Source organism: Neobacillus sp. PVCKKU3, from assembly GCF_058323225.1.
The window spans coordinates 1-115,343 of record NZ_JBLVQN010000006.1; the positions used below are offsets into that span (position 1 = coordinate 1).

Genomic DNA, 115,343 nt, shown 5'->3' on the forward strand with positions numbered 1-115,343 from the left:
CTTATGTTGGCTCAGTAGCTCAGTCGGTAGAGCAAAGGACTGAAAATCCTTGTGTCGGCGGTTCGATTCCGTCCTGAGCCACCATTTTGATTCAATTTTGCCGGTATAGCTCAATCGGTAGAGCAACTGAATCGTAATCAGTAGGTTGGGGGTTCAAGTCCTCTTGCCGGCACTTGTTAGCAGCAAGTGCATAGTATAGATGGAGGGGTAGCGAAGTGGCTAAACGCGGCGGACTGTAAATCCGCTCCCTCAGGGTTCGGCGGTTCGAATCCGTCCCCCTCCACCATTTATAGGGGTATAGTTTAAAGGTAGAACGAAGGTCTCCAAAACCTTTGGTGTGGGTTCGATTCCTACTACCCCTGCCAATGCTGTAATGGCGGTTGTGGCGAAGTGGTTAACGCATCGGATTGTGGTTCCGACATTCGTGGGTTCGATTCCCATCAGCCGCCCCATTAATTTTTTATTGATGAATTAGTGAAAATGTTGTATTATTGGGCTATAGCCAAGCGGTAAGGCAACGGACTTTGACTCCGTCATTCGTAGGTTCAAATCCTGCTAGCCCAGTCAAACATGCGGAAGTAGTTCAGTGGTAGAACACCACCTTGCCAAGGTGGGGGTCGCGGGTTCGAATCCCGTCTTCCGCTCCAAATAATATGGCGGCATAGCCAAGTGGTAAGGCACAGGTCTGCAACACCTTTACCACCGGTTCGAATCCGGTTGCCGCCTCCATATTATGCCGGTGTGGCGGAATTGGCAGACGCGCACGACTCAAAATCGTGTTCCGTGAGGAGTGTCGGTTCGACCCCGACCACCGGTATCATAAAAACACTCATATATAATGTGAGTGTTTTTTATTTGGCTTTTTTCGAAAAGATCAGTGCTGGCCGAATAAAAATCGTTCTAATTAAGAAGGAATAACTTATTGCTTCGCAATAGAGACGAACCATTTTGGAAAATTACTTGTCTGGTGGCATATGGCTTTTCTATGCGCTGCAACGCTTAAAAAATGAGCGGTTCGGTCGTATATGGCTCTTCTATGCGTCCCAACCCTTGAAAGAATTAGCGAACCGGTAGCATATAGCCTCTCTATGCGCCCCAACTTTTGAAAAGATCAGCGAACCGGTAGCATATAGCCATTCTATGCGCCCCAACTTATAAAGAAATCAGCGGACCGGTAGCATATAGCCTTTCTATGCACCTCAACTCTTGAAAAAAACATAGGACCGGTAGCATATAGCCTTTCTATGCGCCCCAACTTTTGAAAAGATCAGCGGACCGGTAGCATATAGCCTTTCAATGCGCCTCAACTCTTGAAAAATCAGCAAACCGGTCACATAACCCCTTTCTATGAACCTCTTCGCTTGAAAAAGCTCTTTCCATTCACTCGATTAACCGAAAAATCACTCCTCTTTATTAAAGCTAATATCAATTCTATTCAAATCGTTCTATTAATTTTTTTAATAAAATATGGACAAAATATACCAATGCTTTCTGAGGACATACTAGCTTACTACACTATAACAATCGGGAAGGGATACCGTACATAATGTTTTAACGCATCAGGAGGTAAATAATGCACTATGTTATTTCAATCTTAGGTATTCTAATTGTCGTGTTTGCCGCTTGGGTGGCAAGCTCTAATCGAAAAGAGGTAAAATTTATACCCATTATTGTGATGATTGCTATTCAAATAACCTTATCCATATTGCTGTTAAATACAGAGTTTGGCCTTATCATTATCCAAGGGATTTCAAAGGTATTCAGCAAATTGCTCGATTATGCAAATGAAGGTGTTACCTTTGTGTTTGGCGGATTGGCGAATAAGGGAGAGGCACCATTTTTCTTAACTGTGCTGCTGCCAATAGTCTTCATTTCTGTATTAATAGGAATCCTGCAATATTTGAAAATTCTCCCCCTCCTTATGAGAGGAATCGGATGGCTGTTAAGTAAAGTGAATGGCATGGGAAAGCTGGAATCGTATAATGCGGTTGCGTCGTTAATGGTTGGGCAATCGGAGGTTTTCATTACGGTAAAAAAACAACTGGGCATGCTTTCAAAAAAGCGTCTATATACGCTCTGTGCCTCGGCAATGTCGACAGTATCGATGTCGATTGTAGGAGCCTATATGACGATGCTGGATCCCAAATATGTCGTCACAGCATTAGTTCTTAATTTATTTGGCGGTTTTATCATTGCTTCGATTATTAACCCTTACGAGGTAAAGCCAAGCGAAGATATTTTGGAGATTCAAAATGCGGAAAAACAATCTTTTTTTGAGATGCTAGGAGAGTATATCTTGGATGGCTTTAAGGTTGCCGTTATTGTTGGTGCGATGCTGATTGGGTTTATTGCTCTGATGGCGGCCATCAATCATGTGTTTGAGTTATTGTTCAGCATTTCTTTTCAGCAGTTATTAGGGTATCTTTTTGCACCTATTGCCTTTATTATGGGGATTCCATTATCCGAGGCAGTCAGTGCCGGGGGAATTATGGCCACCAAGCTGGTGACCAATGAATTCGTAGCGATGTTGGATTTGTCTAAGGGCAATCACAACTTCAGTAACCGCACACTTGGGATTCTTTCTGTATTCCTCGTTTCCTTTGCCAACTTCTCATCCATCGGTATTATTACCGGTGCGGTCAAAAGCTTGAATGAAAAGCAGGGCAATGTGGTCGCCCGCTTCGGTTTGAAACTGCTTTATGGCGCCACACTTGTCAGCATCCTTTCGGGTACGATTGTGAGTATTATTTTATAAAAACGGTTAGAGTTTTAGACATAAATGAAAACCCCAGCGCTTGTCATAGTTGCGCTGGGGTTTTTCGCACCTGACTTCTTATCGTCCAAGAACCTTATTCCAAAATCCAGATTTCTTTTCTTCTTGTTGTTCAGAAGCTACGTTTGATGGCTGCTTTGGTTCCGAGGGTTTAAGGATTCCTTTTTGTCGTGCTTCTTGAAGCCAGCTTGGGAACTCATTTAGTAATGCTTCATAAAGTTGATGATCTGGAATTTTATCTATATCTTCAATATGCAAGAAATTAGCGTTGTCGACAACTCGACCTTCCAATGTATCGAGTGTCCTAAGAAAATCAAAGTTGCCATTTCCGATGCCGACAAATTGCCAAAAGACCGGATACTTTGACGACCTTTCGATTAAAGATTTAATCGACTTTTTGCAGCCGCCGTCATTGATAAACACAATATAGGCCGGGTCTGGTGACAGATCTTCTTCAAGATACTTTTTCAACACGTCCTTCATGACAGGCAGTTCTTCATTTCTTCCAAATTTATGTACTAAAGCATCCTCGAGGATAATGCGATTGACATAGCCTTCAAAGTCCCTTTCAGTCACAGGCTTTAACCTCGAGAATTCATTATCATAAACCCAGACATCTAACACGCCATCATCATCAAATTGTGCGGCAATCGCCAAAATCCGCTCAACAACTCTTTGGACGGTCCCGTTTTTATACAAGTTCCTCATGGAACCGGTAATATCAAGGACCAGCCCGACTCGAGCAGTTACCTTTACTAAATTCTTCTTTTCCAAAACAACTTTGACAGATTTCTTTTGCAAATCGATTGTAGCCATAGCCATCCTCCTTGTCCCAATTAGTATCACCTATATTATAGTATTCTACTAATATAAATTTCCAATATTATCCTTACCCCGTAAATATCGCAATTTGTCGAACACTTTATGTAACATGGAGTGAAACAAGTGATATAATACAAATAACAATTAACAAAATGTTAATTAATAAATCAATAGAAATAGGTGAGCGAGGCTTTGTTAAATTATGATGTGAATAAGTATCGGACTCCTGATGGATATACGAGTGATATTGCCGTTTTTACGATTATTTCAACGGAAGTGGGCCCTTATAAGCCGCCTCAAAAAACGTTAAAAATCATGCTGATTAAACGAGCGGAGCGGACAAAAGAAGGTGACCCCAATATTGAAGGGGGGATTTGGGCACTGCCTGGCGGCTTTATTAAGCCAACGGAAACGGCCTATGATGCAGCCGTTCGCGAGTTAAGGGAAGAAACGGGTGTAGGAGGGCTAAAAATCAAGCACTATGGCGTATATGACAAATTTGGCCGTGACAAGCGGGGATGGATAATTTCGAACGCCCATTATGCGATTGTTCCAGAAAATAAGTTGGTTAAAAGGAAGGCAGCAGACGATGCAGCGGAGGTAGAACTATTCTCGATGGATGAAGTGTTTAAATTGGATCTCGCTTTCGATCACAAGCAAATTATCGAGGACGCTTTGTGGTTTATCAAAAAGGATATGTCTTTAACAACGCTCGCCAAAAACTTTTTACCAAAGGAATTTGTCCTTTCTGAGCTGCAAGGTGTATTGCTAACTGTCATGGATGAACCTTGGCTAAAGCTTGATTCTCAATTTTTTAGAAAGGCCCCGACGCTCCCTTTTATTGAAAAAGTAGAGAAGGATGGAGAGCCGCAAAAAACCAATCGTTGGTCAAAGAATAAAGCACAGTTGTACCGATTTAATGATTTTGATCCGTATGTATCGATTTATAATGCCAAATACTAATTTTTTTCTTCATTACAATTAACAGTTTGTTAATTAATAATTATAAAGGGGAGACGAGGAATGAAGATCCTGAGTGACTGGAGCTTATTTGAAAAGCTATGGCTTGTTACATTTACGCTTGTTAATGTGTATTTGTTTTTTGCATGGGACGATACGATTCTGGGGTTAATCACCTCGATTTCAGGAATGCTTTGTGTCGTGCTGGTTGCCAAAGGGAAGGTGAGTAATTACTATTTCGGCATTATTCAGACCGGAACCTATGCCTACATCTCATACGGTTATGGCCTATACGGTGAGGTCATGCTGAATGCCTTGTTTTATTTTCCACTCCAGTTCGTTGGCATCTATTTATGGAAGAATCATAAAACGGAACACACCGTAAAAGGGGAAGAAATTCAAATCAGTTCTTTGACGAAGAAAGGGTGGGGCATTACGCTTTCGGTATTTCTGGTCATCTTTGTTCTATACTCTTACCTGCTCGAAAAATTAGGAGGCAATGTCGTCTGGATTGATTCCGCTTCAACGACTTTATCGGTGATTGCTCAAATACTGATGCTAAAAAGATTAACGGAACAGTGGTTATTTTGGATCGCGGTCAATGTACTTTCGATTGCCCTTTGGGTAAAGGCATTAATTTTACAGGATGGAAACGATGTCTCCATGCTTGTGATGTGGTCGGCTTTTCTGATCAACAGTATATACGGCTATTACAACTGGTCTAAAGTTTATAAACAGCAGAAGGGAGAGGCGATGTCATGAAGAAGATTGGCTTTTACGGTGGAAAGTTTTTGCCTTTGCATCAAGGTCATGTGTACGCCGTCATCAAAGCTTCCACGATGGTTGATGAATTGTATGTGGTCTTGTCACATAGTGAAAAAAGGGATCAGGCATTGTGTAAGGGGAGCAAGCTTTCCTATATTCCAAGTCGGATCCGGCTGCGCTGGCTTTCGCAACTGACAAAGGAGATGGCACACGTCAAGGTCGTGGAAGTGGAGGATCATGACGGTGATGAGGATTACAATTGGAAGGAAGGGGCCTCGAAAATAAGAGAGGTGATCGGGAAGAGGATTGATGTGGTGTTTAGCTCTGAAATCGACTATGATCCGATTTTTAAAGAGCTATATCCTGAGGCAAAACATATTTTGATTGATGAAAAAAGGCAACAATGTCCCATTTCAGCAACGGAGATTAGGAATAGAGGAGTCTTTCAATATTGGGACTACGTTCCCGAGGTAGCGAAGCCTTATTTTATTAAAAAGGTTGTTATTTTAGGGACGGAAAGCTGTGGAAAATCAACGCTTACGAGGAATCTAGCACTCATCTATAATACTACTTTTGTAAGAGAATTCGGCAGAGATTACTGTGAAGATTTAGGTGGCTGTGATGGAATTATTTTGGAGGAGGATTACCCGATCATTGCCTATGGCCATAAACTGAAAGAATATGAAGCAATTAAACAGGCCAATAAAATCGTCTTTATTGACACTGAAGCAGCCGTCACTCAATTTTACTCAGAACTTTATAACCAGAAACACCAACGGGTCTTGGATGAAATCGCCCGGATTCAACAGTATGATCTATGCTTATTTCTTGAGCCTGACGTTAAATGGGTGGATGACGGATTAAGGGTGCATGGAGAACAACAGGTCCGAGAAGAAAATAATCAGCGTTTGAAGGAATTATTGAAGGAAAATGGAATCAAATTCGTAAGCATTAGCGGGACCTATCAGGAACGGCTGGAAAAAGCGATTAAGATAATTGGCAGAATGTTTGAGGGAGTATAGGTAATTATTTTAATTAGAAAAGCTGTTTTCGGTGACGTATCGGCTGTTGAGGGACTCCTTCGGGTTTAGGGCGTTATGGAGCTTGCAAAACTACCTGGGCTGAGGTCCCTTTTCGGTAAGGGCGTTATGAACCTTTTATAACTACCTGAGTAGAGGTCAATTTCCCGATCGGGTGTTATGAACCTTTTATAACTACCTGAATGGAGGGCCACATTCCCAATCAGGTGTTATAAACCTTTTATAACTACCTGAATGGAGGGCCACATTCCCGTTCGGGCGTTATGAACCTTTTTATAACTACCTAAACGGTGGGCCATATTCCCGATCGGGTGTTATGAACCTTTTATAACTACCTGAATGGAGGGCCACATTCCCAATCAGGTGTTATGAACCTCTTATAACTACCCAAACGGAGGGCCATATTCCCGATCGGGTGTTATGAACCTTTTATAACTACCTGAATGGAGGGCCACATTCCCAATCAGGTGTTATGAACCTCTTATAACTACCCAAATGGAGGGCCACATTCCCAATCAGGTGTTATGAACCTTTTTATAACTCCCTGAATGGAGGGTCACTTTCTCGTTCGGGAGTTATGAACGATGTTTCTAAGTTTGGCATTCGGTCAAATCGAATACCACTTACAAGTAACATAGATCCAATGAATACTACGCTAGCAGCTCCAATCAACGCTGTATTAAAACTTTGAGTATAAGATAATAGAATTCCGGCAATTGTTGGTCCTATCATTTGACCAGCAGCATAAATAGCAGTTAGATAACCAATCATTCGACTGCTATTTGATGGACTCATTTGACGTGCCAATGTTGTGGCGAGTGTGGTAATACCCATAAAAGTTGCTCCAAATAAGAAAGCACTTATCATTAAACTGGATTGGGTCAACCAGAGGACAGGCAGTGCAATTCCGATTGATTGAAGAACCATCGCAATTACTAATGATCTTACAAATCCCCACTTTTTTGCGAGGGTTGACCATACGATACAGGATGGAATTGCACCTAAGCCAACAACCATCCAGACAATTGCAGGGTCAATGCTAAAGATTGAGGTCTTTTCAGCAATTGACACAATAAATGTCCCAGTAACTATATACCCTAACCCTTCTAGTCCATATGCAATAATTAACCAAGGAAGCCATTTTAGGGGTGGTGCTTGTATAGTAACCATTTGTTTATCCTTTTGTACCTTCGAGTTTGGGGAATCTTTAAGCCAAAACCATACGAAGATCGTAAGGATACCGCTTATAATGGCTAGTCCTATCCATACACCTTCCCACGCAAATAAATCGTTAAAACTCGGTATAAAGAGCGTCGAAAAAAAGATTCCAAAGCCTACCCCTGAATAAAAATAGCCTGCCCAGTTTGTTTTTCCTACAATAGCCAGTTTATCTAGAACAATACTGGAAGCTAATACAAAAATGAATGCACTAGACACTCCTGAAATAAAGCGAATGATGAGCATCCCTGTGTAGGAGTGAGTCAGCCCCATCAAGCAGGTGGTAATAATACTTACCGCAAGACTAATTCTTAAATAAAATGTTCTATGTTTTTTAAATGGGAGAACTCCTGCTAAAATGGCCCCGGCAAAGTACCCTGCATAATTGCTTGAAGCGAGGTAGCCCGCAACAGCATCAGTAAGGGCAAGAGCCTTCTGCATGAGCGGTAAGATTGGAGTATAAGCAAACCTTCCAATTCCCATCGCAATCATTAATGAAAAAATTCCCCCAATCAAAAATAAAAAATGGTTTTTATTCAAATTTTCACCTTCAATTATAATAAATTTATTATATTTTTATCTTATCTGTTTTTTGCCATATTCTACAATACTAAAAAATGATGTATAGATATCACTTTTCTATATAACAAAAAAGGAAGTGGCGATAACTATGGATTTGTAAGCATTGAGATTTTTTTGTCAAAGCATTGGCCTTTTTTTTATTTTAAAATTACTAGCCTAAAAAATAATAACTTTCATAAAGATTTCATTTTTGATCGTTAAATTGTAATTAAGAAATCAAAAGGAGGAATTTTAAATGGAACGGGTCAGGTTTATTTTTACGGGAATCGGTGTATTGGTGGCATCTGGCGTTTTAATTTTGTTTGGAAGTTTGTTTTAAAAGTTGGCATGTCCGGTAACAACATGTATTAGTAAACATAATATTTTTCGAAAGCTAAGAGCCAACTTGTGGGACTTAGCTTTTTTTCTTTAAACACTGGTTTTTTCAGTCATTTTTCATAATGTTAACCTATCCTTATAACAATATAAATCACTACCAAAAGGAGTCTTTTTAATGAAGAACTTTAAACTGGTTTTAATAGCCTTTTTCTTTATCCTAGGGCTTAACTATGTTTTAACAGGAAACAGCCTTGTCCTAGCAGATGATCATTTTGAAGAAAAGTATGAAATTCATGGGGATGATGATGAGGGAGAAGATGGTCCTTATGAGGATATTGGCAAAACTATTGGTTGGGGAACAGTTATGACAATGGCAGCAGCTGGCGTAATATTCCCAATCAGAAGATCGATGAAATGGGCAATAAAGAATTTTCCAGCAGCGAAAAGCATGTTTATAACGATTTCGAAGTTTTTTGGGAAATATCATATCTTTATTGGAATAATCGCTTTGGCATTAGGTATCCTTCATGGGGCTACTATGTATCTAAGCGAAGGGGAATTGGAGAGTGAAGGGATTCTTGGATTGGGAGCAGCCGTCCTAATGGTGATTGCCGCTGTGACCGGAGCTTTATTATATAAAAAAAGAAAAGCTAAAAGTCTAAGAAATATACATATAACTTTAATGGTGTTTGCAATTCTTTTTGGATTCATTCATGTTTTTAGCTCATAAAATGCAAATATTTAATAATCCATTAAAGCAAAAAGGTGAGAGTACCATCTAATTTTTGGATGGTGCTGCCACCCTTTTTCCTACTATCAACTTGCAAGGCTGATTAAATTCTGGAATTAGCTTATTCAGCGTACCCCGATTTAGGAATAGAAAAGTGCCAGGTACCAACCAATTATTTAGAAGGTGCCTGGCACTTTCTCAAATTGCGTTCTTTGGTTTATAAGAAATCTTTTTCTTACTGCGAACAGAAATGACTACAGTAATGAATGATAAGATGATGAATATTCCACCTGCAAATGGAATTACATTGACTGAAAGTGTATCAACTATTCCAGCGCCAATAACTGAACCGGCAGCGACACCTAAATGAAGAGCTGAATTATTCAAGCTTTGCTGAATTTCCGATGATTCAGGCGCTGTTTCGATCAAATAAGATTGCATTGCCGGTGAAATCGCCCAACTGAGCATCCCCCATAAGATCAAGATGAGGAAAAATATTGGATGGAATTCTGTTGTATATGGAAATACAAAGAATAAAACACTAAAAACTGCTAGAGCAATAACCATTGTTTTTCGTGAGCCCAATAAATCTGCCAGTAGTCCGCCAATACCTCCACCGCATACAGCAGCGAAACCAAAAATTAAATAGATGACACTAACCCAATTAGCATTAAAATCAGTGGTTGCTTCTAAATATGGCTTAAAATAGGCATACATAATAGAATGGCCTGTCATATACAGGAATGTCGTCGTCAGCCCTAATGTGATTTTGTGATTTTTAAATGCTGCAAGCTGTTGCCTTAACGGAATTTGAGGTTTTGGTTCTACACGTCCCATTAATAGATGAACACCAATAATGGATAATGCTGTTAATATAGTTATAAGGACAAATGGTGCTCTCCAGCCAAAACTAGTTCCCATTATAAGCCCGATTGGTACCCCTAAAACTAATGAAGCACTTACTCCCACAGAGACAATCCCAATCGCCCTGCCTTTATACTGTTCTCCTGCTAAGCTAGGAGCCATAACTAAACACAATATAATTAATAGCGCTCCACTTAACCCTAAAATAATTCTTCCTAAAAACAAAATAAAAAAAGTAGGTGCAAATACTGTTACGATACAACCAATTAAAAAGATGTATAAGCAAACTAATGTGAGCCGTTTTCTTTCTATTTTAGCTGTCATAACAAGTAAAATTGGCGATGCGACCGCAAAAATGACAGCAAAAACAGTGATCAGCAAACCTGCTTGCCCGATGCTTACATGTAAATCCTCTGCAATTAAATCTAAAATGCCGCTAATGATCAGCTCAACCATCCCTATAACAAAGGATATGATCATTAAAAAATAAATACGCTTATCCATGTTGTCTTCCTTCCTAATTAGATCCCACACTATATACTATCTTTTGATGAAAGTTTACTCAAGAATAAGATAATAAATGCCATTTCGCTGCCGTTTTAACACTTTTACTAAATAATAGATATGATTACGGAATTTCTGTATTAAAGGTGGCTGACAAATGCCAGCTAAAAAGGAGTAGGGTTACTCTTATAAAAATTTTTTTCAAGTAATGGGAAGTTTAACACGATAAGGATTAAAATAAAAAAGCCTAATTTCTCGGTGCTCTAGGGAGGAATTAGGCTTTAGTTGCTTCATAAAAGAGCCCGCTTGCGGAACAACTTTATCGCCGTGATTATATATTTGGGCTGGCGGCATGCCAAAGCTCATTACTTATCGGCTGGATACTTATGAATTACTCTTAATTTTATTTGATTTTCTCGGCCAACTCTAGAATAATTCCCCCCGGCCCACGAACGAAGCATAACTTATAACTATCTTCATATTGTTGTATTTCACTAAGGATTTCTGTACCGTTCTTTTTCAATTTGGCAACAATAGCTTCAATATCTTCAACAGCAAAGGCAATATGGGTTCCCAAATTATTTGCAAAAGGTTGCTGAATTTCTCTTTCGTCTGATGATGAATAAAATTTGATTAGCTCTATCCATGCCTGGCCGTCTGGCGTTCGCAATCCTACACATGCTACTTTAACGTCATTAAGCCCAACTACCTGATCTATCCACTTTCCTTCCCATTCCCCTTGCACTTCAAGGCCAAAATCGACAAAAAACTCTATAGCAGCAGAGAGATCATTTACGATTATACCTACATGATCCATTCTGTGGATCTTCATATTTCATCCTCCTATGTTCCTGTTATTTTGCAATAAAACAATCCAAATGTTCAATTAGAAGATTCACTCAAATGTATATATTCCTATTTTAAACAAAATATAAAGATGTCAAAAAAGGCTGAAAAAAAGAGGCGATCTATGTGAAAAATATCTTAATGTTAGCTTTCATGTTTTTCTTTTTAACTATACCAAGTGTTGTCCAAGGAGAAGAATACAATAAAAAAAGTTTACAAGATGATTTATATAACGTAACGAATGATGTAACTCAAGAACAACATTTAAAACATTTTCTACTGAATTTAATTAACAAGGAAATCATTCTAGCTACAAGAGACTATTATAAAGATCAAAACATTTCTGGTATGGCATTTGACTGGGAGAAAAACTACAATGTTGTTGAGGTAACAGAGCCTCAAGTAACAGGAGAAAATACGGAATATCCATTTATAGTTAAAGTAAATGTCATCCCTGCTAACGAGAAACCCTTAGGGACTGATACTCTAACCTTCGGTATAATCGTCGATAGCCATCCCGACAAACCAGAAAACCCCTCCATTATCAGTAAGCTTTTAAAATATGAACATAAGGATTTACCAAAGGAGTAGTTGACTCCTTTGGTTTTTTATTTAAGCCATTACAATATTTCTATATACCCTTCTGTTCCATGCACACGAATTCGTTGCCCATCCTTAATCAGTTTGGTCGCATTGTCCACCCCAACAACTGCTGGTAACCCATATTCACGTGCGATCACTGCGCCATGGGTCATCAGGCCGCCAACTTCGGTGACGAGGCCTTTTATCGATACAAACAAAGGTGTCCAGCTAGGGTCTGTAAAGGTAGTGACTAATATATCTCCATCTTCTAGATTGGCATCTTCCATGTTTAAGATGACACGAGCGCGTCCTTCTATCACTCCGGAAGAAACAGGCAGTCCCACAATCGTTCCGGTTGGGAGATTTTCTCGTTTGTACTTACCTGTTACAATTTCACCATCAGACGTTATCACACGTGGGGGAGTTAGTCTTTCATATAATTTGTACTCGTCTTTTCGTTTGCTGATAATATAGTAATCCAGTTCATTTGTGCGTACGAAATCACGAAGTTCTTCAAAAGTGAGATAGTATATATCTTCCTTTTCATGAATTACGCCCGATTTTACGAGTTGTTCGGCTTCTTTCAATAAAGCCTGCTTATAAACGAAGTAGCGATTGATCATGCCGTATTTCGGATATTCCCTATAACCGATGAAATTCCGGATTAGGTCAATCATTCGTTTTGTTTCTTTGGCCTTTTGTTCACCATCTGGTAATTGCTTCAATCGTTCTAATAGCTCTTGTTCTTTTTTCAACGCTTCCTGCCGGCCTTGCTCAAATTTCCGCTTGCTGGCATTCGGCTCAAAGTTTTTGATATTGCTGAGAATCAAGGGAATAAGAGTAGTTGGTTTTTCGCTCCAACGGCATCTAGTCATATCGATTTCTCCGGCACATCGCATTCCGTATTTGTTGAGAAAAGCGAAGAAGGCGTCTCTAGCTTCCTTTCCACCATTTAACTTAACCAGTTCATCCAAAAAGTGATCATCTTTCACATGTTGTAAATAATCAATGATTTCTGGATAAGGACGAATCACATCTGCGACATCCAAAAGTGCCAGACCCATTTCTGAAGTAATATTGTTTGGTACAGATTGAGAAAGTGTGTCTGCTGAGTTTTTTTCACCTAACCACTCGTTCATTTTTTCATTGACCCATAATGAGGCATTCATAGCAGCCATAAATACAGCTGAACTTTGAGGGTCAAATAAAATCATCTTTAATTCCTGAATATCTTCTAGAATAAAATCAAATAAATCCAATCCTGATTTCGTTTGTATGTTTTGTTTTAACTCTTCAATGGATGTTTGGCTACGCTTAATCAAATCAGAAACAATTGATGGATTGTTTTCGATTTGTGCCAGCATATCTGTATTGCCTCTGCTGGGACTCGGTGCTTTATTATCATTTGGTAACGATTTTAAAAAATCTCCACGCTCAATGATGTTCATAAGTGCATCTTTCATGAGCGGATCGTGTTGTCCCATGGTATTTAGTAGAATATTTCTACTGACAGGTGAAGCCAGTTGTTGCGTTACATCAACAAACAACCTTCCGCCAGCTTTACGCATGGGGGCGGGAGTCGTTAACAGGAAAAAAGATAATCCCAATGGATTAATGGGGTCGGTCATCATTTGTTGATGACCGACAGATATAAAGACGTGATTTTCTTGATCATTCACTTCAGGGATAGGGAATAAAGTAGTGATTGGCCGGCTTTGGACGATATAAAACGTATCATCCACTAAACACCATTCGATATCTTGTGGGCAGCCAAAATAAGCTTCAATCTGTCTTCCGATGCGTGCTAATTGTAAAATTTGTTGGTCAGTAAGTGTTTGCGTCTTTTGCTGATCCAGATCGATCGGCACGGTCTCTGTTCCGCCATCTTTTCGTCCATAGATAGCTAGTTTTTTCGTTGCAATCACCTTATCTGCGATTTTATCTTCCTGTACCTTATAACAATCGGCAGATACTAAGCCAGAGACCAGTGCTTCTCCGAGTCCAAAACTGGCATCGATAGACAGCAGCTTTCGGTTAGAAGAAATCGGATCAGCGGTAAATAGGATCCCTGAAGCCTGTGGAAAAACCATCCGTTGAACAATAACGGATATATACACTTGTTTGTGGTCAAATCCATTTTGCATCCGGTAAATGACCGCACGATCTGTAAAAAGGGAAGCCCAACATTTGCTGATATGCTGCAAGATGGCTTCTCTTCCGATGATATTTAAAAAGGTGTCTTGCTGGCCGGCAAAGGAGGCATGTGGTAAATCTTCAGCAGTCGCACTGGACCTTACTGCATAAGCATGTTCCTCGCCAAACTGGGAGAGATAGTGAGTAACAGCGCTCGCAACATCGAAAGGAATTTCAACTTCGATAAGGATTTGTCGAATCTTCCTGCTGATTTCTCCAATTTGCTCTCGATCCTCTACTTTTAGCCGTGTTAGTTGATCCAATAAAGCTTGAAACGTTTCGTTTTGATCGATGGCTTTTTGAAAGGCAATTGTTGTCACACAAAATCCTTCGGGTACTTGTATGCCTTGAACTTTTGATAATTCCCCTAAATTTACTCCTTTACCGCCAACGAGCAAATGCTGCGTTTTGTCCATTTCCTGAAATCCGAGAACCAAAGAACTCATTCTACATCTCTCCCAACCAGTAATGTTCTATTGATTTTAGCAGTCATAAATAAGAATAAACAGTCTATAATAACCATTTTTTAGATGTTATAATTAAATTAGGGAGAGTTTATTTTTTTAAAATAGCCAGTAACCTGATGCCCCGGTTTGTCCCCTCGAAAGTAGTTATAGAATCAGCACTTTCCCAAAAAACCCCTTGTATTAATATCAGATATTAACATAAACTTTACAATTAGCCACTTGAATTAACATGTTTATTAATTTAATATATAAGCGAATAATTATATATCAATTTAAACTATAAATAAGTAAATAGTTATTTACCTATATGAAATTTAGGAGGTGTGTTTAATGTTACAATCAACCGTTGGAATTGAACAAACTGCCAACTTTTTAAAATTATTAGGCGATAAAACACGGTTAACCATTGTTGGGATTTTGAAACAACGGGAGTGTTGTGTTTGTGAATTGCAAGAAGTATTTGACATGAGTCAACCATCCATCAGCCAGCATCTACGAAAATTAAAGGATGCAGGACTTGTCAAAGAAGAGCGAAGAGGTCAATGGATTTATTATTCTTTGAACCCAGAAAATGAGCTTTATGGGCTTATAGAAAATATTTTGCAACATGTACCAGACCTGAAAGATAAAATCGAAATCATTAATAAAAGTAATCCCACACTTCGATGTGGCTGTTAACCTTAAATTGTATAAGGAAGTGTAGATCATGAGTAACACGGGGAAAAAACGTCTTTCCTTTTTGGATCGATACCTAACGCTGTGGATTTTTATTGCGATGGCATTAGGAATTGGATTAGGATTCATTTTTCCAGGATTTTCAGACAGTTTGAATAGTTTGCAGGTAGGGACGACATCCATTCCACTAGCGTTCGGCTTAATCTTAATGATGTATCCTCCGTTAGCAAAAGTTAGGTATGAAGAGATTGGCCGGGTCTTTAAAGATGTGAAGGTACTATCTTTATCGCTTGTTCAAAACTGGATTATTGGACCCATTCTTATGTTTTTGCTGGCCATTATCTTTCTTCCTGATAAGCCAGAATATATGGTAGGACTCATCATGATTGGTTTAGCCAGGTGTATTGCTATGGTTATCGTTTGGAATGATCTTGCAAAAGGGGACACAGAATATGCAGCTGGTTTAGTGGCATTCAATTCTATTTTCCAAATGCTATTCTTTTCTGTTTATGCCTATGTGTTTGTGACCGTTATTCCTGAATGGTTTGGAATACAAGGGGCGGTTGTTGACATTACGATTTCAGAGGTAGCTAAATCAGTTTTCATTTATCTTGGAATTCCATTTATTGCTGGTATGATTACTCGCTTCACATTAGTTAAAGCTAAAGGAAGACAATGGTATGAAAAAGTGTTTATTCCAAAGATCAGTCCCATCACATTAATTGCATTGCTATTTACTATCATTCTTATGTTCTCTTTAAAAGGGGACGTTATTGTAAGTCTGCCGCTGGATGTGGTTCGGATAGCAATCCCATTATTGATCTACTTTGTTGTCATGTTCTTTGTTTCCTTTTTCATGGGAAGAAAAATTGGAGCGAGCTATCCCGTTACAACAACACTTGCGTTTACAGCCGGAAGCAATAACTTTGAATTAGCAATAGCTGTGGCGGTTGGTGTTTTCGGGATCCATTCTGGCGCAGCCTTTGCAGCAGTAATCGGACCACTTGTGGAAGTGCCGGTCATGATTGCGTTAGTCAATGTGGCATTATGGTTTAAACGAAAATATTTTAAAGAACACGCAGCCTAACAATAATAATAAAGGTGGCTTTCAACATGGAAAACAAAAAGAAACTTTACTTCTTATGTACAGGAAACTCTTGCCGCAGCCAAATGGCAGAAGGATGGGCAAAAAATTATCTAGGTGAAGAGTGGGAAGTACGTAGTGCTGGTATAGAAGCGCACGGATTAAACCCAAATGCTGTAAAAGCCATGAAGGAAGCTGGAATCGACATTTCCAAGTATACTTCTGACATAATCGAACCTAATTATCTAAACAGTGCGGATTTAGTCGTAACCCTGTGTGGTGATGCTGCTGATAAATGCCCTGTAACACCACCAAGCGTCAAACGAGTACATTGGGGATTTGATGACCCAGCAAAAGCTCAAGGAACAGATGAAGAAAAATGGGCATTTTTCCAAAGAGTACGTGATGAAATTGGGGAAAGAATTAAGCGTTTTTCCGAAACAGGAGAGTAAGATTTAATAAAAGCCAGGAGGGATTCACCCTCTTGGCTTTAAATTGTGTGTGAATGCAGTATTCAGTCTGCAAGCCAATTTTTAACTTAGCCTATTTACAGCAACTGCTTTTTTGTACATCTTGTGATTGAACATTAGTGTCTTCTTTTACTTCCTCAATCTTAACATTGCAGCAGGAACTTTCTTTCTTTTGAAAAAGACTTTTAAAAATACTCATGTTTAAATATCCCCCTTAAATAATGTAAAATAGAAATCCTGATATAGTAGACATCGTAATGACTGAACCAACGAAGGCAAGTACGAGTTTCTTTTTGAAGATGCTATTTAATAAAGTTAGCTCTGGTAGACTTGCACCTGCTGAACTGATCATGAGAGCCATCACTGGTCCCAAAGCCATCCCTTTGGCAATCATGATTTGGGATATTGGGATCATAGTTGAAAGTCTTATATAGAGTGGAATGCCAATAATCGCAGCGATCGGTACGAGCCACCACTTATCACCTCCCATAAATGTAGAGATCCAACCTGTTGGAACGGCTCCATGAATGAACGCCCCTATAAATGCACCAATTAGCAAATAAGGATACACGCTTTTCATAAGGTGCAGCGTTTCAACTATAGCCGCTTTTAGCTGAAATTTCTTATCCGGTTCCTGGTATCCTTTTACTACTACATTTTTTATCTGTTCTTCAAAACCAAACTTTTCTAAAGTGAAACCAATAATGACGGAGAGGATGGATGTTATGATTGTGTAAGCAAAGGCAACTTTTACTCCGAGTACAGCTGTCATCAATGTGATGATGGTCGGGTCAAGAACTGGGGAGGAAAATAAGAATATCATGACAATACCAAATCGTACTTTTTTATTGAGTAGATTAACAACAACTGGTATGGTTGAACAGGAACAAAACGGCGTGATAAAGGCGAACCCTAGTGCGACAAAAGCACTTACCAATGGGTGGCTTTTTTCCATCAACTGTTCCATCTTTTTATAGGGAATGAACCCCTGTAATAGGTTGATGAGAAAAGAGATTCCAATAAACAATAAAGTTAATTCTAATGCAATGGATAGAAAACTATGAAACACTTCGGGCCACATAAGCAACCTCCTTATTTATAAACAGCATTTTTTAAAATTTCCACAGCATACTTCTTGGATTTTAATTTCACAGCAATCTGGTTTTGGCACAGTTTTTTGGTTTTTCTTAAACATATTTAAGAAATTTCTATAGAGTTTTGACGTTGGACTATTTTTTGAATACCGGCTAGCCAGCACAGCTTTCTCCATTTCTTCTTTTTTCATTTCATAATAAACTTTTAATTCAATTTCATTGAAATACATATTGCCATCTCCTTTTTATTTGCAAATTGCAAGTATTTATTTTTAATAAAAGAGCAAGTGGATCTTGCTCAAATTAACGGTTTACAACAAACAGTAGATTGTGACATTGCTTCATTTAACAGTTTAACTGATTTGATGACCATTTCTTGTTCAAACTCGCTCATATTTGAAAATACTTCGCTAAGATATTGGTTCATGTCTGCATCGATCTTTGCAGCAACATATTTTCCCTGTGTGGTTAGTGTTAGTTGAGAAACACGTCTATCTTCAGGTAGAGGTGATTTCACAACCAGTTCCATTTTTACTAGCGTTTGTATTTGCCGGCTAAAGGTGGTTATATCCATCCCTAACGTATCAGCAACCTGTTGCATCGAAGGCTTTTCCCGGCGAAGTAATTCATATAGGATATGGCTTTGGACGAGGGATATCTCAGCTCCGCCTACCTGACAACAGTTTTTATTTAAAAGACCAAACCGCCTTGTCATAACCTGGAACAGTTCTCTAACATTTTCCATAATTTTCACCTCTGATTTATTTATATACTAATCATTTGCAATTTGCAACTAATTTTCTTTTAAAAATGGGAAATTTTTTATATAATGGCTTTAGTCATTCATTTCTAGGGGGATTATCATGAAAACACGGTTAAAGATAAGGCTGGCAGCAGTAAGTGACGTAGAATCGATATTAAATATCTATAATCAGGGTATTGAGGACAGGATTGCAACCTTAGAAGAAGACCAGAAAGATATTGAATATATGAGGGAATGGTTTAACAATCATACTGGGCGGTTTGCGGTAATCGTAGTGGAACAAGATGATGAGGTTATTGGCTGGGCATCATTAAATCCTTATTCAAACCGGTGCGCTTATGCTGGAGTTGCCGATTTATCCATTTATATTAGACGGGATTACAGGGGAAAAGGGGTTGGTTCCGTATTGCTTAATGAAATTGAACAGGCTGCGATTAAAAATGACTTTAACAAAATTGTTTTATTCACATTTCCCTTTAATAATCTTGGGCAAGGGCTTTATAGAAAAAAAGGTTATCGAGAAGTTGGTGTATTTAAGAATCAGGGTAAATTAGATGGTCGCTTTGTGGATGTCATGATCATGGAAAAGGTTTTTGAGTGCGTGTAATGAAAGGGAGATAAGCCAACTTTATATTCATATTGATTATCAAGGATTGGGTATAGGGCAAACATTACTTGACAAGGTAAAAGAACAATCAAGTGGCAAATTAACATTAAATAAATTTGAAGTAAATAATAACGCACAACGATTTTATGAAAAGAATGGATTTAAAATCATTGGTAGTGGACACGAAAATGAAGAAAATTTACCTGATATTCAATACGAATGGAAATCCAAATAAATAATGTAAAAGGAGACTATAAGTTTAAAAACCGATACAAGGCGGTTAATTTTTATTGGTGTTGAAACACTTCTCGAAATGGTGAAATGATGCACTTAAACAAAAGGGTGCTTAGTTGAACAAGCAAATTAATTTAAAATAATGAAAATGGCTCGGTTCATCCGGGCCATTTTTTTATTAACAAATACAGATGCAAAACATAATACAAATTTGCATACATTTTGATTTGAATTTTTAAGTTTTCGATGGGAAATAGAACCCAGCAGAGATTTAACCCAGAAGTCGTAAAACATTCACATAGTTATAAAAGCCATCCTATCCGTTTTCCTCATAAAATCATAAATAGACATTGGATAGAATTTTATGAAAAGTTAGGATGGTGGTTGTTGATGGGAAAGTATAGGATGGTGCGTACTGATTTTTGGAACAATCCGGTGGTAATGGAGGAGATGACCCCAGAGGACAAATACTTCTATTTATATCTTCTGACAAATCCGCAGTCGACTCAAAGTCAGAGTCCCGGTCGTTATAAAAGGTTCATAACTCCCGAATGACGATGAAAGCCAGAGCCCCGGTCGTTATTCACAATATTGAAGAAAGAAGTTTTGGGCAGAGACTTCCTTTTTAAGTACTAGCATGCTTAGTCATTTTGCATTTTATTTTTCTTGTATGCTAAAGGAGTCATGTTCATGGAATCTCTGAATTTATTAATAAAATAACTCGTACTATTAAAACCAACTTGATAGGCAACTTCCGTAATATTAGAATCGTCTTGCTGCAATAGATATAAGCTTTTTTGAATACGATAATCGATCACATAATTTAAGGGTGTACATTTTAGAAATCGCTTGAAATATCGACAGCATTCAGAACGGCTCAGCTGACCTGCCCTGGCAATATCCTCTAACATAACTTTTTCTGTATAATGCTGTTGGATCCAGCTTAACATTTGCTTCATTCTCTGGCTCTTTACTATTTCTGTCTGAACAAATTCTAGTTTAAAACCATTATCGATTAAGTTTTTCCAAATGAATGGCAGCTTTATTGATATATCTATTTCATAGTATTGGGACTTTTGCTCAATACCTTGATGGATTTCTAAAAGGGCGTCTAAAATGTTTTTCCCCCAACTCTCATTAGCATCTATATATAAGTGAGATAAATTAGTCGCTTGAATATAAGGTTTTACATAAGTAGGATACAGTTCTTGTGACAAAACAAAATAGGGTGAAATATTTAAGCAAATATAGACACAACCTGAGCGATCCTTTTCGTGTGCCATGTGCAGACATCCACTATTGATAAACAGTCCATCACCTTCTCGAACCACGATCCAATCTTCATTTACTTGAAAAATTGCTTCCCCTTTTACGATTAACACAAATTGAATTTCGTCATGCCAATGAAGAGGAATATAGCCATGGATATTTTGATTAATGGTCGTTTTATAACATGCAATTGGCATAACGACTGTATGGTGTTTGGTTAGCTCTTTTAAACTTTCGTCAATCATGAAGTTTTTCATTTGCATAGCTAACACCTCAATATATTTATATTTTTCTATTCGATTTTAGTATTATTTCGTACAAATTCTCAATTATTATAACATTATAATTACATTTTAATGATGTGATTTACCAATAATCAGCTGAGTGCCATTATGTTTTAAGTTGTTTCTGAACTACTTTACATGTTAAAAGGGGAAATGAACATGATTTCAAAGTTAAATCTATCAATCAATAGTGAACGTTTACTTAACCGCTTACAAGAACTTGGCCGAACTGGTCTGGACGATGATAACAAAAGAACAAGATTAGCTGCTTCAGATACAGATAAGGCCGGCCGTGACCAATTAGTCACTTGGATGAAGGAAGCTGGCTTGGAAGTTGAAATCGACAGAATCGGCAATATCTTTGGTATCTGGTGTGGTACCGAAAATAGAAATGAAGCACCCATTATGCTAGGTTCGCACATCGACACAGTCATTAATGCAGGGAAGTACGATGGATGCTATGGAGTTCTTTCTGGGCTTGAAGTAATAAAAACTTTACAGGAGACAGGTTTTATTCCATCTCGTCCAATTGCAGTCGCAGCATTTACCAATGAAGAGGGAGTGCGCTATCAGCCGGACATGATGGGCTCTCTTGTGTATGCTGGCGGGCTCTCAGTAGATGATGCGCTTGCACAGGTAGGTACGGATGGCACCATTTTGGGGGAGGAACTTGAACGTATTGGCTATGCTGGTACGAAGGAGCCTGGCTTTTTAACGCCACACGCTTACATTGAGCTTCATATCGAACAAGGTCCAATTTTGGATAAAATGGGTATTCCAATTGGTGCGGTTGAGAATCTTCAAGGCATTTCTTGGCAACGCATTACGATTGAAGGTGTTGCCAATCACGCCGGTACTACACCAACTGATATGCGGCGTGATGCAGGACTTGCCGCAGCACGGGTAATCACCTATTTACGCGATCGGGCGAACGCTTCTAATGGGCAAACTGTTGCAACGGTTGGAACCATTGAATTTAAGCCAAATGCTGTTAATGTCATTCCATCATTGGCCACCTTCACTGTGGATTTGCGTGATCCTAACGAGCAGAGACTAAGAGAGGAAGAGCAAGCACTTGCCAACTATCTCAAAGAACTGGCGGCATCGGAAGAAGTATCCATTACATCTGAACAATTGGTACGTTTTCAACCAGTAACATTTGATGAATGTATCGTTAAACTGGTTGAGCAAGCTGCTAGCGGACGCGGACTCCAATCAAAACGAATGACATCCGGAGCTGGACATGATGCGCAAATGATGGCTCGGATTTGCCCTACAGCCATGATTTTCGTCCCAAGTATCGCCGGTATTAGTCATAATCCTAAGGAGTATACAAAAGATACCGATTTGGTTGCTGGAACTAATGTTTTGCTCAACGTAGTTAGTATTCTTGCAGTAAAGGAGGAACTTATAAATGGTAAAGAAGTAATTACAACAAAAAACGCACCTGGAGAGATTAAATATATTCTAAATGAAAATGCGAGAAAAACAGATACTGAGAAAGCATCTGCAGCATTTATGAACCCTGAAGTAGTGGAAAAGGTAAGAAATTTTCATAAGAGTTTCCCAGAGTATAAAGTAACTCCACTTCACAGCTTAGAGAAGTTGTCCAAACAATTAGGTGTAAGCCATATATGGGTGAAGGATGAATCCTATCGATTTGGACTTAATGCTTTTAAAGTATTAGGGGGTTCCTATGCTGTCGGCAAATACTTGGCAGAGAAATTAAACGTTGATATTTCCGAGCTTTCTTTTGAAAAACTAAGAAGTAATGAAGTGAAAGAGAAACTCGGGAGTATTACGTTTGTAACAGCAACGGATGGGAATCATGGCAGAGGAATTGCTTGGGCTGCTAACCAGCTAGGACAAAAATCAGTCGTATTGATGCCAAAAGGGTCTTCGGAAATTAGATTAAACAATATCCGGAAAGAAGGAGCGGAAGCCTATATAACGGATCTTAACTATGATGATACAGTTAGGCTGGCAAGCCAGAAAGCGGAAGAAAATGGCTGGGTCTTGGTACAGGATACGGCCTGGGATGGATATGAAAAGATTCCAACTTGGATTATGCAGGGGTATGGAACGCTCTTGGATGAAGCAGTGGAGCAGATTGCTGAAGTTGGTCAAGACCGCCCGACCCATGTGTTATTACAAGCTGGAGTGGGTTCTTTTGCTGGCAGTATGCTCGGATATTTAGTAGAGAAGTTTGGAGAAGAACGCCCTATTACCGTTATCGTCGAACCAGATAAAGCGGATTGTCTATACCAATCTATCAATGTTGGCGATGGAAAGCCACATTCCGTAACGGGAGCTTTAAATACGATTATGGCAGGTTTAGCGTGTGGGGAGCCTAGTACCACTTCTTGGGGTGTTTTAAAAGATTATGCTGAAATCTTTGTCTCATGTCCGGATCATGTGGCCGCACGAGGAATGCGAATTCTTGCAAATCCGTTGGGTGGTGACCCTCATATTGTTTCAGGCGAATCTGGTGCAGTTGGTATGGGATTAGTTAGTCTAGTGGCTGATAATTTAACGCTCAATGCTATGAAAGAAACATTGAATCTGAATCAAGATTCGAAAATTCTTATTATCAGCACAGAAGGGGACACGGATCCAAATCATTATAGAAAAGTAGTATGGGATGGGGCCTATCCATCTGAATAATCATTTTAAAATAATAGTTTCTGAGAGGGTGATTTGAATATGGCGGGTGGGAATTTTGAAAAGCAGCTTACGAAATGGAGGCACTATCTTCATGCGCATCCAGAAAGCGCCTTTGAAGAAAGAAATACTTCTGATTTTCTAGCTGAAGTCTTAACAGGTATGGGATTAGAGGTTCACAGAAATATTGGTGGCACTGGAATTGTTGCCAATCTTACAGTGGGCGATGGTAAAGGTACTATTGGGATTCGAGCAGATATGGATGCTATAAACCTAACGGAGGCGGTTGAACCTCCATACAAATCCCAGAACCCGGGTAAAATGCATGTATGTGGTCATGATGGACATATGGCCACAGTATTGGGGGCAGCCAAGTTATTAACGGAGCGAAAAAATTTTAACGGGACAGTTCGGTTTATTTTTCAACCTGCGGAGGAAATTGGTAAAGGTGCTTTTGCCATGATGCAAGACGGACTTTTTGAACGTTTTCCAGTAGATGAGATTTATGGAATGCACAATATGCCAGGCATGCCTGCGGGTTCCATTTCAACACGTGCGGGCGGAATTATGGCAAGTGAGAATAACTTTGTGATCCATATTAAGGGACAAGGTTCACATGCTTCAAGCCCCCATATGGGTAAGGATCCAATCGTGATTGCGTCTGAAATTATTCTTGCTTTGCAAACCATTATCTCCCGTAATATGAACCCAAATGTTCCCGCTGTCATTTCCTGTACTGAATTTACAACGGACGGGATTCGAAATGCAATTCCTACAAATGTAGTGATTAAGGGCGATACTAGAAGTTATACGCCAGAGGTACAAAAGCTGCTGGAAGAACGGATGCGGACGATTAGTGAGGGAATTTGCCAAATGAATGGGGCAGAATGCCAATTTGAATATACCCATGAATTCGCGCCAACGGTTAACTGGGCAGAGTGTGTTGAAATTGCGGTAAGAGCAGCTAGAAATGTGGTTAGCGAAAATAAAGTGGATGGAAATTGTCAACCGTGGATGGCTTCTGAAGACTTTGGTGCCTTTTTACAGAAAGTTCCTGGCTGCTTTGTATTTATTGGAAATGGTGACGATTCTGAAGGTGTTGGCAATGTTCCACTTCATAACTCAAGTTATGACTTTAATGATAAGATCCTTACAATTGGAGCGGAATATTTTGCGGAGTTAATTAAAGTCCGTTTGCCAAAAGTAAAATAGCAAACAAAAGGTCAACTTCTCGGAATGGTCCGGAGAGTTGACCATTTGCATTTTTCAAATTCCTTAGGGGTTCGAAATTAATAAAATCAGGCATTGGCCATATTGAATTGGGGATGTTTTAAATTTAAAATGGGCTTAATTTTACTATTTTTCATGGTTCAGTAACTGATATGCCTTTTGACAACAAACTTTATGATGGGATATTTTGTTATGCCCTTATTCACTTATTGAATCAAAGTGAGAGATAGAGAAGTTTATTAATGATTGCTATAATCAGTTAAAGCCAAACGCATATATGATTTTTACAACGATTTCCAAAGAAGCCCCCATGTATGGAAAGGGAATATGGACTGATAGAAACTTCGGAAATTGTTGAGCCACATAAGAATATGGAAAACAAGCCTCCATTTAAATTTATAATGGTTAAATGCCAAAAAGGACGATAATTAGAGCAAGATGTTATATTTTTAGAAGACAAAGTGAAAAAAATTACCTTAGGAAAAATATAAAAAGAAGGAAGTCTTGGGCGGAGACTTCCTTCTTAATGGGTAGGTAATTCATATGCTTGTAAAGCTATGGCATACATTAAGATATGCTTGACTGTTTTTTCTGACAAGGCTAAATTTAATTTTATTCAACTTTTATTTCAAATTGGCGGCCAAGAACACTTTTTGTGCAGCAATAACTCCAGCGCCTGGTTCAAAGGTGTAGTTGAAATCCTGTAATCCTGCTTCCAACAGAGAAACCGCTTGAAGAATATCGCTTGGGAAACAGTAACCCATATGCCCAAATCGGAACAGCTTACCTTGCAGGTGGCCAAGCCCTCCAGCAAAATCAAGATGGTATTTCTTCTTCAAATGGCCTAAAAATGTCCCAAGATCCAATCCTTCTGGAGTAAGAATAGCTGTAATCGTCGGCGAAGCATACTCATCGGACGTCAACAAGCCAATAGAAAGAGCCTTCATAGATTCACGAACCATGTTTTTCATAAGTTCATGCCGTGCCACTGTTTGCGCAAATCCGCCTTCCTCCTCAATCAAATCACATACAGCAGAAAGACCGTAAATTAATGAAACAGCAGGCGTATTAGGTGTCATCCCTTTCTCTGCCCATTCACGATAGCTCAATAAATTTAAATAATATGAAGGTGTATTATTCTCTTCAATTACTTTCCATGCACGGTCACTAATACTTAAAAGAGCGAGCCCAGGAGGCAGCATCATTGCTTTTTGTGACCCTGTTACTAAAATATCAACACCCCATTGATCCATTTCCGCAGGTGCTCCGCCAATACAGCTGACGCCATCAACAATAAATAGCGCGTCAGTTCGGGAACGTACAATCTTTGCTAATTTGTCAATTGGGTTTAAAATCCCCGTAGAAGTTTCGTTATAAGTAGCGAAGACAGCTTTAATATTGGATAGGGGCTTTAGAAACTCAGCAAGTTCTTCCGGTGTACAAGCTTCACCCCAAGGTTTTTCCAGCTTATGTACATGAAAGCCAAATTTTTCACAAATAGAGACGAAATAATTTCCAAAAGCACCGACGGTAATAACAACCACTTCTTCACCAGTAGAGACAGTATTTACAGCTGCAGCTTCTAATGCCGCGGCACCACCCGATGGGATGAGTAAAATATCCTGCTTTGTTCCAAAGACAGGCTTCACACGTTTTGTTGTTTCCCGATATAGCTGTACAAATTCTTCACTGCGGTGGCTCATCATATCTTGGCTCATCGCAAGCTGTACTTTCTTCGGAATAGGAGTTGGTCCAGGATGTCTTAAAATATTTGAATACATACATTTTCCTCCAATATAACCTTATATAAATATTAATAGTACTCCAATTAAAATAAAGCAAATATGAAAGTCTTTTTCTTTTGAAAATGCTCGAAAGGCTGCTTCCTATAAGGGAAGAGCCTTTCGAGCATTTTCAATATTTAAGGAATCATAAAGGATAGAACTGAATTTTGCAGCCAAACGATGATTCCAATAATAACGACTAGGAAAATACTATGTTTGATTGTAAAACGGAACAAATCTGATTCTTTTCCGGCTAGTCCAACAGCTGCACAGGCAACTGCTATTGATTGCGGCGATATCATTTTACCGGTTACTCCCCCGGACGAATTCGCGGCAAGTGCAAGCACAGGATCCATTCCAATAGAAGTAGCTGTAATCTTTTGCAGATTCCCAAACAGCAGGTTGGCTGATGTATCCGAACCTGTTATAAACACTCCCAGCCAGCCAAGGAATGGTGAGAAGAAAGGGAACAAAACCGATCCAGTTTTGGCCAAAGTCATTCCCAGCGTTGTGGTCATTCCGGATGCATTAGTAATATAGGCAAATCCGACAACAGAAGCAATTGTCAGAATTGGATACTTTAATTCATTTAAAGTTTCACCGAATGTTAGGATCCAGTTTTTCCATGAGATTCCAACAATAAATTTAGTAAGAATAGCTGCTATTAAAATGGCCGTTCCTGCTGCCCCGAGAATTTCCAGCTTGTAAACAGCAGCAACTGGAGCCCCTGCAGTATTGATGATTTTATTATTTAAAAACGGTACTTCAGGCATAAATGTTAGCTTGGATCCAATAGCGTTAATGGCCTTCAGAAATGTATTGGCACCTTCATAATGCCCAGTAAGTGCCAGCTTTGCAGTTGGAATTCCCCAAATCGAAATGATTGCCGTCAGCACAAGGAATGGAGACCATGCCTTAAAAATTTGCGCACCAGAATTCTTGCTTTGAATGTTACTAACCGAGGTTTTAATAGTTGTTGTTGCTGCTAGTTCCTGTTCGGCCGCAAAGCGGAAAATGGTTTTTGGCTTCCAAAACTTAAGGAAGATGGCCAGGGCAAACAAGGATACTAGTGAGGATAAAATATCCGGTAGTTCAGGTCCCATGAAGTTGGAAGTTACATATTGAGTCAATGCAAAGGAAACCCCTGAAACAAGAATGGCAGGCATAATTTCCATTGCTTTTTTGAATCCAGCCATGATTACAACTAAATAAAATGGTATAAATACTGACACAAACGGTAATTGACGACCGACCATCTTGGAGATTTCCGATGCCGCTATCCCAGTTGGACCTTCCATTGCAGTAATAGGTATACCGATCGCCCCGAAAGCCACTGGTGCAGTGTTGGCAATCAAACATAGGCCTGCAGCATATAAAGGATTGAAGCCAAGTCCAACCAGCAGTGCGGCTGAGATTGCGACTGGTGCTCCGAAGCCGGCTGCGCCCTCCAAAAATGCACCGAATGAGAACGCTACCAAAAGTGCTTGCAAGCGACGGTCTTCAGTAATAGACAGGACAGAGTTTCTAATAATATCGAATTGTCCCGTTTTAACAGTCAACTTGTACAAAAATACGGAAGTAATAATAATCCATCCGATGGGCAGGATACCGTAAACAGCTCCCTGTGTTGCAGACATCACAGCCATTCCGGCAGGCAGTTTAAAGGCGAAAACAGCAACAAGAAATGCCACCGTAAGTGTTGTAAGTCCTGCTATATGTCCCTTCATTCTTTTAATTGCCAAAGCCCAGAAAAAATACAAAATAGGAATAAGTGCAACGATTGCCGATAAAGCCAGATTATCTCCTACGGGAGTAAAATTTTGAGTAAATGTCATGGGCATAATTCCCCCTTAATTAGTATTGTTATAGAGTTGCGTTTTTTTGATTAAATTCCACATCCTCCCCTTTAAGAATAGAGTAATCGTTTACAAATGATGACATGGTCATCTGATGACTGGATGTTCAACACGGTGATAAAAAAGATTATATTAATATTTATCGAAAATTACAACACAATTTTTTTTCTAAGGTTTTTATAGAAATCGCCCATAAAATATTGAAGAAGATGCAAATCTTATGAAAATAGGTATAATTAAACTGTGTGTCAAAGTTGATGAATGATATAAAGGGGCACTGGAATGAATTATAAAAAAATCAAACCTAAAAAAATATATGAAGAGGTGGCCGAAGCCATTTATGAAATGATTCGGTCTGGACAGTTTAAACCTGGGGAAAAGCTTGACTCCGTACAGCAGCTTGCAGAAAATTTTCAGGTAGGACGTTCGGCCATTCGTGAGGCATTAACCTCATTACGCGCAATGGGACTTGTCGAAATGAAGCAGGGAGAGGGAACTTATGTTAAGGAATTTGAAAAAGATCAAATTACTTTTCCATTATCAACTGCTATCTTAATGAACAAGGATGATATTGCAGAATTGGTAGAAGTACGGAAAATTATTGAAAGCGGGACGGCAGCTGCTGCGGCAAAGCGAAGAACTGATCAGCATTTAATGATGATGGAGGCTGCCCTTAAAGCAATGCTTGAAGCAATAGGTGATGAGGAACTAGGTGAGACGGCAGATTTACAGTTTCACATGGCACTTGCCGAAGCTGCTCAAAACCGATTATTGTTGAATTTAATGAACCATGTTTCTGAGCTTATGGTAGAAACAATGAGGGAAACACGCAGGGTTTGGCTGTTTTCTAATGAAACTACTATTGAGCAGTTATATAAGGAGCACTTGGCCATTTATGAAGCAATCAAAGCGCAGGACGAAGAGGCAGCAAGGAACAACATGCTGATTCACCTTGCAAACGTCGATGCTATCTTAGGAAAGTATTTCCAACATACAACAAATTTTAATGGAGTAAATACTGATTAAATAGGGTTCCTACATAGTTAGGAGCCCTTTTACTATTTTTTTAATCAGATAAAAATGGACTTTTTTGTCTGAAAGCCCTTTCTAAACTTGATACTTTTGGTGTAAGATATACAATATTGATTATTAGGTCATCTGATGACCAGTTGACTAATTTGATAGACATGGTGAAAGAACTTATTTTTTGAGGGGAAGAGAAAAATGAAGGTTACTCTTTTTGCAACTTGTATCGTTGATATGTTCCAAGGCAATGTTGGCAAGGCAACAGTTGAACTGCTTGAAAAACTTGGATGTGAAGTGGAATTTCCAGAATCGCAAGTCTGCTGTGGTCAGCCTGCATACAACAGCGGTTATGTGAAGGAATCAAAAGAAGCCATGAAGCGTATGATTGAAACGTTTAGTGACGCCGAATATGTTGTTTCACCATCTGGTTCATGTGCTTTTATGTTCCATGAGTATCCTCATATTTTTGCAGGCGACCCTGTATGGGAGCCTAAAGCAAAGGCATTAGCAGCCAAAACCTATGAACTGACACAATTTATCGTTGAGGTTTTAAAAATAGAGGATGTCGGTGCCAGATTTGAAGGCAATGTAACTTATCATACTTCCTGCCATATGACAAGATTACTAGGTGTAAAAGAACCGCCTATGATTTTATTAAAGAATGTTAAAGGCTTAAAGTTCACCGAATTACCTGGTAAAGAACAATGCTGCGGATTTGGCGGCACATTTTCAGTTAAAATGGCACAAATTTCAGAGCAGATGGTCGATGAGAAGGTCCGCCACGTAGAAGAAACTGGGGCACAGTACCTGGTAGGTGCAGATGCAGCCTGCTTGATGAATATCGGCGGCCGGATGGAGCGACTAGGGAAGCCTGTAAAAGTACTGCATATTGCAGAAGTATTGAACAGCCGTTAGAGCATTGATTTTTTAGAAAAAAGTTAGTGGAGGGAAATTCCTATGGCAATGAAGATTGGCACGGAACAGTTTAAAGATCGTGTTGATAACGGAATACATGATGATTTCATGCGTGGGGCTGTTGCCGGTGCACAGGACGGAATGGGCGTGAAGCGCCGGGCTGTCACCACCGATGAAATGAGCAACTGGGAAGACTGGCGCAATCACGGGGAAGAGATCCGCCAGCATGTCCTTGAATACTTAGATTATTACCTTGAACAGTTAAGTGAAAATGTCGCCAATCGCGGCGGGCATGTCTTTTTTGCGCAAACAAAAGAAGAAGCCAATGAATATATCAGAACTGTTGTCCAGAAGAAAAACGCGAAGAAAATCGTCAAATCAAAATCGATGGTAACTGAGGAAATCAGCTTAAATGCCATGCTTCAGGAGGAAGGCTGTGAAGTCGTCGAAACGGACCTTGGCGAATATATTCTCCAGCTCGACGACCATGATCCGCCGTCCCATATCGTTGTACCTGCTTTGCACAAAAACAAAGAGCAGATTCGCGAAGTTTTTGAAAAGAAACTAGGGTACACCAAAACATCAAAGCCGGAAGAACTTGCATACCAGGCACGTGTTACACTTCGTGAGAAATTTTTAGAAGCGGATATCGGAATTACCGGTTGCAACTTTGCCGTAGCTGAAACAGGATCCTTCAGCTTGGTGACAAATGAAGGGAATGCCGATTTAGTTACAGCGCTGCCAAAAACACAAATTACCGTTATGGGGATGGAGCGGATTGTCCCAACCTTTGAGGAAATGGAAGTTCTCGTCAGCATGTTAACAAGAAATGCTGTTGGCCAGAAGCTGACAAGCTATATTACCGTATTAACTGGGCCAAGAGAGGAATTGGATGTCGATGGTCCGGAAGAATTCCACCTTGTCATTGTCGATAATGGCCGATCTGATATTCTTGGCGGGGAATTCCAATCAGTATTGCAATGTATCCGCTGCGGCGCCTGCATTAATGTTTGTCCGGTTTATCGTCATATTGGCGGTCACTCTTATGGTTCAATTTATCCTGGACCAATCGGTGCCGTCCTCACACCATTGCTTGGCGGTTATGATGAATACAAGGAGCTTCCATATGCTTCTACCCTTTGCGGTGCCTGTACAGAAGTATGTCCGGTGAAAATTCCGCTGCACAACCTGCTGCATAAACACCGTGAAGTCATTGTTGAAAAAGAGGGTAAAGCACCAGTTTCAGAGAAATTATTAATGAAGGCATTTGGTCTTGGAGCTGCTTCTCCAACCCTTTATAAAATTGGTTCAAAAATCGCGCCTGCCGCAATGAATCCATTTACCTCAGGGGATAAAATCTCTAAAGGACCGGGACTGCTTAAGGCTTGGACGGAAGCGCGTGAATTTCCGGCTCCGAATAAAGAGAGATTTAGAGATTGGTTTAAGAATCGCGAAAAAGGAGACAAGAAATTATGATCGGCACCATCCATAATCGAGATAAATTTTTAAATCAAATTGCCAGTCAGCTGAACCGGCCGCGAATTTCCGTTCCGGTTGAAAAGCCGAACTGGAAATATCAGCCGCAATATGAGGTATTTAAGGATGCGTCCCAAGATGAACTGCTTGAGATTTTGAAGGAGCATTGTAAAAAAATCCATACGAAGATCCATATGACTAATTTGGCGGCCCTGCCGGAAGTTATAAATGATGTAGTTGCAGAGTACGGCGGAGGTCCGGTTGTATCCTGGAAGGACGAGCGCTTCTCTAAGTGGGGGCTTGATTCTTTGATGAAGGAAAAATGGCCTTCCGAGAATATTGATGTGTTTGATTGGGATTATAAATTGGGCAAAGAGAATGTTCGGAGAGCAGAACATGCCAATGTTGGAATCACGATTAGTGAAATTACCCTTGCTGAATCTGGTACAGTTGTTTTGTTTAGCAATAAAGATAAGGGAAGAACGGTTAGCTTTTTGCCGGCAACATCGATTATACTGATTCCGAAGAACAGCCTTGTTCCAAGGATGACGCAGGCTGCAGTGAAAATGCGGGAGATTTATCAAGAAACCGGACATGTGGCGTCCTGCATCAATTTTATTTCTGGCCCAAGTAACTCGGCCGATATTGAGTTGAATCTGGTTGTCGGCGTACATGGTCCGATAAAGGCTACTTATATTGTGATTAATGATTTATAATTTTTGATGAGGTGTCGTTCCTTAGATGGACACGGCTCCTTTTTGTTTTCTATGTAACAGGTGCAAATGTCTATTTGAAAAAATAAAATAGCAAACAAAAGGTCAACTTTTTCGATTCGTCCGGAGAGTTGACCTTTTGTATTTTTAGAAACCCCTAAATTTTTTTTTGGAGTTCTAATCTAATTAATAAAAGCAAGATGCGCCAACAATGATTAAAAGAATGAACAATACAACGATTAAAACAAAGCTGCCGCCGCCGTAACCATAACCGCCATAGCCATATCCGCCAAATCCGGCATATCCGAACATTATAAAATCCCCCCTTCCATTGAAATTAATAAACGGACTTAGTAATAAAAGCCGCCATAGCCACCGTATCCGCCGACAAAAGAAGCGCCGACGATAATTAAAAGGATAAACAATACCACAATCAGCGCAAACCCTCCGCCGTATCCTGCACCATCAGCCATCCTAATACCTCCCTTACTTTTCGGTAGTAATAAGGTATGTTGAAAATAAAAAAGCGGGAAAGGCTTTCATCCATTTTTTTGAAATTGTTATTAAGAAAGGGAAAGATTGTTTTAGCGAAGTTTATGGTCGTGTTTGTCCATGTTTTGGCAGAAACATGGATCAATATTGGATTAACTGGGGAGTGAATAACGCTTGGGTCTAGAGCCAAGCGTTGATAGGTGTAGGATTAATTTGTTATTCGGTATGCCATTTCAAATGTTTGAAACTTACTGTTAAAGATTTTCTGTATCAATTCTTGGGATTACTGGTTCAAAAGCTGTTGCTGTCCTAGCATTATCATTATGTCGATCGTCGTTTTCGTATCGATCTAATTTACTGTCTTTTTCTAGGTGTTTGGAAGTTTTCTTATTGTCAGCCACCTTATCACCTCCTCCTAGGGATAATATGTCCAACTTTTCCCTTGATAATAAAAATGGGTTGGAGCATATCTTAACTTTTTAACAAGGCGGTGCTGAAATAAAATTATCGATTTACCTTAACTAATGTGTTTTTTTAATTCACCAGTCATGTAGGATTTATTTTTGGATTTTTGTTTTGCAATTTTATTTTTCATTAACAATAATTTTCCAGTTAACATGGTTGGTAAACTTATACCAAGAAGGATGATTACGATCCCCGCTATCTGTATCGTGCTCACAGTTTCGCTTAGTAAAATTACGGACACCATTACCGCAATTGGCAATTCAATAGCACTCAAAATGGATGTCATGCCTAATCCAACTTTAGGAACGGCAATAGTAAATAAAAACACCGGAATAATCATGCCAAATAACCCTAGTGCCAAACCATAAATCCAAAGTCCTTCGTTAAACAAAGTACCATTCCAGATAATCTCTGGAGATTGAAATGCAGCAGACATCATAAAAGCAAAGAAAGAAACAAACACCAAACGGCCTGATGTATTCATCCTTGCGGTTGCCCGGCCGTTTACAAATAAAAATAGTGAATAACAAAAGGCTGCCGCTAACCCCCATATCCACCCTTGTAAAGGTATTTTCGTTAAATCAACATCAATTAAACCGGCTGCCGGTATGGTCCCCAAAACCAATAATAGTAAAGAAATAAATTCCATTCGAGTAGGCAGCTGACGCTTTGTTATACAGGATATCAGCATACCAATCCATGTAAATTGAAATAGGAGAACAACTGCCAGAGAAGCTGGTAAATAGTTCAGAGAATGTCCATATACAATATTTGTAAACCCGGTTAAAATACCTGCAAAGATAAGCGTTTTAATACCTTTAAAGCTTATTTTTGTTCTGCTTGTCAGGAAATAAATGCACACAGCGATGCAAAATCCGATAAAGAATTGACTTGTAACAGCTTCCGAAGCTGAAAAACCGCTGTTCATTGCCAGTTTAATAATCGTTGAAACGACACCATAACTACTCGCGGCTATAATAACCAAGAGAGGGTACAGATACTTCTTCATATTCTACCTCCTCCAATATTTTTTTTTAAAGGCAAAAAATCAAAACACAATAAAAAGCAAAGATTGACTATTTTTGTAATCTATAAGATTACTTTTTAAAAGTATAGTATATAATGAAGTAGTTTACAAACGTTTGTTTATTATGGAAACTATTGTTTAAAAAGATTGAGATTGTTTTTAACACTTGTTTTATAATGCCAAAAGGGCATTTGCAGACATTACTTGGAAGGACGGTTTTATTGCTTATATCTTCCATATAACTTACAATTTCTTCATATACTTATTTTTTTCTTTTTATCTAAAGGAGGAGTTTTGTATGTCAAGAAAGGCTTTTAGTGCATCTGGAGCTGTTGCTGTTGGTCCATACTCACATGCAATTGAAGCAGGTGATTTAATCTTTTTATCTGGGCAAACCCCAGTAGACTCCCAGACTGGAAAGCTTGTAGAAGGTGATATTGTTGAACAGACAAAGCAATGTTTTAAGAATCTTTTCAATGTATTGGAAGCGGCAGGTTTAACTCCAGATCATGTTGAAAAAGTGAATGTCTTCTTAACTGATATGAATAATTTCACAGCAATGAATGAAGTTTATGCTAAACAATTTTCTGAGCCGTATCCTGCTCGTACAACTATAGGTGTGTCAGCCCTGCCTCTTGGTGCACAAATTGAAATCGAGATGATAGCTAGAAGATAAATTTAGGTAAAAAGGGCTCTATCATCTTTCCTTTTTCTTATTGAACAAACGTTGCAGGATTGTTTAAGAGCTTAAAAGAATATGTTATATAGCGTTAAATTAACATATAAGAGGTGTACCAGATGTTTATACGACAGCCATTTGACGAATTTTTAGGGTTGAAATACGAAAAGATTGATGATAATAAATTGCAAATTATATTGCCGGTTCAGGATCTATTTATTAATAGTGCAGGGGTTATACATGGTGGTATCATTTCTTCTTTGGCTGATGTAGCCGTATCAAACTTGATACCAGCAACTGAAGACGGGATACAACAAGCTGTCACGGTTGATTTAAATGTTTCCTTTATGAAACCCGCCACTGGTACATACTTAATGGCAAATGCCAAAATCGAAAAACAGGGGAAAACTTTAATTCACACGGAGTGTTCGATTTATAACGATAAACAAGAAATTGTAGCTAAATCTAGAGCAATACTATTTCGTACAAACTTAAAATAAGCTTGCTGTGGCTAACGGGTTCCAACAAAGCCCACGTAAATTGCTGTCCGTTTGAATATCGTCAGCCGGAAAACACTTGGAGGCTTGCAGACGGATTTATCAGGAAGAGTATTGAATGAATTGGGCAATCCTGTTCCCGGCCTATATGCTGCCGGTGAGGTATCCGGCGGTGGTGGTGTCCACGGCTATCGTGCACTTGAAGGGACTTTTTTGGGCGGGTGTCTGTTCACTGGCCGTGTTGCGGGAAGATCCATTGTTGCAGAATTGAAATAGATTAATAGAAGGATAGGAACGCCTTTACTGAAAAGTAGAGTCGTTTTTTGCATGAACAACGACATGTTCAATTATTTTTCACCAAAAATACTACAAAAGTAATAGCTGCATTAAAAAATGTGTAAAAATGGCTTATAGTTTCTTCTCTAAAATAGTTATATAACTAAATTAATAAATATTATTGAGGTGAGTCTATTGAATCAAAATACGCATGTTAGATACAAGGGAAAAGATTATGAGATAATCTACAGGTATACTTCCGGTTATTGCGAAATTAAAGAAATAGACTCTTTATATAACGTGGAGCTGGTTCATATAACTGAATTGACGATTGCATGTTAAATTAAAGAAAGCGTTGACAAATTTTAAATCCTCTTATATATTCTTGTTAAGTTAATCAAAGTGTCGGAGAACTGGAGATTCACACAATTGCTATGCTGTAATTGGGTGGGTCTCTTTTTTTATCATTATTGTAAGAATGGAAGTGGTTGTGGTGGCTGTGCAGACAGGTTTTTCTTTTCAATCAACTGATGGCGTGGAAATCTTTGCAAGCAAGTGGGTGAAGGGGAGCGGGGATAAACCTCGTGCCATTGTGCAGCTGGCACATGGTATGGCCGAGCATATTATGCGTTACGACAGGTTTGCAAGGGAATTGGTTTCCAACAATATATTTGTCTACGGAAACGATCACCGCGGCCATGGCAGAACCGGTAATAAGACAAACAGTATCGGATATTTTGCCGAAGAGCAGGGCTTTGAAAAGGTTGTTCAAGATATGCAAACCCTGACAACCATTATCGAAAAAGAAAATCCTGATGTGCCGATTTTTTTATTCGGGCATAGTATGGGCTCTTTTCTATCAAGACGCTATATTCAAATATTTGGGGATAGACTTGCTGGCGTGATTCTTTCCGGCACAGGCGGTGACCCAGGTCTTCTTGGGAAAATCGGCAAAATGGTTGCTTCTAGGGAGAAAAGGACTAAAGGCGAGAGGGTGCCTAGCCATTTGATGAATAATTTGACCTTCGGAAGCTACAATAAAGCGTTTCGTCCAGCTAGGACTGAGTTTGATTGGTTAAGCAGGGATGAACAAGAGGTTGATCTATATTTGGCTGATCCCTATTGCGGCGGTGTTTTTTCAAGCGGCTTTTTCCATGATCTGCTTATCGGCTTGGAAACTATCAACAAACCCGAAAACATTAGGTCTGTTCCGTCGTGGTTGCCAATTTTCCTTATTTCCGGAAGTAAGGACCCGGTTGGTGCGAATTCTAAAAGTGTAATTAAAACTTATCATGCCTATAAACAGGCCGGTATGGCTGATGTGAGCTATAAATTATATGAAGGTGCCCGTCATGAACTTCTGAATGAGCTCAATAGGGACGAAGTTTACGCGGACGTTGTGAACTGGATAAATGAACATATTTAAGAAGTCCACCATTTAGTGGACTTTTATTTTTGAAAAAAATTCGACAAAATTCGTGTTTTTCTCTTGACGATAGTTTGTGAAATATGTAATATTATAAAGGTCGGATTTGTTCATAAATATTTCACACTTTTTGATATGCGGGTGTAGTTTAGTGGTAAAACCACAGCCTTCCAAGCTGTTGTTGTGAGTTCGATTCTCATCACCCGCTCCAATACATATGTAGCCAACGCAGTGTACCGTTTCGCAAAGAACGTTGCGCTGCGTTTTATTTTTTCCTCAAGAATTCCCAAGAATCCGATAGAAAGCTTCTCCGCCATGGATTTGGACAAACATGTTCATTAAGGACTCCGTCAGCTTTTTGGCGTTTTCCATATCTGTTGATGGTCTTAGGTAAATGATTTGCAAAGCATTTTTAGTTGCAGTGGTGACTGCGCTTCTCTCAGAATCGACAAAAGGACTTCCAAACGGTCCGTTTGCATCGGATGTTAAAATAAGCCGCTCGAGGGAATTGATTCTGCCGTTTAATCCTATATATTCCTCGCCCGCTCGTCCGATACGAATTTCCACCGGTTCCTCCAATAAATCCCTATCATAAAGGCCGATCGGTACCTGATATTGCAGTGAGAAAAAATTATATAAATCAACCGCACTCTGACCGGACGCAAAGTAATTTTGCTTTTTTACTCTTCTGAACAATGCTTCAGCCGAATGGCGATACCGGTTCGGATCCTTCCCAGTCTTCTTAAAAACATTCCGCCATTCCTGGATTCCAGGAAGGTCTGTGACATTTTTTTCTTCCAGCTCAAAGAAAATCGATTCCTGAAAAAGCTGAAGCCGCCCCTTAAGCATCTGCGGCGAATCGCCCACTGTTATGTTGCTATATTCGATTACCCCAACTTTAAAATTGGGTATCAGTTCTGTTAACTCTGTTGAAACCTGAATTTCCAACGTTTCCACCTCCAAAATTTCCTTAAAATAGTTTATCATAGATAGATGGCTGATAATAATTAAACAATTTTTTTATAGATCAAAACGTGTGAAGGGAGGTTAAACCTGTGGACGTTCGAAAATTAAAGCAAGAAGTGATAGCTTACAGCAAAGAAATCGGTATCGATAAAATTGGTTTTACAACTGCTGACCCATTCACGGAATTGAAAAACCGATTAATCCGCCAGCAGGAGCTGGGCTATCAATCAGGCTTTGAAGAGCCGGATATTGAGAAACGGACCACTCCAACATTATTAATGGATGGTGCTCAGTCGATTATTTCGATCGCGTTAGCATACCCTTCAAAAATGACAAACCGTGTGGAGAGTAAAAAGGGAGAACGGCGGGGGATTTATGCCCGCGCTTCGTGGGGGCAAGATTATCATCATATTATTAAAGACCGACTTCAGAAGCTTGAGGAGTTTATTTTAATGAAGCTACCGGAAGCGCAGCTGAAATCGATGGTCGATACAGGCGAGCTCTCCGACCGGGCTGTCGCCGTGCGGGCGGGAATTGGCTGGAGCGGAAAAAATTGTGCCATTATTACCCCGGAGTTCGGTTCGTATGTTTATTTAGGCGAAATGATTACGAGTATTCCATTTGAACCGGATTCTCTTGTCGAAGATCAATGCGGTTCCTGCACGAAGTGTTTGGAAGCATGTCCGACGGGAGCATTGATTCAAGGCGGACAGATTAATGCGCAACGTTGTGTTTCTTTTTTAACGCAGACGAAGGGGTTTATTCCAGATGAGTTCCGCGACAAAATCGGCAATCGTATCTACGGCTGCGATTCCTGCCAGACCGCGTGCCCGCATAACAAAGGAAAGAACTTTCATTTTCATGTTGAAATGGAGCCGGACCCAGAGGCGGTTAAACCTTTGTTGAAGCCAATTTTAAAATTAAGCAATCGTGAATTTAAAAATCGCTTTGGCTATCTGGCAGGATCCTGGAGAGGGAAGAAGCCGATTCAGCGGAATGCCATGATTGCGCTGGCCCATTTTAAGGATGAGACGGCAGTTGATGATTTAATTGAAGTTCTTGAAAACGAGGCGAGTTCCGTTGCGAGAGGGACTGCGGCCTGGGCGCTTGGCAAAATTGGCGGAGACGCTGCAGAGGCAGCATTAGTAAAAGCGTTGGATCAGGAAGAGGATATCGAAGTGCGTAATGAGATTGAAAAAGGGTTGAATATCTTAAAATAAAGGCTCTTTTCTAAAAGATTGTTGCTTCCCGAATATAAAAACTGCTCCAAGTAAGAAGGAATAACTTATTGCCTCGCTGTATGCGACCGAACAAATGAACAAATCAGTGGTTCGGTCGCATATAGCCTTTCTATGAGCCCCAACACAAGACATATCAGCGGTTCGGTCGCATATAGCTTTTCTATGAGCCCCAATGCATGAACAAATCAACGGTTCGGTCGCGTATAGCCTATCTATGAGCCCCAATGCATTAACAAATTAGCGGTTCAGTCGCATATATCCTATCTATGAGCCCCAATACATGAACAAATCAGCGGTTCGGTAGCATATATCCTTTCTATGAGCCCCAAATAAAAAGAGCGGGACCAAATACCGGTTTCGCTCTTTTTGATGTTAAATCCCGCTTCCTTTCATATGTATGAAAGTGAAAGGAGTGAGCCAAATGCGTGATGCCCTTCAGCAGCTTTTTGAGTTCAGGGTCCAGCAATTCGTTGCCAATCCGAACCAACGAAATGCCAAAGACTTTTTTTCAAAAGCCGAGCAGAAACGGGAAACTATTTCGAAAAGGTCAGCGGAAATCGTCAAGGTGAAAGCGTCCGGAAAAATCCTTACTACCGCCGATGAAGACGATTTCCAGCAGGTGAAATACCTTGCCCATTATCAATATTTAATTAAACAAAAAGGAAGTCTATATCTAGAGGAAGAGACCGAAGAAAGAATGGCAAAGTTTTATCACGGGGCCTTAATTTTGGATGAAGAAATCCACCCGCCATTATACCAGGAGTACCAACACGAAAACCCGCCCCCATCCGAAGCCGAGCCCCCTGAACCCAATGAAGAACGAATCAGCTACCAATACAACCGACTCCAAGCTGTCCAGTATGCGGAGCGCTGGTGGAACAGCTACAATCCCGCCTATAAAAAATTTGAAAACGACTGTACCAACTTTATCTCGCAATGCCTTCATGCCGGGGAAGCGCCAATGCGGGGCTATCCAAACCGCGGCACAGGCTGGTGGCTGCGAAGCCATAATTGGAGCTACAGCTGGGCAGTGGCCCACTCGCTCAAAATGTATTTCGCGCAATCCAAGCTTGGGTTAAGAGCAAAAGAGGTATCAAGCCCCGACCAATTAACATACGGGGATGTCATTTGCTATGATTTTGAAGGGGACGGCCGGTTTAATCACAATACCATCGTCACCGGAAAGGATGCGGACGGGATGCCGCTTGTGAATGCTCACACGTACAACAGCCGGAAGCGGTACTGGGCATATGAGGATTCCTCCGCCTATACGCCAAATATTAAGTATAAGTTTTATGCCATCATTGACGGCTAAGGTCTAATTCTTGAAAAAGTGGTATAATACCTTTTAGAGTTTTTTTAAGAGGTGAAATTCATGTCAGTGCACGTTGTCCTATACCAGCCAGAAAACCCATCCAACACCGGGAATATTGCACGCAGCTGTGCTGCCACCAATACTAACTTACACTTAATCGGGCCATTAGGTTTTTCTTTAGAAGACAAAATGCTGAAAAGAGCGGGGCTAGACTATTGGGAATTTGTTAACATGGTTTACTACGATTCTTTAGATGAATTTTATGAAAAAAATGCCGGCGGTGAATATTATTATGTAACGAAATTCGGAACGAAGCCGCATACAACCTTTGACTATCGCGACATCACTAAAGATTATTATTTTATTTTTGGCAGTGAAACAACCGGTCTCCCAAAAGAGGTCATTGAAAAAAATAAGGACGCAACCTTAAGGATTCCGATGAATGACAAGGTTCGTTCATTAAATCTGTCCAATACCGCAGCCATTCTCATTTATGAAGCACTGCGCCAGCAAATTTATCCAAACCTTAAATAAAAAAAAAGACTGCCGGAGCAGTCTTTTTTTATTTATTCGAACCTGGTTTGTCGTTGAATCCCGAAGTAAAGATTGCCGACAAAAATGCGATCATGACTAAAATGATTAGAAAAGTACCCATTATGTATATCCCCCTTCTTTAATCAAGTTTTCATTTTATACACATATAATTATTATAGCCTAACTTCTAAAAATGAAAAGGGCAAGTTTATGAAAAAAAAGAAAAAGAAAAGAGTAATACGTCTTGGTTACGCATGTTCGATTGTTAAGGTGCATAGAGTATATTAATCGTCTCTGATCAACTACAGGGGGAGGGCCTTATGGACATTCTAAAAAAAATCGAGAGGTACCGAGAAGAAGAGGAGAAACTTCGCTGGGAAGGAACGTTTGCTGATTATTTGGAATTGTTAAAGGAAAAGCCATGGGTTGCACAGTCTGCGCATTCTCGAGTTTATAATATGATTAAGGATGCAGGAATTGAAGAAGTAAGCGGGACGAAGAAATATAATTTCTTTAGCAATGAGTTATTTGGTTTGGAAGAAGCCCTAGAGCGATTGGTGGAGGAATACTTCCATCCAGCTGCCAAAAGGCTCGATGTTAGGAAACGAATCTTACTGTTAATGGGACCGGTAAGTGGAGGAAAATCTACTCTTGTAACAATGTTAAAAAGAGGATTAGAAAAATACTCCCATAGCGATCGCGGTTCGGTATTTGCCATTAAAGGCTGCCCGATGCATGAGGATCCGCTCCATTTAATTCCTCATCATCTACGGCAGGATTTCTTTGATGAATATGGAATCAGGATTGAAGGAAATCTATCGCCGCTCAATATGATGCGTTTGGAGCAAGAATACGGCGGCCGGATTGAAGATGTTCAGGTAGAAAGAATCTTTTTCTCCGAAGATAAGCGAACCGGGATTGGAACCTTCAGTCCATCTGATCCAAAGTCTCAGGATATTGCCGACTTAACAGGAAGCATCGATTTTTCAACAATCGCTGAATTTGGTTCAGAGTCTGACCCGCGTGCTTACCGTTTTGATGGGGAATTAAATAAGGCTAACCGTGGGATGATGGAATTCCAGGAAATGCTGAAATGTGATGAGAAATTCCTCTGGCATTTATTATCGTTAACACAAGAGGGGAATTTCAAAGCGGGAAGATTTGCGCTCATCAGTGCCGATGAGCTTATTGTCGCCCATACTAACGAAACCGAATACCGCTCCTTCATCTCCAACAAGAAAAACGAGGCCTTGCATTCACGGATTATCGTCATGCCAATTCCGTATAACTTAAAGGCTTCCCAGGAAGAGCGTATTTATGAAAAAATGATCCGCGAAAGTGATGTTTCCGATGTTCATATTGCACCGCATACGTTAAAAGTAGCATCCATGTTTACGATTCTTACCCGATTAAAGGAACCGAAAAAAGGCGATATTGATCTCATTAAGAAAATGCGCCTTTACGACGGCCAAAGTGTCGAAGGCTTTAATTCCGCCGATGTGGATGAACTTAAGAAGGAATATCCGGATGAAGGAATGAGCGGAATTGACCCTCGTTACGTCATCAACCGAATTTCCTCCACCATTATAAGAAAAGAAGTGCCGTCAATAAATGCCTTGGATGTGTTAAGGTCATTAAAGGATGGTCTTGACCAGCATCCATCGATTACCGCTGAACTGCGCGAGCGATATATGAATTATATCTCTTTAGCACGTAAAGAGTATGATAATATTGCGAAGAAGGAAGTTCAAAAAGCATTCGTTTATTCTTATGAAGAGTCTGCGAAAACGCTGATGGATAATTATCTCGATAACGTCGAGGCTTATTGCAACAAAGCCAAGCTGCGCGATCCATTAACCGGGGAAGAAATCAATCCGGATGAAAAGCTGATGCGTTCGATTGAAGAACAAATTGGTATATCGGAAAATGCAAAGAAGGCCTTCCGTGAGGAAATCTTAATTCGTATTTCTGCTTTTGCAAGGAAGGGGAAACGGTTCGATTATAATTCCCATGACCGTCTCCGTGAAGCGATCCAGAAGAAGCTGTTTGCCGACCTGAAGGATGTCGTGAAGATTACCACTTCAACCAAAACGCCGGATGAGCAGCAACTGAAGAAAATTAACGAGGTTGTCGCCCGCTTAATTGATGAGCATGGCTACAATTCAACATCCGCAAATGAACTATTACGGTATGTCGGCAGTTTGTTAAATAGGTAGGGGTAAAAGACTGGTGGATGTTATTCTGCCAGTCTGTTTTTTTCACTTTACTTTGAAAATTGTCCAGCTACAGCGCCTAGGGGCTTCCACTTTTCTTTTCAGCTCGTCCATTTTCATAGGCGAATGAACCAATTGTCAAAATAATTTGTAAATTATTCTCCTTTTCTGCATAGGATAAAGTAATCCATATTTCTCTTCATTTTTCCATTCGCGTTATTGTATGTTTTTTGATAAAAATGTGTGATTAATTGAAAGATTTCATTAAGGAGGGGTTTTCAATGTCAGTCAATAACCATCAATTTGTGATTTCGAAAGAAGATTGGTCCCTCCACCGTAAAGGCCACGATGACCAGCAGCGCCATCAAGAAAAAGTCCAAGAGGCTATTCGCAATAATTTACCAGATCTAATTACAGAAGAGAGTATTATCATGTCTAACGGTCGAGATGTGGTAAAAATTCCGATACGTTCTTTGGACGAATATAAAATTCGATATAATTATGATAAAAACAAACACGTGGGCCAAGGTGACGGTGAGAGTCAAGTAGGGGACGTTGTGGCGCGTGACGGATCAAATAGCGGCCAAAAAGGTCCAGGCAAAGGGCAGGGTGCCGGAGACCAAGCGGGAGAGGACTATTTTGAGGCGGAGGTTTCTCTAATGGAGCTTGAAGAAGCCCTTTTCAAGCAATTGGAGCTGCCAAATTTAAAGAAAAAAGAAGACCAGGAACATCTCGTTGAAAACATTGAATTCAACGATATCCGAAAAACAGGGCTGATGGGCAATATCGATAAAAAGCGGACGATGATGACTGCTTTTAAGAGAAATGCGATGAGCGGGAAACCGGCATTCCATCCTATTTATAAGGAAGATCTGAAATTTAAAACTTGGAATGAAGTGGTGAAGCCGGATTCTAAGGCTGTGGTGCTAGCGATGATGGATACAAGCGGTTCGATGGGAATATGGGAAAAGTATATGGCACGCAGTTTCTTCTTCTGGATGACCCGGTTCTTACGGACAAAATATGAAACAGTTGAAATTGAATTTATTGCCCACCATACCGAGGCGAAGGTGGTATCTGAGGAAGACTTTTTCTCAAAAGGGGAAAGCGGCGGTACAATCTGCTCCTCTGCATACAGGAAAGCTCTTGAGATTATTGAAACGAAATACAATCCACGCAAATATAATATTTATCCATTCCACTTTTCAGACGGAGATAATCTCACATCAGATAACGCGCGCTGCGTAAAGCTGGTGGAGGAATTAATGAAAGTATCCAATATGTTTGGCTATGGAGAAGTTAATCAATACAACCGTCACTCTACTCTAATGTCCGCCTACAAAAACATCAAAGATGAGCATTTCCGCCACTATATCCTCAAGCAGAAAGCAGACGTATTCCACGCGATGAAAAGCTTCTTCCAAAAAGAGGAGAACGAAGTATTTGCATAACAAAAGGCAGGTGCCAGACACCTGCCTTTTTTCGTGCAACAGATTTAGTGGGTTTTGAATTATCTAAACAATTGAAATTCTTCTTTGAATTTTGATGAATTTGTGATAGTGTAATCTTAATTAAAGGATTTCCTGCAACAAATAATATAAATGAAGGATTACCTTCATTTCCCAGTGAGGTGATGGAATGGACTCACAATCATTTCAACAAAGGCTTAAAGAAAAATTCCCTGATTTGTCGACAGGTCAAAAAAAAGTGGCTAACTACCTGATTGAACATCTTAACCAAGCTGCCTTTAAAACGGCCTTTCAAATCGGCCGTCAAGCAGCTGTGAGTGAAACCACAGTGATTCGCCTTTCGTATGCATTGGGCTTTGAAAGCTTTAGTGAGATGCAGGCTGTCATTCAAGAAGAGCTGCTCCGCGAAAATCAAGCTGCCATTGGCGAGCAGACCATTATGCCGATTGGCTCTAGCGACCCTTTTAAGAGAGTCATCTTAAACGAGATTCAGATTTTAAAACAATTGATTAATAGAAGAAATGTCCAGGAGATTTGGAAAGCGGTTGATGCGCTTATAAAGGCAGATCAAGTGTTAATCGCAGGGCATATGCTTTCCCATGCTGCGGCCTATTGGTTTTCCTATATGCTTGGTTCAATTAGAGACCATGTAAACTTATGCTCTCCAACAGGGGATTTTATCGAGAAATTATCTAATCTGACCCAAGATTCTGTTGTTGTCGTATTTTCCTTCTCAAGGTACTCCACTCAAACCATAAAGTTGGCTGAGTATGTGGCAGAAAATGGAATATGCTTAATTACGGTGACAGACCGGATGCTTTCCCCAGTTGGGAGAATTTCCGATATTGTCTTGACCACTGAAGAAAATGTCCAGACGGGAAGCAATTCGATTGCATCGGTCATTAGCTTAGTTGATTTAATTATTGAAGGCATTCATGAAAAAGACCAGGTGCGGATTCGGGCCCATCAGCAAAAATTAGAAGAAATGTATTCAAATTTTAATGTTTTTAGTGAATAATTCAGGAGCAGAAACAGAAATGAGAAATGAGATGTCGATTATGAATCCAATTGATTATATTGAGCAGAACAAAGAATTACTAGTTCAAACCTATCACGATTTACATATAGTGGCGGAGCCGAGCTGGGAAGAGCAAAAAACATCACAATATTTAGTGAACCGCCTGAAAAATGCAGGCCTTCTCGTCAAGACGTTTCCCACCCATTACGGTATTGTCGCCGAGATTCCCGGACAATCGGACGAGATAATCGCTTTAAGAGCTGATCTGGACGCGCTTCTGCAGGAAGTGGATGGTGTGGTAAAGGCCAATCATTCATGCGGACATGATGCTCATAGTACGATGGTTCTTTATTCGGCCTTGGCGTTAGCTGCGAGTGGCATGAAACCGAAGCATACGCTAAGATTTATTTTTCAGCCTGCTGAAGAAAAAGGCGAAGGTGCCCTTCAGATGATGGAGGACGGTGCACTAGAACAGGTTAAATTGTTGTTTGGCGTTCACCTGCGCCCGCAATTTGAGGTTCCTTATTCGCATGCATCACCTGTGATTATCCACGGTTCTGCGGGGACAGTGAAAGGGACGATTAAAGGCAGACAAGCCCATGCGGCACGTCCGCAAGACGGGATCAATGTCATTGAAGCGGCGGCGCTGATTGTCCAGAAGCTTAAGGGGATTAAGATTGAAACAAAGCTGCCTTATTCCATCAAAATGACCCAGCTTTCCACTGATAACGATTCATCTAATGTGATTCCGGAAACGGCGGGCTTTACCATTGATGCCAGAGCCCAGTCCAATGAGGTTATGGATATACTAACACAACGGACTCATGAAATCATGGAGCAAGTAATGGAGGAAACAGGTGCTTTTGTTCAGTGGAAGATGGAAGAGTATGTTCCTGCTGCTATTAAGAATGAACAAGCTATGAAGTTTGCTGAAAACGCTATCAGGGATATTCTCGGGGAACATCAGGTGGTGCCTGTCTGTGTTTCTCAAGGGGGTGAGGACTTCCATTTTTACACAGTGAAAAATCCAGGGCTTCCTGCTACAATGATTGGATTGGGCTGTGGCCTTGCTCCCGGCCTGCATCATCCAAAGATGACTTTTCAATTAGATGCACTGCATTATGGCGCGAAAATCTTAACAAGAACCATAATGCTTGCTTTAGAAGAATACTAAAAAAAGAGGTGTTTTATGCAAAATACTGCTCGTAAAGTAGATGCTGTTGTTCAAACTTCACCCCAAGGAAAAGAACATTTAGAACGTAAGCTCAAAACCAGACATTTAACGATGATCGCCATCGGCGGGACGATTGGTACGGGTCTGTTCCTGGCAAGTGGTGCAACCATACATGATGCTGGCCCTGGCGGTGCGCTTGCAGCTTATATGATTGCTGGAATTATGGTTTATTTCCTAATGACCAGCTTGGCTGAAATGGCAGCTCTAATTCCGATTTCTGGATCGTTTTCGACCTATTCAGCAAGGTTTGTGGACCCCGCTCTTGGCTTTGCGGTCGGCTGGAACTATTGGTACAATAACGCAATCATTCTGGCCTTGGAGTTATCTGCGTCTGCATTAATCATGAAATACTGGTTTCCTAATACACCGGGAATCGTATGGAGTGCAAGTTTTCTAGCTATTATTTTTGCCTTAAATATTTTATCTGTTAAAGGATATGGAGAAGCAGAATTCTGGTTTTCACTAATCAAGGTTGTCACGATTATTGCATTCATCGCCATTGGTTTATTAATGATTTTTGGAATCATGAGCGGTCATACTGGCGGATTTGAAAACTTCACAAAAGGGGAAGCACCATTTAAAGGCGGCCTGTTTGCCATCTTCAGTGTTTTCATGGTAGTCGGATTTGCCTTCCAAGGAACGGAAATGGTCGGTGTTGCTGCGGGTGAAAGTGAAAATCCAGAAAGGGATATGCCGCGTTCCATCAAACAAATCTTTTGGCGGATTCTTTTGTTCTATGTTCTCGCGATTTTTGTTATTGGTGCTTTAATCAGTTACAAAGATCCAAATTTATTAGGCGGCGATTTGGAAAATATTGCAGTCAGTCCGTTTACACTTGTGTTTAAACACGCAGGATTTGCGTTTGCCGCTGCGGCTATGAATGCTGTTATTCTAACTTCAGTTTTATCGGCAGGAAATTCTTCTTTATATGTAGGCTCTCGTGTCCTTTGGACGCTTGCTGAGGAAGGCAAAGCACCAAAATTTTTGAAAAAAGTAAATAAAGGCGGCGTACCGGTTAACGCCATTTATTTAACTACGTTAGTCGGAATGTTATGCTTCCTTACGTCCCTGTTTGGCGACGGAACGGTTTATAATTGGTTATTAAATGCTGCAGGTTTGGCAGGATATCTTTCATGGTTAGCTATTTCCATAACTCACTACCGGTTTAGAAAAGCTTATAAAGCTCAAGGCAGAGATATGAAAGACCTGCCTTATGTTGCCAAATGGTTCCCATTAGGCCCTATTTTGGCTACAGCATTATGTTTAGTTGCGATGCTCGGCACCAACTATGGAGCCTTTATTGGCGACAAGATTGACTGGTATGGAATTGCTGTTTCCTACATTGGACTGCCATTATTTATCATGGGTTATTTAAGTTATAAAATTACGAAGAAATCGAAAATGGTTCCACTTCAAGAGTGTGATTTCAGCCGCGAATAAATTTGCCAGCCAAACAGCCGGAATCCGGCGGTTTGGCTTTTTGAAAAATTATGAAATAATGAAGGATATACATAGCAATGGAGGAGGGGCACTAGGTGAAAATAAAACAAGTAATCCTGCGTCATTTAAAAATGGATCTTCTTTATCCATTTGTAACAAGTTTCGGGGCTGAGTATGATAAGGATTTTATCCTGGTTGAAATCATGAATGAGGATGGGCTTGTTGGCTGGGCTGAGAATGTGGCTATGCCGACTCCTTATTATAATGAAGAAACAGTCAAAACCAACTGGCACATGCTGGAGGATTTTCTGATTCCGATTTTATTAAATAGTGAAATTCACCATCCGGATGAACTTGCTGAGAAATTTGCTCATATTCGCGGTAACTATATGGCGAAGGCATGCCTGGATATGGCTGTTTGGGATTTATACGCAAGAGAGCAAAATGCATCGCTAGCAAGTGTGCTAGGAGGAACGAAAAAAACAATCGATGTGGGCGTGAGTATCGGCATCAAGGATTCCATTGAGGCAACATTGTATGTCATTGAACAACGCCGTGCGGAAGGCTATAAACGCTTTAAGTTAAAAATTAAGCCGGGCTGGGATGTTGAATTAATTGATAAGGTTCGTAAAGTTTTCCCGGAGATCCCGCTCATGGCGGACGCGAATTCCGCTTACACATTAGAGGATATGAATTTACTAAAAGCGCTGGATGACTATAATCTTATGATGATTGAGCAGCCTTTGGCGTACAATGATATTATTGACCATGCTGAATTGCAGGCCAACTTAAAAACGCCAATTTGCCTTGATGAAAGCATCCATTCGCTTGAGGACACAAAGAAGGCCTTGAAATTGGGAAGCTGTAAAATTATTAATGTAAAGGTCGGCCGTGTCGGCGGTTTAACGGAGGCTAAGAAAATCCATGACTACTGCCTGGAGCGGAATGTCCCGCTTTGGTGCGGCGGTATGCTCGAGGCAGGTGTCGGCAGGGCACACAATATCGCCATGACCGCCATGCCTGGATTTACCCTTCCTGGGGATACAGCCGGTTCGTCCCTTTACTGGGCAGAAGATATCATTGAGCCGGAGGTCATTGCTGAAAATGGAACGATCACCGTTCCAACTACACCTGGAATGGGATATGAAGTTAGCATGGATAAAGTTAAAAAATATACCTTATACAGCAAGACATATTGTTAATCAAAAAATCGACAGGATTTTGAGCCTGTCGATTTTTTGTATTTATTCAATTGATAAGATTCCGCTCTTACCTTGTTCTGCTTTCCCAAGCTTCTTCACATTTAATTTAGTTAAATTTGTAAAGATTACTGGTGTTACAACAGATGGTACGGATTTCTTAACAAAATCCAAATCAAACTTCAGAATTTCTTGACCATTTACTACTTGCTGGCCCTCGTGAACAAGTACGTTAAATCCTTCACCTTTTAAATTAACGGTATCCAAACCGATATGGATTAAAATTTCATAACCTTGCTTCGATTTGATGCCAATCGCATGTTTCGTTGGAAACACATTCATGATTTTCCCGTCTACAGGTGAAACAACAACCCCGTTGGCAGGCACAATGCCAAAGCCGTCACCCATCATTTTTTGCGAGAATACCTGATCGGGAACCTCGGATAGCGGGATGATTTCCCCTTCAATTGGCATCACAAAGTCTTTATCAGTCAGCGGCTGGAGACCGTTTGAAACTATAGGTGTGTTATCTCTAACGTTTTTATCGATATTTACCACATTCATATCCATTTTCTTCATGGCATCAGCGACAAATTCAACCTCAGTGCCGACAACAACCTGAAGGTTCGTTTTATTCAATTTCATGATCCCTTTAGCACCATGCACTTTCAAGGCAGAATCGTTAACTTTATCCATATCCTTCACATTTAAGCGGAGGCGGGTTGTACAGTTATCAATCGTTGTAATGTTTTCTCGGCCGCCGATATCATTTATGAAATGGTAGGCCATTGTTTCATATTTGTCGCCGCGAGCAGTTGTGACCCCTGGGGCTTCTGAAATTTCTTCCGAAGTTTCGTCCTCACGTCCTGGTGTTTTAATATCAAGTGCCTTAATTAAGAAATAGAAAATGGCGAAATAAATAACAGCATAAACAAGGCCGACAACTAATAACAAGATAGGTTTTTCAGCGATATTGAAATTTAACAAATAGTCGATTGCACCTGCTGAAAAAGTAAATCCATCCCTAATTCCTAAAAGGGAAGTAATCCACATGGACAACCCTGTTAAGACGGCGTGAATTCCGTAAAGAAGTGGCGCGATAAACATGAAAGAAAATTCTATTGGTTCGGTAATACCAGTTAAGAATGACGTTAACGCCAGGCCGATAAACATTCCGGAGGTTGCTTTTCGTTTTTCCGGTTTAGCCGCAGCAATAATGGCAAATGCTGCTGCCGGAAGTCCAAACATCATAATGGGGAAGAATCCGGTCATGTATCCCCCAGCTGTTGGATCGCCTGCGAAGAAGCGGGCAATATCTCCGGCCTTGCCTTGAAACTCGCCAAACTGGAACCAGAATAAGCTATTTAATACATGGTGCAAACCTAAAGGAATAAGCAGGCGGTTTAAGAATCCGAAAATACCGGAACCAACAGCGCCTAAGCCAATAATCCAGTTGCCCACGCCATTAATTGCATCCTGGATCGGCGGCCAAACAAACCCAGCAATTCCCGCTAATATGACCATTGCTACGGATGTAATAATCGGAACAAAACGTCTGCCGCTAAAGAATCCTAACCACTCAGGAAGCTTCACATCACGGTAGCGATTGTAAAGCAGCCCCGCGATAATCCCTGTGAGAATCCCTCCAAGGACACCCATATTTATGTTTTTATCGATTGCTTTTGTTCCTTCTGTTAAAACTAAATACCCAATGGCACCAGCCAATGCTGCGGCGCCGTTATTATCTTTAGCAAATCCCATTGCGACCCCAATCGCAAATATCAAAGCAAGGTTAGCAAAAATGGCATTCCCCGCATTGGCAATAAAAGGTATATCCAATAAATCCGGCTGCCCAAAACGGAGCAGCAATCCCGCTGCCGGCAATACGGCGATAGGCAGCATGAGTGCTTTACCAATTCGTTGTAAAAAGCCTAACATGATGTTTTCTCTCCTTTTATCAAAAGATATTCTTAGCTGAAAGCGCTTTTCGTGTACAAATATACCACCGGCTGATTATAGATGTCTATACCAATTTAAAAATGTTATTTTTAAAAATTATTCAAATACTTGATAAATCGATGTTTATAAAGGTTGGAAACGTTCTGATGTATTTCTTGAGTAAAAATTGGTATAGACAACTAGAAAAAAGTAATGCTAATATTAAGTGAGAATCTGAAAGGAAGTAATGAAAATGAACCCAATAGATAATCTTATCTTAATTAAAGATATAAAAATCTATACAGAAGATCGTATTATTGAAAAAGGATATATAAAAATTGAAAATAATCACATCATCGAAGTTGGGAGATTAGAGGATCTTTCCAATGAAGAAAACTTTGAAATAATTGAGGTTCCATCCAATTATATTGCGGTACCGGGATTCATTGATGTTCATATCCATGGAGTGAACGGTGCCGATACGATGGATGCAACAAAAGAAGCCTTAGACAACATGGCGTCGACTTTGCCTGGTGAAGGAACAACAAGCTTCTTAGCCACCACCATGACTCAGGCACCAGAACAAATTGAAAGAGCCGTTATCAATGCTGGTGATTATATTTCTAATCAACCGGATAAAGGCCAGGCAGAAATTCTTGGAATCCATTTGGAAGGGCCGTTTGTCAATGCCAGCCGGGCAGGAGCACAGCCTACCCAATACATCATTGATCCAAATCTCTCATTATTAAAAGAGTGGCAAGAACGCTCCAATGGAATGATAAAACTTGTCACCTTAGCTCCCGAGCGGCCAGGCGGATTAGAGATGGTCCGTTATTTAAGGGAAAACGGTATTATTGCTTCCATCGGACATTCGGATGCTAACTTTGAAGAGGTAGGGGAAGCAGTTAAAGCCGGTGCCAATCATATAACACATTTATTCAATCAAATGAGAGGCCTTCATCATCGTGAACCCGGCATAGTGGGTGCTGCCTTTTTACATGAAGAGTTAAAGGCAGAGATGATTGTTGATGGGGTGCATGTTCATCCGGAAATGGTCAAACTTGCCTTTAAACAAAAACAGAGTGAAGGAATTATCTTAATTACTGACTCGATGCGGGCTAAATGCTTGAAAAATGGCCATTATGACCTTGGCGGCCAAGAGGTAACCGTGAAAGATGGCAAAGCTACACTTGCGAATGGCACTCTGGCCGGGAGTATTTTGAAATTGGGACATGCAGTAAAAAATGTTCTATCATTTACAGGCTGTACTCTTGAAGAGGCTGTTCAAATGGCTTCCGTGAATCCGGCAAAACAGCTAAATATATATGACAAGAAAGGCAGCATTGCGGCAGGAAAAGATGCGGACATCGTTATTCTTGATCACAATATGGAAGTCTTCATGACTCTTTGCCGGGGAGCAGTTGCTTTTAAAAAGGAGGCAGAAACAAAATGAAAATTATTGAAGTCAAAGATTATAACGAAATGAGTCTGAAAGCGGCAGAATATATCATCGAAAAAGTTATAAATAATCCTAAAATAAAGCTTGGTCTAGCTACAGGCGGTACTCCTGTTGGAACATACCAAAATTTAATTACCGATCATCGGAAGAACGGAACTTCCTACCAACACGTTACAACGTTTAATCTGGATGAATATATAGGGCTTTCCGGTGACAATAAAAACAGCTATCGTTATTTCATGAATGAGCAATTGTTTAACCATATCAATATCCATGATAGTAAAACCTTTATACCAAGCGGGATTGTTAAAGATATGCAGGCAGAATGTCTATATTATGACGATTTAATCGAAAAACATGGTGGGATTGATTTGCAACTGTTGGGAATTGGCCAAAATGGTCATATCGGCTTTAATGAACCAGGAACCTCATTTCGTTCCAACACGCATGTTGTTCAGTTAGCGCCGTCAACCATTCAAGCTAACGCCAGATTTTTTAACAATATAGAGGAAGTACCAACCAAAGCCATTACTATGGGGATTGCTTCCATATTAAGAAGCAAAGAAATTTTACTATTAGTTTCTGGAGAATCCAAGAATGATGCCATGTTTAAGCTGTTGAATGGGGAATTAACAGAAAGTTTTCCAGCCTCTGCCCTGAAAAAACATCCTTATGTTACAATAATTGCAGATAAAGCGGCTGTTGCGGGTTTAAAGCTGCCTTGTTAAAGGCGGGCATTAGGACATCCGAACGTCCCGAGTAAAGAGAGAAAGGTGTTAATGGCAAAATGATTAATAAGAACTCCCCCATTCCTATTTATTATCAATTGGAAGAGCATATTAAAGAGTTAATTGAAAAAGGGGAACTACTGCCGGGAGATGCCCTTCCTCCAGAACGGGAATACGCTGAAAAGTATAAAATCAGCCGAATGACGGTGAGGCAGGCCTTTACGCAGCTCGTCAATGAAGGCTATTTATATCGCTTGCAAGGAAAGGGAACCTTTGTTGCGGAGCGGAAAATCGAGCAGCCCCTGCAAGGATTAACCAGTTTTACCGAGGATATGAAGACACGAGGAATGATTCCGGGGAGTCAGTTAATTCATTTTGAAATCATTCCGGCATCGATACAAGTTGCCGGTCAGCTTTCCATTTCAGAGTTTGCTCCAGTATATGAAATCAAAAGGATTCGTTTAGCAGATGGTGTTCCCATGGCGTATGAAACGAACTACATTTCAGCCAATCTTATTAAGGGACTTACAGAGCAAATTGTCAATCAATCGTTATATGCCTATATTGAAGGACAGTTACATTTAAAAATCGACAGCGCCTCTCAGATGATCGAGTCTTCGATTGCGAATCAAAATGAAGCAAAATTGCTTAAAATCAGCAAAGGCGCACCTGTCATGCTTATACAGCGAAACACTTACTTAAAGGACGGGACTCCTGTTGAGTTAGTAAAGTCCGTTTATCGGGCAGACCGCTACAAATTCATGATTCAGATGAAGAGATAAAAATGATGGAGATTTTGCTATGTTCAATCAATACTTTGAAAAACTAAAAGAGCTATTGACCACCGTTGAAGGGGTGGAAGAAAAAAGCATAAAAGTCGCAGCAAACGAGATTGCTAAGTGTATTGAAAATGATGGAATTGTGCATGTATTTGGCTGCGGCCACTCTCACATGATTGGGGAGGAGCTTTTTTACCGTGCTGGCGGATTGGTTCCAATCAATCCTATCCTGATCGAAGACCTTATGCTTCATAAAGGAGCGGTACGTTCATCTCAACTGGAACAGCAAAATGATTTTGCCGATTCATTTATGGGGGATATCAGTATAGCGCCAAATGATGTCGTTATGGTTGTTTCTACATCGGGAAGAAATCCGGTCCCAATCGATGTGGCAAAATGGGCCAAGAAACAAAAGGCTTTTGTCATTGCCATTACTTCACTTGCTTATCCAAAAACTGTTTCGTCCCGACATAAAGACGGACAGTATCTATTTCAAGCTGCGGATCTTGTCATCGATAACCACATTCCTTTAGGGGACGCCATGATGGAGCTGCCAAGTATGGAAGTCTCGTTTGGGTCGGGTTCCACTGTTGTGGGCACAGCGATTGCCAATGGAATTATGGTTGAGGCAGTAAATGTGATGGTGGAACATAAGTTTACTCCGCCGATATTTAAAAGCGGCAATGCGGATGGTGCAGCTGAACATAATCGTGAGTTAATCAATAAATATAAAAACAGAATTCCTATGCTGGATAAATAAAGCATTTAATTACTCAAAAAGCTTGCGAGACCGCGGGCTTTTTTTGTGTTTTAAGACGTTAATTTCCATTAATACTTTCCATAAGAAATTTAGAAAATAAGTAAGCAAGCGAAAATTTTTTCAAAAGGGGGTATTACAATTGATAAAAAAATCAGCTAGCTTAGCTTTAACTGCCATGCTTACAATGGGATTGGCCGCTTGTAACAATGACAGAAATGACATTAACGATCGCGACAGGGTGGCTCTTGATACGAACAACCGAAACAATGGCATTTTTGATGTTCGTAATGGCAGAGATGATGGGATTGACCATAATGGTCCACTGACGGAAGATTATACAAATAATGACAACAACGACCCGGATTTCGATGCAAATCTGTTTAATGATAATCGAAAAATAAGACGAAACAATGATGATATGGTTTCGGCTTATTTCACGGCGTTAGACAGCGATCAATATCCACATACGAGGGCTGTCTTAATCAAGGATGCTAAATATCAATTTGTCCGTATTGACCCTAGTCAAGGCAATTGGTTCCAAACTGGAGTAATCGAGCAGGCACAGCCGTTCCTACAGGGACCAAATGTAAACGTGCCGTCGCCAACACCAGCACCGAAGCAGACTCAGCCGGCACCGGCACCAAAGCAGACTCAACCGGCTCCCGCACCAGCACCGGCACCTGCTCCTGCACCGAAGCAGACGACACCGGCGCCGCAGCCTAAGGCACCAGCCAAAAGTACTGCACCGGCTACTGGCACAGTCGGTCAATATGCGCAGCAGGTGATTGATTTAACGAATGCCCAGCGTAGCAAAAATGGGCTTCCAGCCTTAAAGGCGGATACTCAGTTAAGCAGTGTCGCTCAAAAGAAGGCCCTAGATATGCAGCAAAACCACTATTTCTCTCATACAAGCCCAACGTATGGCTCACCATTTGACATGATGAGGGACTTTGGTGTCACTTATAAATCAGCAGGAGAAAATATTGCGCAAGGACAGCGGACCCCACAAGAGGTAGTGAATGCCTGGATGAATAGTGAAGGACACCGCAAAAACATTCTCAGCCCTAACTTTACTCATATTGGTGTAGGGTTTGAAGAAACAGGCAAGCATTGGTCGCAGATGTTTATCGGTAAGTAAGAAAACACCAAAAAACCGACGGCACGAATGTACCGTCGGTTTTCATCATATTTGATTTTTAAAAATGGATGTAAGAGTGGGAAATTTGAATAAAAAGGTTGTCCCTACGCCTTCTTTGCTTTCTACCGAAATGGTTCCACCCATGGCCCGGACAATACTGTAGACAACCATCATACCAAGGCCTGTGCCATTTTTCCCTTTTGTCGAGTAAAACGGCTCTCCAAGCCGTTCGATTTGTTTGTCTGTCATGCCCATGCCTGTATCATTGACACTGATCGTTATATAGGTTTGATTAAATTCAGTTGATACACTCAAATATCCTCCATTGGGCATTGCTTCAATGGCATTTTTTAAAACATTCACAAAGCATTGGCGAAATTTTTGCCGATCTCCTTTAATCATTCCAATAACTGAAAAGTCGGTAATAATCTCGACAGAATTTTGTTTGGCTAAAGGCTGGACAATATTGATGATTTGCTTGAGTTCACTTTTAAGATTAAGCTCCTCGTACGTTTCGATGGAAGGCTTGGCAAAAGTCAAATAATCTTGGATGACTTTTTCTGCAGAATTTAGTTCTTCCTTGACAATGGATAAGTATTCTTTTCTCTTTTGCCTCGGGAGATGGTCATCCTCCAAAAGCTGTACAAATCCGCTTGCCGCCGTCAAAGGATTTCTGATTTCATGTGAAATGGCCGCACCCATTTGTTCCACCGCTTTTAACTTTTCCGCCTTTACTAATTGCTGTCTCATTTCAATATTTTTTTGAATGAATTCAATAGCATAGGAGATAATTCCAATTCCAAGTGCGGGGATTATTAAATAAGCGATCCAAACATCGAGCCAATAAGCATGGGTATCCGATAATACCATGCCTATCACTGTCAAAGCACTCAAAGTCATTCCGAAGCAAATAGATATGAAAATGCGTCTTCCAGGATCTTGCTTCCAAAACCATGGGAAAATCCGCCAAACAACAATGGCATAGGGAATAAAAAGCAAGGTCGTTAAGAATAAGCCAGAATTAATTCCAAAAAAGCTTCTCATAATAATGGCAGCCGCTACCAAAATCGGACCAATACCTATATATAATCCGCCAATGACGAGTGGGATGATTCTTAAATCGAATCTAGCGGAAGAAATAGGATTATAGGAAAATTGGATGCAAATCCACAGCATCACAATAAAAAATACGATATACGAGGACTTAGAAAGGGTAATCTTTTTACTTTTATCGACTAAAATAAAACTGAAAAAGAGAAAGATGATTAAAATGGATAGATTTAAGAAAAGATGTTTTGTTACTTCCATTAACTTCACCATCCAAATGACCTGTTAGGAAAATTTTACAGGTAAATTCAGCAGGTTTCAACAAATTTTCCCTTTTTTTTCTCAAAATTACGACAAATATGTGGAAAAAGTATATCGGAGGGATTCAAATGGTTCATTTACTCTATTATGCTACACCTATCTTAGCCGCTTTTATCGTTTTCGGACCCATCTTTTTATTTAAATCATCAACCATTTCGGAGAATAAATCCAAGTATTATGAGGCATTGACAGAATTGGAAAAGGACCCGGAGAATGAGAACTTAAAATTAAGTGCGATCGAATTGGGACGCAAATTTTACGGTTCTGCAAGAATCACTGGTACCGCAACAACGTTCGATGAAGCCATCATAAATTGTGAAATTCACGCTTGCGAAATGAATGAAGCAGAAGCGTAGTGCTAAAGAAAAATAAAAATAATTGAGAACGGGGCTAAAGTCTGAGATGCCCCGTTCTTCTTTTTTTAGAAATTAGTCCATTTTTTGTCGAATTTTTGAGCTGACCTAAAAAAAGTATAAAAAAATCTAAAATCAGCAGGGTTAACGATAGGAATGAAAACATTTACAATAATTTTAGAAAGCACTTACAAAATCAAGAAGAATTAAAAAAGTCAAAAAAAGAGGGGGATTAGATAGTGAACGCGCTAAAACGATTTTGTCTGTTCATTGATAGTCTTTTTGAAAAAGTGGCGATAGGCTCACTAATCGTCATGATTATCATCGTAACACTGCAGGTTTTTACTCGAAAATTGTTTAATTTCGTACTGTTTTGGTCAGAGGAAGTTACTCTGTTATTGTTATGCTGGTTTTCGTTTATGGGAATTGCCATAGGCGTTCGTGAAAAACTGCATTTAGCCATTGAATCCTTTACCGCAAAACTGCCTCCAGCGGTGATTAAGGTCATCGATAAAGTGGTATCGTTTGCAACGATGGCATTCGGTTATTATTTGCTGAAATATGGCTGGGATTTTACCGTTTTAATGAGTGAATCGACTCTGCCAGCAACAAAATTATCTAATGCTTGGGAATATGCGGTCATGCCGATTACCGGTTTCATGATGATCATTTACGCTTTCTTGCAATTAATTGGTGTTGACACTAGAAGACATAACGTAGAGGGTGGTGGCCACTAACAATGGATCAAACAACAATTGCCATAATCATTCTGCTTTCAAGCTTTGTTATCATGCTGCTGCTGCGTTTTCCGGTGGCGCTGACATTGGCAGGTTCAACTGTTCTCACTATGATTTACTTGAACATGCCGCTCGAGGTAATTGGACAACGGATGATTCAGGGTGTAAACTCATTTGCATTATTAACAATCCCGTTCTTTATTCTGGCTGGCCAGTTAATGAATGAAGGGGGCTTAGCCGCTCGCTTAATTAACTTCGCGATGCTAATAGTTGGCCGGGTCCGCGGCGGTTTGGCAATGGTAAACGTCCTTGCCTGTCTATTGTTCGGAAATATCTCGGGTTCTGCTGCTGCTGACGTATCGTCAATTGGTTCAGTAATGATTCCGATGATGAAGAAAAAAGGATACAGTAAAGAATTTGCAACTGGCTTAACTTCTGCTGCTGCGATTCAGGGTGTAGTTGTTCCGCCAAGCCATAACTTAATTTTGTACTCTCTTGCTTCCGGCGGTGTGTCCATTGCAACCTTATTTATGGCGGGTGTAGTACCAGGAATCCTGCTTTGTGTAACGCTTATGATTGTAAGCCGCATTTTGGCTATCCGCCAAGGCTTCACTCAAACAACTGTCATTGACAAAAAAGATAGACCAAAAGTCATTAAAGATGGAATTATTTCGATCATGCCGATCGTGATCATCCTGGGTGGAATATTCTCGGGCTGGTTTACTGCTTCAGAATCAGGTGCTATCGCTGTTTTATATGCAGTCATTGTAACATTCTTCGTCTTCAAGGAAATTCCGTTCAGCCGGATGTGGCATATCCTGATTCGAACCTTCAGGACGGTTTCCATGGTATTGTTCCTGATTGCAGCATCCAATGCTTTAGGTTATGTACTAGCATTCTTACAAATTCCTAATATGGTAACAGATGGATTGTTAAGTATCTCTGATAATCCGATTATTATCCTATTAATTATCAACGTATTGCTGCTCATCCTCGGATGCGGCATGGACATGGCACCGCTTATCCTGATTATGACACCAATCTTGCTTCCTGTTGTTACGGCAATGGGTATGGATCCGGTTCATTTCGGTATCATTCTAATGTTGAACTTGGGAATTGGACTTCTCACACCTCCGGTTGGAACGGTTCTTTTCATTGGTTCCGCCATCGGCGAGGTCCCAATCATGAGGGCCGCCAAGGCAATGGCACCGTTTGGATTGGTGCTCGTGGCAGCATTGATGCTTTTAACCTATGTTCCAAGCATTTCACTATGGCTGCCACATGTGTTAGGCCATTAAAATCGGTTTCAAAAGTTATCTATATATCTAATTAATTTTAAAATTTAGAAGGGGGATTTATAATGAAGAAGTCTACAAAACGTTTATCAGCAACTCTAAGTACAGTCCTTGGGGCAAGTTTAATCCTTGCTGCATGTGGTGGAACGGCAGATAAAGCAAAAACTGATGGAGATAAAGGCGCAAAATCAGAAGGAAAAACATACTCTTTCCGTTTGGCTGATACACATCCTGATAACTATCCAACTGTATTGGGAGATAAGAAATTTGCTGAGCTTGTGAACAAAAAATCAGATGGCCGCATTAAAATTAGCGTATTCCCGAACGGCTCGCTTGGAGATGAGAAATCTGTCATTGAACAAGTTCAATTGGGAGCGGTTGAATTCACACGTGTAAGTGCCGGACCATTGGCTGAATTCAGTAAGCCTCTAGGTGTATTCAGTCTTCCATATATCTTTGACAGTTCCGAACATGAATGGAAATTTTTAAACAGTGAAAAAGGCCAGGAAATGTTAAAGAGCTTAGAAGCGTCTAAAATGGAAGGTCTTGCCTACTATGATTCAGGTGCACGTAGCTTCTATTCTACTAAGCCGATCAAGAGCGTTGATGATCTAAAAGGCCAAAAAATCCGTGTACAACAAAACCAGATTAATATTGATTTGATTGCAGCACTAGGCGGCAGTGCCACTCCAATGCCTTATGGAGAAGTATTTAGCTCACTGCAAACAGGCGTTATCGATGGAGCTGAAAACAATACACCAAGCTATGTTTCTGCTAACCACTATCAGGTAGCTAAGAATTTAATTCTTGACGGCCACCAGCGTGTACCTGAGATTCTATTAGCCAGCAAAACTGTTTGGGATAAATTAAGTGATGCAGATAAAAAGATTATCCAAGAAGCTGCTACAGAATCTGTGAAAACAGAACGTGCAGAATGGGATAAAATGGAGAAAGATTCACAGAAGAAAATTGAAGAGTCTGGTGTGAAGATTGTTGAGGTAAAAGATGTTAAGCCTTGGCAAAATAAAGTTAAGCCTGTAATCGATAAGTATCGTGCTGACTATAAAGATGTTCTTGATGCCATCGACGCAGCTAGAAAATAATTTTTGAATGTAAGGAAAAAATAACTCGAGAGACTATGCTTAAAATGGATTCATTTTGCATAGTCTTTCTTTTTTCATGTACCCTAGAAATAAGGTGAGTTATGAAGCGTATAAGAAGAAATATGTTGGAGCGGCTAGCGCACGCACTGCTCTTGAAAGATCAGTCACTGGTTCGTAAGTTGTTTGTTTTTTCTGCACTTTTTGTGATTGTGCCGATTAGTTTTATCGGCTTTTTTTCCTACCAGAAATCAGTGGAAGTACTTGAGAGTGAAGCACGTTCATACAGTTGGCAAATCATCAGGCAGGTAAATACCCATATTGAGTATTATGTGGGTGATTTTGAGATTGAAATATTAAAAATTTTGAATAACCAAGCGGTGAATCGATTTCTCCAAATGACGACCGAAGAGGAATTAAACTCAAGTGGCGGGACAGCTAATATCAAAAAGGTGTTGCAAAATGCTGCCTATTCAAGATCGGACATAGCTAACATTACGATTTCCTTGAATAATGTCGTTACAGTCGATGCAATCGATATCCGCTACAATCGGTTTCATCCAATGGAGGCGTTTCAACCGAAGTTTTTTGATAGAATCCTGCCCGAAACAGCTGAACCAGTTATTTTTACACGTACACTTGAAGATAACGAGAACAAAGAGCATGTTATCTCCATTGCCAGAAGATTGTTTAGTCCAAAAACCCTGAAACCGGTCGGTTTTATAGTGGTAGATGTTAATTTTAAGAGGTTTAAGGAAATTGCCAGCCAAGTCAATATCGGTCATTCTGGGTTTATGTATATTGTAGATTCACAGGGAAACTACGTCTATAACCCAGACTTTTCTCAACTGGGGAAGAAGGCGTCACTGCAAAATATGCAAAAAATTCTTCAAGGGGAGAGCGGTTCCTTTGTGACAAGCGGGGAACAGAAGAAATTACTCACCTATAACCATTCCGGGTTTCTTGGTTGGACTGTCATCACATCCATTCCCTATAAAGAGCTAATCAAGAGTTCTGTCAATATTCGAAATACCATTTTTATTATGGCGGTCATCACCATGCTGATTGCGATCATCCTCGGTGCAGGTCTGGCAGAAAATATCATAAAGCCGATAATCGGATTGCAAAAAATGATGAGGCGAGTGGAAAAGGGAGATTTCAGCGGCCAGGTCGAGGTTTTATCTAAAGATGAGATTGGCGACCTAACACAAGGGTTTAATAAAATGCTCATCAGATTAAATGAGCTTGTAGATGAAGTATATCTTTCTAAAATCAGGGAAACGGAAATGCTGCTGCGTCAAAAGGAAATTGAACTCAAAGCACTTCAGGCGCAAATTAATCCGCATTTTTTGTTTAACTCTTTAGAAACCATTCGCGGAATGGCCTTGGAAAATGGGATGGAGGAAATATCGGATATTTCCGCGGCATTGGCCAAATTATTGCGTTATAATATAAATAATAATTCGCAAATCGTGAAGTTGGACGAAGAAATTCTCCACACAAAGGTATACCTTCGCATACAGAAGCACCGTTTTGCTGATAAATTCGAGTATGAATTCTCGATTCCTGACTGGGCGAAAAAACAGACCATTGCCAAATTTTCGATTCAGCCGATCGTTGAAAATTCCTTTAAGCATGGGCTTGAGCCGTCAGGTGGTATCTCAAAAATCAGCATCACGGCGCTTGAGGAATCAGAGGATGCCTATATTATTAGAATTCAGGACAATGGAGTGGGAATTTCCCCGACGAGGCTGGAAGAAATCCGCCAGAATCTAAGACAAAAAGATGTCATGGAAGGTGGACCCGGAATCGGTATGGTGAATGTGCATCGAAGAATTGTTCACCTTTTTGGCGACGAGTATGGCATCAGCGTTGAAAGCAGCGAAGGCAGGGGAGCAGTCATAAGCATTCGCTTGCCGATGAATGGGCTTATCGGGTAGCTGATTGAAGGGTCAGGAGTCAAGAACATATATCTTTTTGTTTTATTGGGAAGTGATGGCATGTACACAATACTCTTGGTTGATGATGAGAAATGGGTTCGCACAGCACTGCGGCATACAATCGCCAAGGCAGAGCTGCCCTTTGAGGTAATCGGGGAATGCACCAATGGCTTGGAGGCTCTGGACTTTTTAAAGGAAAGGCCGGCTGATCTCGTTATGACAGACGTAAGGATGGCCGTGATGGACGGGCTAGCCTTCGTTACGGCATTGGCAAATGGCGAGTCTCGTACTGATTGTATTATGATCAGCGGTTACGATGATTTTAAGTATGTACAGCATGCCCTAAGGTCAGGGGTATTTGACTACCTGCTTAAGCCGGTAGAGCTTGAAGAATTGAAAGAATGTCTGGACAAATGGGTAAAGCATCGCCAGGAAAGTGAAGAAATGGCAGCTGCCCCTCAAAAGGAAGCCGATCCATCAGAGTTATCCACTGTTGAGAAGGTCATTCAATACGTCAAAAGCAAAGTTCCAGGAGAGGTCACATTATCTGAAGCGGCCAACTACGTGCATTTGAATCCAAGTTATTTAAGTAAGCTTTTTAAAGATAAAACAGAACAGAACTTTGTTGACTTTGTTCTTGAAATCCGGATGAATGAAGCAAAAAAACTGCTTGAGAGAACCTCCTTAAGGATTTCTGAAATAGCTGATAGGCTGGGTTATTCAGATATTACGTATTTTAGTAACTTATTTAAGCGTAAAACAGGAGTGACTCCATCTGAATATCGGAAGCGGGTCCGGACAAACTAAACAAAATCGTAAAACCTGTGTAGATTTTTTTCTATCCAGGTTTTACATGGCAATTTTTTGAAACCGATTGCAATCTATTCGGTTCTAAGGTAAAATAAAAACATAAATGTTAACGTTAACATTATGCTGAACTATCGAAAAGTGTTGCTATTTAACTACAATTTTTTTCAATCAATTTGTTAACGTTAACAATAATTTACTTACTAGGAAGATGGTGGACATATGCAAAACTTTATGGATGAAAACTTTCTTTTGAAAAATGAAACTGCTGTCCGTTTATATCATGATTATGCAAAGCAAATGCCAATAATCGATTATCATTGCCATTTAAGTCCAAAGGAAATTTATGAAAATAAAACATTTAAAAATATTACCGAAGCTTGGTTATATGGTGACCATTATAAATGGCGTTTAATGCGGGCAAATGGGGTTCAAGAGGAAATCATTACCGGCAGCGCAAATGACTATGACAAATTCATGGCGTGGGCGAAAACTGTTCCAATGACAATTGGAAACCCGCTTTATAATTGGACTCATTTAGAATTACAAAGGTTTTTCGGGATTTATGATTTACTTGATGAGGAAAGTGCACCAGAAATCTGGGAGAAGGTAAATGCACAATTGAATAGTGAGGGCTTTGGCGCTCGGGATTTCATTACAAAATCAAATGTAAAAGTAGTTTGCACAACAGATGATCCTGTGGACAGCCTGGAATATCACCTTAAGCTTAAAGAAGATTCAAGTTTTGCTGTCAAGGTTTTACCAAGCTTCAGACCTGACAAAGGATTGGAAATTAACCGTGATACATTCCTCCCATGGGTTGAAAAGCTGCAAGAGGTTTCAGGAGTGTCTATTAACTCTTATGACGACTATTTAACAGCACTTGAGTCAAGAATCATGTTCTTCCATTCTGTTGGCTGTTTGGTTTCTGACCACGCCATTGATCAAATGTTGTATGCTGACACTACGAAAGAAGAAGCAGCAGTGATTTTCAGCGAAGCCTTGAAGGGGAATAAAGTCTCCCTAGAAGATGAAAAGAAATTCAAAACCTATACCTTTAAGTTTTTAGGTAAACATTATGCGGAATTAGGCTGGGCTATGCAGCTTCACATTAATGCATTACGTAATACGAATTCAAAAATGTTTAAGGTATTGGGGCCGGATACGGGCTGGGATTCGATTAATGATGAGAACATTGCCAAGCCGTTAGCTAAACTGCTGGATTTGATTGAACAGGAAAGCGGACTTCCGAAGACGATTATCTATTCATTAAATCCAAACGATAACAATATCATTGCCGCCATGATTGGCAATTTCCAAGGCGGTGGAGTCCCAGGGAAAATCCAATTCGGAACAGCCTGGTGGTTTAATGACAATAAAGCTGGCATGATTGAGCAAATGAAATCACTGTCCAATATGGGCCTATTCAGCCGCTTCATTGGCATGCTGACTGACTCAAGAAGCTTCTTATCCTATACAAGACATGAATATTTCAGAAGAATTGTCTGTGCCCTCATTGCTGAATGGGTAGAAAATGGCGAAGTGCCTAATAACATCGAATTTTTAGGTAAAATTGTTCAAGGAATCAGCTATCAAAACGCAAACGAATACTTTGGCTTTGAATTATAATTTTCATGTAAAAGACGAGAGCGCAAATTTAGTCTCTCGTCTTTTCAAAAAGCGTTATTCCAAGTAAAATGAAAAGCGGAAGGTAAATAAAGGGTGAAACAAAATGGTTACAATTAAAGATATCGCGAAATTAGCAAATGTATCCCATACGACTGTATCCAGAGCCTTGAATGACAGTCCGCTAATCAAGCCAAATACGAAGAAAAAGATCCTTGACATAGCCGCTCAGCTTAACTATACACCAAATTTTAATGCCAAAAGCCTTGTCACTCAAAAGTCTTATACCATCGGCCTTTTCTTTACGAGCATATCCAATGGAACATCTTCCAGTTTCTTTGCTGATGCGGTAACTGGCGTAAATGCCGTTATCAATGAGGATTACAATTTATTCGTCAGAGGAATTGACGATTATGAAGACTTTTCCACGATTCATAGCAAAAGGTTCGACGGCATTATTTTAATGAGCCAAAGTGACGCTGATAATTCCTTTATATATCATGTGTTAAATCAAAAAATTCCGCTTGTGGTGATGAATCGGGAAATCAACGATCAGTCGATCATTAACATTCTATCAAATGATCATGAGGGCTCCTGCCATGCTGTAAATTATTTGATTGAAAATGGCCATTCGAAAATTGCGATTATTGAAGGGATTACAGGCTTCCAATCCACACTGGAACGCAGGGAAGGCTACCTGCAGGCATTGATGGAAAATGATATCCCAATCCGCAAGGAGTATATGGTAAAAGGAAATTATGACTTGCAAAGCGGATATGAAGCAATGGAAAATTTGCTCGCCTTAGACAATCCGCCTACCGCCGTCTTTTGCTCAAATGATGATATGGCAGTCGGTGCTCTCCATGCAGCATTTGCCAAAGGGTTACATGTTCCGGAGGATATTTCGATCACAGGCTTTGATGATATAGCCTCGGCACAGTATACAAACCCGCCTTTGACAACTGTCAAGAAACCAGTTGAAAAAATCTGTAAACTGGGCGCTGAAAAACTGTTTGAAGTGATTGAAAATAATGAAAACAAAGGTGATAAGATTTTTGTTGAAACGGAATTAGTGATCAGAAAGTCTGTATCCTTAGTGAAGTAAACTTATACCGTTTAAAGGGCGGGAAGCTTTTAAACGGTTTAATAAAATAGGAAAATGTTCACGTGTGCATAAAAGGAGAGATAACTTTGCAGAAACTTACTCGAAAGACCATCCAAGGCATTGAATCCTATCCGGAAAAGGTCCTGCAATTTGGCGAAGGAAACTTTTTACGGGCTTTTGTTGATTGGCAAATCGATGTTATGAATAAAGCTAACCTTTTTAACGGCAGTATTGTGGTTGTTCAGCCACGCGGGTATGAAAAGGTAGAAAAATTAAACGCCCAGGATGGCTTATATACGCTTTATTTGCAAGGGATGAAGGATGGTAAGCCGGTCAAGGAGCATACCTTAATCCAATCCATCAATAGAGGCTTAAACCTTTATACGGAATATGAAAAATATCTTGAACTCGCGCAAAATCCTGAACTGCGCTTTGTTTTTTCCAATACAACAGAAGCTGGGATCGCCTATCAGGAAAGGGACTGCTTGGAGGACCGCCCGCAAAAGAGCTTTCCTGGAAAGCTGACGGCTTTTCTTTACCATCGTTTCCAGGCTTTTAACGGGGATAACAGCAAAGGGTTAATCATCATTCCTTGTGAACTTATTGAAAAAAATGGCGAGAAACTAAAAGAAATGATTCTTCAATATGCCGCTGCTTGGAACCTTGGTGGGGAATTTGTTCAATGGATCAATGATGCCAATACATTTTGCAACAGCCTCGTTGATCGGATCGTTCCGGGATTTCCAGTTGACACCATCGCAGAAATCACGGAAGAGCTTGGCTACCAGGATGATTTTGTCGTGGTCAGCGAACAATTCTACAACTTCGTCATTGAAGGGCCTCAGTGGATAAAAGAAGAATTTCCAACCCATTTGGCTGGATTAGACACCAAGTTTGTTGATGACTTGACACCGTATCGGACAAGAAAGGTGCGGATTTTAAACGGCGCTCATACCGCGATGACACCAGTTTCCTACCTTTACGGTTTAGAAACAGTTGCCGAAGCGGTCGAGCATCCGGTGATGGGCAGCTTTATTAAAGAGCTGATTTTTGACGAAATTATTCCGACATTAGATCTTCCGGCCGAAGAATTAGCTTCTTTTGCGAATGATGTTCTGGATCGATTTAGAAACCCATATATCAAGCATTTTCTGATGAGTATTTCATTGAATTCCATCTCAAAATATACAACTAGAGACCTGCCATCTTTATTAGAATATATCAACCGTAAAAAGGAAATGCCTGAAAAACTAGTATTCTCTCTAGCTGCATTGATTGCTTTTTATAAGGGAAAAAGAGGTGCGGAAGATATTAATCTTAGTGATGACCAAGACATTCTTGAGTTGTTCAAAGCGCAATGGGACAGCTTTGACGGAACCCATGAAAGTCTAAAAGAAATTGTTCGTGCAGTTTTAGGATACGAGAAAAATTGGGGAATGGACTTAAATTCTGTTACGGGGCTAACGGATGCTGTTACCCATTATTTGTACGAAATCGAAACAAAGGGAATGAAGCAGGCCGCCCAAGCAGTCTTAAAGGAGAAAACGGCAAGATAAGGGGGATTTAAGCAATGTTGGAATTTATCCAGATTAATGAAAATGATAATGTTGTTGTTGCATTGCAGGATTTACAAAAAGGCAAATCCATTTCGGTCAATGGGCGTGAGGTTGAGCTCAAAGATGACCTGATACGTGGACATAAGATCGCTGTTAAGGATATTCAAGAAAATGAATTTATCGTGAAATATGGCTATCCAATCGGGCATGCTACAAAAGTAATATCTGCCGGTGAGCATGTTCATACACAAAATACGAAAACCAATCTTGATGGAATAAAAGACTATCAATTTAGCCAGAAGTTAGCCGAAAATCCTTATAAAAATGAGAACCTGACCTTTAAAGGCTTCAGGCGGAAAAACGGTACCGTCGGAATCCGGAATGAATTGTGGATCGTACCGACTGTTGGCTGCGTCAACGGTGTCGCAGAAACGATTATCAAACGTTTCCAAAAGGAAGTGGGCGATATCAGCCCGTTTGAAAATATCCTTGTATTAAAACACAATTATGGCTGCTCCCAGCTTGGCGACGACCATCACAACACAAGGACCATTTTGCAGGATGCAGTCCTTCATCCTAATGCTGGCGGCGTCCTCGTGTTAGCGCTTGGCTGCGAGAATAATAATCTCTATGAATTTAAGGAAAGCCTTGGCGAATTTGATGAAGGCCGTGTGAAATTCCTCGCTTCCCAAGAGGTTGGCAACGAGATTGAGGAAGGAGTTAAGCTTTTAAAGGAAATCTATGAAAATGCCAAAAGCGATAAGCGCGAAGAGGTCCCATTATCCGAACTAAAACTTGGATTGAAATGTGGGGGTTCAGATGGCCTATCAGGAATCACGGCCAATCCATTGCTTGGAAGACTTTCGGATTTTCTTGCTGCCCAGGGTGGAACCACGGTGTTAACTGAGGTGCCTGAAATGTTCGGAGCGGAAACGATTCTCATGGAACGGGCAGAAAATAAAGAGGTTTTTGAAAAAACGGTTGAATTAATCAATGACTTTAAACAGTACTTTATCGCCAATAATCAGCCTGTGTATGAAAACCCATCACCAGGGAATAAAGCGGGCGGGATCACTACCCTTGAGGATAAATCGCTCGGTTGTACACAAAAAGCGGGGACTTCCACTGTGACGGATGTGTTAAAATATGGCGAAAGATTAAAGAAAAAAGGACTAAACCTGTTGAGCGCCCCAGGAAATGACCTTGTTGCCGCATCTGCGCTGGCTTCGGCAGGCTGTCAAATGGTTCTCTTTACAACCGGACGGGGAACACCGTTTGGCACTTATGTTCCAACCATGAAGATTTCGACCAATACCCCGCTATTTGAAGCGAAGCCTCATTGGATTGACTTTGACGCCGGAGTATTGCTGGAGCAATCAGCAAATGTCGTCTTGAGACAATTTATTGACTATGTGATTAAAGTGGCCAGCGGTGAATTTGTAAACAATGAGAAAAATGACTTTAGAGAGATTGCTATTTTTAAAACGGGTGTAACATTATAGGTATTTAAACTCTTATGCGAAAAAGAACTCAGTAATGGAGGCAGTTTCAATGGAGCAAAACTTAGTTTCTTTATTAAAACAAGAAAAAATTGTGGCAATTATTCGCGGCATACCAAACGGTAGTGGTGAAGACACAGCCAAAGCCCTGGCAGCAGGCGGAGTTTCATTTTTAGAAGTGACATTAAACACCGTTGGCGCTCTTAACATGATTCATGATCTGAAAGGGAAATTTGGAGACCAATTACGAATTGGTGCGGGTACCGTTTTGGATCTTGATATGGCAAAGGAAGCGGTTCAGGCAGGTTCAGAATATCTTGTATCACCAAACCTGGATGAAGAGGTATTATCTTACGGGCTTGAACAAGGTGTGGAAGTTTGGCCTGGAACCTTGACGCCTACTGAGATCGTCCGCGCATATCGCCTCGGGGCAAGCGCTGTTAAGGTTTTTCCAGTCGGTTCGATGGGAATGAAATATATTAAAGATATCCGAGGACCGCTTAACCATATTCCAATGATGGTAACAGGCGGAGTGAATCTGGACAATATCAAAGAGGTTTTGGGATACGGCGCTATTGCCGCTGGGCTTGGTGGAAATCTAGTAAACAATGAGTTAATTAAAAAAGGCGATTTTGAGCAAATTACGAAATTAGCTTCGGCGTATACTAGACTAGCTAAAGAGGTGCAGGTACATGCAGCCAAATAACCGTACGGATGTACTGACAATTGGGGAAAGCATGGTTCTTTTTCAAACAATCGGGGAAAAAGGGATTAAGTATGAGCCGCTCTTTACTAAGTCCCTGGCAGGTGCCGAATCAAATGTTGCCATCACCCTGACACGTTTAGGCAAGAAGGTTAGATGGGTCAGTAAACTAGGAAAAGATCCGTTTGGTGACTTTATTTTGTCAACACTTGGCGGAGAGGGAGTAGATGTAACCTATGCCCTCCGTGATGCGGAAAAACCTACGGCGGTTTATTTTAAAGAAAGTAAAAGCTATGGTGATCCAACCGTTTATTATTATCGGAAAAACTCAGCCGCTAGCAATCTTCAGCCAGAAGATGTGCAAAAAGAGTGGTTTGCTGGTGTCAAGCATTTGCATGTCACAGGAATAACACCGGCCTTAAGTGAAAATGCTGCCGAAGCTATCCGAAAGGCAATGGAAATGGCCAGGGATATGGGACTGACCATTTCCTTTGACCCAAATTTACGGAGAAAGCTCTGGAGTGAGGAGAAGGCGCGGAGTGTTTTACTTTCCCTTATCCCGCTATGTGATGTGTTTCTGCCAGGCGTGGAGGAAGCAGAGTTTCTATTAGGTCAACAATCCATTGAAGAATATGGAGAGAGATTCCTGCGAATGGGGCCGAAAGTAGTTATCATAAAGCTCGGTGCCGAGGGATCGATGGGCTTTATCAACGGCGATTCTGTTAAAGCAGCCCCACATGTAGTCACACAGGTCATCGATACGGTCGGGGCTGGTGATGCGTTTGCAGCAGGATTCCTCTCTGTGTATTTAGATAACGAGGCTGCTTTGACTCATGTATCCCTAGAAATGGCTTTAACCAGGGCCAATATTTTAGGTGCGTTGGCAACTCAATTTAAGGGTGATTGGGAAGGGAATCCATCTCTTGAGGAGATCAATTCCATTATCTCAGGCAGGGTAGAAGCTACAAGATAAATATGTAAAGTTGAGGTGATTGACTTGTTTTGCTTTGGAAATAAGGAAAATTCTGTGGAAGCAGGAGAAGGTGCCAAAAGGAAGCTTTTGGGAAGGGGCGGAAGCCTGATGATGACAGAAGTAAGTTTCCAAAAGGATGCCATTGGTGCAATCCACTCCCACCCGCACGAACAGGTAAGTTATATTGTTCAAGGAAGTTTTGAGTTCAATTTGGATGGAAACGTCCAGCAAGTGGTGAAAGGGGACAGCATCTACATTCCTTCAAATACTTTGCATGGGGTTAAAGCGCTTGAAGATGACTCGATCATACTGGATGTTTTTACACCTCAGCGGGAAGATTTTCTATGATTTAACTCAATAAGACCGGGCTTCACTGCCCGGTCTTATTTTGTTACAAAACGGAAATCGTGTCCCTGCCTTTTGTTTTTGAAGTATAAAGGGCCTCGTCTGCCAACTGAATCAAATCCTCTGGTTTGGCTGCCGGACCAGGGATGAATGAGGCGATTCCGATGCTTAGGGTGACGATTTCTGCTATTTCTGATTTAATATGGGGAATATTTAGTTCCTTAACTGTTTTCTTGATTAGTGAGGCAAATTGTTCGGCATTTTCCCGGTTTGCTGCAGGCATGATGAGGCTGAATTCCTCACCGCCATAACGGCAGAGTGTATAGCTTGAATCTTCCGTTACGAGATTGTTAATAGCTTGGGCAATGGTTTGCAAGCAATAATCACCAGTAAGATGGCCATAGGTATCATTATATTTTTTAAAGAAATCAATGTCGAACATTAGTAATGAAATTGGGACTTGATCCGATTGAGCATGAAGCCATGCCTTTTCCAGTTTCGTATCAAAATATCTTCGATTTCCCACACCGGTTAATCCGTCTACATAAGAGAGTTGGTTTAATCGTTCATTGGATTTCTCTAATTTATGCTGTGTTTCTTTCAGTTCGATAAGGCTATTCTTTAATTTTCTTTGGTTTTCATTAGAATGGGCGATAAACACAGAAAAATGATAGGCGATAAATCCGCCTGTTAACGAAAAAATATAATGCATGATTAACAACTTTTTTAATACAATTGGATCTTCAATATTGATGGTAAAAACGATTGTTAGGATAAATAATCCAATCAGGTTCATGAAAAAAGCTTTTATTGTAAAATTATAATTCAATCTTGCTAATCCGCTGCTTATGATCGCTATAAACAGCATTCCGATAGAAGCATAAAGAGCTGCATCACTATAACCGAAAAGCAGAAATCTCCCTATTACAATAAGGGCAGAAGAGAGCATGGCGGGAATGAATCCCCCGAAAGCAGCCGCAAGAACGATTACTAAATGGCGGAGGTCGGCAATTGTTGTGGTAGAAATTTTAATACTAAAAATCATGAGTATGTTTCCAAGGATACCGTAGGAAAGTCCCCAATATAGTTTAGTGGACAATGGTGAAGAAGCCTTTAATGGTCTATTTTTGAATAATTGCCCTAAGACAAAAAAGGCTGATATTAATAGGGCAGTATTTGAAACAAAATCTTTTAACATTCATTTATCTCCGCTACTATGTTCTTTTGGTCAGGAGTGGTTCGTTCCTATAATCCGATTATACTATAAGAAGGGAAATTTCGACAAAAAATAAAGGAATAAGTCTGTTGAGCTTCGACATTTTCCGGGAAATTTTTATACAAAAATAGCTTCCCAATAGAAGGGAAGCTATTCATATTATAGGAGGACAGGCTGAGAAATGCCCGCAAGTTCCTTCGCGGCTAAACGTGCTTTTTCTTTGGAAGCGGCAACAATTTCCGGTACCTTTTGCGGATAAAGGTCCAAACCCTCAGCAATGACACTATTCATGACGTCAATTCCTAGGAAGTTAAGGGCAATTTTTAAATAACGGTCCCCAGACTCTAATTCCTGTATAGGGGAACCTGTATATTGGCCGCCGCGGGTTTGAATATGAATCGCCTTTTTCCCTGATAATAATCCCTTTGGTCCGTTAGGAGTATGGGTGAAGGTTTTTCCTGCAATAAATAGATTATCGAGGAATGCTTTCAAGATCGCCGGTGAATTTAAATTCCATAATGGTGAAACAAAGACATAGTAGTCAAATCCAATAAATTCATCTGCAAGAGCGTGCATTTTAAGGATTTTTTCCCTTTCGGTTTCTGAAAGCTGGTCTAATGTATAGCCGTATCCTGCTAATTTTCCGCGTGCAAATACTAAATCGGCATCCATCTGGACAAAATCTAATTGGAATAAATCCATTCTCTTAATTTCTACATCCGGCCTTTCATTTATAAAGGATTCGAGAAAAGCCTCTCCAATTTGCAACCCTTTTGATTTTTCAAGACCCTTTGGATTTGCTGTAATATAAAGTAATTTCTCCATCAACACACTACCCATCTGTTTTAAATGATTTCATTACTTCTATTATAAGAAATTTACTTTGCTCAATTTTGAACAATGGGTGAAGTTCTTGAACATTAGGTGACCATTATAGTTTTCAACATATGAAATGGTAAATTTTTTATATTAGCGCTTACATAAAGTTATTGACGAAAAAAGTCGATGGTGATATTCTACATATACGAAGTTGATTTGTTAGTTCATTAAACAAATTAATGGAAGTATAAACCAATCTCGAGATGTACAAATTATTTTTAACTGTTTTTTGAAAAGGATTACAAATAAAAATTATAACGGAGGGGTAACCATGGCACAAAGTGCAAGAGTACAAGCACCAGATTTTAATGTAGAAAAAGCAGCAGTTCGTCCGTTTGGAATGAAAGATAAATTAGGTTATTTGTTTGGTGATTTTGGAAACGATTTCTTCTTTGTTTTAGTAGCATCGTTCTTAATGGTTTATTACACAGATGTTTATGGTCTAAATCCTGCTTTTGTAGGAACCCTTTTCTTAGTTGCCCGCCTATGGGATGCCGTAGCCGATGTTTCTTGGGGACGTTTTATTGATACAAGAAAATCCGGAAAAAATGGCAAGTTCAGACCATGGATTTTTAGAATGTCATTTCCGCTTGTCGTCACTGGGGTGTTAATGTTTGTACACATTCCGGGAATGTCTACAGGATTTTATGAAGCATATGCATTTGTAACGTATATATTATGGGGAACATTATATAGCACCGTTAATATTCCGTATGGATCAATGGCTTCTGTAATTACAGGTGATCCAGTTGAACGTACTTCACTATCAAGTTGGAGAACATTAGGAGGAAACCTAGCTGGTTTAATCATTAACGTAGTCGGCCCAATGATTCTGTTTGTCAATAATAAGGCTGATGCCAATCACTTTTTATTAGGGGCCATCATTTTTGGAGTACTTGCCATTGCTTGTTATATGGCTTGCTACAAAATGTCAGTAGAACGTATTACAATCACTGATTCAAAAAAGGAAAAAGTGAATTTAGGTCAAACATTAAAGGGCCTTGCAAAAAACAAACCTTTACTGTGGATTTTGATTGCATCATTGGCTTTCATGGTGACATTTATGTTAATCGGTGCAGTAAACGTTTACTTGTTTAAAGATTATTTTGGCAATGCCAAAGCTTTAAGTATGGTTGGTCTTATTCAATCTGTAGCAGTATTTGTGGGAATGCCATTGGTTAAGCCATTAGTAGCTAAATTCGGGAAAAAAGAAGTTGCCGCAGCAGGGTTGTTACTCGCAGCTGTTGTATATGGCGTTTTATATCTACTTCCAAACCTTAATGCAAACCAATTTATTGGAATTTTAGCGATTGCCATGTTTGGCTACGGATTATTTAACTTAGTCGTTTGGGCATTTGTAACTGACGTTATCGATTATCATGAATACCTGACTGGTTTACGTGAAGATGGAACTGTTTATTCAATCTATTCCTTTGCCCGTAAAGTAGGACAAGCGATTGCTGGTGGTGTGGGTGGTTTTGCGATTGCATCAGTTGGTTATAATGCAACTCTTAAGGCGCAAACACAGGAAACATTGAATGGAATTCATACACTCGCCACATTGGTTCCGGCAGTTACTCTACTTGTAATTTTCTTAATTCTTGTATTCCTATATCCGTTAAATAAGAAAAAAACACAGCAGCTTGCTATTGATTTGGCTGAAAAGAGAAAAGCTTCTTAATATGGAAGATGGAAGATAGTTAAGGGAACTTAGCTATCTTCTTTTTTTATGCAATAAAAAAATCCCTTTTCATAAAGGGATTTTTTTTAGGAAACGATTTCATTCTCCTGCTGTTCAAATGGTAAATTCAGCATCGGAACACCAAGGAAATGTTTAATCGCAAGGGCACATGCACCTAATACGCAAGACTTTTTCCCAATTGAAGAAATGGATAACTCACGGTAATGACTAATAGACGAATGTAAATTTCTCTTAATTTTATCAAGAGCATCCGGATACATCCTTAGAAGTTCACTGTCGAGCACAAGGACATCAGGATTGTAAATATTAATCATATTATTTAAGCCGACGGAGAGATAGTAGAGTAACTGTTCCAGCTGCTCGTGTACTTCTTGGTCACCTTCATCAAGCCATTTTTGAATATCCTCATAGGATAGGTTTTTCATTTGTCTTTTTTCGGATAGATACTCGAATATACTTGATTCTGAGGCGTACTTCTCCCAGCATCCTTTATTGCCGCAGTTGCATGGCCTGCCTTCAGGGACAACAATCATATGGCCAATCTCACCAGCAAAGCCATCATGCCCGCGGAAGAAGTCATTTTTCATCATCATTCCCATTCCAATTCCGGAATAGAGAGTGGCACAAAGCAGGTTATCTGTTTCATGGTGAAAAAATACCCGTTCTGCAAAAGAGCTTAGGTTGGCATTGTTTTCAAGATAAACATCGATATCAATTTCATTTTCAAGATCGGTTTTTAAATGAATATCCGCCCATCCAAGTCGTGGTACAAAATGAACCACTTCGTCCTTCCCAACAAGGCCATGGATGGCAATGACAATTCCGACAATTCCGTAGTGGCTGTCAGTGTATTCCGCTTTATATTTTTTAATTTGCTCAACTAATATATGAAGAATCTCTGCATAGTCTGTTGTGTTTATTTTAATAATAGTAGATGTAACAGGATGACCCAGCAGGTCTGATAACGTAAAGGATATTTGACCATAATCAAGGTCGATTCCAAGGGCATAGCCTGCGTGGCTGTTTAATGAAAGCATAATCGGCTTTCTTCCGACAGAAAAATGCTCAAGCTGTGTCTCAATAATCAGTCCTTCATCCAAAAGGTCAGCAACCTGGGCAGAAATGGTAGCTCTCGTCAGGTCAGTCACTTTGGATATATCTGCGCGGGAAATCATTCCTGCTTTTACAATTTCCTTAATGATTAAGGAACGATTTATTTTTTTTATATATGCCGCATCACCGGTAATCATTGAGTTCCTCCATTTTATACACTTTTATAAGTATTTCTATTATATCAAATTATTAAATGGCGGAAAAACATATTATTGATTTCCTTCATTGACGAATCAAGATAAACATGATAATTTATACTTGTAATTAATTAGTTTAATAAACAAATTAAATTAAACTATATGTATTTTTTAAAATTTTTTAGCGCAATTGAAAGGGTTTACAGCTAAAGCTTTACTATTGGGAGGGAATAGAATGAAAGCTTTTTTAGATAATCATTTCTTATTAAATACCGAGACAGCTAAGGGACTTTATGAAAATGCCGCGCAGGGATTGCCAATCTTTGACTTTCACTGCCATTTAAATCCCCAAGAAGTTTGGGAAAACAAACCATATCGAAGCATTACGGAAGTGTGGCTTGGCGGCGACCATTATAAATGGAGAGCCATGCGTATGCATGGTATTGGCGAAAGGTTCATTACCGGCGACGCTGATGACTGGGAGAAGTTTGCTGCCTGGGCGGAAACAGTGCCTCATTTAATTGGCAACCCGCTTTATCATTGGACACATATGGAATTAAAAATGTTTTTTGGAATCGAGAAGGTTCTTAATCCGGAAACCGCCCGTGAAATTTTTAACGAGTGCAATGAAAAACTCGAGAAGCCGGAATTCAGGCCAAGAGCCTTCATCGAACGATCTAATGTAAAATTTATCGGTACTACAGATGACCCAGTTTCAACTCTTGAATACCACCAATTGTTGAAGAAGGATGAAACGTTTAAGGCCATCATTGCGCCAACCTTCCGTCCTGACGGTGCCCTTTTCATTGAGCGGCCAACCTTTAAAACATGGCTTGAAACATTATCGGAAGTATCCGGGATTAAGGTGGACTCTTTAGATTCGTTTTTACAAGCATTAAAACAGCGGGTTGATTACTTCCATGAAAATGGCGGCCGAGCATCTGACCATGATATTCAAAAAATGGAATATGTACAAACGACTAAAGAAGAGATTTCACCAATTTTTGATAAGAAGTTCAATGGTGAAGAGCTTGATGAAGAAGAAATCACTCCATATAGAGCGTTCCTATTGACGGAGCTTGGAAAAATGTATGCGGAAAAACAATGGGTCATGCAGCTTCATATGGGAGCCATGCGCAGCAATAATACGAAAATGAAAAATCTGCTTGGTCCTGATACAGGTTTTGATTCTGTTGGCGAAACCAATTTTGCTGAAGGCATCTCCCGCTTTCTTGATGCTCTTGACGTACAGAATGCATTGCCAAGAACGGTATTGTTTAACTTAAACCAGAAGGATAATGTTGTTCTTGCTGGCATGATGGGTAATTTTTATGAAGAGGGTATTCCGGGTAAGGTTCAATTTGGTTCAGGCTGGTGGTTCCTCGATCATATCGATGGAATGGAAAAACAAATGAAGGATCTTGCAAACGTTGGGTTATTAAGCCACTTTATTGGTATGCTGACAGATTCCCGCAGTTTCCTATCTTACGCAAGGCATGATTATTTCCGTCGAATCCTCTGCAACATACTTGGAGAATGGGTGGAAAGAGGCTTAGCGCCAAATAATCAGGAGTACATGGAGCAAATGGTTAGAAATATTGGTTATCACAATGCAGAAAAGTATTTCTTACAGCGATAATTTAGGAATGCCTTTCTTGATGTTCTTTGCTTAAAACGCTATTATGGATGGTATATTAATGGTGCCCGCGAGCCCAAACCGATAAACGGAGGGAGATTGTCATATGTCAAAGCAACAAATTGGTGTAGTTGGATTAGCTGTAATGGGGAAAAATCTTGCTTTAAATATTGAGAGCAGAGGGTATTCCGTTGCAGTCTTTAACCGCTCTTACGAAAAAACAGATGAATTTTTGAAAAATGAAGCAGAGGGTAAAAACTTTGTTGGTGCCCGCACTGTCGAGGAATTTGTCAACTCGTTGGAAAAGCCCCGCAAAATTTTATTAATGGTTAAAGCAGGTACTGCTACCGATGCCACAATCGACTCTTTAAAGCCATTTCTTGAGGAAGGCGATATTCTGATCGATGGCGGAAATACATTCTTCCAGGACACCATCAGAAGGAATAAGGAACTAGCGTCAGCAGGATACCATTTTATCGGTACTGGCGTATCCGGTGGGGAAGAAGGCGCATTAAAAGGACCTTCGATTATGCCTGGCGGTAAACAGGAAGCTTATGAGCTTGTCAAACCAATTTTAGAAGCCATCTCTGCAAAAGTAGAAGGTGACCCATGCTGTACGTATATCGGTCCGAATGGGGCAGGACACTATGTGAAAATGGTTCATAATGGCATCGAGTACGGCGATATGCAGCTAATTTGTGAAGCATACTTTATCCTTAAGAATGTCCTTGGTTTAAATGCAGAGGAGCTTCATCAAGTATTTGCCGAGTGGAATAAAGGCGAACTAGACAGTTATTTGATTGAAATTACCGCTGACATTTTTACAAAAGTGGATGAAGAAACTGGAAAGCCAATGGTTGATGTCATCATGGATACTGCCGGCCAAAAAGGTACTGGTAAATGGACAAGCCAAAACGCTTTAGATTTAGGTGTACCGCTGCCGCTTATTACTGAATCTGTATTTGCGCGCTTTATTTCAGCGATGAAAGAGGAACGTGTAAAGGCAAGCAAAGTATTGAATGGGCCTGAGGCAAAACCATTTGAAGGCAATAAAGAAGAGTTGATTGAAGCGGTTCGTAAGGCATTATATATGAGTAAAATATGCTCTTACGCACAAGGCTTTGCACAAATGCGCTCAGCATCTGAAGAGTACGATTGGAATCTTCGTTATGGGGATATCGCAATGATTTTCCGCGGCGGCTGTATCATTCGTGCCCAATTCCTGCAAAAAATTAAAGATGCTTACGATCGCGACCCAGAATTGAAGAACCTATTATTAGATCCATACTTTAAGGAAATTGTGGAAGGCTATCAGCAATCACTTCGTCAAGTGCTATCCTTGGCCATTGAACGCGGTATTCCGGTACCATCGTTTGCAAGTGCGATTGCTTACTATGACAGCTACCGTACCGAAACACTTCCAGCCAACCTATTACAGGCGCAACGTGATTACTTTGGTGCCCACACGTACCAGCGTATTGACAAAGAAGGTACTTTCCATACAAATTGGATGGAATAAGCTACCTTTCTTTACCTGATAAGAGACAAAACCTCCAAACAAATGGACTGTTTTGTCTTTTTTTTTACTTAAACTAAAATATAAAAAGCAATATCAGTCAAATTTGATTAAAATGAAGGCATTTTCAGAGAATGTTTTTCTTAAGCTTAAGGCGTAAAATATAAGTAAGCTTTGATAACGCTTACTACTAGGGAAGGCGTGAGAGCTGTGGAAGATTTAATTTCCCTGCCATATAAAAGAAAAGTATTAGATGAATGGATTTATGCATCTTATCGAATGCGCGGAGTGGAATCCTATACTTTTCAGTTTCACTCACATCACGAGTATGAGATTTATTTCTTCTGCGGCGGTGATTGTAAGTATTTAATTAATAATCGGATCTATGAGCTAGTACCCGGTGATATTATTCTTTTGGATGGCATGACCTTGCATAAAGCCAACCCCTGGGGTGAGAGCATCTATACGAGAAGTGTGCTTCATTTTTCACCAACATGGTTGTCTGATTTGATTTCCACACTCGGAATACCGAATTTGTTAATGCCGTTTAAAAAATTGAACAACCCGCTTCTACGTACACGCTATGATGAAAATGGCCAATATGTGGACGGGCAGATGAAAAAAATATCGGGGCTTCTAACCGAAATCGATGAAGAGCTTCAGCGTACGGGTAAAAAGAGTGAACTATTAGAAGCTGAAGTGAAGCTTGAGCTGACTCAGTTGCTGCTTGCTATCTATAAAATGAGTAAGAAGGAGTTAGCGCAAGTAACCAGCAGGAAGACAGAAAAGGAAGTACATGTAGAGGAAATTGCTTCTTGGATAAGAGACCACTATTCAGAGAAAATTAGTTTAGACCGTATTTCGTCTGAGCTTAGTTTAAGCAAATATTATGTATCGCACGTTTTTAAAGAAGTCACAGGCTTTACTGTGATGGAATATGTAATGGGCTGCAGGCTTAACCAAGTGAAGTTCTTGTTAGAAATGGAACCAGATCTTTCCCTGGCCGAAGTATCCAGTGCATCGGGGTTTGAAAGTCTTGCACATTTTAGCCGCTTTTTTAAAGAAAAGGTGGGCATAACACCGTCACGCTATCGAAAAAATAAACTACAACCAGCAACACAGCAATAAGGAGGAGTCACTATAAATGAATCAAGATTTATTGATCTCAGGATTTTCAGATGAAATTTCATCAGATTTTGATACACAGCTTGAGGTTGTTTCAAATCTAGGCATGCGTTATTTATCTTTACGGGGCATTGATGGGAAAAACATCGGTGACTTTACCGTTGCTGAGATTAAAGAAAATGTCCTTCCGCGTCTTGAAAAAGCGGGAATAGCTGTATCATCGATTGGATCTCCTATTGGCAAGGTCTTCATCAATGATGAAGAAGGCTTTGCAAAACAAAAAGAAATGCTTAAAACCCTATGCCAGATTAGCAATCTGTTGGACTGCAAATATATTCGTATTTTTAGTTTTTATATTCCAAAGGGTGACAACCCTGATATTTACCGCGATGATGTTATTCGCAAAATAAAGGAATATGCAGCGATTGCGAAGGAATACAATGTCATTTTATTGCATGAAAATGAAAAGGATATTTTCGGAGATATCGCACGACGCTGTCATGAGATATTAAAAGAGGTTAATTCCCCGTACTTTAAGGCGATATTTGATTTTGCCAACTTCGTTCAATGCGGTGAAGATATCCAGGCATGCTATGAATTATTAAAGGATGAAGTGGTGTATATTCACATCAAAGATGCGGTTACTACAGATAATCAAAATGTTGTCTGCGGTACAGGAGAAGGAAAAATTCCTGAACTCCTCTCCCAATTTATTAAAGCAGGCTATAAAGGCTTTTTAACGCTAGAGCCTCATTTGGTTCTCTTTGATTCATTAAAGGATTTAGAGCTTGAAGATGCGGCCGAGATCATTAAGGACAACAAAGGGCTTGATGGTGCAGGCGGCTATAAACTTCAATATGAAGCACTTTTAGAAATTCTAAAAAAAATTGAAAGCGAGGAAAGGTAAAAATGGAGCAAGTGAAATTAGGAATTATTGGTTTAGGCGCAGAAGGCGGTATGTACGCTAAATTCATTTCAGAAGGCAAAGTAAAGAACATGGTAATCGGTGCAATTTGTGATAATGACCCGGCTAAAAAACAAGTAGCACAAGAAAATTATCCTGATGTACCTTTTTATGATAATTATATCGATATGCTTGAAAGCGGTGACGTTAATGCAGTCGTTACAACTGTTCCGCATTACCTCCATCCTGAAATGGGGATTGAAGCACTAAAACGAAACATCCATGCATTAGTGGAAAAACCGGCTGGTGTATATACAAAACAAGTGAAAGAGCTAAACGACTTTGCAGCGACAAAGCCTGAAGTTAAGTTTGCAATCTTCTTTAACCAGCGTACAAACCCGCTTTATAAAAAAGTAAAAGAACTTATTGATAATGGTGAGATTGGAAGCATTCGCCGTACCAATTGGATTATCACTACTTGGTGGAGACCGCAGGGTTACTACGATCAAAGTGAATGGAGAGCAACATGGGGCGGAGAAGGCGGCGGTGTTCTTGTAAACCAAGCACCACACCAAATTGACTTGCTTCAGTGGATTTGCGGTATGCCTAAAAAGGTTTATTCAAAAGCAAACTTTGGCTATCAAAGAGATATTGTTGTTGAAGACGATGTAACTGCCGTTTTTGATTATGGAAATGGTGCTACTGGTGTATTTGTAACTTGTACGCATGATGTAGTGGGGACAGACCGTTTAGAAATCTTAGGCGATAAAGGAAAAATCGTGGTAGATGATAGTAAAAAAATCACTATCAAGCGCCTAAATAAGCCTGAAAATGAAATGAGCGCAACCATGAGTATGCAAGATGTTATGAGTATTTTCATGGGCGGCGGTCAAGGTGATATTTTCACTGAGGAAGTCCTTGAATTTGAAAGCGTTTGGGGCGGTCAGCACATTGCTGTATTAGAAGACTTTGCTTCAGCAATCGTTGAAGGTACACCATTATTAGCACCAGGCAGCGACGGTATTAATGGTGTGAGACTTGCAAATGCGATGCATCTGTCAAGCTGGTTAGGCAAGGAAGTGGAATTACCATTTGATGAAGATTTATTCTTAGAAGAACTAAATAAACGGATTGCAGAAGAAGGTAAATATCCGGTTAGAAAGTAATCACCTTAAACGAACTCAATGCTAATGCAGCTTTGAGTTCGTTTCAAAAAAGGGGAGAAGCATATGCTTAAAGCAGCAGTAATAGGACTTGGAGATATTTCTAAAATTCATATACCAGCTATACAAGCAAATCTAGACGCTGAGCTAGTCGCAGTTTGTGACATAAATGAATCCTTAAAAGATACCTTACCTGGCGTAAACTTTTATACAGATTATCACGAGATGCTAGAAAAGGAAGCGCTTGATTGTGTCCATAACTGTCTGCCTCATTATCTGCACTACCCTGTAACAAAAGCTTGTGTAGAAAAAGGTGTTCATGTTTTTCAAGAGAAGCCGTTGGGCTTGAACATGGAAGAGGGACAGGCGCTGGTAAAACTTGAGAACGAACATAGTGATATTAAAATTGGTGTGTGTTTACAAAACCGATACAATGAAACGTTTGAGACACTTCTAGAGATTGTTAAGAGCGGTGAATACGGCAAGGTTACAGGGGTAAAAGGTCTGGTAGCTTGGTTTAGACCGAAGGCGTATTATGATGCCAAACCATGGCGCGGCAAAATGGAATTGGCCGGCGGCGGTGTGATGATTAACCAAGCATTGCATACCATCGATTTAATGCAGCTTATTGGCGGTGAAATCGACTCCATTAAAGGATCTATAAATCAATTATTGGACTATGGAATTGAAGTGGAAGATACGGCATCGGCCCATATCCATTTTAAACATGGAGCGAAGGGCTTATTCTTTGCTACTAATGCAAATACAGAAAATTCAAGCGTGGAGCTTGAGGTATTGTTAGAAAAGGGAAAATTCAACATCAAAGATAGCATCTTGGTGAGAGTAACAGAAGAAGGTAAAAAGGAAGAATTGGTGGAAGACGCCAAACTGCCAGGTTCAAAATTCTATTACGGGGCAAGCCATTTCAAAACCATTAACCAATTCTATCAATGTATTCTCCAAAATTCTCATGATTATGTTCATGCGAAGGATGCATTCGTTTCTATTGCAATGATTGATGCTATACGTAAATCTTCAGAGATAAAACAAGCAGTTAAAATGGAGGGATAATCAATGAAAAAGGGTAAAATCGGCGTTCAAATGATGATGCTAAAAGGCAAAGTGGAAGAGCTAGGTGCCTATGAAACAATGAGAAAAGTAAGTGAGCTTGGCTATCATGCAGTTGAAGTTTCTCAAATTCCTATGACTCCAGAGAACGTAGCGGAGATAAAAAGGGCAAGTCAAGATTTTGATATTAAGATTGCGGCTCTTTCTGCTGCGGTAGAGCCAATGCTTCCTGGAATGCCTGGTGAGACATTGACAAGTGACTTTGAAAAAATCGTAAACGACTGCAAGACCCTGGATTGTAACTTCTTACGTATAGGTATGCTGCCATTAACAGCTATCGGTCATAAAGATAAAATCATGGAATTTATTAGTAAAGCAGAAGAAATGGCCCACCGATTGGCTGAACACGGAATTGAATTGTATTACCACACACACCACATAGAATTCCAAAAATATGATGGTGAGTATTTGTTGGATATTATTAAGAATAACACCACTAAGCTTGGGTTTGAATTAGATGTTCACTGGATTCAAAGAGCGGGCGTAAATCCTGTGGAATTTGTTAAAGAATATACAGGCCGTATCTCACTCCTGCACTTGAAGGATTATCGTATTGGACAAATTGATACAAGTCAAATTGACTTCAAGGATATGGGGAAATTCTTTGACCTATTCACCAATACAATTGAATTTGCAGAACTTGGCGAAGGAAACCTCAATATTAAAGGTATTATGGAAGCAGGCCTTGAGAGCGGGGCACAGTATTTCTTGGTAGAACAAGATGATACCTATGGCCGTGACCCATTTGATTGCTTGGAGATTTCTGCTAATCACTTAAGAAAACTAGGTTATTCTGACTGGTTTTAAAAATATTAGCAAATAAAACAAGAGGCTGTTAATAAGTGGCAGCCTCTTTTTGTGTGCGTAAAGTGAAATATAAATTAGATTTATGTTTCATTACTCATTTCTTCTTGTTTTCTTGTTATTCTTTTAAAGGCTAGACTTGCTGAAGAGAGAATCACAAGACCTAATAGGCTTACACTGAAAAAGAATCCTAATCCCGATATAGCGGCAACTGCAAAGTATATGGCGGCAGTTCCAAAAATCATAAATAGACTTGGAATCGGACTGTAGATGGTAATGAGAAGTGCATTTTTGATATGTGTTCTTAATGGCTGATCAAATTCAACATAAGAAGCCAACGTATAGCAAATGAGGAGAAAATAAATACAACTCATGATAATACTGGAATATAAAAGAAAAGCAGCTGTTTCATTAGATGTAGATTGTAAAAAGGTGATATTTACATACAAGATAAAGCCGAACGCAACGAATATTAACCCTAATTTATTACTGTTATGGAACTCCTTTTTATAATATTGCCAAAAAGTTTGGAATACTGGTGGATGATTTTTTAAAAGATACTGTCTTAATGTAGCTAACATCGCTATAGTCGCTGGAAAAAAACCAAATATCACGAATCCGCTTAAAGTAAAGAGGATCCATAATAAATTTAAATAAGCTAGTCTTGCTATCCAATTACAAACCACATAAATACCATTTGAAAATGAACCTAATTGCATGCTGCTCCCTCCTTTTCTATAAATATATCATGCACAGAAAGACTAGTTTTCCTTTTTCGATAGGAAGTAAAAATTTTCCCTGAAAAGTAAAAATAAAGCATGAACTAAATAGAGTATCTAGAGATTTTACATCTGAAATTGGAGAGGTGATAAAACTAGTAAAAATATTCTCAATAATGTAAAAATTCCGCATTGTTGAAAGCGTTATCAAAAACTATACTTAACCTACAATAAAGATAACTAAATCTTCTACAAAGAAAAAGAGGTGAAAATCGTGGGCAGCGAAGTAAAGGCCGAAACAAAAGTTGCACCAATAACTAAAAATAAGGTAAACAAGCAGGCAAAAAGAAGAAAAAGTGCCGCTTTTAGCGGGTGGAAGGAGAATTTATCGGGTTACGTATTTATTGCACCGATGTTTATTGGGACCTCAATCTTGGTAGTATTTCCAATTCTCGCTTCTGTTGTGTTAAGTTTTACCGATTGGAATTTTGTATCAGGTTATGAAAATGCTAAATTTGTAGGATTTGAAAACTTCTCGAAATTACTCTCCAATCCACTATTCATTAAAGGCTTAATCAATAATATTATCTTAATTTTAGCGGTGCCAATTACATTAATTTTATCTCTTGGTTTAGCTGTAATCATTAACAAACATGTTTATTTGAAAGATCTGTTCAAGGTAATCTATTTTATGCCGTTTATTTCGAGCGTTGTAGCCGTTGCAGTGGTTTTTCAAGTGCTATTTCATCCAACGAAAGGTCCTATTAACCATTTACTGATGTCGCTTGGGATTGAGAATCCGCCTGGTTGGATCGCAGACGTTACCTTTGCCTTGCCCTCTGTAATGTTAATTATGATTTGGACAGGAATTGGGTTTAATTTAATCATTTACTTGGCCGGTTTGCAGAACATACCGAAAGAACTATACGAAGCAGCACAAATGGATGGGGCTAGTGCTTGGGCTCAATTTACTAAGATTACAATCCCCTTGGTGTCACCTACAACCTTCTTATTGTTTGTTACAGGTGTAATTTCTAGTTTTAAAGTATTTGATTTAATCATTGTTTTAACGAATGGGGGACCAGCGAATTCGACCATAACACCAGTTGTTTATTTGTATCAACAAGCATTTATTGAATTAAAAACAGGCTATGCCTCCGCTATTTCTATAGTCATGTTCTTGATTATTTTGATCATTACTTATATTCAATTTCTTGGTCAGAAAAAATGGGTGAATTATTAAAAAGAAAGGAGCAGTTTAGATGGTACAAAGATTAGATATAAGAAAATTGATTATGACCATCATTATGGTTTTCATTGGAATAGCTTTTCTAATGCCATTCTTTTGGATGATATCTGCTTCTTTGAAAGTGGAAGAGGATGTATTAACTTTTCCGATTCAATGGATTCCTAAGCATTGGAATGCGGTTGAAAATTATAAAGAAGTATGGACGGGGTCATTGCCGTTCCTGCTATTATACTGGAATTCAATCAAGGTAACAGTTTTAACAACATTAGTTTCATGTACATTCTCATGCTTAGCGGCATATGGGTTTGCCAAAATTAATTTTAAAGGAAGAGATTTCATCTTTTTAATCGTTTTGGCAACCTTCATGATTCCACCGCAAACATTGTTAGTAACACAATTTCTGTTATATAGATGGCTTGGTCTTTATGATACACACACTGGTCTTATTCTATTAAATAGTTTTAGTGTATTTGGAACTTTTATGCTGCGCCAATTCTATCTCGGAATTAGTAATGAAATCATAGAATCAGCGCGAATGGATGGTGCGGGGCATTTTAGAATTTTTAGATCCATTGCCTTACCATTGGTAAGACCTGCGATCGCAACTTATGCTATATTACGTTTTATTTGGACTTGGAATGACTTCCAAAATCCATTAATTTTCCTAAGAACAAAAGAATTATACACCATTCAACTAGGTGTAAACAGTTTTTCAGATCAACATGGCAGCGTTTACTCATTAATGATGGCTGCATCTGTTTCCGCCATTTTGCCATTACTGATTATTTTCATTATCGGACAGAAAAACGTTATTGAAGGTATACAGCTCGGCGGAGTGAAAGGTTAAAGTGGTATATGCTGCCTCTATTGATTTAGAGAGAGTTGCTATACAAACTAAATATAAAGGGGGAATATATGGTGATTAAACGGTGGGGTTCGCTGTTACTGGTTGGAATTCTTGCAATGTTTATGTTAGTTGCATGTTCTGGTAACGATAAGGCTGCAACAGATGAAGGTAAATCCGATTCATCTAAAAAAGAAGTAACGTTAAAATTTGTTCACTGGATTAATGAGGATGTTGGAAAATGGAAAGGTGTCATTGCAAAATATGAAGCAGAGCATCCAGGAGTAAAAGTTGAATCCATCCCGCTTGTAGAAAATATGAGCTCTGTGGATTATTTCAAACAGTTAGATTTGATGGCCTCTGCGGGCGATGATATGGATTTGATTATGTTTAACAATTCTCAAGATTTAGCAAAACGAATTGACGCAGGACTTGTTGAACCAATCACTAAATTTACTAAAGCAGAAGGCATTGATGTTACTAAAGAATACAATTATAGCTATCCAGCTTTTAAAGGCGAGTATTATGGCTTACCAATGAAAAATGTCACGATGCTCGTTATGATGAATAAGACACATCTTGATAAAGCCGGCTTAAAGGTTCCGACTGATTGGACATGGGATGATTATGCCGAATATGCTAAAAAGCTGACAACGGATGGTCATTATGGTTCATATTTGCACACATGGCATAACTTCCATTCTGTTTTAAAATTAATGAGTAAAGCAGAAGATAATATGATCTTGCACGAGGATGGCACATCGAACGCAGCTGATCCGATGTTGCGCGCATCACTGGAACTGCGAAATCAGTTAGAAAATGTCGATAAATCATCTGTTCCATTTGAAGAAATTTTATCGCAAAAAATGGACTACCGTCAGCAATTCTTTAGTCAATCCGCATCAATGGTTCCTTCCGGAAGTTTTATGATTACAGAATGGGGTCAATTTACACCAGAATTTAAAATTGCTTGGGCACCATGGCCAAAAGATAAGGCAAGTGATAAACCTGTAGCACAGATGGGCGGGGATTTAATTTCAATCGCCAAAAGCTCAAAACACAAGCAAGAGGCATATGAATTTATGCGTTGGTTGACAACTGAAGGGATTGTGGAACAAGGAATCTGGACACCGTCATGGAAGAAAGCAGATATGGACAAAGCGTTAGAAACAGTGGTAAATGGAGCCAAAAAACCTGATGCCATTGATATGGAATCATTGAAGCATGCACTTACCTCTGTTAAGGCAAGTAAAGTCATTGCTCCACCTCCATATATTACGGAAGCCTATAATGAATTTGGTGCTGAGGTGGAATTATATCTCCTTGGAGAGCAGAATCTTGATAAAACCATGAAAAACATCAAGGAAAAAGTACAAGCCGTAGTAGATGCTAATAAATAATTAGAATATTCATGCTATAATAGAGAGAAAACAGACACGTTTTCTCTCTATTTTTATTGTTTGAACTATTGGAAGCGGTGATCATCAGTGAAGTTATTTTGGAAAAAAATAAAGCAAATGTCGCTTCGAACGAGATTAATTATTTCCGTCATTCTCTGCATTTTTTTTCCGTGGGTTAGTACCTACATCGTTTCAAATTATTTTACGAAAGACGTTTTAGAACAACGTGCAGCGAAACAATCAGAAGATGATTTACGAATGCTTGAATTAGGAATAAAGAATATGTTTGACGATATGATCTATACATCTAACTATATTCAATTTGATTCAAACATGAATCAGTTACTAAAATCACATAAGTTAATTGATGCAGATTCACCCAGCGTAAAACAAGAAATAGCTCTTAATTATATAAGAATATCAAATGAATTGTCTGGAATTACTGATTTATTAATGCCTATGTATATTACCATTTTGTTTAAAAATGACTTATATTACACCAATTATTCACGAATCGATTTTAATCCTTTACAATTCAAAGAAAAACCATGGTTTGAAAAATTGGACCACTTAAGTTTTTACCAAACCTATTGGCTGGGGGCACATCCAACCTACATTAAATCTGATAGAGAAACTTACCCGTATCTTATTACGATTGGAAGAAGGATTCAAAGTTCTGATTCCTTAAATTCATATATCATTATTAGTTTAAAAGAAAATGAGATTAAAAAGCTTTTTAGTCAGTTTCAAAGTGAAAAGAGGGCAAAATTTTATTTGACCAATAAGACAGGAGAAATTTATTCAAGTTTGGATAAAGATGAGGTAGGAATGAAATTACCCTACGATGTGATGAACGATCATTATCAAATTGTTGACTATGATGAAGAGAAGCATTTAATGGTTTCTTATCCAGTATCCTATTCAAATTGGAGATTGGTCAGCCTTGTCCCATATAAAGACACAATTGGTTCAATCAATATGGTAACTAGAACGACCATTTTGATTCAAGGTGGTTTTTTAGTTTTATTTTTAATTGGATTAATTTTGCTTGTGCGTGAATTTACGAAACCAATCACAAGATTACATCATGTGACAAAAGCAATCAAACAGGGTGACCTATCAGCCAGGATCCATCTTCCTGGAAATAATGACGTCGCTCAATTAGGCCACAGCTTTAATCATATGCTTGATACCATCGAGGATATGATTGAACAGATTAAAAGACAGGAAGAAGCGAAACGAAATGCTGAATTAGAAATGCTTCAAGCACAAATTAACCCGCATTTTTTATTTAATATCCTAAATGCGATTCGCTTAAAGATAAAAATGGGGGGAGATACAGGCAGTGCTTCACTTATTTATTCTTTATCCGCACTCCTTAGGATGACGATCAATCGAAATAACGCTTTTATAACGTTAGAAGAAGAGGTGAGGATTGTAAAGCATTACGTAGATTTGATGAATTTTCGTCATCAACATGATGTAGAGTTAGTGATAGATGTGAACGAAGCAGCCGCTAGTTTCCTAGTACCTAGATTTTTCTTACAGCCAGTAATCGAAAACGCTGTCATTCATGGGCATAATAATAGGAAGGAAACAATTAAAATATTTGCAAAGGAAGAAAATAAGACTTATTTGGAAATAATCATTACAGACAATGGTAAAGGTATGGACAAGCTTACATTAGAACGATTGAAGGAGAAAGTTTTTCAACCCAATCGTAATGACCATAGTAAAAGTAATCATTCTTTTAACGGTATAGGAGTGCAGAACGTCTACCAAAGGATGAATTTGATTTATGGAGAATCCTTTCATATGCAGATATATAGTATTGAAGGGGAAGGTACAACTTTAACGTTTCAAATTCCAGTGCATAAGGAGTGTGTAGAATGTATGGAGTAGTTTTAGTTGATGATGATGTTATAGTTATTGAATTTTTGAAGAAAATGATTCCATGGCAGGACTATGGTTTTGAAGTAGTGGCGCATTTTCAAGATAGTAGTTTGGCTTATGTCTATATGCAAGAAAATTCCTATGATGTATTGATTACCGATATTGGGATGCCTAAATTAACCGGAATTGAGTTAATAGAGCATCTAAAAAAATCAAACAGTAACTCATATCATGTGATCCTATCTTGTCACGATGAGTTTCGCTTTGCACAACAAGCCTTAAAATTAGAAGTCTATGATTATATTTTAAAAGAAACAATGGAAGAGATGAATATCATTGCTTTACTAGAAAGATTAAAGAAAAAATTGGATCAAGAACGTTATACAAGCAATCAGCACTTAAAGGTTACCACATTTTTAGAAAGAAATAATATCAAATCTAAGTTTATAGCTAATCTTATGAAAGAACAGAATTTGGGAGAGACGGATTGGTGGGAAGAGCACGAGCAACTTTTGGGAATGGACTTTACACACGAGCACTATGCACCAATCCTTTGCTTTATTGATCAATATCAAAAAGTGATTAATCATTTTGAAAATGAAAGTTTGCTTCAATTTAATGTAAACAACGTAGTAGAAGAAGTATTTACAAAAGCTCAAAAGGTACAGACTTTCTATCTAAAAGGGGTATTTCTAATTCTTATTCCTTTGAACAAAAACAAAATGATGGATATAAATCAGTTTATCGAACTCATGATAAAAGAAATGCATAGAAAAATCGGTGCCATTTTAAACATTAGTATTACTTCTGTCATCGGGGAACAAAATGTGAAGTACCAGCCATTATTCGAAAATATCCGTCTTTTACTTAAAAATAAAGAACAACGTTTTTATTATCAACATGGTAGTATTCAATATTTTCGGCCAATTTCCTATACAAGCGAATCTATATTTCATGATTATGTACAGATCTCGCAGAAACTAAAAGAGTTGATCTTAAAAGATAAAAAAGATCAAATAGTAGAGAGTTTGTACCATCAATTAAATAATATAAAAGAGAAGAAATATTCTCCGGCAGTCATAAAAGATTGGGCAAATAAATTAATATTTGATATTAAATTATGCATAAGCGCTTTAAAACATTTTGAAACCCAATCAAATACCTCGACAGACCATTTTATTCAGGATGTCGAAACATTTGAACATTTAGAATGTGTATTAGAAGAACTCTGTGGTCAGTTCCTTGAACAAGTAAAGTCCATTAATTTGACAACAAGAAATAAAGATGTTTTAAAAGCACAAAAATATGTACAAACCCACCTTAGTGAAAAAATTTCTCTAAAAGAAGTAGCTGACCATTTACATTTAAATGCTAGTTATTTCAGTAGAATGTTCAAGAAGGAAATGGGAGAAGGTTTTATTGAATATGTGACAAGAGTGAAAATGGAAAAAGCAATAGAATTACTGGATCATTCTGTAAAGTCAGTAGAACAGATTGCATTTGAGTTAGGCTTTGAAAGTAAAAGTTATTTTTTAAAAACATTTAAAAAGAATTATGGCTTTTCTCCAAAGTCCTATAAGTATAAGGATTAAGAATTTATATAAGTGCAGGTTTTTTTGCATAAAAAAACCAATCCACTATTTTTATTTTTGTGGATTGGAGATTACTGGTTCTGATGAATCGAATGGGACGTATTCGCCGTGTTTTTCGATCAACTCAACAACTGTTTTAATTAACTTTTTCATGTTTTATTTCTCCTCTTGATTTGATATTCTTATTATCAGGGATGTGAGGGATTTTTACAAAGCGGTTGAAAACGGCAACAATCATGCTGAAAACGAAAACAATCTTGCTGAAAGCGTTCGTCATCTGCCTTTTTCTCAGTTTTTCGTCGTTTTTCTTGATTTTTCTTTGATTTTGCCAAGAAGGATTTGTAATCAGATCGATACGCAATTCATTGACGTAAAATAATCATAATGATATGATAATAATGAATTTGTTAGTTTGGTAAACAAATTAATTTTTTATTTACACATCCCTTGTTTGGAAGAATTTGAAAGGGATTACATGATAACAGATCTTAAAATGGCCGTACATGTAAATTTTTCATAAGGAAACACTAAAGATATAGAGAAGGAGTGAAGAATTGTGGGTGTTATTCAAGACTTACTAAAAGATATACCAGTGCCGAAGATGGCAAAAGTGAAAGTGAATTTTAGCGACGAGAAAATTGATAATCTTGAACATGCGTTAATGGAAAAATTACAGCAAGAACATATAAGAAAAACAGTTAAGCCTGGAATGGAAATTGCCTTGGCAGTTGGCAGCAGGGGACTTGACCGGCTTGTTGAACTAACGGAAGTGACGGTGCGATTCTTAAAGGAACTTGGTGCGAAGCCATTTATTGTTCCAAGCATGGGAAGCCATGGCGGTGCAACTGCTGAAGGACAGCGTGAAGTGTTAGCGCATCTTGGCGTCACAGAAGAAAGTGTTGGCTGTGAAATCCGCTCCTCGATGGAAGTGGTTAAAATTGACGAACTGACAAATGGCTTGCCAATTTATATTGATAAATATGCTTCAGAAGCTGATGGTATTGTCGTTATCAACCGGGTGAAACCACATACTGCTTTTAGGGGCCCTGTTGAAAGCGGCATTATGAAAATGATTAGCATTGGTTTAGGTAAGCAAAGAGGCGCAGAGGCCTGCCACCAATTAGGCTTTAAGTATATGGCGGAAAATGTTCCGGCAATGGCCAAGGTTATCATGGCGAAAAAGCCTGTTCTTTTTGGTGTGGCATCCGTTGAAAATGCTTTTGATAAAGTGGCAGCAGTGGACGTTCTTACGCCTGCAGAAATTATCGAAAAGGAAGCCGACCTGCAGAAAAAAGCAAAAGAGCTATTGCCTAAGCTTTTCTTTGATCAATTGGATGTTCTTGTAATTGATGAAATTGGTAAAAATATCAGCGGTGATGGAATGGACCCGAATATTACCGGCCGCTATCCTACTCCGTACGCCTCTGGTGGACCTGATGTTAATAAAATGGTCGTGCTATCTGTTACTCCTGAATCCGAAGGAAATGCCAATGGGGTAGGTACTGCTGATTTTACAACTCAGCGCCTAGTGGACGATATGGACTTAGAAGGAACATATGCCAACGGCTTAACTTCAACGGTTGTGTCGCCTACAAAAATAGCCACCACACTGCCGAATGATAAACAGGCGATTCAGGCTGCCGTTAAAACGTGTAATATTTTAGATTTTACCAAAGTGAAAATGGTGCGCATTAAAAATACACTGAAGATCAGTGAAATAGAAGTTTCTGAAGCTTTGCTCGATTATATAGCCAATCATCCAAATATGGAGCAAGTTTCAGATTTATATGAAATTAACTTTGATGAAAATGGAAATTTATTTTAGAAAAATTGGGGGAGAACATTATGACAAACTTATTTGACTTAACCGGAAAAACGGCTGTAGCCGTAGGTGGAAATGGCGTATTAGGCTCAGCTATGGCAAAAGGATTAGCAGAGCATGGGGCAAAGGTTGCCATTGTCGGCCGCAATCTCGAAACCGCTGAAAAGGTTGTAAAGGAAATCGTCGAAGCTGGCGGGGAAGCGAAGGCTTTCCAAGCAGATGTTAGTTCAAAGGATTCCTTGCAGCAGGCAGCAACTGAAATCGAACAATGGGCTGGCGGCTGGGACATTCTCTTGAATGCACCAGGAACCAACAGTGCGACTCCATTCTTTGATCTTGATATGGATGAGTATGACAAAATCATGGATATAAACTTAAAAGGTATTGTGATGACCTGCCAAATTTTTGCGAAGCGAATGATTGAACAGGACAGAAAGGGCAGCATTATTAATATTTCGTCTGTTTCATCAACAACTCCGCTGTCCCGCGTCTTTACGTATTCTGTATCAAAAGCCGGCCTTAATAGCGTGACTCAATTTTTAGCACGTGAATTTGCGCAAAATGGAATCCGCGTCAATGCAATCATCCCTGGGTTCTTCCCGGCTGAACAAAATCGCAAAATTTTGGACAAGGAGCGGATTGAATCCATTATGCGTCATACGCCAATGAACCGCTTTGGTGAAGCTGAAGAGCTTCAAGGGGCAACTGTATGGCTTGCGTCTGAGAAAGCCTCAAGCTTTGTGACAGGCGCAATGATCCGTGTGGATGGCGGCTTCGGGGCAATGACCATTTAAACATAATGACGTCAATTCCCTAATAAGATAACAATGATGAAGTATAAATAGATTGATTTACCCGAGGGGAGAGGGGACAATGCTTACCGAGAAATACAGTAAATTACAGTCTATTCTCCGAGAAATGGATTCCGTTGTCGTTGCCTTTTCAGGCGGTGTGGATAGTACGTTTCTGTTAAAGGCTGCCGTCGAGACATTAGGGCCTGAGAAGGTCCTAGCGGTTACAGCCGATTCAGAAACCTATCCATCCAGCGAGCTTCAAGAGGCGATTAAACTAGCGGAAAAAATCGGCGTGAAGCATCAGGTAATTGAAACTTCCGAGTTAGCGATTCCCGGTTATGCAGAAAATAGTAAAAACCGCTGCTATTTTTGCAAAAGCAGCTTGTTTGATCATTTAATCCCTGTCATGGAAGAAAAGGGATTTAAAAATGTCATTTATGGTGTTATTGCCGATGATATGAATGAATTCCGTCCAGGCATGCGGGCAGCCAAAGAGAAGGGAATTCGCGGCCCGCTTCAGGAAGCAGACCTTTATAAGGAAGAAATCCGCGAGCTTTCCCGCGAGTTTGATTTGCCGACGTGGGATAAACCATCGTTCGCCTGTCTTTCTTCAAGGATTGCCTATGGTGAGTACATTACGAAAGAAAAGCTGACAAAGGTGGAAAAAGCAGAATACTATTTAAAATCCTTGCAAATCCGCCAGGTTCGTGTGAGAACTCACCAGGATATCGCCCGAATTGAGGTAGAGCCTAAGGATATGGCGGTCATTCTTGAAAATCATGATACGATTGTGCGTAAATTACAAGAGTTTGGCTATAAATATATAACACTTGATTTAATTGGCTATCAGAGCGGAAGTATGAATAAGGTTCTTTCCTAAAAGCTTTTTTCATTTGTTTTGCCTCCATAGAAAATTCACCTATAAAAAAGGCTATTGGACTTTTCCAAAGCCTTTTTTTATAGGTTGATAGACTGACAGTTATAAAAAAAAGTGGATAGAGGTGAGCAAATGAAAAAAATTTTACTGGTTGATGATGAGAGGTGGGTTCGGACAGCCCTTAAGTGGACAATCAAAAAGTTGGCACTTCCTCTAGAAATTATCCATGAATGCGGGAATGGTTTAGAGGCACTGGACTGGATCAAGCAAAATGACGTTGACCTTGTCATTACTGATATCCAAATGCCGATAATGGACGGGCTTTCGTTGGCGAATGAGTTATCAAAGTTAAACAAGAAACTGGATTGTTTTATCATTAGTGTTCATCATGAGTTCCAATTAGCGCATCAGGCGTTGAGGAGCGGTGTGACGGATTACCTTATTAAACCGATTGACGAAAAAGAATTAAAGGAATGCCTGGAAAAATGGTTATTTAAACGAAATAAAAAAGAGACAAGCAGAAAAATTGCTCAAGTACTGGATGAAACAATTCCATCATCTACCATTGAAAGGGTATTACAATATATAGAGAAAACCCCTTTAGATCAAATAACTCTAAAGGCTGCCGCAGACCATGTCCATATTAATCCCAGCTATTTAAGTCAATTATTCAAACAGCAGTTCAATAAAAAATTTGTTGGCTATATCACGGAGCTGCGAATACAAGAGAGTAAAAGATTGCTACAGAATACATCATTACGCATGTCAGAGATTGCGGAACGGGTTGGTTATTCGGATTTAGCTTATTTTAGTAATAATTTTAAAAGAATTACGGGTAGTTCTCCCTCTGAATTTAGAAAATCAAGCGTCTAACGGAGTCTATTAAATGACTCATTTTTTTGCTTTAAAAAATAGGAATTTAGAAATAGGTAAATAGACTTATTTTTCTAAATATTAAAAAAAACACAAATATAGCAAAAAAAATCCTATACTACTATCATTCAATAACCTCTTAAAATTATGGTTGAAAGCGTTTACTAAAACCGATTAATAGGGGGAAGAAAAATGGCGTCAGTATCAAAACAAATAAGAAAAACGTCAAGACTGAGAAAAACACTTCTTACGGGTACACTTGCTTTATCTCTGCTAGCTCCAGTCATGGTCTCGCAGGTAAGTGCAAATAGTAATGGAGATTTGGGGTATGTTGACCCAACTTCACAAAATGCCGGAAATGGAGGGGCAGATACGGTTACATATCGTATTGCAGCTAATCAAGCTACTGGTCAGCCTGAAATTGAGGCAGCTAAAAAAGGTGTGCTGACAGTAGATGGGAAGCAATTTAGGGATTTAAATGGCAACAGGAGTTTGGATCCTTACGAGGATTGGAGAATATCTGTGGCTCAGCGCGTGGCCAATCTGGTGTCAAAGATGACTCTGGAGGAAAAGGCAGGCATGATGTTAATTAACACGCACACTCCGATTGCCAACCCGGCTAATGGAAAATATGTAAAAGCTGATGACGATATGATTGTTAAGAAAAAAATGCGCCATGTCATCTTCCGGCAAACTCCGACTGTCGATGTAATTGCAAAATATACAAATCAGCTACAGGAATTAGCAGAGGAATCGAGATTGGGCATTCCGGTTGTTGTCACTTCCAACCCGCGCAACCACGCTTCCACCGATTACACTAATAATAGTGACGGTGCTGGCATGCACACCTTCTGGCCTGGTCCGCTAGGATTTGCAGCGGCACGAGACGCAGAAGCAGTTAAGGAATTCGGACAAATTGCTGCCAAGGAATGGAGAGCGGCTGGCATTCGCAAGGTTTATGGTTATACAGCAGATGTCTCCACAGACCCATTATGGGCAAGAATCGAAGACACCTTTGGTGAGGACCCTGCTCTAGCTTCAGACATGGTCTATAACGTGATAACCGGCTTTCAGGGCGAAAAACTTGGCAGCGACAGCGTTTCGATCACAGTCAAGCACTTCCCTGGCGGCGGGGCACGTGATAATGGATTAGACCCTCACTTTGTGGAGGGTAAATACAATCCGTATCCGACAGAAGGCAGCTTGTTAAAATACCACATTCCTCCTTTCCAGGCAGCGATCAAAGCTAACGTTACGTCTGTTATGCCATATTACGCGTTTCCGAGTAACGAGTATAGCGCTAATCAAGGATTGCCATGGTATAAACCTGATCAGCAATTTGAAGAAGTCGGCTTTGCACTAAACAAAGGAATTTTAGATTTCTTGCGCAACGACCTTGGATTCAAAGGATATGTAAACTCTGATACAGGTGCTGTTGGAAGCAACGCTTGGGGTGCGGAAGATTTATCGCCGGAAGCGAAAGTAGCTAAGGCCATTCAAGCAGGAACAGATATCATTTCAGGATCATCCGACCCGCAGCTAATTATCAATGCAGTAAACTTAGGGTTGCTAAAAGAAGCGGAAGTTAACGAATCTGTCTCATTGCTACTTACAGAAATGATGAATTTAGGTCTATTCGAAGACCCATATGTCGATCCGAAAAATGCTTTGGACGTTGTCGCAGATCCTAAAGCTCAAGCGTTAGCAGATGAAGCACACCTTAAGTCGGTTGTTTTATTACGCAACGATAAAAATATCCTGCCGTTAAAAGATGCTAAGCTGCAAAAAGTGAAGCTTTATGTTGAAATGTTCACTGGCGGAGATGCAGCCGCAGCAACAGCCAATTTAAAACAGACCATTAAAAATCATGATGCTTCTATCACGATCGTGGATAATCTTTCGGAAGCAACACATGCGTTTGTTTGGGTGAAACCGGCACAATCCAACTGGGATAATAATCCGCGAATCACGGTAGGTCCTGAAACAGGCGTCGCGAATGTGGATCGAATTATTCAAATCCAAAAAACCGTTCCAGCCATTACGGCGATCAACTTTATCAGCCCTTGGTTAATTAATCAAATTGAACCAAATGCGGCTGCTGTTCTAGCCACATACGGAACGAAGCCTGAAGCAGTAATTGATGTCATTCGCGGTGAATTTAACCCGATTGGAAAGCTGCCGATGGCCATCCCTGCTAGTGCTGAAGCAGTTGAAAATGAAGTTGGCGATGTCCCTAGCTTTGCACCTGAAGAAACCCCTAATTATTCTTATGTAAATAAAGCTGGTAACAAATATGAGTATGGATTTGGTCTTTCCTATAATCAAGGAAAAGCTGTAGGAAAACCAGACCATGCGGGTGAAATCAGCACACCTGCTCATGCCCCAAAAAAATAAAAAATAACAGGTAAGGGCTGTCCCCGTGGGGGCAGCTCCTTTTTCCCTTTTCATCAAATGTTTGAAATGGAAAAAATAACGGCTGCCATTTGAATGGCAGCCGTCATTTTTATACCCATTTTACTTCTAGCAAAAATTGTTCCTTAAATAGCTGGATTAAAAAATCATTATAAAAGTCGTTTCTGACGATAACTTGATAGCGGTTGTTGGCATGAATGTAAAAATGAATGTCTGTCAGCACCTTATTATCGTCGAAATATTGTCGGACCTTTTCAATCCCTTTTTTCTGTTCCTTTGATAGAAGGGTGATGGAGAATTCAAAATCATCTCCATTTTTCTTTTCCGTTAATTCAATCAGTTTCTCGTTCAATTTATACTCAACCTTCATCTAATCCCCTCCTAAATTAAATATCGCAAATAGATATAAACCGTACAAATCAAAATTGAAAGAATCATTAATGGAAAGGCGATGAGTAAGAATTTACCGAATGAAATATGGTGTCCTTCCTTAGCTGCCAACCCAGCCACAATGACATTGGCACTCGCGCCAATCAAGGTCCCGTTCCCACCAAGACATGCTCCTAGTGCCAGACTCCACCAAAGTGGTTCAAGGTTTTGAATACCAAGTTCGCCCATATCTTTAATCATTGGAATCATTGTGGCAACAAACGGGATATTGTCTATAAATGCAGATGCAATCGCACTTACCCACAGAATTAAAAGCGAAGTGGAGGTAACGTTTCCACCAGTAAGATGAACAGCTTTGTCTGCCAATAAGGAAATGACGCCCGTCTCAACCAATCCGGATACAAGCACAAACAGTCCGATAAAGAAGAAAATGGTTGTCCATTCTACTTTTTCTAAAGCTTTATCCAAATACTTTTCGCCTGTTAATAAAAGCAGCAGGAAAGCTCCGGCTAAAGCAACAGTGGCTGACTCAATATGTAATAATTGATGCAGGAAGAATCCTAATATCGTTAATCCGATGACAGTTAACGATTTTGTTAATAACACTTTATCGGTTATTTCCTCTTTTTCATCCAAATCCATTACATTTGCTTTTAGTTCAGGCGATGTTTTGAGTTGTTTTCGATATATGAGAGCCAAAATGGCAATATTCACTAAAAGGATAAGAATTGAAATAGCTGAAAGGTTATAAATGAATTCCATAAAGGTTAGTTCTTTAACAGCGCTTCCAAGCATGATATTCGGAGGATCACCAATCAGAGTAGCGGTTCCGCCAATATTTGACGCAAGGATTTGCGTTATTAAAAAGGGAATTGGATTCACCTGTAGTTGACGAGTAATACTGAAGGTAACAGGGACCATCAAAAGGACGGTGGTAACATTGTCCAAGAAAGCTGAAACTACTGCAGTTATGATCCCGAACATAATTAGCGTTTTTAAAGGATCAGCTCCTGCCTTTTTGGCGGACCATATAGCCAGATATTTGAACAAACCCGTTTCGGCTGTAATGGTAACGATAATCATCATACCGGTTAATAATCCAATGGTATTAAAATCAATATGATGAAGTGCTTCTTCTTGACCGACAATTCCCAGTACCACCATTAAAATTCCACCGATCATGGCGATGATGGTTCGGTGAATCTTTTCTGTTACGATAAAGGCATAGATGACGAGAAAAACGCCTAATGCTATGAGTGCTTGTGTTGACATGTTTCGACCTCTTCTCCCTAATTTCTGCTTAACAAGTGAATACAAAAAGGAGCCCAAAATATCACAGACTCCAATTCACCGAATATTTTCTTATTTAATTTTATAAAAGTCTGCATAGGTTGTAAAGTGTCTAAACAAATAGATGTTGTCCAAACTTACGTCTGTAGCCGTCCATTCCTCCGTTGGAAATGAACAGCCAGAGCAAGAAAGCCGGACAACAATTATTATTGTAATCACATCGCTCAGCAAAACAATGGATAATTTATGAATAAAAAAATAAATTTTTTAGACTCAGTGGCCTAATTTATTGATTGTATTAACCGTTTCCTTATGTTCAGGTTTTAATAATTTAAACAGCTCGGCATCTGTTTGGACAAGCGGTTTGCCGTTTTCGTCCGCAATCGGTCTGACCTCGGATATGCCATTTACGACCTTCCATTTGCCGGCTACTTTTTTAATATTTAAATCAATAATCCCCAGATGACTTCCGAACGCTCCTGCCATTACGACCGGTTTTCCATTTATTCGTCCGGTTTTCATATCGGTGTTGGCAATCTTTTGATAGGATGGCCCGGGAAACACGCTGTGAGAATGCCCAGAAAGGATCGCATCAATCCCGGGGATTTTTGTTAAATAGTAAACAGCATCCTCTGTATCAGGATGATATGGTTCGTCGGTGATTCCCGTATGGGCTAAAGCTATTACAACATCTGCACCTTCAGCCTTCATAATGGGGACATATTCCTTTGCGGTTTCTACAATCGGCCTTGGGAAAACTCGGCCTTCAAGGTTAGACTTATCCCACTTCATAATCTGAGTTGGCATGAAGCTTATCACTCCAATTCTCAGGTCATGTTTCTTCCCATCTTGGTCCTCTAAACTTCGTTTTAAAATGACGTAGGGTTTAAAATATGGGGTGTTCGTTTTTACAGAAATAACATTGGCGTTAATGGCAGGCATTTCAGCCCCTTTTAAAGCAGCATTTAAAAATTTTAACCCATAATTAAATTCGTGATTGCCGATGGCGATAGCATCATACTTTAAATGATTGAAAGCCCGGTAAACGGGGTGGACCTTGCCTTTGTTGATTCCTTTAATTCTGGCCAGATATTCTCCAAGGGGATTCCCCTTTAAGTGGTCGCCGCCATCAAATAACAGTGAATTCTTCACTTCGTTTCGGGCCTGGCGAATGAGGGAAGCCGTTTGAACCAGGCCGATTCGATTATTTTCCCTTGAAAGATAGTAATCATAGTTGATTAAATCCGCATGCAAATCGGTCGTTTCCAGCAATCTTAAGCCAATCGTCGTGCTTTTCTGTATTGCTGCTTTTGCAACCGGATGCGTCGAGGAAGGCTGCAAAATGAATAGAAGGATAACCAATAATAGAAAGGAAGTTTTTTTAAACAATAGAGGGACCTCCTTTGTTTTTAAAAGTATAGGTCCCACTAGTATTTGTTTTTTTAAAACAATTATTAATTAAAATTAGACCGACCTTCCTGTTAATGTATGAGTCTGCTTTCTTTTGCTTTATTTTTTAGTGTGCCGCCGTATTTTTCAATCGGCTCTTTTAAAACTAAACCAAAGATCAAGGTTACCAGGGTCATCACCGAAAGGATGGCAAGGTCATGTTTGGCAACATCCCATTCGATTCCTCCGACGGCTTCCCGCATCAGGCTGATGGCATAGGTGAAGGGTAAAAAAGGATGAAGCTTTTGAAAGAATGACGGCATTACCTGAACAGGAAAGGTGCCGCCAGCACCAGAAATTTGCAGGACAAGAAAAACAATGGCCAACCCCTTTCCAACATTTCCGAAAATGGATACCAGTGTATAGGTAATCAGCATAAAGATAGCACTAATCAATAATCCAAATAAGATAAACCAGGGCTTATCAACGACATAGGTCTTTAATAGCAGAATATCACCTGAGGTTACGATGAAAGATTGGCATAGCGCGATAGTCAAAAAGGTTAAAAAACGGCCTAAATAGACATGATTCGGATGATAGGTGCCAGGTAAACCACTTATCTCAACTGGGATTAATGAAATAAGAAGAGTTGCTCCGACCCATAAAGCAAGTGTGGTAAAAAAAGGCGACATCGCCGATCCGTAATTTGGAATCGGAAATAGCCTTTTTTCCTTTAATAGAACAGGCTCGGCAAAAAAGTCACTTTCCTTTTTGACATCGTTACGCAGCAAATCAATAATGTCACGGATATCCTCTGTTTTTTCAAATTCACGGATTTGATTGGCCAGATTTGTGATTTTTTGCTTTACAGCAGGGAAATCCTTTTTTATAAGAGCTAAATCCCGTTTCCCAATGGCAATTCCGGCTGCGGCATCCTGAAGGATTTTTTTAATTTGTGAAAGCGTTTGGTCAGCATTTGCAAAAAATTCATTTGCCTTGACGGGAACTTGTTTGGCGGCATCACTGATTTGCGCAAACTTCAGTGCGATTTTGCTGTCATATAGATTCACAAGCTGAGCTAAACCAGAAGACAGATCTAAAGCAATTTGGTTAGTCCTTACTAACAGGTCCTGCGAGGGTGTCCCAAGGCTTTGAATTGTTTTAAAATTTCTTATTAGGCTTTCGGCAGAGTCTTTTTGTTTGTTTAGTTGTGTTATTTCATTAACAAAAAGTGGAGCCGTCCCCAAATCATTTATTTGCTTTAATAGGTTGATTAAAAGAGTTTCCGCCCGGATTAATGCGGTAAGGCGGGTTATTCCATCGTTTAGTGCTCTTTGCCTTTCCTCTGAACTGGCGGTATTCGATAATAAAATTCCCGTGACCTGTTCCACATCCGCTGCTGTTTGCTCCATATAGATGAGATTTTGCTTAACGGCGGTTGCGAGATTTTCGAAGGTTTCTTGATTACTGTCAAAAAATGTTGTCAGTTGTCCGGATAGCTGCTGGGCACGGCCCATGATGGAATCTACTTCATTGAGTTTCACTTGTAAATCCGCCACAATTTTTTCTGCCTGGTCTGCGTCTTGATTCGCGGTATTGATGATAGTTTCGGCCTCTGCCAAATGATCGTTTAACCAAAAAATCATCGTTTTCAGTTTCTCTATATCCGGCAGATTCTTTTGCAATTCAATACCAAGCCGATTAAAGATATCAAAAATAACGCCATTGGCTGTCTTCACAAAGTTTTTGCTGATTTGCTCTTTAATGCCTGTGGCTCCTTTAGCAGTGATTTTTGGGGCAATGGCATTAATTTTTTCATTTACAACATAGTTGAGTACCGGCTTTTGCGGGTTATCGCTGAGGACAGTGCCAATTTTTTCGGAGAAATCATTCGGAATCGTAATGCTCGCGAAATAGTCTCCGTGTTTCACGCCTTGGCCCGCTTTTTTAGCATCAACAAAAGCCCAGCCAAGCGATTTATTTTGTTTAAGAGAGTTCACAACCTCTTTGCCGATGTTGATATTTTTTCCTCTTAGGACGGTGCCGTTATCCTCATTGACAACGGCAATTGGAATTCCGCCAGTATGGCCGTATGGATCCCATGACGCTTTTATATTAAACCAGGCATAAAGAGACGGCAGAAACATCAGTGCAATAATAACGAGGGCTGCAGCCCAATTCGTCGTGACACTTTTTATATCATCTTGATAAATTCTTAAAATCTTCATATCAGCCAATCACCTAACAATGATGTTTAATAATTAATAGTATTTGTCATATTTACCTGTTGATACCCAAGATTTAAAAAGCAAATGCTACGAATGCTGGTCAGAAATTTGTCAAAAACATATGAACAAATAGTGAATAATACTATCTTCATAATAAAAAAGAAGATAAATTTTTTATAATGATGGTAGTTAAATCAGGGAGGTAATTGGACATGAATATAACTACTATTATTGAATTAGAGAACCAAGAAGTTGAAGCGATTGCCGGTGCAAAATTAGTGTTCGCCCAGGAACAAATTGAGGAAAATATCATCGAGACCTGTGTGGAATGTTTCCAAGAGGAAGAGTCCGAGGATCGGATTTCAACGGAAGAAGCAATGGAGAGAGTGTTTGCTAAATTACAGGAAGATGGAGTTATTCCGGCAAATGTCGAGGAGTTTTCCTTTGAACTGCCATCCTGCGAAAGATTAAAAAGCAAAGCTGATAATATGGCCGACATTCCGCAAAAAGTTATTCTATCATTTGTGTCATAAAGAAGTTCCTAGGAGCTTCTTTTTTCCATTCTGAGTTGTACGCAAGTGTGACATAAGTCAATGTCAGCAGACTTCCATGTGCATGATAATGGATTTGGCAAACTTCGAAGATTGGTTAGGAGAACTTATTTGTAAACGCTTACAAGAGTGAGGGGCGGTTGTTAATTTGAGTGCGAATGGCAGGATTACCATTTTATCAGGGCATTTTGGCAGCGGAAAAACCGAGATTTCCATCAATTTGGCTTTATCACAACGGATGAAACACGATAAAGTTGCCATCAATGATTTGGATATTATCAACCCTTATTATCGTTCCCGGGATGCTGCCTCAGTTTTCAGGGAGCATGATGTAGAATTAATCGCCCCGCAAAGCCGCTTGGCTTCAGCAGATTTGCCAATCGTATCAGGGGAGATTTACCGGGTGCTCCATGACCCCCGCTATCGCTTAATTGTGGATGCCGGAGGGGACAAGGACGGGGCGACAGCGCTTGGGCAATATTATCATGAATGGAAAGAGTTGCAGCCGGAATTATGGTTTGTCTTGAATGCGAACAGGCCTTATGTCAGTACAGTAGAGGGGGCTGCATACACGATTGGCCAGATTGAAAAGGCCTCCCGCTTGAAGGTGACCGGCATTATTAATAATACCAACTTCGGTCTTGAAACCACCATGGAAGATGTTTGGCGGGGCCATGAGTTAAGTTGTCAATTGTCAGAAAAGCTGGATATCCCATTTTTATATACAACGATAGCCAATCATCTGAAAAAAGATGCTTGCGATTTTGCTTGCCGATATGAAGCGGTTTTTATTGAGCGGTATATGAAGTTACCTTGGGAAGGGTGAGTTCTATGGAAAAACGAGTTGTTTTTAATGAAGCCAGTTGTAAATCGTGCAGCCTTTGTGTGCAGGTTTGTCCCACCAATGTTATTTTTCTAGTAGACTATTTAAACGGAAATGGATACCGGCCTGCTACGGTTGTTGACCAGGAGAACTGCATCAGCTGTGCCAAGTGTGCCCAGGTTTGTCCGGATACGGTCATCTCAGTATATAGGCCAGTCAAGGTATTACAAACGGTGTGATAGGGGGCGGTAGTTGTATGGGGAAAGTATTAATGAAGGGAAATGAAGTGATTGCAGAGGCGGCAGTCCATGCTGGCTGTAAATATTTTTTCGGTTACCCGATTACGCCGCAAAGTGAGCTGGTTGCCTACATGGCTAGACGGCTGCCGGAAGTGGGCGGTTTGTTTTTGCAGGCGGAAAGTGAGGTTGCCGCCATTAATATGGTGTACGGTGCCGCTTCGGCAGGAGTCCGGGTGATGACGTCCTCGTCAAGCCCAGGCTTTAGCTTGAAGCAAGAAGGGATTTCTTATCTAGCAGGAGCACAGCTGCCGGCCGTGATCGTCAATATTGCCAGAGGCGGCCCGGGGCTCGGCAATATCCAGCCCGCCCAATCGGATTATTTTCAGGTAACGAAAGGGGGCGGGCACGGCGATTATCATACTCCCGTTCTTGCTCCGGCCAGCCTGCAGGAAATTGTTGAATTGACCAAGGATGCATTTGATATTGCCGACCGTTACCGGACACCGGTTATTTTGCTGGGGGACGGAATGCTTGGGCAAATGATGGAACCGGTGGAATTCACGGAGCGTACAGAAATTCATGAATTTGCTAAGCCGTGGGCGACAACCGGGACACGTGGGGACGGCCCTCCTAGGACGATCACATCTTTAGACCTTGATGCCGAAAGTTTGGAAAAACGTAACTGGGAGCTGCAGCGGAAGTTTGCTGCTATTGTGGAGAATGAGGTGCGCTTTGAAACGTATCTGACGGAAGATGCCGATTATATTATGGTGGCTTTTGGGACGGTAGCACGGATTACCATGAATGCTGTAAATAAGGCAAGAGAAGTAGGCGTACGAGTTGGATTGATCAGGCCGATTTCATTATGGCCATTCCCAGAGAAGCCTTTCCTTGAAACACGTGACCGGGTAAAAGGCTATATTTCAGTAGAAATGAGCGCCGGACAAATGATCGAGGATGTCAGGCTGGTTGTAGAGGGACATGCTCCGGTGGACTTCTTCGGACGAACAGGCGGCATTGTGCCAACGCAGGAAGAAATTTTTGAAAAAATCATGATGGCTGCCAGGGGTGTGACGGTATGACAATGAAGACAGTCTTTCAAAAAACGAGCGGTTTAACTGACAAGCCTACACACTATTGTCCGGGCTGCACTCATGGCGTCATTCATCGCCTGGTGGCCGAGGTTTTGGAGGAAATGGGTGTTTTGGAAGATACGGTTGGCGTGGCTTCAGTCGGCTGTTCGGTTTTGTCTTATGAATATTTTAACTGTGATATGACGCAGGCTGCCCATGGCCGCGCGCCGGCGGTAGCAACCGGAGTGAAACGGGTTCTGCCGGACCGGATGGTGTTTACCTATCAAGGTGACGGTGACCTTGCTTCAATTGGTATTAGTGAGGTCATCCATGCGGCTGCTCGTGGTGAGAATATTACCGTTATTTTTGTAAATAACGCCATTTACGGGATGACTGGCGGACAGATGGCGCCTACTAGTTTGATTGGGCAAAAGACAGCGACGACCCCATATGGACGGGACGTCTCGGTCCACGGTTCACCGATTAAAGTTTGTGAAATGATTTCCGTGCTGGATGGCGCCGCATATATAGAGCGGGTATCAACCCATGATGTTCCCCATATTCAGAAAGCCAAGAAGGCCATTCGCCGGGCCTTTGAAACACAAAAAAGGGGCGGCGGCTTTTCAATGGTTGAGATTTTATCGACATGCCCGACAAACTGGGGGCTGGACCCGGTGGAGTCACTTGAATGGGTAAAGGACAATATGGTACCAGTTTACCCTTTGGGGGTTTATAAAAATATACCTATAGAAGGGATTAAATAAAAAAGAGGGGGTGGGCGGAATTATGCTTGAGGAAATGATTATTGCCGGCTTTGGCGGCCAGGGAGTGATGTCGATGGGACAGCTGATTGCCTATGCCGGTATGCTAGAAGGGAAAGGTGTCTCCTGGCTTCCTTCGTACGGCCCAGAACAGCGCGGCGGGACAGCGAACTGTGCGGTAGTGGTCAGTGATGAACCAGTCGGCTCGCCAGTCGTAACTCGGCCGTCAACAGCGATTATTTTAAATAACCCTTCCTTTGACAAGTTTGAACCTCGTATTCGTCCGGGCGGGCTGCTCATCGTTAATTCGTCGCTGGTGACCAAGGCTTCTGGGCGGGAAGATATTAAACTGATTGAAATACCAGCAACCGACATGGCCAATGATCTTGGCAATTCGCGTGTGGCCAATATGATTTTATTGGGGGCGTTCCTGTATTATGCGCAAGTCGTTTCAGAGGGGGCCGTCATTGAATCGTTGAAGAAGGTTCTTGGCGAAGAAAAACAGCACTTGATTGAGGTCAATAAATTGGCATTGCAAAAGGGAGCGTCTTTTGTTGGGGAGTGAATACCTGTTTAATGTGGGGGCCAGCCGGAGATTCGGCTGGCTTTTCTCGTACCTCTCATTAATAATATAATCTTCGAGGAAAAGACGCTATATTGCTCAAGGGCAAAAGAAAAAATGGCCGGTGGTAAAAATAGGGCGGCTATATTGCCCGGGGACCAACGAAAAAAGGGCCCATGGTAAAAATAGGGCGGCTATATTGCCCAGGAACACCCGAAAAACAAGCTAGCGGTAAAAATAGGAGCTTCTTCCCCTTTTTATTCAAAATAACGCCCTAATGTATTCCCTTTAGCTATATAATTTTGTAGTAAAATTCTTCTAATTGTCTTTTTTGATACCATTTCATTACACCACTCAAAAACCAAATTGGTAGTAATCTTAATTCCTGGAAACAGCATAACCAACTCCCGTACACTCCGCAAAACCGCAGAATCAACGTACTCCTCATGCCCGCATAATTCGCACACAATTTTATTTCCCTCTAAAGACGTTGAAAGTGTATGGCAGGAAGTAGAAAGGATCCCTTTTTGCAAGTGAGTATATTCATATGAAGGAAATTCAGCAAAGGGAAATTCTTCTTGATCAAGCGAAATGAGCAGCTCTGCCAGTTTCTCATGACCCTCATTCAGTCTTGAAAATGTTTTATCCAATTTCCTCATAAATTTCTTGATTTGTGTCGGGAAAATAACATGGTCATTTTGAGGCGCTTGGTATAAGGTAAACTCGGGGTTTATGTGGACTAGGTAAGATTCAACATGATATTTGTATCCATAGTTTTGAAGCAATTGCCTAAATAGGTTTTCACATCGCTCCAACTGATTAAGAGGGTTTTTTATCTCGCGATTACCTTTCTTTAAATGCCCGTCAGCATCGTAATAAAAATCCCCTTCAAAATTTTTCACATCAATCAGATAAATTTCTCTTTGATAGATAATCACTGTATCAATTTGAAAATAAGATTTGTTGAGCTTGAGCTGCAAATCGTTAATCACTAGACACTGACACTGAAGCTTTTCAGTCAATTTGTCAAACTCCAATTCACCGGCAAAACCCTTTTCCGCATTCAGATAATTCCATTTGTCATCATCTGACAACAGCATGCGGGCATTCAATGACCTCATTTTCCTTAATTCCTTTCTTAATGTGCGCGGTTTCTTTAGCATAGTCCACCATCCTTTATGAAAAGTCTCAAATTTATTTTACTAAAAAAATACCTTCCTCCGAGACGCAAACTATGAAATATCTGTTAACATTTCCCTGTCCGCCCAATAGTTTTGAAAAAATAGTGACATATTAAAAGAAGTGATACAACTCACTTAAATGAAAATGATTATCATTTATAATAAGAAACATAAAGGAGGCATCAACAATGGAAAAAAATTCAGTTAAAGCATATATGGAATACAGTGAAGAGAAGTTCACAAAAAGGATTATCTATAAGAAGGGTGAAACGACAGCATTCGTTTTAAACTTTCTGCCAAATCAAACCCTCCCAACTCATAAACACCCGGGAACTGAGGTTTATCTGTATGTTCTAACCGGCACCGGAACAATAATCATAGATGGAACAGAGACAGCAGTATCTGAGGCAGACCTCATCCATGTTCAAAGCGAAGAGGAAATGGCCTTCAAAAATACGGGCAGCGAACCTGTAAGTTTATATGTAGTATTAAGTAAAATTCCAAGTGAGCTATATGCTAAAAATATTTAACAGCAAAAGCCAGCCCAATCAGGCTGGCTTTTTACGATGCGATACATCACGTTTATTCTTGAACCCAAAGAACCACCAATTCCAATCACCTAACAGCTTCATTAAAGAAGGAACAAGGACCATCCGGACAATGGTAGCATCAATAAAGATGGCGACCGCAATGCCGACTCCCAATTGCTTGATTGGCATGACGCCTGTAAAAGCAAAAGCACCTGTCACGACAATCATAATCGCTGCAGCGGAGGTAATAATTTTACTCGTGTACGTTAAACCGGAAATGGTCGCTTCAGTATTATCTCCCGTTTTCAGATATAACTCCTGAATTCGGGAGATAAGAAATACCTCGTAATCCATGGACAATCCAAATACAAGCGTAAACACAAAAACGGGCAGAATCAATCCGATGTTAACGGGAGAAACCCCGAGATGTCCTTCCTGGAAAACCCATACGACAATCCCGAATGTGCAGCCAAGGCTCAAGGCATTCATCAAGATGGCTTTAAGCGGAATAAGAATCGACCGAAAAGCAGCCATTAATATTACCAAAGTTGAAATCATAATCAATAGCAAGCCATACGGAGCCTTCTTGATAATTTCATCAAAGATTTCCTGCTCGAACTTAATGGGACCGCCAACCGAAGCCTTCACACCTAAATCTTTGGCGGACCAATCCTTAACCCATTGCCGGGCTTTAGCTGAATGCTCGCCGGTCTTTAAGTAGACTTCAACAAGCATTTTATTTTCACGGACGAAGTGATCGAAAACTGGGGTGAGCTTGCTCATTTCACCATAAAGCAGCAGCTGTTGGAATTGCGCTGCATTCTTAATGCCAAAAGCAGAAAATGGCGAATCGACCGTATAAACCAGTGGGTCCTTCTCCAATTTATTGATTACTAGACTTACCTTTTCGAGATTATCCCTCGTCAGCACACCGCCGCTGGTCTCCAGAATAATCGATACTTTCTTTTCATCGCGTTTTTCTTTTTCAAAAAAATGTTCTTTAAATTTTTCTAAAGCGACACGCGACGGATAATTAGGAGGCAGGGAATCGGTGCCCGGAATCGTCAGAACCATTTGCTTCACGGGAATCAGTCCGACCAGCAAAATGGCAAGAGCGCAGACTGCCATCAGAACGGGCCGCCGCATGACAAACTTGGCAAATAAATACCAGCCGCTTACCCGATCGTCCGAAATCCGTAAAACGCTAAATTTATTGATTCTATGTCCCAATAGTGCCAAGAACGCCGGCAGGAACGTTAAAGAACAGAGTGCAGAAACAAGGACGACCGTCATTCCGCCGAGGGCGACATTTTGAAAAATATCAATTTGGATAAACCAAAGCCCTGATAACCCGATAAAGACGCAGAGGCCGGAAAAAATAATGGACCTGCCAGCTGTGGCAACGGTAATCGCGATGGCCTCGCCAACAGATTTTCTGGTTAGCTCTTCCTTATAACGGTTAATAAATAACAGCGCAAAATCGATACTCAAGGCAAGGCCGATCATCGGTACAATATTCAAGATAAAAATGGTTAGGTCGATGCTGTAACTGAAAAAATAAACTGTCCCCATGGTGGTTAAAATGGATACCACACCAATAATTAGCGGAAGGGCTGACGCGACAAGACTGCCGAAAGCGAGGATGAGAACGAGCAGGGCGATCGGCAGGCCAATCATCTCTGCTTTCGCCAAATCCTCTTGGCTGGCTGTATTTAAATCTTTAACAATGATTGGTTCCCCCGTCATCGTTACCTTTAATCCATTTTTGTTTCTCAGCAGCTTTTTTAAATCGCTTATTTCTGCCCCAAGGCTTTCCGCTTTTTTATTAAAGGTAAGCAGGCCATAAGCGTAATTCCCTTTTATCATACCGTCTTGGGCAAAGGGGGGAATGATGTCCTCTGCATGGTCAAAGTCCTTTAGCCTTACAAAGGTATCCTCCATAAAATCCCGAAACTTTTCATCGCTGATGCCTTTTTCCTTTTGAAAAACAAGGATGATCGATGACTTGGCTTGTCCAAAGTCTTTTTCCAAAATCCGCCTTGTTTCGTTATATTCCCCCTTATATTCAAAACCGTTTCCGCTTAACACAGCAGGCAGTTTCAAAGCGAAAAAGCCAAACAGGATAATAGCTAAAACCCAAACCAGCATCACCCCTTTTCGATTCCGAAAAATGAATCCACCGAGCTTTTCCACCCCATCACCCCCAATAAAAAATAACAATCAAATTAAGTATACAAAATATTACAGCGATAAACGTTTGACTATTTCATGACTTTTTAAAAAGAAAACCTTTTATAAAGATTTCCCTTCTTATCAGTTGAAAATGTACATATTTACAAATGTTCCACCGCTTTGTTATAGTAATTCTGGACAAACTAAGATACATAACGAGTTAAAAATAGGGGGAATTAGCAATGAGCCAAAACATAGCCAAACTGATTGACCATACATTATTAAAACCAGAAGCAACAAAAGAGCAAATCGTGAAATTAGCGGAAGAGGCAAAAGAATATTCATTTGCTTCCGTTTGTGTAAACCCTGCCTGGGTAAAAACAGCTGCTGAAATACTTAAAGATACATCGGATGTTAAAGTTTGTACGGTCATCGGCTTTCCGCTTGGGGCAACGACCTCAGAGACGAAAGCATTTGAAACAAAGAATGCGATTGAAAATGGTGCAGATGAAGTTGACATGGTCATCAACATCGGTGCACTTAAAGCTCAGCAGGATGATTTAGTTGAATCGGACATCCGCAGTGTTGTGGAGGCAGCGAAGGGGAAAGCCTTAGTAAAGGTCATTATTGAGACTTCACTGTTGACGGATGAAGAAAAGAAACGGGCATGTGAGCTTTCGGTCAAGGCTGGTGCTGATTTTGTTAAAACCTCAACAGGATTTTCAACCGGCGGGGCTACGGTAGAAGACATCCGCTTAATGCGCGAAACAGTCGGCCCGGATATCGGTGTTAAAGCATCCGGAGGAGTAAGAAGCCGGGAAGATGCCCTTGCAATGGTTGAAGCCGGGGCAACACGGATTGGCGCAAGCTCAGGTGTGGCCATCTGTAAAGGAGAAGTTTCCTCCAGCAATTACTAATAATATGAAAAAAAGAGGCTGTCCTTTAAAGGACAGCCTCTTTCGTTACTAAAAGAAAAGGTTGAGAACGTAATACAAAATCCCAGCTAATAGTGCGGTTATAGGCAGAGTAATTACCCAAGTAATCAGCATACGTTGGGCCGTATCCCATTTTACTCCTTTAAGTCTGTGAGAAGCACCAACACCTAAAATTCCGGAAGAAATTACGTGTGTTGTACTAACTGGCAAATGAATGTAAGTAGCGCCAAAAATAATTGCTGCCCCGGTTAAATCAGCGGCAACCCCGTTAATTGGACGAATTTTCATGATTTTGCCGCCAACGGTTTTTATAATTTTCCATCCGCCAATAGAAGTGCCAAGTCCCATCGCTATGGCACAGGATAATTGGACCCAAAAAGGTACCTCGGCATTATGTGGAAGATACTGATTCGCAATTAGTGCCATAGTGATAATTCCCATCGATTTTTGGGCATCGTTTGTTCCATGTGAATAAGATTGCAATGCCGCAGTTGCGATTTGGATAAAACGGAAATTTCGATTTGTTTTTGTTAAATTGAAATTTTTAAATACTACTTTAAAAATACTATAAATAATGAAACCAACAACAAAAGCTAAGATAGGTGAAATGATTAGAGCTTCTAGAATCTTTATAAATCCAGTGTAATTTAAAACATTGAGTCCTTCCGCAGCAACAGCAGCACCGGCGATGGAACCAATTAGTGCGTGGGAAGAACTGCTCGGAATTCCGAAATACCAAGTAATTAAATTCCAGGCAATTGCTGCAAGCAGTGCAGCTAAGATAACAATTGAACCGTGTGCTAAATTAAATGGGTCAACGATATCCTTTGAAATTGTTTTAGCAACGCCTGTGAACGTAAGGGCCCCGACGAAATTCATGACAGCGGCAAGCAAGATTGCCTGGCGTGGTTTCAAG

The 115,343-nt window shown here is 40.0% G+C and carries 102 protein-coding genes, 10 tRNA genes and 4 pseudogenes (1 of these 116 running past the window's edge); 87 read left to right on the top strand and 29 right to left on the bottom strand.

The annotated features are described in order from the left end of the window. The first annotated feature begins 8 nt into the window (after nt 1-8). The 10 genes from ACNQGS_RS05580 (at nt 9) to ACNQGS_RS05625 (ending at nt 2,755) form a co-directional block, all read left to right on the top strand. Nucleotides 9-84, top strand: a tRNA-Phe gene (locus ACNQGS_RS05580). Nucleotides 85-99: 15 nt separating this feature from the next. Beyond that, nucleotides 100-172: transfer RNA gene (locus tag ACNQGS_RS05585), tRNA-Thr, on the top strand. Between the two features lie 29 nt (nt 173-201). Continuing rightward, nucleotides 202-286, top strand: a tRNA-Tyr gene (locus ACNQGS_RS05590). 5 nt (nt 287-291) lie between these two features. Further along, a tRNA-Trp gene (locus ACNQGS_RS05595) sits at nt 292-365 on the top strand. Nucleotides 366-376: 11 nt separating this feature from the next. After that, nucleotides 377-452, top strand: a tRNA-His gene (locus ACNQGS_RS05600). 40 nt (nt 453-492) lie between these two features. Continuing rightward, nucleotides 493-564: transfer RNA gene (locus ACNQGS_RS05605), tRNA-Gln, on the top strand. Nucleotides 565-572: 8 nt separating this feature from the next. Continuing rightward, nucleotides 573-647, top strand: a tRNA-Gly gene (locus ACNQGS_RS05610). 8 nt (nt 648-655) lie between these two features. Continuing rightward, nucleotides 656-729 (top strand) — tRNA-Cys (locus tag ACNQGS_RS05615). Nucleotides 730-735: 6 nt separating this feature from the next. Then, nucleotides 736-817: transfer RNA gene (locus ACNQGS_RS05620), tRNA-Leu, on the top strand. A 756-nt stretch (nt 818-1,573) separates the two neighbouring features. Continuing rightward, a complete protein-coding gene (locus ACNQGS_RS05625; protein WP_491486475.1) occupies nt 1,574-2,755 on the top strand; it encodes a NupC/NupG family nucleoside CNT transporter in 1,182 nt (393 codons plus the stop codon). 78 nt (nt 2,756-2,833) lie between these two features. Here the strand turns inward: ACNQGS_RS05625 and ACNQGS_RS05630 are convergent, their stop codons facing one another. Beyond that, nucleotides 2,834-3,589: a vWA domain-containing protein gene (locus tag ACNQGS_RS05630; protein WP_491486476.1), complete on the bottom strand. Its 756-nt coding sequence runs from the start codon at nt 3,587-3,589 to the stop codon at nt 2,834-2,836. Between the two features lie 198 nt (nt 3,590-3,787). Here ACNQGS_RS05630 and ACNQGS_RS05635 point away from each other — a divergent pair, with 198 nt between their 5' ends. Genes ACNQGS_RS05635 through nadR form a run of 3 tightly spaced genes read left to right on the top strand, consistent with a single transcriptional unit; the run spans nt 3,788 to nt 6,342 of the window. Beyond that, complete coding sequence (locus tag ACNQGS_RS05635) at nt 3,788-4,558, top strand: NUDIX domain-containing protein (RefSeq protein ID WP_491486477.1); 771 nt, start codon at nt 3,788-3,790, stop codon at nt 4,556-4,558. Between the two features lie 60 nt (nt 4,559-4,618). Beyond that, nucleotides 4,619-5,317: a nicotinamide riboside transporter PnuC gene (gene pnuC / locus ACNQGS_RS05640; protein WP_491486478.1), complete on the top strand. Its 699-nt coding sequence runs from the start codon at nt 4,619-4,621 to the stop codon at nt 5,315-5,317. Beyond that, on the top strand, nt 5,314-6,342 hold the full coding sequence (nadR, locus tag ACNQGS_RS05645; RefSeq protein WP_491486479.1) for a multifunctional transcriptional regulator/nicotinamide-nucleotide adenylyltransferase/ribosylnicotinamide kinase NadR: 1,029 nt from the start codon (nt 5,314-5,316) through the stop codon (nt 6,340-6,342). Before pnuC ends, nadR begins: the two co-directional genes overlap by 4 nt. Before the next feature lie 552 nt (nt 6,343-6,894). Here nadR and ACNQGS_RS05650 read toward each other — a convergent pair. Beyond that, nucleotides 6,895-8,118 (bottom strand): YbfB/YjiJ family MFS transporter, encoded by a 1,224-nt coding sequence (locus ACNQGS_RS05650; protein ID WP_491486480.1) that lies wholly within the window; start codon nt 8,116-8,118, stop codon nt 6,895-6,897. Between the two features lie 535 nt (nt 8,119-8,653). Here ACNQGS_RS05650 and ACNQGS_RS05655 point away from each other — a divergent pair. Continuing rightward, nucleotides 8,654-9,208 (top strand): hypothetical protein, encoded by a 555-nt coding sequence (locus ACNQGS_RS05655; RefSeq protein WP_491486481.1) that lies wholly within the window; start codon nt 8,654-8,656, stop codon nt 9,206-9,208. A 198-nt stretch (nt 9,209-9,406) separates the two neighbouring features. Here ACNQGS_RS05655 and ACNQGS_RS05660 read toward each other — a convergent pair whose 3' ends face one another. Together ACNQGS_RS05660 and ACNQGS_RS05665 are read right to left on the bottom strand one after the other, a co-directional pair. Continuing rightward, on the bottom strand, nt 9,407-10,576 hold the full coding sequence (locus ACNQGS_RS05660) for an MFS transporter (RefSeq protein WP_491486482.1): 1,170 nt from the start codon (nt 10,574-10,576) through the stop codon (nt 9,407-9,409). Nucleotides 10,577-10,979: 403 nt separating this feature from the next. Further along, nucleotides 10,980-11,408: a VOC family protein gene (locus tag ACNQGS_RS05665; RefSeq protein WP_491486483.1), complete on the bottom strand. Its 429-nt coding sequence runs from the start codon at nt 11,406-11,408 to the stop codon at nt 10,980-10,982. Nucleotides 11,409-11,548: 140 nt separating this feature from the next. On the opposite strand from ACNQGS_RS05665, the gene ACNQGS_RS05670 reads away from it, so the two are divergent. Then, on the top strand, nt 11,549-12,013 hold the full coding sequence (locus tag ACNQGS_RS05670) for a hypothetical protein (protein WP_491486484.1): 465 nt from the start codon (nt 11,549-11,551) through the stop codon (nt 12,011-12,013). 29 nt (nt 12,014-12,042) lie between these two features. Here the strand turns inward: ACNQGS_RS05670 and ppsA are convergent, their stop codons facing one another. Further along, the gene (ppsA, locus tag ACNQGS_RS05675; RefSeq protein WP_491486485.1) at nt 12,043-14,643 is read right to left on the bottom strand and encodes a phosphoenolpyruvate synthase; all 2,601 of its coding nucleotides are present in this window, start codon (nt 14,641-14,643) and stop codon (nt 12,043-12,045) included. Nucleotides 14,644-14,994: 351 nt separating this feature from the next. Here ppsA and ACNQGS_RS05680 point away from each other — a divergent pair, with 351 nt between their 5' ends. From ACNQGS_RS05680 to arsC, 3 genes are read left to right on the top strand one after another with little or no spacing between them, the layout of a single operon-like run. Further along, the gene (locus ACNQGS_RS05680; protein WP_491486486.1) at nt 14,995-15,342 is read left to right on the top strand and encodes an ArsR/SmtB family transcription factor; all 348 of its coding nucleotides are present in this window, start codon (nt 14,995-14,997) and stop codon (nt 15,340-15,342) included. Between the two features lie 28 nt (nt 15,343-15,370). Further along, the gene (gene arsB / locus ACNQGS_RS05685; protein WP_491486487.1) at nt 15,371-16,426 is read left to right on the top strand and encodes an ACR3 family arsenite efflux transporter; all 1,056 of its coding nucleotides are present in this window, start codon (nt 15,371-15,373) and stop codon (nt 16,424-16,426) included. A 26-nt stretch (nt 16,427-16,452) separates the two neighbouring features. Further along, nucleotides 16,453-16,875 carry an arsenate reductase (thioredoxin) gene (gene arsC / locus ACNQGS_RS05690; protein ID WP_491486488.1) on the top strand — a complete coding sequence of 141 codons (423 nt, stop codon included), beginning with the start codon at nt 16,453-16,455 and terminating at the stop codon, nt 16,873-16,875. A 232-nt stretch (nt 16,876-17,107) separates the two neighbouring features. Here the strand turns inward: arsC and ACNQGS_RS05695 are convergent, their stop codons facing one another. From ACNQGS_RS05695 to ACNQGS_RS05705, 3 genes are all read right to left on the bottom strand, one after another. Continuing rightward, the gene (locus ACNQGS_RS05695) at nt 17,108-17,974 is read right to left on the bottom strand and encodes a permease (protein ID WP_491486489.1); all 867 of its coding nucleotides are present in this window, start codon (nt 17,972-17,974) and stop codon (nt 17,108-17,110) included. Between the two features lie 15 nt (nt 17,975-17,989). Continuing rightward, the gene (locus tag ACNQGS_RS05700) at nt 17,990-18,217 is read right to left on the bottom strand and encodes a hypothetical protein (protein ID WP_491486490.1); all 228 of its coding nucleotides are present in this window, start codon (nt 18,215-18,217) and stop codon (nt 17,990-17,992) included. A 68-nt stretch (nt 18,218-18,285) separates the two neighbouring features. After that, nucleotides 18,286-18,732, bottom strand: a complete 447-nt coding sequence (locus ACNQGS_RS05705) for a MarR family winged helix-turn-helix transcriptional regulator (RefSeq protein WP_213141197.1) — start codon at nt 18,730-18,732, stop codon at nt 18,286-18,288. Nucleotides 18,733-18,850: 118 nt separating this feature from the next. Here ACNQGS_RS05705 and ACNQGS_RS05710 point away from each other — a divergent pair, with 118 nt between their 5' ends. From ACNQGS_RS05710 to ACNQGS_RS05720, 3 genes and pseudogenes are all read left to right on the top strand, one after another. Continuing rightward, nucleotides 18,851-19,357 carry an arsinothricin resistance N-acetyltransferase ArsN1 family A gene (locus ACNQGS_RS05710; protein ID WP_491486491.1) on the top strand — a complete coding sequence of 169 codons (507 nt, stop codon included), beginning with the start codon at nt 18,851-18,853 and terminating at the stop codon, nt 19,355-19,357. Then, nucleotides 19,350-19,592: pseudogene (locus ACNQGS_RS05715) on the top strand (GNAT family N-acetyltransferase); the annotation flags it as partial. The gene ACNQGS_RS05710 and the pseudogene ACNQGS_RS05715, both read left to right, overlap by 8 nt. Before the next feature lie 389 nt (nt 19,593-19,981). Continuing rightward, nucleotides 19,982-20,101 (top strand): annotated as a pseudogene (locus ACNQGS_RS05720) (DNA replication protein DnaD); the annotation flags it as partial. Nucleotides 20,102-20,232: 131 nt separating this feature from the next. On the opposite strand, the gene ACNQGS_RS05725 reads toward ACNQGS_RS05720, so the two are convergent. Continuing rightward, a complete protein-coding gene (locus ACNQGS_RS05725; RefSeq protein ID WP_491486492.1) occupies nt 20,233-21,123 on the bottom strand; it encodes an AraC family transcriptional regulator in 891 nt (296 codons plus the stop codon). Between the two features lie 180 nt (nt 21,124-21,303). On the opposite strand from ACNQGS_RS05725, the gene dpaL reads away from it, so the two are divergent. The 3 genes and pseudogenes from dpaL to ACNQGS_RS05740 all read left to right on the top strand — a co-directional run. Then, nucleotides 21,304-23,808, top strand: a complete 2,505-nt coding sequence (gene dpaL, locus ACNQGS_RS05730) for a diaminopropionate ammonia-lyase (protein ID WP_491486493.1) — start codon at nt 21,304-21,306, stop codon at nt 23,806-23,808. Nucleotides 23,809-23,847: 39 nt separating this feature from the next. Next, the gene (locus ACNQGS_RS05735) at nt 23,848-25,017 is read left to right on the top strand and encodes a M20 aminoacylase family protein (RefSeq protein WP_491486494.1); all 1,170 of its coding nucleotides are present in this window, start codon (nt 23,848-23,850) and stop codon (nt 25,015-25,017) included. 128 nt (nt 25,018-25,145) lie between these two features. Further along, nucleotides 25,146-25,463: pseudogene (locus ACNQGS_RS05740) on the top strand (class I SAM-dependent methyltransferase); the annotation flags it as partial. Between the two features lie 195 nt (nt 25,464-25,658). On the opposite strand, the gene ACNQGS_RS05745 reads toward ACNQGS_RS05740, so the two are convergent. Both ACNQGS_RS05745 and ACNQGS_RS05750 read right to left on the bottom strand, forming a co-directional pair. Further along, complete coding sequence (locus ACNQGS_RS05745; RefSeq protein ID WP_491486495.1) at nt 25,659-26,816, bottom strand: pyridoxal-phosphate-dependent aminotransferase family protein; 1,158 nt, start codon at nt 26,814-26,816, stop codon at nt 25,659-25,661. A gap of 140 nt (nt 26,817-26,956) precedes the next feature. Then, the gene (locus ACNQGS_RS05750; RefSeq protein ID WP_491486496.1) at nt 26,957-28,654 is read right to left on the bottom strand and encodes an L-lactate permease; all 1,698 of its coding nucleotides are present in this window, start codon (nt 28,652-28,654) and stop codon (nt 26,957-26,959) included. A gap of 303 nt (nt 28,655-28,957) precedes the next feature. Here ACNQGS_RS05750 and ACNQGS_RS05755 point away from each other — a divergent pair, with 303 nt between their 5' ends. The 4 genes from ACNQGS_RS05755 (at nt 28,958) to ACNQGS_RS05770 (ending at nt 32,808) form a co-directional block, all read left to right on the top strand. Beyond that, nucleotides 28,958-29,701, top strand: a complete 744-nt coding sequence (locus tag ACNQGS_RS05755) for a FadR/GntR family transcriptional regulator (RefSeq protein WP_491486497.1) — start codon at nt 28,958-28,960, stop codon at nt 29,699-29,701. 198 nt (nt 29,702-29,899) lie between these two features. Continuing rightward, on the top strand, nt 29,900-30,616 hold the full coding sequence (locus ACNQGS_RS05760; protein WP_491486498.1) for a (Fe-S)-binding protein: 717 nt from the start codon (nt 29,900-29,902) through the stop codon (nt 30,614-30,616). A 42-nt stretch (nt 30,617-30,658) separates the two neighbouring features. Continuing rightward, entirely contained in the window at nt 30,659-32,092 is a 1,434-nt protein-coding gene (locus ACNQGS_RS05765) for a LutB/LldF family L-lactate oxidation iron-sulfur protein (protein WP_491486499.1), read from the top strand. Beyond that, nucleotides 32,089-32,808 carry a LutC/YkgG family protein gene (locus tag ACNQGS_RS05770; RefSeq protein WP_491486500.1) on the top strand — a complete coding sequence of 240 codons (720 nt, stop codon included), beginning with the start codon at nt 32,089-32,091 and terminating at the stop codon, nt 32,806-32,808. Before ACNQGS_RS05765 ends, ACNQGS_RS05770 begins: the two co-directional genes overlap by 4 nt. Nucleotides 32,809-32,991: 183 nt before the next feature. Here ACNQGS_RS05770 and ACNQGS_RS05775 read toward each other — a convergent pair whose 3' ends face one another. The 4 genes from ACNQGS_RS05775 to ACNQGS_RS05790 all read right to left on the bottom strand — a co-directional run bounded on the left by ACNQGS_RS05775 (nt 32,992) and on the right by ACNQGS_RS05790 (nt 34,771). Beyond that, complete coding sequence (locus tag ACNQGS_RS05775; RefSeq protein ID WP_491486501.1) at nt 32,992-33,117, bottom strand: YjcZ family sporulation protein; 126 nt, start codon at nt 33,115-33,117, stop codon at nt 32,992-32,994. Between the two features lie 38 nt (nt 33,118-33,155). Next, nucleotides 33,156-33,278, bottom strand: a complete 123-nt coding sequence (locus ACNQGS_RS05780; RefSeq protein ID WP_213141186.1) for a YjcZ family sporulation protein — start codon at nt 33,276-33,278, stop codon at nt 33,156-33,158. 273 nt (nt 33,279-33,551) lie between these two features. After that, complete coding sequence (locus tag ACNQGS_RS05785) at nt 33,552-33,698, bottom strand: hypothetical protein (protein WP_491486502.1); 147 nt, start codon at nt 33,696-33,698, stop codon at nt 33,552-33,554. Nucleotides 33,699-33,814: 116 nt separating this feature from the next. Further along, on the bottom strand, nt 33,815-34,771 hold the full coding sequence (locus ACNQGS_RS05790) for an EamA family transporter (protein WP_491486503.1): 957 nt from the start codon (nt 34,769-34,771) through the stop codon (nt 33,815-33,817). 316 nt (nt 34,772-35,087) lie between these two features. Between ACNQGS_RS05790 and ACNQGS_RS05795 the strand changes: the two genes are divergently transcribed. The 5 genes and pseudogenes from ACNQGS_RS05795 to ACNQGS_RS05815 all read left to right on the top strand — a co-directional run bounded on the left by ACNQGS_RS05795 (nt 35,088) and on the right by ACNQGS_RS05815 (nt 37,878). Further along, on the top strand, nt 35,088-35,465 hold the full coding sequence (locus tag ACNQGS_RS05795) for a RidA family protein (RefSeq protein ID WP_491486504.1): 378 nt from the start codon (nt 35,088-35,090) through the stop codon (nt 35,463-35,465). Nucleotides 35,466-35,587: 122 nt separating this feature from the next. After that, nucleotides 35,588-35,968, top strand: coding sequence for a PaaI family thioesterase (locus ACNQGS_RS05800; protein ID WP_491486505.1), 381 nt, complete (start codon nt 35,588-35,590; stop codon nt 35,966-35,968). A 39-nt stretch (nt 35,969-36,007) separates the two neighbouring features. Next, nucleotides 36,008-36,241 (top strand): annotated as a pseudogene (locus ACNQGS_RS05805) (FAD-binding protein); the annotation flags it as partial. Nucleotides 36,242-36,719: 478 nt separating this feature from the next. Continuing rightward, nucleotides 36,720-37,667 (top strand): alpha/beta hydrolase, encoded by a 948-nt coding sequence (locus ACNQGS_RS05810; protein WP_491486506.1) that lies wholly within the window; start codon nt 36,720-36,722, stop codon nt 37,665-37,667. 137 nt (nt 37,668-37,804) lie between these two features. Further along, nucleotides 37,805-37,878, top strand: a tRNA-Gly gene (locus ACNQGS_RS05815). Between the two features lie 65 nt (nt 37,879-37,943). On the opposite strand, the gene ACNQGS_RS05820 is transcribed toward ACNQGS_RS05815, so the two are convergent. Then, a complete protein-coding gene (locus ACNQGS_RS05820; protein WP_491486507.1) occupies nt 37,944-38,615 on the bottom strand; it encodes a B3/B4 domain-containing protein in 672 nt (223 codons plus the stop codon). 107 nt (nt 38,616-38,722) lie between these two features. On the opposite strand from ACNQGS_RS05820, the gene queG reads away from it, so the two are divergent. From queG to menC, 9 genes are all read left to right on the top strand, one after another. Then, complete coding sequence (gene queG, locus ACNQGS_RS05825; protein ID WP_491486508.1) at nt 38,723-39,853, top strand: tRNA epoxyqueuosine(34) reductase QueG; 1,131 nt, start codon at nt 38,723-38,725, stop codon at nt 39,851-39,853. Nucleotides 39,854-40,295: 442 nt separating this feature from the next. Then, nucleotides 40,296-41,189, top strand: coding sequence for an amidase domain-containing protein (locus tag ACNQGS_RS05830; RefSeq protein ID WP_491486509.1), 894 nt, complete (start codon nt 40,296-40,298; stop codon nt 41,187-41,189). A gap of 60 nt (nt 41,190-41,249) precedes the next feature. After that, the gene (gene trmL, locus ACNQGS_RS05835; RefSeq protein ID WP_491486510.1) at nt 41,250-41,723 is read left to right on the top strand and encodes a tRNA (uridine(34)/cytosine(34)/5-carboxymethylaminomethyluridine(34)-2'-O)-methyltransferase TrmL; all 474 of its coding nucleotides are present in this window, start codon (nt 41,250-41,252) and stop codon (nt 41,721-41,723) included. A gap of 320 nt (nt 41,724-42,043) precedes the next feature. Next, on the top strand, nt 42,044-43,939 hold the full coding sequence (locus ACNQGS_RS05840) for a PrkA family serine protein kinase (RefSeq protein WP_423801349.1): 1,896 nt from the start codon (nt 42,044-42,046) through the stop codon (nt 43,937-43,939). Between the two features lie 278 nt (nt 43,940-44,217). After that, a complete protein-coding gene (gene yhbH / locus ACNQGS_RS05845) occupies nt 44,218-45,387 on the top strand; it encodes a sporulation protein YhbH (protein WP_213116799.1) in 1,170 nt (389 codons plus the stop codon). A gap of 187 nt (nt 45,388-45,574) precedes the next feature. Next, entirely contained in the window at nt 45,575-46,423 is an 849-nt protein-coding gene (locus tag ACNQGS_RS05850) for a MurR/RpiR family transcriptional regulator (protein ID WP_491486511.1), read from the top strand. After that, nucleotides 46,407-47,597 (top strand): amidohydrolase, encoded by a 1,191-nt coding sequence (locus ACNQGS_RS05855; RefSeq protein ID WP_491486512.1) that lies wholly within the window; start codon nt 46,407-46,409, stop codon nt 47,595-47,597. Before ACNQGS_RS05850 ends, ACNQGS_RS05855 begins: the two co-directional genes overlap by 17 nt. Before the next feature lie 15 nt (nt 47,598-47,612). Further along, entirely contained in the window at nt 47,613-49,097 is a 1,485-nt protein-coding gene (locus ACNQGS_RS05860; protein WP_491486513.1) for an amino acid permease, read from the top strand. 95 nt (nt 49,098-49,192) lie between these two features. Then, complete coding sequence (gene menC / locus ACNQGS_RS05865; protein WP_491486514.1) at nt 49,193-50,299, top strand: o-succinylbenzoate synthase; 1,107 nt, start codon at nt 49,193-49,195, stop codon at nt 50,297-50,299. Between the two features lie 42 nt (nt 50,300-50,341). Here the strand turns inward: menC and nagE are convergent, their stop codons facing one another. Continuing rightward, a complete protein-coding gene (gene nagE, locus ACNQGS_RS05870; RefSeq protein WP_491486515.1) occupies nt 50,342-52,234 on the bottom strand; it encodes an N-acetylglucosamine-specific PTS transporter subunit IIBC in 1,893 nt (630 codons plus the stop codon). A gap of 253 nt (nt 52,235-52,487) precedes the next feature. Between nagE and nagA the strand changes: the two genes are divergently transcribed. The 5 genes from nagA (at nt 52,488) to ACNQGS_RS05895 (ending at nt 57,098) form a co-directional block, all read left to right on the top strand. After that, entirely contained in the window at nt 52,488-53,687 is a 1,200-nt protein-coding gene (nagA, locus tag ACNQGS_RS05875; protein WP_491486516.1) for an N-acetylglucosamine-6-phosphate deacetylase, read from the top strand. Further along, the gene (gene nagB, locus ACNQGS_RS05880) at nt 53,684-54,421 is read left to right on the top strand and encodes a glucosamine-6-phosphate deaminase (protein ID WP_491486517.1); all 738 of its coding nucleotides are present in this window, start codon (nt 53,684-53,686) and stop codon (nt 54,419-54,421) included. The genes nagA and nagB overlap by 4 nt, the downstream gene beginning before the upstream one ends. 59 nt (nt 54,422-54,480) lie before the next feature. Continuing rightward, complete coding sequence (locus tag ACNQGS_RS05885) at nt 54,481-55,203, top strand: GntR family transcriptional regulator (RefSeq protein ID WP_491486518.1); 723 nt, start codon at nt 54,481-54,483, stop codon at nt 55,201-55,203. Nucleotides 55,204-55,222: 19 nt separating this feature from the next. Then, nucleotides 55,223-55,960 (top strand): SIS domain-containing protein, encoded by a 738-nt coding sequence (locus tag ACNQGS_RS05890; protein WP_491486519.1) that lies wholly within the window; start codon nt 55,223-55,225, stop codon nt 55,958-55,960. Between the two features lie 139 nt (nt 55,961-56,099). Beyond that, nucleotides 56,100-57,098, top strand: coding sequence for a CAP domain-containing protein (locus ACNQGS_RS05895; RefSeq protein ID WP_491486520.1), 999 nt, complete (start codon nt 56,100-56,102; stop codon nt 57,096-57,098). 45 nt (nt 57,099-57,143) lie between these two features. Here the strand turns inward: ACNQGS_RS05895 and ACNQGS_RS05900 are convergent, their stop codons facing one another. Next, nucleotides 57,144-58,406: an ATP-binding protein gene (locus ACNQGS_RS05900; RefSeq protein WP_491486521.1), complete on the bottom strand. Its 1,263-nt coding sequence runs from the start codon at nt 58,404-58,406 to the stop codon at nt 57,144-57,146. A gap of 128 nt (nt 58,407-58,534) precedes the next feature. On the opposite strand from ACNQGS_RS05900, the gene ACNQGS_RS05905 reads away from it, so the two are divergent. The 13 genes from ACNQGS_RS05905 (at nt 58,535) to ACNQGS_RS05965 (ending at nt 72,508) form a co-directional block, all read left to right on the top strand. After that, a complete protein-coding gene (locus tag ACNQGS_RS05905) occupies nt 58,535-58,822 on the top strand; it encodes a hypothetical protein (RefSeq protein ID WP_491486522.1) in 288 nt (95 codons plus the stop codon). Nucleotides 58,823-59,058: 236 nt separating this feature from the next. Then, a complete protein-coding gene (locus ACNQGS_RS05910; protein WP_491486523.1) occupies nt 59,059-59,556 on the top strand; it encodes a TRAP transporter small permease in 498 nt (165 codons plus the stop codon). A 2-nt stretch (nt 59,557-59,558) separates the two neighbouring features. Beyond that, on the top strand, nt 59,559-60,854 hold the full coding sequence (locus ACNQGS_RS05915) for a TRAP transporter large permease (RefSeq protein ID WP_491486524.1): 1,296 nt from the start codon (nt 59,559-59,561) through the stop codon (nt 60,852-60,854). Nucleotides 60,855-60,916: 62 nt separating this feature from the next. Further along, nucleotides 60,917-61,954: a TRAP transporter substrate-binding protein gene (locus tag ACNQGS_RS05920; RefSeq protein ID WP_423801363.1), complete on the top strand. Its 1,038-nt coding sequence runs from the start codon at nt 60,917-60,919 to the stop codon at nt 61,952-61,954. 152 nt (nt 61,955-62,106) lie between these two features. Continuing rightward, entirely contained in the window at nt 62,107-63,891 is a 1,785-nt protein-coding gene (locus ACNQGS_RS05925; protein ID WP_491486525.1) for a sensor histidine kinase, read from the top strand. 60 nt (nt 63,892-63,951) lie between these two features. Next, nucleotides 63,952-64,698, top strand: coding sequence for a response regulator transcription factor (locus tag ACNQGS_RS05930; protein WP_491486526.1), 747 nt, complete (start codon nt 63,952-63,954; stop codon nt 64,696-64,698). Between the two features lie 222 nt (nt 64,699-64,920). Then, nucleotides 64,921-66,327 carry a glucuronate isomerase gene (gene uxaC, locus ACNQGS_RS05935; protein ID WP_491486527.1) on the top strand — a complete coding sequence of 469 codons (1,407 nt, stop codon included), beginning with the start codon at nt 64,921-64,923 and terminating at the stop codon, nt 66,325-66,327. 103 nt (nt 66,328-66,430) lie between these two features. Beyond that, on the top strand, nt 66,431-67,429 hold the full coding sequence (locus ACNQGS_RS05940) for a LacI family DNA-binding transcriptional regulator (protein WP_491486528.1): 999 nt from the start codon (nt 66,431-66,433) through the stop codon (nt 67,427-67,429). A gap of 86 nt (nt 67,430-67,515) precedes the next feature. Then, complete coding sequence (locus tag ACNQGS_RS05945) at nt 67,516-68,985, top strand: tagaturonate reductase (RefSeq protein WP_491486529.1); 1,470 nt, start codon at nt 67,516-67,518, stop codon at nt 68,983-68,985. Nucleotides 68,986-68,999: 14 nt separating this feature from the next. After that, entirely contained in the window at nt 69,000-70,487 is a 1,488-nt protein-coding gene (locus ACNQGS_RS05950) for a UxaA family hydrolase (RefSeq protein ID WP_491486530.1), read from the top strand. 49 nt (nt 70,488-70,536) lie between these two features. Then, nucleotides 70,537-71,190, top strand: a complete 654-nt coding sequence (locus ACNQGS_RS05955) for a bifunctional 4-hydroxy-2-oxoglutarate aldolase/2-dehydro-3-deoxy-phosphogluconate aldolase (protein WP_491486531.1) — start codon at nt 70,537-70,539, stop codon at nt 71,188-71,190. Next, the gene (locus tag ACNQGS_RS05960) at nt 71,177-72,160 is read left to right on the top strand and encodes a sugar kinase (protein ID WP_491486532.1); all 984 of its coding nucleotides are present in this window, start codon (nt 71,177-71,179) and stop codon (nt 72,158-72,160) included. Before ACNQGS_RS05955 ends, ACNQGS_RS05960 begins: the two co-directional genes overlap by 14 nt. Before the next feature lie 15 nt (nt 72,161-72,175). After that, nucleotides 72,176-72,508: a cupin domain-containing protein gene (locus ACNQGS_RS05965; protein WP_491486533.1), complete on the top strand. Its 333-nt coding sequence runs from the start codon at nt 72,176-72,178 to the stop codon at nt 72,506-72,508. Nucleotides 72,509-72,551: 43 nt separating this feature from the next. On the opposite strand, the gene ACNQGS_RS05970 is transcribed toward ACNQGS_RS05965, so the two are convergent. Beyond that, nucleotides 72,552-73,703, bottom strand: a complete 1,152-nt coding sequence (locus ACNQGS_RS05970) for a diguanylate cyclase domain-containing protein (RefSeq protein ID WP_491486534.1) — start codon at nt 73,701-73,703, stop codon at nt 72,552-72,554. A 177-nt stretch (nt 73,704-73,880) separates the two neighbouring features. Beyond that, entirely contained in the window at nt 73,881-74,546 is a 666-nt protein-coding gene (locus ACNQGS_RS05975) for an FMN-dependent NADH-azoreductase (RefSeq protein WP_491486535.1), read from the bottom strand. Between the two features lie 325 nt (nt 74,547-74,871). On the opposite strand from ACNQGS_RS05975, the gene ACNQGS_RS05980 reads away from it, so the two are divergent. Further along, the gene (locus ACNQGS_RS05980; protein ID WP_491486536.1) at nt 74,872-76,281 is read left to right on the top strand and encodes an MFS transporter; all 1,410 of its coding nucleotides are present in this window, start codon (nt 74,872-74,874) and stop codon (nt 76,279-76,281) included. Nucleotides 76,282-76,367: 86 nt separating this feature from the next. On the opposite strand, the gene ACNQGS_RS05985 is transcribed toward ACNQGS_RS05980, so the two are convergent. After that, nucleotides 76,368-77,552, bottom strand: a complete 1,185-nt coding sequence (locus ACNQGS_RS05985; RefSeq protein WP_491486537.1) for an ROK family protein — start codon at nt 77,550-77,552, stop codon at nt 76,368-76,370. A gap of 235 nt (nt 77,553-77,787) precedes the next feature. Between ACNQGS_RS05985 and uxaC (ACNQGS_RS05990) the strand changes: the two genes are divergently transcribed. The 7 genes from uxaC (ACNQGS_RS05990) (at nt 77,788) to ACNQGS_RS06020 (ending at nt 85,831) form a co-directional block, all read left to right on the top strand. Next, a complete protein-coding gene (gene uxaC / locus ACNQGS_RS05990) occupies nt 77,788-79,191 on the top strand; it encodes a glucuronate isomerase (protein WP_491486538.1) in 1,404 nt (467 codons plus the stop codon). Between the two features lie 103 nt (nt 79,192-79,294). Further along, nucleotides 79,295-80,707 carry an NADP-dependent phosphogluconate dehydrogenase gene (gnd, locus tag ACNQGS_RS05995; protein ID WP_491486539.1) on the top strand — a complete coding sequence of 471 codons (1,413 nt, stop codon included), beginning with the start codon at nt 79,295-79,297 and terminating at the stop codon, nt 80,705-80,707. A 207-nt stretch (nt 80,708-80,914) separates the two neighbouring features. After that, nucleotides 80,915-81,832, top strand: coding sequence for an AraC family transcriptional regulator (locus ACNQGS_RS06000; RefSeq protein WP_491486540.1), 918 nt, complete (start codon nt 80,915-80,917; stop codon nt 81,830-81,832). 16 nt (nt 81,833-81,848) lie between these two features. Beyond that, nucleotides 81,849-82,736 (top strand): sugar phosphate isomerase/epimerase family protein, encoded by an 888-nt coding sequence (locus ACNQGS_RS06005; RefSeq protein WP_491486541.1) that lies wholly within the window; start codon nt 81,849-81,851, stop codon nt 82,734-82,736. Nucleotides 82,737-82,738: 2 nt separating this feature from the next. Beyond that, nucleotides 82,739-83,899, top strand: a complete 1,161-nt coding sequence (locus tag ACNQGS_RS06010) for a Gfo/Idh/MocA family protein (protein WP_491486542.1) — start codon at nt 82,739-82,741, stop codon at nt 83,897-83,899. Nucleotides 83,900-83,962: 63 nt separating this feature from the next. Next, on the top strand, nt 83,963-84,967 hold the full coding sequence (locus ACNQGS_RS06015) for a Gfo/Idh/MocA family protein (RefSeq protein WP_491486543.1): 1,005 nt from the start codon (nt 83,963-83,965) through the stop codon (nt 84,965-84,967). A 3-nt stretch (nt 84,968-84,970) separates the two neighbouring features. After that, on the top strand, nt 84,971-85,831 hold the full coding sequence (locus ACNQGS_RS06020) for a sugar phosphate isomerase/epimerase family protein (protein WP_491486544.1): 861 nt from the start codon (nt 84,971-84,973) through the stop codon (nt 85,829-85,831). An 80-nt stretch (nt 85,832-85,911) separates the two neighbouring features. Here the strand turns inward: ACNQGS_RS06020 and ACNQGS_RS06025 are convergent, their stop codons facing one another. Further along, nucleotides 85,912-86,547 (bottom strand): YesL family protein, encoded by a 636-nt coding sequence (locus ACNQGS_RS06025; RefSeq protein ID WP_491486545.1) that lies wholly within the window; start codon nt 86,545-86,547, stop codon nt 85,912-85,914. A 274-nt stretch (nt 86,548-86,821) separates the two neighbouring features. Here ACNQGS_RS06025 and ACNQGS_RS06030 point away from each other — a divergent pair, with 274 nt between their 5' ends. From ACNQGS_RS06030 to ACNQGS_RS06075, 10 genes are all read left to right on the top strand, one after another. Beyond that, complete coding sequence (locus ACNQGS_RS06030; protein ID WP_491486546.1) at nt 86,822-87,790, top strand: carbohydrate ABC transporter permease; 969 nt, start codon at nt 86,822-86,824, stop codon at nt 87,788-87,790. Nucleotides 87,791-87,809: 19 nt separating this feature from the next. Beyond that, nucleotides 87,810-88,643, top strand: a complete 834-nt coding sequence (locus ACNQGS_RS06035) for a carbohydrate ABC transporter permease (protein WP_423801386.1) — start codon at nt 87,810-87,812, stop codon at nt 88,641-88,643. Nucleotides 88,644-88,714: 71 nt separating this feature from the next. After that, nucleotides 88,715-90,040 (top strand): ABC transporter substrate-binding protein, encoded by a 1,326-nt coding sequence (locus ACNQGS_RS06040; RefSeq protein ID WP_491486547.1) that lies wholly within the window; start codon nt 88,715-88,717, stop codon nt 90,038-90,040. An 87-nt stretch (nt 90,041-90,127) separates the two neighbouring features. After that, nucleotides 90,128-91,942 (top strand): sensor histidine kinase, encoded by a 1,815-nt coding sequence (locus ACNQGS_RS06045; protein WP_491486548.1) that lies wholly within the window; start codon nt 90,128-90,130, stop codon nt 91,940-91,942. Next, on the top strand, nt 91,930-93,525 hold the full coding sequence (locus ACNQGS_RS06050; protein ID WP_491486549.1) for a response regulator transcription factor: 1,596 nt from the start codon (nt 91,930-91,932) through the stop codon (nt 93,523-93,525). The genes ACNQGS_RS06045 and ACNQGS_RS06050 overlap by 13 nt, the downstream gene beginning before the upstream one ends. A gap of 556 nt (nt 93,526-94,081) precedes the next feature. After that, nucleotides 94,082-95,350: a nickel pincer cofactor-dependent isomerase, group 22 gene (locus ACNQGS_RS06055; RefSeq protein ID WP_491486550.1), complete on the top strand. Its 1,269-nt coding sequence runs from the start codon at nt 94,082-94,084 to the stop codon at nt 95,348-95,350. 20 nt (nt 95,351-95,370) lie between these two features. Beyond that, nucleotides 95,371-96,141: an SDR family oxidoreductase gene (locus ACNQGS_RS06060; protein ID WP_423801391.1), complete on the top strand. Its 771-nt coding sequence runs from the start codon at nt 95,371-95,373 to the stop codon at nt 96,139-96,141. 79 nt (nt 96,142-96,220) lie between these two features. Then, a complete protein-coding gene (larE, locus tag ACNQGS_RS06065) occupies nt 96,221-97,021 on the top strand; it encodes an ATP-dependent sacrificial sulfur transferase LarE (RefSeq protein WP_491486551.1) in 801 nt (266 codons plus the stop codon). Nucleotides 97,022-97,150: 129 nt separating this feature from the next. Further along, nucleotides 97,151-97,891 carry a response regulator transcription factor gene (locus ACNQGS_RS06070; RefSeq protein ID WP_491486552.1) on the top strand — a complete coding sequence of 247 codons (741 nt, stop codon included), beginning with the start codon at nt 97,151-97,153 and terminating at the stop codon, nt 97,889-97,891. Nucleotides 97,892-98,083: 192 nt separating this feature from the next. After that, nucleotides 98,084-100,285, top strand: a complete 2,202-nt coding sequence (locus ACNQGS_RS06075; RefSeq protein WP_491486553.1) for a glycoside hydrolase family 3 protein — start codon at nt 98,084-98,086, stop codon at nt 100,283-100,285. Nucleotides 100,286-100,394: 109 nt separating this feature from the next. Here ACNQGS_RS06075 and ACNQGS_RS06080 read toward each other — a convergent pair whose 3' ends face one another. Together ACNQGS_RS06080 and ACNQGS_RS06085 are read right to left on the bottom strand one after the other, a co-directional pair. Continuing rightward, on the bottom strand, nt 100,395-100,673 hold the full coding sequence (locus ACNQGS_RS06080; protein WP_423801395.1) for a hypothetical protein: 279 nt from the start codon (nt 100,671-100,673) through the stop codon (nt 100,395-100,397). 11 nt (nt 100,674-100,684) lie between these two features. Next, nucleotides 100,685-101,965, bottom strand: coding sequence for an ArsB/NhaD family transporter (locus ACNQGS_RS06085; RefSeq protein ID WP_464493310.1), 1,281 nt, complete (start codon nt 101,963-101,965; stop codon nt 100,685-100,687). A 145-nt stretch (nt 101,966-102,110) separates the two neighbouring features. Here ACNQGS_RS06085 and ACNQGS_RS06090 point away from each other — a divergent pair, with 145 nt between their 5' ends. Further along, a complete protein-coding gene (locus tag ACNQGS_RS06090; protein WP_491486554.1) occupies nt 102,111-102,233 on the top strand; it encodes a hypothetical protein in 123 nt (40 codons plus the stop codon). A 23-nt stretch (nt 102,234-102,256) separates the two neighbouring features. On the opposite strand, the gene ACNQGS_RS06095 is transcribed toward ACNQGS_RS06090, so the two are convergent. Beyond that, on the bottom strand, nt 102,257-103,372 hold the full coding sequence (locus ACNQGS_RS06095) for a metallophosphoesterase (protein WP_491486555.1): 1,116 nt from the start codon (nt 103,370-103,372) through the stop codon (nt 102,257-102,259). 92 nt (nt 103,373-103,464) lie between these two features. Then, entirely contained in the window at nt 103,465-105,600 is a 2,136-nt protein-coding gene (locus tag ACNQGS_RS06100) for a YhgE/Pip family protein (RefSeq protein ID WP_491486556.1), read from the bottom strand. 212 nt (nt 105,601-105,812) lie between these two features. Here ACNQGS_RS06100 and ACNQGS_RS06105 point away from each other — a divergent pair, with 212 nt between their 5' ends. The 6 genes from ACNQGS_RS06105 (at nt 105,813) to ACNQGS_RS06130 (ending at nt 109,612) form a co-directional block, all read left to right on the top strand. Beyond that, complete coding sequence (locus ACNQGS_RS06105; RefSeq protein WP_213141133.1) at nt 105,813-106,133, top strand: hypothetical protein; 321 nt, start codon at nt 105,813-105,815, stop codon at nt 106,131-106,133. Nucleotides 106,134-106,299: 166 nt separating this feature from the next. Then, complete coding sequence (locus tag ACNQGS_RS06110) at nt 106,300-106,977, top strand: hypothetical protein (RefSeq protein WP_491486557.1); 678 nt, start codon at nt 106,300-106,302, stop codon at nt 106,975-106,977. 5 nt (nt 106,978-106,982) lie between these two features. Continuing rightward, nucleotides 106,983-107,213 carry a 4Fe-4S binding protein gene (locus ACNQGS_RS06115; RefSeq protein ID WP_491486558.1) on the top strand — a complete coding sequence of 77 codons (231 nt, stop codon included), beginning with the start codon at nt 106,983-106,985 and terminating at the stop codon, nt 107,211-107,213. Between the two features lie 17 nt (nt 107,214-107,230). Next, a complete protein-coding gene (locus tag ACNQGS_RS06120; protein WP_491486559.1) occupies nt 107,231-108,295 on the top strand; it encodes a 3-methyl-2-oxobutanoate dehydrogenase subunit VorB in 1,065 nt (354 codons plus the stop codon). After that, nucleotides 108,292-109,050 carry a thiamine pyrophosphate-dependent enzyme gene (locus ACNQGS_RS06125; protein WP_491486560.1) on the top strand — a complete coding sequence of 253 codons (759 nt, stop codon included), beginning with the start codon at nt 108,292-108,294 and terminating at the stop codon, nt 109,048-109,050. Before ACNQGS_RS06120 ends, ACNQGS_RS06125 begins: the two co-directional genes overlap by 4 nt. A 22-nt stretch (nt 109,051-109,072) precedes the next feature. Then, nucleotides 109,073-109,612 carry a 2-oxoacid:ferredoxin oxidoreductase subunit gamma family protein gene (locus tag ACNQGS_RS06130; protein ID WP_491486561.1) on the top strand — a complete coding sequence of 180 codons (540 nt, stop codon included), beginning with the start codon at nt 109,073-109,075 and terminating at the stop codon, nt 109,610-109,612. 254 nt (nt 109,613-109,866) lie between these two features. On the opposite strand, the gene ACNQGS_RS06135 is transcribed toward ACNQGS_RS06130, so the two are convergent. Then, a complete protein-coding gene (locus ACNQGS_RS06135; protein ID WP_491486562.1) occupies nt 109,867-110,772 on the bottom strand; it encodes a nuclease-related domain-containing protein in 906 nt (301 codons plus the stop codon). 206 nt (nt 110,773-110,978) lie between these two features. Here ACNQGS_RS06135 and ACNQGS_RS06140 point away from each other — a divergent pair, with 206 nt between their 5' ends. Beyond that, the gene (locus ACNQGS_RS06140) at nt 110,979-111,320 is read left to right on the top strand and encodes a cupin domain-containing protein (protein WP_491486563.1); all 342 of its coding nucleotides are present in this window, start codon (nt 110,979-110,981) and stop codon (nt 111,318-111,320) included. Between the two features lie 18 nt (nt 111,321-111,338). Here ACNQGS_RS06140 and ACNQGS_RS06145 read toward each other — a convergent pair whose 3' ends face one another. After that, nucleotides 111,339-113,513, bottom strand: coding sequence for an MMPL family transporter (locus ACNQGS_RS06145; RefSeq protein WP_491486564.1), 2,175 nt, complete (start codon nt 113,511-113,513; stop codon nt 111,339-111,341). A 221-nt stretch (nt 113,514-113,734) separates the two neighbouring features. Here ACNQGS_RS06145 and deoC point away from each other — a divergent pair, with 221 nt between their 5' ends. After that, a complete protein-coding gene (deoC, locus tag ACNQGS_RS06150; RefSeq protein WP_491486565.1) occupies nt 113,735-114,409 on the top strand; it encodes a deoxyribose-phosphate aldolase in 675 nt (224 codons plus the stop codon). A gap of 48 nt (nt 114,410-114,457) precedes the next feature. On the opposite strand, the gene ACNQGS_RS06155 is transcribed toward deoC, so the two are convergent. Next, nucleotides 114,458-115,343, bottom strand: partial view of an inorganic phosphate transporter gene (locus ACNQGS_RS06155; protein WP_213141124.1) — the 3' portion only. The gene runs 116 nt beyond the window's last position; 886 of the gene's 1,002 nt are visible here — the last part of the coding sequence; its start codon lies off the right edge, out of view; the stop codon is at nt 114,458-114,460.

Excerpts from the sequence above, each read along its gene's own strand:
- ACNQGS_RS05625 (WP_491486475.1), top strand. The coding sequence starts at position 1,574 with ATGCACTATGTTATTTCAATCTTAGGTATTCTAATTGTCGTGTTTGCC.
- ACNQGS_RS05630 (WP_491486476.1), bottom strand. The coding sequence starts at position 3,589 with ATGGCTACAATCGATTTGCAAAAGAAATCTGTCAAAGTTGTTTTGGAA.
- pnuC (WP_491486478.1), top strand. The coding sequence starts at position 4,619 with ATGAAGATCCTGAGTGACTGGAGCTTATTTGAAAAGCTATGGCTTGTT.
- nadR (WP_491486479.1), top strand. The coding sequence starts at position 5,314 with ATGAAGAAGATTGGCTTTTACGGTGGAAAGTTTTTGCCTTTGCATCAA.
- ACNQGS_RS05655 (WP_491486481.1), top strand. The coding sequence starts at position 8,654 with ATGAAGAACTTTAAACTGGTTTTAATAGCCTTTTTCTTTATCCTAGGG.
- ACNQGS_RS05660 (WP_491486482.1), bottom strand. The coding sequence starts at position 10,576 with ATGGATAAGCGTATTTATTTTTTAATGATCATATCCTTTGTTATAGGG.
- ACNQGS_RS05665 (WP_491486483.1), bottom strand. The coding sequence starts at position 11,408 with ATGAAGATCCACAGAATGGATCATGTAGGTATAATCGTAAATGATCTC.
- ppsA (WP_491486485.1), bottom strand. The coding sequence starts at position 14,643 with ATGAGTTCTTTGGTTCTCGGATTTCAGGAAATGGACAAAACGCAGCAT.
- ACNQGS_RS05680 (WP_491486486.1), top strand. The coding sequence starts at position 14,995 with ATGTTACAATCAACCGTTGGAATTGAACAAACTGCCAACTTTTTAAAA.
- arsB (WP_491486487.1), top strand. The coding sequence starts at position 15,371 with ATGAGTAACACGGGGAAAAAACGTCTTTCCTTTTTGGATCGATACCTA.
- arsC (WP_491486488.1), top strand. The coding sequence starts at position 16,453 with ATGGAAAACAAAAAGAAACTTTACTTCTTATGTACAGGAAACTCTTGC.
- ACNQGS_RS05695 (WP_491486489.1), bottom strand. The coding sequence starts at position 17,974 with ATGTGGCCCGAAGTGTTTCATAGTTTTCTATCCATTGCATTAGAATTA.
- ACNQGS_RS05700 (WP_491486490.1), bottom strand. The coding sequence starts at position 18,217 with ATGTATTTCAATGAAATTGAATTAAAAGTTTATTATGAAATGAAAAAA.
- ACNQGS_RS05705 (WP_213141197.1), bottom strand. The coding sequence starts at position 18,732 with ATGGAAAATGTTAGAGAACTGTTCCAGGTTATGACAAGGCGGTTTGGT.
- ACNQGS_RS05710 (WP_491486491.1), top strand. The coding sequence starts at position 18,851 with ATGAAAACACGGTTAAAGATAAGGCTGGCAGCAGTAAGTGACGTAGAA.
- ACNQGS_RS05725 (WP_491486492.1), bottom strand. The coding sequence starts at position 21,123 with ATGCAAATGAAAAACTTCATGATTGACGAAAGTTTAAAAGAGCTAACC.
- dpaL (WP_491486493.1), top strand. The coding sequence starts at position 21,304 with ATGATTTCAAAGTTAAATCTATCAATCAATAGTGAACGTTTACTTAAC.
- ACNQGS_RS05735 (WP_491486494.1), top strand. The coding sequence starts at position 23,848 with ATGGCGGGTGGGAATTTTGAAAAGCAGCTTACGAAATGGAGGCACTAT.
- ACNQGS_RS05745 (WP_491486495.1), bottom strand. The coding sequence starts at position 26,816 with ATGTATTCAAATATTTTAAGACATCCTGGACCAACTCCTATTCCGAAG.
- ACNQGS_RS05750 (WP_491486496.1), bottom strand. The coding sequence starts at position 28,654 with ATGACATTTACTCAAAATTTTACTCCCGTAGGAGATAATCTGGCTTTA.
- ACNQGS_RS05755 (WP_491486497.1), top strand. The coding sequence starts at position 28,958 with ATGAATTATAAAAAAATCAAACCTAAAAAAATATATGAAGAGGTGGCC.
- ACNQGS_RS05760 (WP_491486498.1), top strand. The coding sequence starts at position 29,900 with ATGAAGGTTACTCTTTTTGCAACTTGTATCGTTGATATGTTCCAAGGC.
- ACNQGS_RS05765 (WP_491486499.1), top strand. The coding sequence starts at position 30,659 with ATGGCAATGAAGATTGGCACGGAACAGTTTAAAGATCGTGTTGATAAC.
- ACNQGS_RS05770 (WP_491486500.1), top strand. The coding sequence starts at position 32,089 with ATGATCGGCACCATCCATAATCGAGATAAATTTTTAAATCAAATTGCC.
- ACNQGS_RS05775 (WP_491486501.1), bottom strand. The coding sequence starts at position 33,117 with ATGTTCGGATATGCCGGATTTGGCGGATATGGCTATGGCGGTTATGGT.
- ACNQGS_RS05780 (WP_213141186.1), bottom strand. The coding sequence starts at position 33,278 with ATGGCTGATGGTGCAGGATACGGCGGAGGGTTTGCGCTGATTGTGGTA.
- ACNQGS_RS05790 (WP_491486503.1), bottom strand. The coding sequence starts at position 34,771 with ATGAAGAAGTATCTGTACCCTCTCTTGGTTATTATAGCCGCGAGTAGT.
- ACNQGS_RS05795 (WP_491486504.1), top strand. The coding sequence starts at position 35,088 with ATGTCAAGAAAGGCTTTTAGTGCATCTGGAGCTGTTGCTGTTGGTCCA.
- ACNQGS_RS05800 (WP_491486505.1), top strand. The coding sequence starts at position 35,588 with ATGTTTATACGACAGCCATTTGACGAATTTTTAGGGTTGAAATACGAA.
- ACNQGS_RS05810 (WP_491486506.1), top strand. The coding sequence starts at position 36,720 with ATGGAAGTGGTTGTGGTGGCTGTGCAGACAGGTTTTTCTTTTCAATCA.
- ACNQGS_RS05830 (WP_491486509.1), top strand. The coding sequence starts at position 40,296 with ATGCGTGATGCCCTTCAGCAGCTTTTTGAGTTCAGGGTCCAGCAATTC.
- trmL (WP_491486510.1), top strand. The coding sequence starts at position 41,250 with ATGTCAGTGCACGTTGTCCTATACCAGCCAGAAAACCCATCCAACACC.
- ACNQGS_RS05840 (WP_423801349.1), top strand. The coding sequence starts at position 42,044 with ATGGACATTCTAAAAAAAATCGAGAGGTACCGAGAAGAAGAGGAGAAA.
- yhbH (WP_213116799.1), top strand. The coding sequence starts at position 44,218 with ATGTCAGTCAATAACCATCAATTTGTGATTTCGAAAGAAGATTGGTCC.
- ACNQGS_RS05850 (WP_491486511.1), top strand. The coding sequence starts at position 45,575 with ATGGACTCACAATCATTTCAACAAAGGCTTAAAGAAAAATTCCCTGAT.
- ACNQGS_RS05855 (WP_491486512.1), top strand. The coding sequence starts at position 46,407 with ATGTTTTTAGTGAATAATTCAGGAGCAGAAACAGAAATGAGAAATGAG.
- ACNQGS_RS05860 (WP_491486513.1), top strand. The coding sequence starts at position 47,613 with ATGCAAAATACTGCTCGTAAAGTAGATGCTGTTGTTCAAACTTCACCC.
- nagE (WP_491486515.1), bottom strand. The coding sequence starts at position 52,234 with ATGTTAGGCTTTTTACAACGAATTGGTAAAGCACTCATGCTGCCTATC.
- nagA (WP_491486516.1), top strand. The coding sequence starts at position 52,488 with ATGAACCCAATAGATAATCTTATCTTAATTAAAGATATAAAAATCTAT.
- nagB (WP_491486517.1), top strand. The coding sequence starts at position 53,684 with ATGAAAATTATTGAAGTCAAAGATTATAACGAAATGAGTCTGAAAGCG.
- ACNQGS_RS05885 (WP_491486518.1), top strand. The coding sequence starts at position 54,481 with ATGATTAATAAGAACTCCCCCATTCCTATTTATTATCAATTGGAAGAG.
- ACNQGS_RS05890 (WP_491486519.1), top strand. The coding sequence starts at position 55,223 with ATGTTCAATCAATACTTTGAAAAACTAAAAGAGCTATTGACCACCGTT.
- ACNQGS_RS05900 (WP_491486521.1), bottom strand. The coding sequence starts at position 58,406 with ATGGAAGTAACAAAACATCTTTTCTTAAATCTATCCATTTTAATCATC.
- ACNQGS_RS05905 (WP_491486522.1), top strand. The coding sequence starts at position 58,535 with ATGGTTCATTTACTCTATTATGCTACACCTATCTTAGCCGCTTTTATC.
- ACNQGS_RS05915 (WP_491486524.1), top strand. The coding sequence starts at position 59,559 with ATGGATCAAACAACAATTGCCATAATCATTCTGCTTTCAAGCTTTGTT.
- ACNQGS_RS05920 (WP_423801363.1), top strand. The coding sequence starts at position 60,917 with ATGAAGAAGTCTACAAAACGTTTATCAGCAACTCTAAGTACAGTCCTT.
- ACNQGS_RS05930 (WP_491486526.1), top strand. The coding sequence starts at position 63,952 with ATGTACACAATACTCTTGGTTGATGATGAGAAATGGGTTCGCACAGCA.
- uxaC (WP_491486527.1), top strand. The coding sequence starts at position 64,921 with ATGCAAAACTTTATGGATGAAAACTTTCTTTTGAAAAATGAAACTGCT.
- ACNQGS_RS05940 (WP_491486528.1), top strand. The coding sequence starts at position 66,431 with ATGGTTACAATTAAAGATATCGCGAAATTAGCAAATGTATCCCATACG.
- ACNQGS_RS05950 (WP_491486530.1), top strand. The coding sequence starts at position 69,000 with ATGTTGGAATTTATCCAGATTAATGAAAATGATAATGTTGTTGTTGCA.
- ACNQGS_RS05955 (WP_491486531.1), top strand. The coding sequence starts at position 70,537 with ATGGAGCAAAACTTAGTTTCTTTATTAAAACAAGAAAAAATTGTGGCA.
- ACNQGS_RS05960 (WP_491486532.1), top strand. The coding sequence starts at position 71,177 with ATGCAGCCAAATAACCGTACGGATGTACTGACAATTGGGGAAAGCATG.
- ACNQGS_RS05970 (WP_491486534.1), bottom strand. The coding sequence starts at position 73,703 with ATGTTAAAAGATTTTGTTTCAAATACTGCCCTATTAATATCAGCCTTT.
- ACNQGS_RS05975 (WP_491486535.1), bottom strand. The coding sequence starts at position 74,546 with ATGGAGAAATTACTTTATATTACAGCAAATCCAAAGGGTCTTGAAAAA.
- ACNQGS_RS05980 (WP_491486536.1), top strand. The coding sequence starts at position 74,872 with ATGGCACAAAGTGCAAGAGTACAAGCACCAGATTTTAATGTAGAAAAA.
- ACNQGS_RS05985 (WP_491486537.1), bottom strand. The coding sequence starts at position 77,552 with ATGATTACCGGTGATGCGGCATATATAAAAAAAATAAATCGTTCCTTA.
- uxaC (WP_491486538.1), top strand. The coding sequence starts at position 77,788 with ATGAAAGCTTTTTTAGATAATCATTTCTTATTAAATACCGAGACAGCT.
- gnd (WP_491486539.1), top strand. The coding sequence starts at position 79,295 with ATGTCAAAGCAACAAATTGGTGTAGTTGGATTAGCTGTAATGGGGAAA.
- ACNQGS_RS06005 (WP_491486541.1), top strand. The coding sequence starts at position 81,849 with ATGAATCAAGATTTATTGATCTCAGGATTTTCAGATGAAATTTCATCA.
- ACNQGS_RS06010 (WP_491486542.1), top strand. The coding sequence starts at position 82,739 with ATGGAGCAAGTGAAATTAGGAATTATTGGTTTAGGCGCAGAAGGCGGT.
- ACNQGS_RS06015 (WP_491486543.1), top strand. The coding sequence starts at position 83,963 with ATGCTTAAAGCAGCAGTAATAGGACTTGGAGATATTTCTAAAATTCAT.
- ACNQGS_RS06020 (WP_491486544.1), top strand. The coding sequence starts at position 84,971 with ATGAAAAAGGGTAAAATCGGCGTTCAAATGATGATGCTAAAAGGCAAA.
- ACNQGS_RS06025 (WP_491486545.1), bottom strand. The coding sequence starts at position 86,547 with ATGCAATTAGGTTCATTTTCAAATGGTATTTATGTGGTTTGTAATTGG.
- ACNQGS_RS06035 (WP_423801386.1), top strand. The coding sequence starts at position 87,810 with ATGGTACAAAGATTAGATATAAGAAAATTGATTATGACCATCATTATG.
- ACNQGS_RS06050 (WP_491486549.1), top strand. The coding sequence starts at position 91,930 with ATGTATGGAGTAGTTTTAGTTGATGATGATGTTATAGTTATTGAATTT.
- ACNQGS_RS06060 (WP_423801391.1), top strand. The coding sequence starts at position 95,371 with ATGACAAACTTATTTGACTTAACCGGAAAAACGGCTGTAGCCGTAGGT.
- larE (WP_491486551.1), top strand. The coding sequence starts at position 96,221 with ATGCTTACCGAGAAATACAGTAAATTACAGTCTATTCTCCGAGAAATG.
- ACNQGS_RS06070 (WP_491486552.1), top strand. The coding sequence starts at position 97,151 with ATGAAAAAAATTTTACTGGTTGATGATGAGAGGTGGGTTCGGACAGCC.
- ACNQGS_RS06075 (WP_491486553.1), top strand. The coding sequence starts at position 98,084 with ATGGCGTCAGTATCAAAACAAATAAGAAAAACGTCAAGACTGAGAAAA.
- ACNQGS_RS06080 (WP_423801395.1), bottom strand. The coding sequence starts at position 100,673 with ATGAAGGTTGAGTATAAATTGAACGAGAAACTGATTGAATTAACGGAA.
- ACNQGS_RS06085 (WP_464493310.1), bottom strand. The coding sequence starts at position 101,965 with ATGTCAACACAAGCACTCATAGCATTAGGCGTTTTTCTCGTCATCTAT.
- ACNQGS_RS06100 (WP_491486556.1), bottom strand. The coding sequence starts at position 105,600 with ATGAAGATTTTAAGAATTTATCAAGATGATATAAAAAGTGTCACGACG.
- ACNQGS_RS06105 (WP_213141133.1), top strand. The coding sequence starts at position 105,813 with ATGAATATAACTACTATTATTGAATTAGAGAACCAAGAAGTTGAAGCG.
- ACNQGS_RS06115 (WP_491486558.1), top strand. The coding sequence starts at position 106,983 with ATGGAAAAACGAGTTGTTTTTAATGAAGCCAGTTGTAAATCGTGCAGC.
- ACNQGS_RS06120 (WP_491486559.1), top strand. The coding sequence starts at position 107,231 with ATGGGGAAAGTATTAATGAAGGGAAATGAAGTGATTGCAGAGGCGGCA.
- ACNQGS_RS06125 (WP_491486560.1), top strand. The coding sequence starts at position 108,292 with ATGACAATGAAGACAGTCTTTCAAAAAACGAGCGGTTTAACTGACAAG.
- ACNQGS_RS06130 (WP_491486561.1), top strand. The coding sequence starts at position 109,073 with ATGCTTGAGGAAATGATTATTGCCGGCTTTGGCGGCCAGGGAGTGATG.
- ACNQGS_RS06135 (WP_491486562.1), bottom strand. The coding sequence starts at position 110,772 with ATGCTAAAGAAACCGCGCACATTAAGAAAGGAATTAAGGAAAATGAGG.
- ACNQGS_RS06140 (WP_491486563.1), top strand. The coding sequence starts at position 110,979 with ATGGAAAAAAATTCAGTTAAAGCATATATGGAATACAGTGAAGAGAAG.
- deoC (WP_491486565.1), top strand. The coding sequence starts at position 113,735 with ATGAGCCAAAACATAGCCAAACTGATTGACCATACATTATTAAAACCA.